A 111,130-nucleotide genomic window follows, 5' to 3' on the forward strand; every position below is an offset into this window, starting at 1 on the left:
AGGCGGCCGCCCCCGGACCGGAGGCCAGCATCGGCACCTTGTGGCGCAATCCGGGCACCGTGCCCATTATGGCCACATCGACGAAGGGAATACCCTCCGGCATCAGGGCCTCCACCGCGCGCTTGGTGTCCGGCCCGGCCGAATTGAGGTCGACATAGATCTGTCCCACCCGCAAAAGCGGTGCCACCTGCCGCGCCACCGGCACGGCGGCGCTGGCGCTGATGGAACAGATGACGATGTCGACCGCGCGGATCAACGCCTCGGCCGATGGGTGAAGCGCAACCTGCGCCTGGGCCGCCCGTTCGGCGATCATCGCCTGCGCGGGCGGGGTCTGCCATGCGGCGTCATAGGCGTGCACACCGGCAAAGCCCTCCTCCCTCAACCCGTCAGCGATGTTGAACGACGCCTCGCCAAAGCCCAGAAATCCGATGGTGGTCATGATGGGAAACCTTTCCGCGATACCCGCGTCTCATACATCCGATGGACGGCCCGTGACGGACAGCAGGCGTTCCGCCCGCGTCACGATCGGCGCGTCGATGAATTTTCCGTCCAGCGTGAAGGCCCCGCGCCCCGCCGCCGCCTGCGCTGCATTCGCCGCAACCACCCGGCGGGCCCAAGCGACCTCCTCCGGGGTGGGCGCGAACCCCTCGTTCAGAATGGGCACCACCGCCGGATGGATGCAGCTGGCCCCGTCAAAGCCGAAATCCCGCGCCTCGCGCGCGGCGTCGCGGATCGCCACGGGATCGGTGTAATCCACGGTGCTGCGGAACATGCCGAAGGACAGGACACCCGCCGCCTTGGCCGCGTAATGGATCATCAGCTTGGGCATCCGCAGCACCTCGGCGGTCGGGCGTGCGCCCATCGATGTCGCGAGATCCTCGCCGCCCGCGGACAGGCCAAGGACACGGGGGCCCTTGGCGATGCTCCGCGCCTCGAACAGGCCTTCGGCATCCTCGATCAGCGGCACGAAGGCGATGGAAGGGCGCCCGCCTTCCAGCGGGGTCAGGTGGGCGTCCAGATCGTGCAGGACGTCCACCCCGCGCACCTTGGGCAGATAGAGCGCCTCCGCCCCCGCCCGAACGGCCGCCGCCGCATCCTCGAACAGCCGCTCCGTCATGTTGACGCGCACGAAGACGCGCCCGCCGACCATCGGCACGCTGCCTGCCAGCGCCTCGCGCGCCGCCGTCTTGCCCGCCTCCGGGACGGCATCCTCAAGGTCGATGATGACGGCATCGGCGCCACGCTGCCCGGCCTTTTCCAGAAAACGCGGCGTGTTGCCCGGCACATACAGGAGCGAGCGGATCATGGGGTCATCCCCAGTTCGGCCAGGATCTGGTCGGTATGCTCTCCGATGTCCGGCGCGGGACGGCGAAATCCCCCGGCGGTGTGCGACAGGCGCGGAAAGATGTTGTGCTGCGGCAGGTGGCCGTTGTCGGCATCCTCCACATCCACAATGATTTCGCGTTCGGCGAAGTGGGGATCCTCTGCAATATCGGCAATGTCATAGACGGGGCCGACCGTGGCCCCTGCCGCGCGCATTCCGGCCAGCGCCTCGTCGCGCGGACGGGCCAGAAACCACTGCGCCACCGCCGTGTCCACGATGTCGCGATGGGCGACGCGGGCCATGTTGGTGGCGAAACGCGGATCGTCCTTCATGTCGGGGCGGCCGATGACGTCGAAGATGCGCATGGCGACGGTCTGGGTCGATCCCGAAAGCGCCGCGAACTTGCCGTCGCTGCAGCGATAGACGTTGCGGGGCGACACGGTGTTCGACGCCGAACCCGACCGTTCCTTGACCCGCCCCGTGGTCTTGTAGATCGCGGCCTCCGGGCCGAGGACGGCGAAGATCGGTTCCAGCAGCGACAGGTCGATCACCTGCCCCGACGCATCGCCACGTTCGCGGGCGAACAGGGCCATCATCGCGGCATTGGCCCCGGTGAACCCCGCGATCATGTCGGCCAGCGCCAAAGGCGGCAGAACCGGTTCCCGGTCGGGGAACCCGGTCCGCGCGGCAAACCCGCTCATCGCCTCGACCAAGGTGCCAAAGCCGGGCAGTCTCGCGTAGGGGCCGGTCTGGCCAAATCCCGAGATGCGCACCGTGATCAGCCGCGGATTGATCGTGGCCAGAATGTCGGGGCCAAGGCCCATCTCCTCCAGCGTGCCGGGGCGGAAGTTCTCGATGAAGATGTCGGCGGTTTCAAGCAGCCGGCGCAGCACCGCCATGGCCGACGCCTCGCGCAAGTTCAGCGCGATGGAGCGTTTGTTGCGGCCATAGGTCTTCCAGTGCAGCGACTGCCCGCCATCGCGCCAGTCGCGCAGCGGATCGCCCTGCGGGGGTTCGACCTTGATCACGTCGGCGCCGAAATCGGCCAGTTGCAAGGACAGCATGTTGCCCGCGACAAGGCGCGACAGGTCGATCACGCGCACCCCATGCAGGGGGCCGCGTTGCGTTTCGTCGAAACGGATCATCTCAGCTTCCCCCGAACTTCTCGGCGAACACGGTGCAATGGTCGGCGGGAATGTGGACGATGACGGTGGGGTCGTTGATTTCCCATGTGGTCTGGATGCGGAATTCCAGCGCGCCGGAGCGGACGACATATTGCCAGACCGACCCGAGATAGACCTTCTGTTCCACGCGGGCGCGCAGGCAGTTCGCGCCCATGTCCGACACGACCTCGATGCGTTCGGGGCGAATGGCGACGACAAGCGATCCGTCCTGACCCGCCCGCCCCGGCGCGGTGGTGATCTCGGTCCCGTCGGCAAGCCGAACGCGCGCGCGGTCCGCCCCCGCCTCGATCATCGTGGCATCAAGGAAGTTGGACGACCCGATGAAATCGGCCACGAAACTGTCGGCGGGCCGTTCATAGATGTCGCGGGGGGAGCCGAGCTGGCGCATACGTCCCATGCTCATCACGGCGATCCGGTCCGACACGGCCAACGCCTCGGCCTGATCGTGGGTCACATAGATGGTGGTGACGTTCAGACGTTCCTGCAATTCGCGCAGCCAGACGCGGGCGCGTTCGCGCAGTTTCGCGTCCAGGTTCGACAACGGTTCGTCCAGCAGCAAAAGCGGCGGGCGATAGACCAGCGCGCGGGCCAGCGCCACGCGCTGCTGCTGCCCGCCCGACAGTTCGAACGGGAAACGGTCGGCATAGGGCAGCATCTCTACCAGGCCCAACGCTTCCTTGATGCGCGCGTCGCGTTCGGATTTTCCCATCTTTCGAAGGATCAACGGAAAGGCGAGGTTGTCGGCCACCGACTTGTGCGGCCACAGGGCATAGCTTTGGAACACAAGACCGATGTTGCGCCGTTCGGGCGGCACCGTGTTCTTAGGATTGCCGTCGAACAGCACCTTGTCGCCCACGCGGATGGTGCCCGACGTGGCGTGGTTCAGACCGGCCACCGCGAAAAGCGAGGTGGACTTGCCGCAGCCCGAGGGGCCCAGCAGCGTCAGGAACTCGCCCGAGGCGACGTGGATGTTCAAATCTTCCACCGCCGTGACAGCGCCATACTTGATGGTCAGATTTTCAAGGACGAGATCAGCCATAGATCTTGGCTCCCAGCAGTCGGCGCGCAAGGATGACGAACAGCGCCGTGATGATGACTTGGATTGTGGCAAGGGCGGAGACGGGGCCGTTATCCCCTTGGGCCACAAGTTGCAGCATGGTGGTGCCGATAATCTCGGACCCCGGCTGATACAGGAAGGCGGCGGTCACATATTCCTTGAAGAAGTGGATGAACAGAAGCGCATAGCAGCTGAACAGAGCAGGCTTCAGGATCGGCATGATGATCCGCGTGACGGTGGTCCACCAATCCGCGCCGGAAATGCGCGCGCCGCGGTCCAGCTCCTCGCCGATCTGGGCCAGCGCCGGGGCGATGGCGCCGAACCCCACGGGAATGTAGCGCACCATGAAGGCGATGATCAGAACGACGATGGTCCCCCGGATCAGGTCCGCCCCCGGCAGCCAGATCACGGCATAGAAGAAGCCCAACCCGGCGATGATCCCGGGAAGCGAGCGCGGAAACAGCGCCACATATTCCAGCGGGCGGCGAAAGCGGAACTCGGACCGCCGGGCCACAAGGGCGATGACGCAGATGAAGAACGTGCCCAGCGCGGCGCCGATCGTGGCCACCAGAACCGAGTTTACGATCGAGCGCATATAGGTGGACGAACTGAACACCAGATCGAAGTTCGCCGTCGTCAGCACCTTCCAGAACGGGATCAACGGGGTCAGGAAGCTGACGGCAGACCGGGCGAAGATGCCCCCGAACACGGCAAGAATGGTGAAGAAGATGAAGCCGAAGACGAACAGAAAGGCCGGCCAGCGCCACACGCCCAGATCGAGGATCGACGGACGGCTTGCCTTGCCGCGCACGGTCACGAACCGCCCTGCCCCCTGCATCAGATACCCTTGTAGCCAGACGAGTGCCGCGACCAGGATCAACAGCAGGATCGCCGCCGCGCCGACGATGCCGTATTCAGGCCGCACGGCGGCGTTGATGCCCTTGTCATACAGGAATGTCGTGACGGTCTGGATGCCCGACGGCCCCCCGAACAGAAGCGGGATGGCCAGCATCTCGATCCCGACGACGAAGTTGAGCACGGCGGAATAGATGACGGCCGGACGGATCATGGGAATGGTCACCGACCACAGCGCGCGGAACGGCCCCGCGCCGGCAGAACGGGCCGCATCCTCAAGCTGCGGGTCGGCCTTGGTCACGGCGGCAAGACACATGAGATAGGTGAGCGGCGCCTGGCTCAGCCCGGCGACGACCCCCATGCCCGTCACGGTGTAAAGGTTCCAGGGCGCCCCGCCGAGATAACTTTTCGCCGCCAGCGTCACGAAGCCCGACGGGCCGTACATCGTGAACCAACCGAACGCGATCACCAGATTGGACACGAACAGCGGCCAGATGAAGATCTCGCCCATCCAGCGCCGACCGGGCAGGTTCGTGCGCCCGACCAGAACGGCCATGACGGCGCCGAACACCTGCGCCAGCACCATGGTCAGCACGCCGAAATACAGGGTGTTGAAGAACACGCGGGCCATTCCGGGTTCCGACGCAAGGCGCGCAAAGTTGCCCAGAGTGAAGTCCGATGTCGTGTCATAAAGCGGTTTGTCAAGAAACGCCTGTATCACGATCGGCAGGATGGGACCGGCGACCAGAACCGTGGTCAGGGCCGCGACCCCCCAGAAGATCAGGCGTGACCGGTCGATCGGCGCGCGGGTGGCGCCGGTGGCGGGACGTTCCGTCATCAATCAATCCTATGGACAGGACGGGTGGCGCGCGGCCACCCGCAATGCTCAGTTACCGGCCAGCGCCGCGTTCCATTTTTCGACGAAGGGGCCGGCCTCGGTGATCAGGCGTTCGTCAAAGCCCGCCACGATCAGGTTGTCTTCGCCGATCAGGTCGGCAATCCCCTGATAGGTATAGCGGACCTCATCCTCCGGCACGTCGTCGCGGTAAGGCACAAGGCCACCCTTGCCGATCAGCGTCTGCCCTTCGGTGGACAGGGCGTAATCCATGAACAGCTTGGCCGAATTCATGTTGGCCGCGCCTTTCGGGATGCCCATGCCGCGCAGCATCATGATCGTGCCGTCATCGGGGAAGGCAAAGCCCAGGATCTCGCCGCCCGGCTGCTCCAGCCGCGGGAAGATGGTGATACCGGACACGGCGATGCCCATGACGTATTCACCCGTCGCAATCTTTTCGTTCATCGGCCCGCCCGAGGTTTCGCCCCGGATCATCGGGCCGATGGCGCGCAAATTGTTCCACCCATCCTCGCCCTTGACGTCCATGTAGTTCCACCACGCCGCCAGACCGAACGAGTTGCGGGCCGCGTCATAGGTGGTGATGCGCCCGTCGAACGTGCCCTCGTCAGCCTCGGCCGCCGTCACGAGGGAGGCAAAGCCCGTGGGGCGCTGATCTTCGGACAGCAAGGCCGCGTTGTAGGTGATGACAAGCGGATCGGACGACATGACGGCCACACCGGGATAGGGCTTGGCGAAGTCGGGAAGGTGGGCGAATTCGGGGCTGTCATACGCCTCCATCAACCCGTCTTTGCCATAGCTGGCCCAACGGTCGTTGGCCCCGGAGACGAGGATGTCGGCGGTGCGGCTGCTCGATCCCTTTTCCGCCTCCCAGCGGGAATGGACGGTGCCGGAGCCGAGGTCGATCGTCTCTACATTGATCCAGGGGAACTCGGCCTTGAAGCCCTCCAGAATCGGCTGCCAGTTGTTGTCGGCCATGTTGGAATAGATGGTCAGCCCGGATTCCCCACGCGACCCCTCGACGATCGTGGAATAATCGTCGGGATAGTAATCGGGCAGGTCTTGCGCCAGAGCCGCCCCCGGCAGGATCACGGCAGCCGTGATAAGATAGCGAAGTTGCAGTTTCATGCGTTCCTCCCAGAACTCGTCTTTCCCTCAGAACCCTGCCGCGTCCACCTCCACGGACTTGGCCCGGCCATGCGACCGCGGCGTCGCCACCCGATCAAAACGCATTCATATGGCGTTCACCATATTGAATGCATTTCTTATAATGAAAGACAACGGGCCGCGGGTCAATGCCCTTTGCCCGCAATTTCAAAAAGGCCCCCGAAGCGGGGGCCTTGCACTATCGCGAAGAAACCGAAACTTAGATCGACCGTACCGCCCTTCGTCGTATCTCCGCGGTCACGGCGCGTGCCGTGGCCAGAGCCGCCGCACCGACCCTGTCTGCCGCCTCGGCCATGCGACCCTGAGGTCCGGAGATGTTGATCGCACCAATGACCCGATCCTGCGCATCGAAGATGGCGGCGGCCACCCCGGCCGCCCCCTCCACCACGCCGTGGGCATTCATGAAGAAACCGTCGCGGCGTGTCACCTCCATCGCCGCGCGAAGGTCTTTCGCCTCGGTCGCGGCGAGGCTTTTTTCAAATTCCGCGACCCTGTCTGCCGGAGAGTGCGCCAAGATCACGATGCCACTCGCCACCTTGTGGGCGGGACGGGTCATCGACATGTCGCGATCGTAACGGATCTCCCGCGCGGGCAGGATCTTGTTCAGATATCGAATGTCCCTCCCCTCAAGAACCGCCAGAAAGCCGGTCTCCCCCACATCCGCCACGGCTTGGGCGATATATGGGGCGGCCAGGGTCAGAAGTGCGCCATGCGTATCCCCGTCTGCCGAAATTTCCCCCGGCAGGCGGATCAAGGTGTAATGCCCCGTGGCGTCGCGTTCCACGTAGCCACGTTCGGCAAGCGTGCGCAGCATCTGCAAGGCGCTTGATTTCGGCATTTCCAAAGCGGTTGCCACTTGCGAAAGAGAGCTCGCGCCCGGTGTTGCGGCGAACCATTCGATCAGATTCAGGATGCGCTCGATACCTCGTCCGCTCATGTTTGCTCCATTCCATATCGTGAACATGTTTCGCATGACCCCGCAGGATTTTCCATCGTCGAAGATGATGACCTTCGTCGGCTTCTCAGATCATACGCTCCCCTTTCCGCGGCCGCTGGCAGATCCGCCTGATCCGCCTGTCGCCGGAAGAGACCGACACGGCCATCCAGAAGCGCACGGTCTGGGCCGGGCTTCAGACCCTCCGCCCGGAATATCCGCTGAACTTCCGCGAGCCGCTGGCGCTGATCGCCTTGCGCATCAAGGCGACCCACCAGATCAACGGCAGCCTCGACAACATCAACATGCTGGCCGAGCGCGTTTGCCTCGATTGGGATGCAGCGTCCCGGTCGTGGATCAAGCGCCCCACCCGCAACCCCGCCGCCCTGTTCCGCCACGTCCTGCAGAGTGCCGCCAACTGGCAACCGGTCTCCGATGCCGCCATCGATCTGGCGCTCCTGCAGGACTGGCACGACTTCTGCCGGGCCAAGGGCCTGCATTATGATCGCGAACTGTCCGAGACCGGATCCACCCTGCGCGAGGTGCTGACCGAGATCGCCGCCGCCGGACGGGCCACGCCGCGCCATGACGGCATCCGCTGGGGCGTGGTGATCGACCGGCCGCAGGATCTGATCGTCGATCATATCAGCCCCCGCAACTCCTGGGCCTTCAGCGCAAGGCGGGCCTATGTCACCCCGCCCCACGCGCTGCGCATCAAGTTCTTCGACGCCGCCAACGACTATCGCCCCGCCGAGCGGCTGGTGCGCTGGCCGGGCCACACGGGCGAGATCGTCCTGACCGAAGAGATGCCGATGCCCGGCAAGACCGACGCGACCGAGGTCTGGCGCGAGGGCTACCGGCGGGCGCTGGAGATCATCCACCGCCCCGACACCTATCAGGCGACGCAGGACGGCCCGGCGCGGGTGGCCACGCGGGGCGATCTCGTCAGCCTGTCGCAGGACGTGCTGGACGGGACGCAGGTCGCGGCGCGGGTGCGGGCGACGGAAGGCACCCTGATCGAGTTAGACGAGGAGGTGGAGATCGTCGCAGGCGAAGCTTACGGCTTGCGCTTCCGGCAGTTCGCCAACGCGACGGACGTCGTCGGCCAGTCGGTCGTTCTGCCGGTGTCGGCCCCCCCCGGCTGGACCCGAACCCTGACCGCCGATGACCCCGCCACCATGCCCGAGGCGGGCGATCTGGTCATGATCGGACGCCGCGCCAAGGAGACGTTCCAGATGCGCGTCACCGGCATCGAGGCGGCGCAGGACATGGCCAGCCTGATCCGCATGGTCGACGCCGCCCCGATCATCGACCAGCTGACCGACAGCGTGGCGATCCCGGCCTGGTCCTCCCGCGTGGGACAGGAATTGGACCTGGCCGACATTGCCCCCGCCACCCCGCGCTTTACGGGCGTTTCAACGGGCGTTGAAGGCACCGAGACGGCGGGGCTGATCGCATTCCTGATCGCCCCCGGCGCATCCCCGATCCCCATCGCCACCTACCGCATCGAGCATCGCCGCAAGGGCACCAGCGCCTGGACGGTCTTCACGATCCCCGTTGCCAATGGCGGCGGCACGATCGACGGCTACACCACGGGCGACCCGGTGGAGATGCGGGCCACGGCGCGCACCTCCTCCGGCCGGGCCAGCGCCGCCACCGCCACGCTGACCTTCGTCGTCGGCGCGAACGACGCCCCGATGCCCGAGGCGCTGGACGCCGACAGCGTCAGCCTGACCGCCCTGCCCGGCGGGGCGACGATCCGGTTCTCCACCGGCGCGGATGCCGACACGACGCAGGTGCAGATTTACCGTTCGCAGACCTCCGGCCTCGATCGCGCGCAGGACAGAGCTGGTGCGCCGATCGCCGTCACGCCGCGAAAGACCTATGCCACCACCCTCGGCGACGGCAACCGCCCCAATCTGATCCGGGGCGGCGACATGGCATCCCCCGCCGCGTGGGACATCGGCGAAGGCTGGTCCATCGCGAATGGGGTCGCCACCCATGGCGGCGACGGCACGGCGGGCACCCTGTCCCAGTCCATTGCGCCGGAGGCGGGGCGGTGGTTCCGGATCGGCCTGCAGGTGACGGTCGCGGCCGGGACGCTCACCCCCCGGCTGGAGGGCGGATCGCGCCGCCCCGGCACGACCCGAACCGCCTCGGGCCTTCATCTCGATCGCATTCAGGCCGTCAGCGGCAACGACCGCTTCGCCCTTGCCCCCTCCCCCGAGTTCGAGGGCACGGTGGACGACGTGGTCGTCTTCCGGGAAACCCCCGCCTGCCTCGATCAGGGCACCCACCACATCTGGCTCGAGCCGCAGAACGGGGACGGCGTCCCCGGCCCGGTGCTCGGCCCCTTCTCCATCACCATCATCTGAGGACCGTTCATGGCCGGACAAGACACCAGCACGCTCGACCCGGTCGCCCTGATCGACGACCTGATCGGCAATCGCGGCGGGTCGACCGCGCGCATCGCCTTCGCGCAGTTCGCCGCACAGCTTCTGGCGCAGATGGGGCCGAGCGTGGCGACACTGTCGGACCTGAACGCCATGGCGACCTGGCCGCGCGGCGCGCTTGCCTTCGTCTGGGATGACGCGACCGCCAGCCGCCGGGGCCTCTACCGCAAGGAATCCGCCTCCGGCAGCGCGACCTGGCAGCGCATCGGCGACCTGCCCACGCAGGTGATCCGGGACCGGGCGCAACACACCGGCACCCAGGACATCGCAACCATCAGCGGGCTGGAGAACCGCTTGTCCGAGGGCTTCACCTACACGCAATACACCGCCAACCCCTCGGGCCGGAACATCCCCGCCACGGCCAAGAGTGTCCTCTGCCTCCCCGGTTCGGGGGTGGTGTCGGTCTGGATCCCGACCGATCCGCCGTCCGGCGGGGCGGAGACGGCCGAGATCGTCAAGGACGCCTCGGGCCGGTGGTTGCGCTGCATCTTCAACGAAGCGGATCTGGCGGCCGAGTTCGCCCGCCTGCAGGCCGAGCAGCGGGACGGCCGCGTCTGGGGGATCTCCGGATCGGAGACGCCGTCCGGGCTGAACGTCCCGGCTTGGGCGAACCTTGTGCAGACGGTGCACAACGCGTCGGGGACATCGCGGGACTGGCGTCCGGTCGGGCCGCCGTCGAACGGTCTGGAAATGTCCGACCTGGTCAAGGATGGCAATCCCCAGCCCCGCTGGTGGGCGCGCGTGGCCGACAATGCGTACCGCGATCGCTCGACCCATACGGGGCAGCAGCCCATGGCGACGATCGAGGGGCTTGGTGCTGCCTTGACCAACGCGGAGGCGGCGCGCGTGACTGGGGACAACCAGCTTCGCGCCGTTGCTCGTGACGGCGTCACGATCCCGCTCATCAACATCGGCGGCACCCCGGACGCCATCACGGCGGACATCTGGCCGTCCTTCCTCACCGCCGGGATCACGACCATCTCCGATACCGCCGAGGTGGTGCTCAACCTGAACGCGCCGAATGCGACCACGTCGCCCACGCTCACGGTGGGCGGATCCACGTTCAACCTGCGCGATATCAACGGCAATCCGGTCGCGGTCGCTTCTCTCAAACCCGGTCGCCCACTCAAAGCGCGGCGCAGCGGGTCCACCATGCGAATTGTGCTTGGGGATGCCACGTCGTTCGAACTGGCGGCGATGCGGGCGGATCGCATCATCGGCGATGCGCAGGGTGGCACGGTCACGTTGGAATCGGTGGGGGGCACGGGGGACGCGATCACCGCCTCGCTCGCTTCCTCCTTGGTCGCGATCGGACTCAGCGCGGCCAATGTCCGCCGGGTCACCTGGACGCAACCGGCCACGAACACCGCCGAACGCCCCACCCTGAACATCGACGGCATGGGGGCGGTCCCGATCTTCAGCTCGGACAACGCGGTCCTTCCGGCGGGGGGCCTCAAGCGCCTGCGCATCTATGAGGCCGTCAAGGTGGCGGGCCGCTGGATCCTGGTGAGCGACGTGAACGCCGCGGACCTGAAGGTGGTGACGGACACCCAGACCGCTCAGGGGGCGCGCGTTGCGATGACGGAACAGCAGATCGCCGCCCTGCGCGGAACGGTTTGGCCGGGGGACGGCCTGACGCTGGTGCGGGCCACCAACGGGCCGGTGCTGATGGTCACACCCGATGGCACCACGCGCGGCCGCTTTCTGGCCGAGGACGTTGTCGGGCTGCAGGACGGGCCCGGCGGATCGGGCGGGGTCGACTTCCTGCCCACCGACACCGGCGACATTCCGATGAACGCCTTCAACATCTGGCAGAAGGCGGAGGGTGTTCTGGGGTTCCTGTCGGACGACTGGATGGGCCGCACCATCGCCTTCGAGAAGCGCGGCGACCGCATCCTCGCGGACACGCCCAGCCTCGCGATCGGCGTTCTGGCCTTCGGCGGCGGGGGTCTGGGGATCGAGCGACCTCTTGTGCAGCGCCATCGCTACCATGTGCTGTCCGAGACGGGCGGGCTCGCGCCCGCCCTGATCGCGGCGGACGCGGCGGCCGTCATGGATCTCGACCTTGCCATGGACAAGGGCCGCAAGCGCCGGACTCTGCTTGCGGCCTCGGTCCCCCAGGCCTCGATCACCGAAGCCGAAGCCCTGCCCGACGCGCCACCCCGGCAGGCGTTCACGGCCAAGCTGGCCGACCTGACGGCGACGTCCGCCGCCTTCGGCAAGACGCTCTTCGTCGATCGAATCCTGCTGTCGCTGCTGGAAGGCTCGCCGAACACGCTCGAACGGACGGCCGACGCGCATTACGCGGCGGTCGGGAACGGGCTGCGCATGGAGGTGGCCGAGGCGACCGATCAGGGGGCGCTGCCACTCCTCGTCGTCAGCCAGTCGGCGGGCACCCGCACCTCCGGGGGATCCGAGGTGATCCTGGCCGAGGCGCGGCTGGACTGGACCCACTTCGCGCTGAACTTCGTGGTCGCCACGCCGAAGTATCCCTTCGCGCTGGCCGATGGCATGCCCGCCACGCACACGACCGGCGCGCTTCGCCTGATCGGCGAGATGGAGGCGCTGGCGGTGGCCGAGATCCACGCGGGCAACAGATGGTTCTGCCCGCTTCTGGAAGAGGCGACGAAGTCGGATGCCCGCACCCTTCGGGCGCGCTTCAACGCGCTCTCGGGCCTCGTTCTGGATGCGGGCGAACACGGGTTCACGGTTCTGGTGAACGGCACCCCGGCCGCGATCACCTCGGCGGCGGTCAGTTCGGGCACCTTCGTCAACCTCACCCTGGCAACCGATCTGCCCGCCTCGGCCGAGATCGAGGTCCGTTATGCCTGGGGCGCCTCGGGGGATCGCGGCGACGGATATGCCGCCAACCGGGGCAAGCTGCGCGACGGCTGGGGACAGGTCTCGCGCTATGACCCCGCCATCACGCTGCGCCGCCACGCGCTGTCCGCGCGCGTCCGCTTCACCGCCGCATAAAGGAGACACGCATGTCCTTCCCACTTCCCTATGCCGTCCCGGCGGCGAACCTGCTGCCCGCATCCCTTGCCCCGCTGACCGACGAGTTCGGCGCGCTGCCGGTCCTGCACATGTGGACCTTGGTCCGGCGTGAGGCGCAGGTTCAGGGCGGCCTTGTGCGCATTCCGCCCCGGCTGGGATCGGTGCCTCTGGTCCAGATCGCCGGGTCGGGCGATGCCATCCTCTGGCAGGCCGAACGGCAGGGCGAGGTGCCGGTCTTCGACAATACGCAGGCGACGGCGAAGCTGTGTGCGATCATCCCCACCCCGCGCGGCGTGTGGTCCGTGCTGGAGGTGGCCCGCCAGACCGCCGCTCTGCCCTATTCCTGGGGCATGAACAGCCCGACGCCGGGGCAGCTGAACCTTCTGAGCGGCATCGTCGGGGTTGGACGGCGCAGCGTGGTCGAAGTGAACGGATCGAACAGTTCGATCACCCCTTACGCCAATACTGATGTCCTGGGCACCGTGCAGGCGAAGGCAACCGTCATCGACTATGGCCGCAAGGAAGTCAGCCAGGCGATCAACGGCGGGGCCTTCGTCACCGCCACCACCACCACCGCGCCGACGCAGATGGGCCAGCTGATCGAACCCACGGATGCGACCGTGCAGATCGATCTGGGGCGGTCCCGCGCGGGCAAGGCGTTCGGCGGCACGCTCATGGATCTGATGATCCTGCAGGGCGACGTGCGCGCGATGAACGGCCTCTGGGCCAAATGGAACAGCTACCGCAGCACATGGGTGTGACATGCCGATCATTCTGAACATCGCCACCGACGACCTCTTCGCCTGGGCCGATTACCTGACGAAGGACAAATACGGCGTGGCCCCCTTCGGGATCGAGCCGGAGCTGCGCGGCCTGAAGCGCCTGCGGGCGCGGTCAACGCATTTCCGGCGCGCCTCGGCGGTGATCGCCGTCTGCATGCCGTCCCGCGCCGCCGTCTACAGCGGCATGTCGCCCGCCGACACGGGCATCTTCAGCAACGCCCCCTCGATCGAGGAAGTCTTGCGGCCCGAACACCTTTGGACCTACGATCTGCGCCGCGCGGGCTGGACGCTCAACAGCTATGGCAAGATCCTGCACGTCGTCGGCGGGTGGGCCTACACCGCCCTGCCGTCCGAGTATTACCAGAAGCTCTACCACAACCCACCGCCCAGCTTCACTATGACCGCCCCCGGCAAGCAGCCGGTGCAGACCTATGCGGGCGTCGAAGGCGGCGGGCGCGGATGGGCGGCGGCCGACGAGCCGGGGCTCTACGACTATCAGGTCGCCCAGGCAGTGATCGACCGCATCAACGGCTATGACGGCACCGGCAACCTTTATCTGGAAGCTGGGTTCAAGGCCCCGCATGAGCCATGGGACTGGCCCCAGCGCCTTTATGACCTCGTGCCTCTGGACAGCATCATCCAGCCCGCCGACTGGCCGCTGTCGTGGGATCTGCTGCCCTTCACCACGAACGAGATGGGCACGGCCAACAGCGGCCTGCTGAACGAAGGGTTCAATGCCTGGGGGCCGAAGCCCTCGGACTGGACGGCGGCGCAGGTGACCGGCTGGAAGAACAGCGTCCGCAACTACATCGTCGGCGTCTTGTGGCTGTCCGATCAGATCGACCGCGTCCTGGACGCGTTGGAGGCCAGCCCCCACAACGCCAGCACCATGATCGTCTTCTGGGGGGATCACGGCTACCATCTGGGCGACAAGGGCCGGTTCCACAAGTTCACCCTGTGGGAGGAGGCCTGCAACGCGGCCTTCATGATCTCGCTTCCGGGGCAGACGCAGACCCAGGACTGCGACGATCCCATCTCCTTGATCGATATCGGCGCGACCATCTGCGATTACGCAGGCGTGCCGTGGCGCGAAGGGCGGCGGGGCATCTCCCTGCGCCCCTATCTCGAGCGGCGGAACGTCCCGGTCGACCGGCTGATCCCGTCCTTCTGGTATGGCTCGGTCAGCGCCTCGGTCGGCAGCAAGCGCATCTCGGCCTATCAGGACGGCAGCTACGAGTTCTTCGACGTGGCCGCGGACCCGTGGTCGGCCAACAACCTGGCCCTGCAGGGCGGTGCGGAGTTCGACGCCCTGCGCGAGAAGCTTCACGCCATGGCGATCGACTGGGGCATGCAGATCCACGAGGAAGGGGCCACGTTGCGGCCGGGGACGCCCATCGCCAGCCTTGTCGGCTATGCGCCGAAGGTGGATCGGTCGCTCACCTCCAGCTTCATCGTCCTGGGCGATCTGGATGCCCGCGCGGAAAGCCCGAACTACAAGACGATGTATGGGCTGAATCGGACGGGGGATCAGGACAAGGTCTATCACCTGCCCGAGGGCGTGGGCGCGTTCCGCAACATCAACACCATCTCCAACGTCGAGATCCACGGCAATGATGGCGACAACCTGTTCAGCATCCAGCAGGTCAGCCAAGGCGCGGAGGCGACGGTGCATACCGGCGAGGGCAACAACCGCGTCATGGGGGCCAACCGCCGCATCGTGACCCATGCCGGATCGGGCGACGATTACGTCTTCGGCCGGGGCGGCGGGTATTTTGACATGGGGGGCGGCAACGACACCCTGATCGGATCGGGCGGGGCGTGGGAGGTCCATGCCGGGGCGGGAAATGACGTGATCAGCCTGTCGGGCACCGGCAACGACGTGGTGTATCTGACCGCAGGGTCGGACCTTGTGAATGTCGGCGCGGGCAATGACACCGTGCACATCCGGGGCGGCTCGCATGTGATCGACCTCGGCGACGGCGTCGATACCGTGATCGCCGGGCGCACGGGCCTGCCCCAGATCATCAGCGGATTGCGCGGCGGCGTCCTCGATCTCTCGGACTGGTCCCCCATCGCGCCGGTGCAGCTGCAACAGGTCGGAGCGGACGTGGCGGTGACGGCCGGGACGGAACGGCTCATCTGCCGATCGCTGACCCTGGCCGAAGCGCGCGCCGCCATCGTCGGGGTTCAGGTGGCGGCGTGATAGATGAAGCAGAGGACAATATAAGGTCAGTATCAGGCGATCCGCGCCATCGCCTTGACCTTGTGATGAACCTTTGCCCAATGCTCGCTTGCTTGGGCTATGCTGACGGCCTCTCGCACAGCCTCGGCGTCATTCAGGGATGACGCCAAACGTATAACCTGGGATATGTTCGCTACAGATGGCGCAAGCCTCATGCCCATGGCGAACTGCTGCATAGCATTTTGGGCATCGCCTTTGAATTTATAGGCGTGACCCGATGCCAGATGGTGCGTTGGGGTTCCAGCTTCCCAGACGTTTTCGGTTTCAGACGGTATCGCCCCCGAAAGGAATGTTCGAACGAAATTCGAGAGAATTCCCACGCGGCCATAGTGACGAATGGTCTTATGGCCGGTGAGATATGATCTGTGCAGGATGGCGTTTGGATAGGCTTCGAGCGCCCAATCCTCTACAAACCGAAGATCAAGCTTTTCCAGAGGATCAAACACGATGAGCGGGGTATCGACACGTCTCTCGTTGATCAACTTGTGCCAAGGTTACGGAGCCTTCAACCTGAAGGCAATAAACCATCACCAAGCGCTCGCGACCATGATGTCTCAGCCAACGTCGGGGTTCAGGTGGCGGCCAGACAACGGCCGTTCAACGGGGCTTTAAGAAGGGCTGAACGCGGTCAGAACGAAAAACGCGCTGCTGCAATATTCGGTGTCATTCACTGCAGATTTGCGTGTCCCGCTACAGGTGTCATTCACTGCAGATTTGCGTGTCCCGCTACAGCTACAGTCATTCACTGCAGATTTGCGTGTCCCGCTACAACTGACAACACCTAAATTTCTGGAATTTAACAGAAAAAATGGTGCTGTGAGAGAGGATTGAACTCTCGACCTCTCCCTTACCAAGGGAGTGCTCTACCACTGAGCTACCACAGCATCGGATCGGTTGGATCGTCTTCGTGGCGGCTGATTAGACATATTCCGCCCGCCATGCAAGCCCCAACTGGACGCTTTTTTGCGCGTCGGTTACAGAGGCTATCATGACGGACGAAAACGGCCACAAACACGGCGGGCGCAAGGGCGCGGAGGGGGCCCCTTCGCAAGCCGCCGATCGGGATGCGCGGCTGAAGGCTGCGTTGAAGGCCAATATGGCGCGCCGGAAACAACAAGCCCGTGCACGGGCGGAAAAGAACGAGGACCAGGGCTGATGGATTCGATTGTTGTGCGCGGGAACGGCCCGCTGAAAGGGCAGATCCCCATCGCGGGGGCCAAGAACGCCTGCCTGACCCTCATGCCGGCGACGCTTCTTACGGATGAGCCGCTGACCCTTACCAATGCGCCGCGCCTGTCGGACATCCGCACGATGACGCAGCTCCTGGGCTCGCTCGGGGCGGAGGTGACGACCCTGCAGCAGGGGCAGGTTCTGGCGCTGTCCTCGCATGATCTGAACAATCATGTGGCCGATTACGACATCGTGCGGAAGATGCGGGCCTCGATTCTGGTGCTGGGGCCGATGCTGGCGCGGGATGGCCAGGCGGTGGTGTCGCTGCCCGGGGGCTGTGCGATCGGCGCGCGGCCGGTGGATCTGCATCTGCGGGCGCTGGAGGCGATGGGCGCCGATCTGGACCTTCGCGACGGCTATGTTCATGCGAAAGCGGTCGGGGGACTGAAGGGCGCGGTGTTCGAATTCCCCGTCGTGTCGGTGGGGGCGACGGAAAATGCGCTGATGGCGGCGACCTTGGCCAAGGGCACGACCGTCCTGAAGAACGCCGCGCGGGAGCCGGAGATCGTCGATCTGGCCCAGTGCCTGCGCCGCATGGGTGCGCAGATCGAAGGGGAAGGCACGTCCACCATCACCATTCAGGGGGTGGACCGTCTTGGCGGCGCGACCCATCCCGTGGTCGCGGACCGGATCGAACTGGGCACCTATATGCTCGCCCCCGCCATCTGTGGCGGAGAGGTGGAGTTGCTGGGGGGCCGCATCGACCTTCTGGCCGCCTTCTGCGAAAAACTGGATGAGGCCGGTGTCTCGGTCCGCGAAAGCGCGAACGGCATCACCGTCAGCCGACAGAATGGCCGGGTGCGCGCGGTGGACGTGGTGACCGAGCCCTTCCCCGGCTTTCCCACCGACCTTCAGGCCCAGATGATGGCCCTTTTGTGCACCGCCGAAGGAACCAGCGTTCTGGAGGAGCGGATTTTCGAGAATCGCTTCATGCATGCCCCCGAACTGATGCGCATGGGCGCGCGGATCGACGTGCATGGCGGCACCGCCACCGTGCACGGCGTGGACAAACTGCGCGGCGCGCCCGTCATGGCGACCGATCTGCGGGCCTCCGTGTCCATGATCCTCGCGGCCCTTGCGGCGGAGGGGGAAACGGTGGTCAGCCGCGTCTATCATCTGGATCGGGGATACGAGAAGGTGGAAGAAAAGCTTTCGGCCTGCGGCGCGCAGATCGAACGCATCCACGCCTGACGCTTGCCCCTGCGGGGGCAGCGCTTATCTGATGCGCATCGGCAACGGAGATGACAATGGCGGATGCACGGTTTGAAGACGGCGTTGAAAAGCCCCTCTATCTTGGGGCCGAAGATGCCGAGGACCTGCGCATCCTGTCATCGCTGGTGCAGGATGCGGTGCTGACCGGGGCCGACATTCGCTGGATGCCGTCCAAGCGGCAATTCGCCCTGCTGCTGAACCGCTTTCGCTGGGAGGACAGGTCTGCTGCGGAACAGTCCGGCCGCGGGGTGGAGCGGGTCCGCGCCGTCCTTGTGTTCGGTGGCGTCCTCTCGGCCCGCAGTCAGGGTGTGGACCGGGCCGAAAAGGATACGGTCCTGTCCATCCTGTCAATCGACTGGGCGGAGGGGGCCGACGCTGCGGGGGAGATGACCATCACCCTCGCCGGGGATGGGGCCATTTCCTTGCGGATGGAAGCGGTGGACGCGACCCTGCGCGACGTCACCCGCCCCTACCTCGCCCCTTCGGGCAAGGCCCCGCATCACGATCAGTGACGGCGACCGTCCACCGGACGGATCTCGACATCCCAATAACGCGGATCGCGATCGCGCATCAGTTCGCCCGCCACCTCCATCGGGCGGGTGGTGGTGATGGTCAGCGGCACGGCGCCGATGGGGCACGCGCCCGTCCCGCCACTGATCAGCATGACTTCGAAAAACGGACTGGCGGTTGCGCTGGACCCGGAACGTGCGGACCCAAGGAATGCCAAGCCGACCTGCTTCAATGTCTGGACAATCATCGGTGAACCTCCTGCTGCGACCCGTGTAACCCAAATCGGTTAACACGTTAATAACGACATATCTCGTCGTGTTTTACAACGGGAATGATTTTCCGATCATTCGCACGCGCAGGTGGTGTTTATTCTCCGGCCAGCCGGGTCGGCAGATGATCCATCACACGTTCATCGCCCCGCAGGTCGGCCAGCGTCAGTGATTCGATCAACAACAGATAGGAGTAGAACACCTGCCCGAATGTCTTGCGGATGCGGCAGGTCTCCTCATCCTCGCAATCGTCGCAGCGGTGATAGGCGGTGCGCGACAGGCACGGCAGCGGCGCGATCGGCCCATCCACCTGGCGCAGCAATTCCCCGATCGACACGTCCTTCGGGTCCTTGATCAGCATATAGCCCCCCGACCGACCCCGACGGCTGCGGATCAAGCCGGTGTTGCGCAGGTCCAGAAGGATGTGCTCCAGAAACCGCTTCGGCGTGCCGGAACGACGGGCGATCTCTTCGATCGTCAGGGCGGGCTGATCGGTCTGGGCCGCATCGGCCAATGTTACCAGTGCCTTGAAGGCATATTTTGCGCGTTGGGAGATCATGGGTCGAACCATATCGCAGCGGCATTCCCGCAGCAACATCGTCATACACGACGAACATTATAGACATTTAGTTTATTTCTGCCATCATCCGTCGAAGAAAGCGGAGGCACATATGCAATCCTTGGACCTGATCGACCGCAAAATCCTGTCGGAACTGATGCGCGATGCGACGGTGCCCATTGCCCGTCTGGCCCACCGCGTCGGCCTGTCGCAGACGCCCTGCTGGAACCGCGTGCAGAAACTTCAGGCGCAGGGCGTGATTCGCGGCCGCGTCGCACTTGTGGACGAGGCGCAGATCGGCCTTGCCCTGACCGCCTTCGTGGAAATTATCGCGGCGGCGCATACGCCCGAATGGCACGAACGCTTCCTTCAGGCGCTCACCCTGTTTCCGCAGGTGATGGAGGTGAACCGCATGGCGGGCGACCCCGACTATCTACTGCGCGTCGTCCTGCCCGACACCGCCGCCTATGACCGGTTCTATCGCGCGCTGACCGATGACATTCCGGTCCAGCGCATGACCGCCCGCTTCGTGATGGAGCGGGTGCATTCGGCGACCGTCTATCCCCTGAACGTCACCAGCCATTGAACCCACGGGGGCGGCGCGCGATAAGGCTTCATGCGCGCCCCCCTTCCCATAGACGACGCCATCCCCGATCTTCTGGATGCGATCTCCAGACGCAGCATGGCCGTGCTTCAGGCCCCGCCCGGCGCAGGCAAGACCACCCGCGTCCCGCTCGCGCTGCTGGATTCCGGGCAATCGGGGCGCATCCTGATGCTGGAACCCCGCCGCCTGGCCGCCCGCGCCGCCGCCGAACGGCTGGCGGAGGAGCTGGGCGAAAAGGTCGGCCGCACTGTCGGCTACCGCATCCGGGGCGAATCGAAGACCGGCCCCGCCACGCGGATCGACGTGGTGACCGAAGGCATCCTGACCCGCATCCTGCAGGACGATCCGTCGCTGGACGGGATCGGGGCGCTGATCTTCGACGAATTCCACGAACGCTCGCTCAATGCGGATCTTGGTTTGGCGATGGCGCTGGAATGCCGCGCCGCCCTGCGGGACGATCTGGTGCTGCTGGTGATGTCGGCCACGCTGGACGCGGCCCCCGTGGCAGCCCTGATGGGCGATGCGCCGGTGGTGACGTCCGAAGGGCGCTCCTTTCCCGTGGAAACGCGCTGGCTGCCCCGCCCGTTCGAAGGGCGGCTGGAGGAGGCGACCGCCGCCCTCATCCGCCACGCCCTGACGGACTCCGCGGGCGACCTGCTGGCCTTCCTGCCGGGTGAGGGCGAAATTCGCCGCGTGGCGGGGATGCTCGACGGCGATGTGCGTCCCCTGTTCGGCGCAATGCCGTTCGAGGCGCAACGCGCCGCCCTCGCTCCCTCCCCGCAGCGGCGGATCATCCTTGCGACCTCCATCGCCGAAACCTCGTTGACCATTCCGGGCATCCGCGTTGTGGTGGATGCGGGGCGTGCGCGTCGGGCGCGGTTCGACCCCGGCTCCGGCATGGCGCGGCTGGTGACCGAACGCGTCAGCCGGGCCGAGGCCGAGCAGCGTCGCGGACGCGCGGGGCGAACGGCACCGGGCCTGTGCTTCCGCCTGTGGACAAAGGGCGAGGACGGCGCCCTTCCCGCCTTCGCCCCGGCAGAGATCGAGGTGGCGGACCTGACGGGACTGGCCTTGGAACTGGCGGTCTGGGGCAGCGACGATCTGCCCTTCCTGACCCCACCGAACACAGCCGCCATGACCGAGGCGCGCGCACTTCTGGCCGACCTCGGCGCGCTGGACCGGGGGCGGATCACCGATCACGGGCGCAAGCTGGCGCGGATGCCGCTTCACCCGCGTCTGGGGCATATGCTGGCGCTTTCAGGCGGTCCGGCCCCCCAGCTTGCCGCCCTGCTGGCCGAACGCGATCCCCTGCGCGGCGCCCCGCCCGATCTGGCGCAACGCATGGCCGCGCTCCGCGACCCGTCCCGCTTTGCCGGGGCGCACCGCCCCACCCTCCAGCGCATACGGGATGAGGCGAAGCGGCTGTCCCGCATGGCAGGAAACGGCGACCATACGCTTGGCCAGATGGCCGCGCTCGCCTATCCCGACCGCATCGGCCTTCGGCGCAAGGGGGAGGCCCCGCGATGGGTGCTGTCCGGCGGCAAGGGCGCGGTGATGGAGGCGGGCCAGCCCCTGTCCGGCCAGCGCCTGATCGTCGCCACCGACCTGGACGGCAACCCGCGCGAGGCGAAGGTGCGTCAGGCCACCCCCATCTCGGACGCCGAACTGCGCGGGATCTTCACGCCCGTCTGGCGCGAGGTGTGCGAATGGTCCCGGCGCGAGGGCCGCGTCGTGGCCCGCCGGCAGGAGGTGCTGGGCGCGCTGGTGCTGGACGACCGCCATTGGGACGCGCCCTCCGACGCCGTGGCGCGCGCCGCGTTCGACGGATTGCGCCAGATCGGCCTGCCATGGACGGCGCCCGCCGCCCGCCTGCGTGCGCGGGTGCGCCTCTGCGCCGCCGAGGGCGCGGAGATGCCCGACGTGTCGGACGACGCACTTCTGGCCGATCCCGACTGGCTGCTGCCCTGGCTGAAGGCGCGGACCGAGGCCGACCTTCGCGCCATGGACCTGACCGAGCCGCTGCGCGCCCATCTCGGATGGGACGTAATGCAGGTATTGGACACCCGCACCCCGTCGCATTTCACCTCGCCCTTGGGCAATCGCATCCCCATCGACTATGACGGCGAAGCCCCCGCCATCGAGGTGCGGCTGCAAGAGATGTTCGGCCTGACCGCCCATCCGACAGTCGCCTCCCGCCCGTTGCGGGTCACGTTGCTGTCCCCGGCCAGGCGGCCCGTTCAGGTGACGATGGACCTGCCGGGGTTCTGGGCCAACACCTATGCCGATGTGCGCAAGGACATGCGCGGGCAATACCCGCGCCATCCGTGGCCCGAAGACCCGACCGAGGCCGCGCCGACCCTGCGGGCCAAACCGCGCGGGACTTAAACGCCCAGGCACCAGCGCATGACGGCCTTCTGCGCGTGCAGACGGTTCTCGGCCTCGTCGAAGATGACGGAAGCCGGGCCGTCCATGACGCCGCTTGTCGCCTCGTCGTTGCGGTGGGCGGGCAGGCAATGCATGAACAGCGCATCGGGATTGGCCCGCGCCATCAGCGCCTCGTTCACCTGATAGGGGCGAAGCTGGTTGTGCCGCCGCTCCTTCGCCGATTCCGGGTCGTGCATCGACACCCAGGTGTCGGTGACGATCAGGTCCGCGCCCTCCACCGCCTTGGCCGGATCGCGCTCGATAGCAAAGCCGATGCCGGATTCGCGCGCAAGCTTCTGCCACTCCGCCTCCGGATCCAGGGTCGAGGGGCCGGTGAAGGTGAAATCGAACCCGAACTGCACCGCCGCCTGGATCAGGCTGGCGCAGACGTTGTTGCCGTCGCCCGCCCAGACCACCTTCTTGCCCGCGATGGGGCCGCGATGCTCCTCATAGGTCATGACATCGGCCATGATCTGGCAGGGATGCGTGCGGTTGGTCAGGCCGTTGATCACCGGCACCGTCGCGTATTCCGCCATCTCCTGCAGCGTCGCCTCTTCGAACGTGCGGATCATGATCAGATCGACATAGCGCGACAGGACGCGGGCCGTGTCGGCAATCGTCTCACCATGGCCCAGCTGCATTTCGCGGCCCGACAGGACCATCGTCTGCCCGCCCAACTGCCGCACACCCACGTCGAACGACACACGCGTGCGGGTGGACGGTTTTTCGAAGATCAGGGCGACCATCCGGCCGGCCAGAGGCTGATCGTCGTCCGGCGTCCCGCGCGGGCGGTCCTTGCGGGCCACCTTCATCGCGATGGCGCTGTCGATCATGCCCCGCAGATCGGGGGCGGCAGTGGTGTGGATATCCAGAAAATGCCTCACGCCGCAGCCTCCAACGCCGTGGCCGCACGGTCCAGCCGCGCCAGCGCCTCGGCAATATCCTCGTCCGGAATGTTCAACGCGGGCAGAAGACGCAGCACGTTGTCCGCCGCCGCCACCGTCAGCAGATGCTGATCATAGCCTGCCTTCACGACATCCGTGTTCGGCGCACGGCATTTCAGCCCCAAAAGCAGGCCCTGCCCCCGCACCGCCTCGAACACGTCGGGATGGGAGGCGACAAGCCCCTCAAGCCCCTGACGGAACAGGGCGGCCTTGCGCGACACCTCGGCCAGAAACGCGGGTTCGGACACGATACGCATCACCGCGCCGCCCACGGCACAGCCCAGCGGGTTCCCGCCATAGGTGGAGCCGTGCGTGCCCGCCACCATCGGGGCCGCCGCCGCCTCCGTCGCCAAGACCGCGCCCAGGGGGAAGCCGCCCCCGATGCCCTTGGCCACCATCATGATGTCCGGCGTAACCCCCGACCATTCATGGGCGAACAGGCGTCCCGTCCGGCCCATGCCGCACTGCACCTCGTCAAAGATCAACAGCGCGCCGGTGGCATCGCATTTCGCGCGCAGGGCCTTCAGGAACGCGTCAGACGCCACGCGGATGCCGCCCTCGCCTTGGGCAGGCTCGATCATCACGGCGGCGGTGTCTTGGGTAATCGTGTCCAGCGCGCTCTCATCCTCGAACGGGATCTGGGTGAATCCCGGCAGAAGCGGCCCGAAGCCCTTCACCATCTTCTCTGCCCCCGAGGCCGCGATGGCCGCCGAGGACCGTCCGTGAAACGCCCCTTCGAACGCGACGATGCCGACCCGATCCGGCTGGCCTTTGTCATACCAGTAACGCCGCGCCATCTTGACGGCCAGTTCCGCCGCCTCGGTCCCCGAATTGGTGAAGAACACCGTGTCGGCAAACGTCGCCTCCACCAGCGCGTCGGCCAGCGCCTCCTGCTCGGGGATGCGATAGAGGTTGGAGACGTGCCACAGCTTGTGCGCCTGCGCGGTCAGAACCTCCACCAGTTCCGGCGCGGCGTGGCCAAGGGCGTTCACCGCGATGCCTGCGCCAAGGTCCAGATATCGCTGCCCGTCCTCCGCAATCAGCCAGCTGCCTTGGCCCGAGGCGAAGGCGATGGGGGCGCGGTTATAGGTCGGAAGGACGTGAGGGATCATCTTGATTATCCTTGGAAACGACGCGAACAGGGGTGCCAAAGGCCCGATGCCGAGTCAATACGAAGTCAGGAAATGCGGGGATGTGCGCGAAAAAACCGCCCGCGCAGGCGGGATCGGACGTCAGGTGCGACGTCGGGGGCGTGCGATATGGAAAACCCGTGCGATCATCCTGTCGGCGTAAGCGTTGCGCGGCGGTTTGACAAGACATTCCGCACGGGTGTCTTGAAAAACAGGGCGGCGGCTTGTATCTGAACGCCTCGCACGGGTATGATGGCCCTGCGCCGCCCCTTGGGGCGCAATTCACCTCAGCGGAAGACCCGAGCATGTCCTGGACCGATGAACGCGTAGAAACCCTGAAGCGGATGTGGACCGAGGGCCAGTCGGCCAGCCAGATCGCCAAGGTTCTGGGCGGCGTGACCCGCAACGCGGTGATCGGCAAGGTGCATCGCCTTGGCCTGTCGAACCGCGCGGCCGAGGATGAGGTGGCCGTGGCCCCCGAACCCGCGAAACCCGAACCCGTGGCCGAAGCCCCCGCCCCGAAAGAGCCAGAGCCCGCGCCTCGCCCCGCGGCGGCCGCGCCCTCCGCCCCCGTCCCGCTGCGCAAGCCCATCGTGCCCGCAGGCCAGCCCCTGCCCCCGCAACCCTCCGCGAACGAAATCAGCCCCGAAGCGCTGGCCTCGGTCCGGGAGGTGGAGAAGCGCGCCCGCAAGCTGACGCTGATGGATCTGACCGAGCGCACCTGCAAATGGCCGATCGGCGACCCCGCGACCGAGGAGTTCTGGTTCTGCGGCCTCCCCTCCACCGCCGGCAAACCCTATTGCGAGGCGCATGTCGGCGTGGCCTTCCAACCGATGAGCGCGCGGCGCGACCGCCGCCGCTAAGCCCCGATCAGACGGGTCAGATCCGCGAAATCGTCGAACACGAAGCGGTGGGGGAGATCCTCCGCCGCTTTTTTGCGATAGCCGCCCGTGAACAGAGCAAAGTCGATCCCCGCCGCCTCGGCCGTCTCGGCATCCACCTCGCTGTCGCCGACATAGAGCACCGGCCCCTCGCCCAACCGGCTTGCCGCCAGCCGCAGCGGTGCGGGATCGGGCTTGCGCACGCCAAGGCTGTCCCCGCCGACGATGGTTTGGAACGGGCCCAGGTTCATCGCCTCCAGCACCTCGCGCGCCAAGGCTTCGGGCTTGTTGGTGCAGACGGCCATGGCGGCCGTGGCCGACAGGTCGGCCAGCATCTGCACCACCCCGCCGAACGGCTTTGCCAGCTGCCCGTTCACCTTGGCGTAATGGGCCCCGAACCCTTCGATCCACGGTGTGCGGTCGTCCGGCCCGCCGACATGATCGGCAATCCGGTGCACCAGCGCCTCCACCCCATGCCCGATGAACCCCCGCACGATGGAGGGGGCCAGCGGCGGCAAGCCGTTGTCGCGCAGAAGCGCGCTCGCCGCGTCGTGAATTTCCGGCAAGGTGTCGATCAGTGTGCCGTCCAGATCGAAGATGATACGGCGGTAGGTCATTCGGATGCCCTTTCACGCAGGAAGGCGATCAGATCGTCGATGTCGTCGGGGTTGCGCAGGCCGGAGTTCAGCATCTTGGTGCCCGGCACCGCCTGACGCGGGGCCAGCAGGAAGTCGCGCAGCCGCTCCTCATCCCAGACCGCACCCTCGGCCCCAAGGGCGCGCATGGCGGCGGAATAGGAATAGCGCGGCTCCGACCCCACGCCTCGGCCGACAACGCCGTGCAGGCTCGGACCCGCCTTGTCCACACCCGGTTCGATCGAATGACAGGCATAACAGTTGCGGATCACGCGCGCGCCATGATCCGCGTCCCCTTCGGCCCAGGCGGGACCGGCGGCAAGCGCCAGAAGAAGCAGTCCGCGTTTCATGGTCGGACGGGTGTAATGGCATGCAGTCTCATCCGAACCTCCATTCGTGGACAATCTTCCCTATTTCGCCCGCGCCCGGCCCGGATTCAAGGCGGCCGCTTGAGTTCGCAAGGTCGCACCCCTACCCTTTCCCCAAGAACAGGAGAGTTTGCATGGACACCCGCACCGATCTTGCCGACGCCATCGGCAATACCCCCCTCATCCGCCTGCGCCGCGCGTCGGAGGAAACGGGCTGCGAGATCCTTGGCAAGTGCGAGTTCCTGAACCCCGGCCAGTCGGTCAAGGACCGCGCGGCGCTGTTCATCATTCGCGATGCGGTGGCCCGCGGCGCGTTGCGGCCCGGCGGCACCATTGTCGAGGGAACGGCGGGCAATACCGGCATCGGCCTCGCCCTGGTGGGGGCGTCGATGGGCTTTCGCACGGTGATCGTGATCCCCGAGACGCAAAGCCAAGAGAAGAAGGACATGCTGCGGCTGGCCGGCGCCGAACTGGTGCAGGTTCCCGCAGCCCCCTACAAGAACCCCAACAACTATGTCCGCTACTCCCAGCGTTTGGCGGAGCAACTGGCGAAGACCGAGCCCAACGGGGCGATCTGGGCCAACCAGTTCGACAACATCGCCAACCGTCAGGCGCATGTTGAAACGACCGGCCCGGAAATATGGAAGCAGACCGACGGCAAGGTGGACGGGTTCGTCGCCGCCGTCGGATCGGGCGGGACGTTGGCCGGCGTGGCCATGGCGCTTCAGCCCAAAGGGGTGAAGATCGCGCTGGCAGACCCCGAGGGGGCGGCGCTTCATTCCTTCTATACCACGGGCGACTTCGCCTCCCCCGGCACGTCGATCACCGAAGGGATCGGCCAAGGGCGGATCACCGCGAACCTTGAAGGATTCACCCCCGACTTCAGCTATCGCATCTCCGACGCCGAAGCGCTGCCGATCGTGTTTGACTTGCTGGAGGAGGAGGGGCTGTGCGTCGGCGGATCCTCGGGCATCAACATCGCGGGTGCGATGCGCCTGGCCCGCGATCTGGGGCCGGGCCACCGGATCGTGACGATCCTGTGCGATTACGGCAACCGATATCAATCCAAGCTGTTCAACCCCGACTTTCTGAAGGGCAAGGGCCTGCCGGTTCCCGAATGGCTGGACAAGGCCCCGCGCGCCATTCCCGAAGTCTACGAGGACTGAGGCTTGCGTCGGCCCGTCCCCTTGCCTATCTGATGGGGGACGGGTTCTGCTCTTCGCGTGCGTGGCCTTTTTCCAGTGGCCGATAAGCACTTCCGAGGGAGTTGGCTCTGCCATGATCCTGGTCATGGTATCCGGCGCCCACCTGATAATGTCAGGCTCGCGGAAATCCCAACCACCACGGCCGCTGCGGGCCCGTCACCTTTCCCACATCGCCAAATGAAAAAGGGGCGGCGCGAACGCCACCCCCCAGTCGGTCGTAACCGGGTTTTCTTAGAACCCGTAAACCAGCGACACGCCCAGCGTGTTGTCGGTACGGATCGCACGGCTCTCGTTGTAGTCCGAGAGGTAGCTGACGCGGGTCGAGAAAGCGTCCGTGATGCGGAAGTTCACGCCGAGGTCGTTGTTCACGCGCAGGGCTTCGTCGGAGTTCAGCGCATCGGTGTCCATGGTCACGAACACGTTCTCATTGATGCCCCAGTAGAAGCGCGAGGACAGGACGTAGCCGACTTCCGACTCGCTGCGGCCGTCGCCGAACTTCAGGTAGGACTGGCCGACACCGGCCTGCAAACGCCATGCCAGATCCGGCTGGTCGAAGATGCGGTAGCCCGGACCGATACCGATGAAGGCATCCTGTTCGATTTTGCGCGCGATGATCGCATCACGCTCGCCTTGGGTCAGGTCCGATTCCAGAACGCCACGCGGCAGATCTTCGTCGGTGACTTCGTCGGCCAGACCGTCGGTGATGACACGGCCCATCACGAAGCCGTAGAAGCGCGGCGTGAAGTCATAGAGGCCGTCATAGACGCCATAGACTTTTTTCACGGTCGACTCGTTGTCGTCTTCCTCGAAGCGCATCAGGAACGACAGGTTCTGCGAGAACGGACCGGCTTTGTGCGTCAGACGCGCGCCGATGTTCAGGTTCTGGCTTTCGTCGTTGCCGGTCGCGCCGGCATAGCCGAGCGAGGCGCTGCCCGACAGGCCTTCACGGTAGTTCGGCGATCCGAAACGGTAGGAGTCGTTCGCGCGGTCGAACTGCTGTTCCACGTTGAAACGCTGCTGGTCGATCTGGTCGTCGATCGCGTTCGGGTTGACGATGCTGTCCTGTGCGGATTGTGCCAAAGCCGGAGCGGCCGCGCCAAGCATAAGGGCCAACGCCGAAACGCCTGCGATTTTATAAGTCTTGCTCATTTCCTGTCCTTTCAACTGCTGACCTTGAAGGTCACGGCTGAGGCTCGTCTCTCGTGCCTGACAGAAAAGTAGCGACGCATACGGAAAGGTCGAGAACCCGATTCACGGCAAGTTTTTTTTAAGATCTGCCCGTCACCGCCCCTTGACAGTTGACACTGTCACACGATCGTCAAAATGTGTTTACTGTAAACGACTTAGGAGGAAGAATGGGGGGATAACGTTCGGGTGATCTGCCGTGACGGTCAACATTGCAGGTCAAGGTTGTCAAATTTGCCCCCATCCTCCAGCCTGACTGTTGCGCCAACGCCACAAAAAATCCCGCCGAAGCGGGATTTTTCATCAGAAACGGTCGGGAGCGATCTCTCGGGCCATGTGATCCAGCACCGCGTTGACGAACTTCGCCTCCTTTCCCTCAGGGAAAAAAGCCTTCGCCACGTCCACGAATTCGCTGATCACCACCTTCGGGGGCGTGTCGTTCTGGACAAGCTCCGATCCCGCCGCGCGGAACAGGGCGCGAAGCACCGGGTCGATCCGCGCGATCGGCCATTTTGCCACAAGGGCGCGGTCGGTCGTCTGGTCGATCCGCGCCTGCCGGTTCACCGCCTCGGACACCAGACGGCGGAAATGCTCAGGCTCGCCCTCCACCATCTCCACATCGTCGTAGACCGCGCCGAACCGGTGGGTGGTGAACTCCTTCACCACAGCCTCCACCGTCTGGCCCGCCGCTTCCATCTGATACAGCGCCTGCACCGCATAAAGACGCGATGCGGATTTCATCTGGCGCTTTTCGGCCGGAGTCATAGAAGCGTTCCTTCGCCTTTGGTCAGATGCTCGTCGGTGCGAAAGCCGATCTGCCCGCGCGGGGCTGCCAGCTTCCGGCGCAACGCGATCAGGTGCAGCGCCGCCGCCGCCGCGCCGCCGCCCTTGTTCTGCCCCTCCGGCTCGGCCCGCACCACGGCCTGGTCCCGATGTTCCACCGTCAGAATGCCGTTGCCGATGCAGGTGCCCTGAAGGCCCAGCAAGGTCAGCGCGCGACTGGAATCGTTGCAGACCGTATCATAATGCGTCGTCTCGCCCCGGATCACGCAGCCCAGCGCGACATAGCCGTCAAAGCCCTGCCCGCGTTCGCAGATCGCGATGGCGGGCGCGATTTCCAACGCGCCGGGCATCTCGATCACCTCGACCTCGGCCCCGACCTGTGCGGCCACGCCCCGCGCGCCGGCGACCAGCGCATCCGCGATGTCGCGGTAATAGGGGGACACGACGATCGCCAGCCGCACCGGCGCGTCGAAGCTGGGCAGTGCCAGGGTGTGATGCTGTTCGGAACCAGCCATGTCAGTCCTTCCTGATGGAACGCGTGCCGGTGATGGTCAGCCCATAGGCGTCCAGACCGACCACTTTCGGGGCTGCCGAGTTGGTCAGCAACGTCAAATTGTGCAAGCCCAGGGCGGCGAGGATCTGCGCCCCCACCCCATATTCGCGCAAGGTATGCGGCGCCCCGCTGCCCGAAGGCGGCACCTTGGCATCCACGTCCCGCAGCAGGACGACCACGCCGCGCCCCTCCTGCGCGATCAGGCGCATGGCCTGCGGCACCTCGTCCAACCGCTCGGGCACGGTGGCAAGAACATCCTCCAGCGGGTTCAGCACATGCATCCGCGTCAGCACCGGTTCGGGCGTCGTGATGTCGCCCTTGGTCAGCACGATATGCTCGGTCCCCGTGGGTTCGTCGGTGAACACCCGCATCAGCCAGTCGCCGCCATGAACCGACTGGATCGGCTGGACATCGCGTTCGCGCACCAGATTGTCGTGCCGACGACGATAGGCGATGAGGTCGGAGATGGTGCCGATCTTGATCCCGTGCTTCTGGCCGAAAGCGATCAGGTCGGGCAGACGGGCCATCGTCCCGTCCTCGTTCATGATCTCGCAGATCACGCCCGACGCGTTCAGCCCCGCCAGACGCGCGACATCCACCGCCGCCTCGGTATGGCCCGCGCGGACCAGAACGCCGCCGTCGCGGGCGCGCAGGGGAAAGACGTGGCCCGGCGTGCGGATGTCGGCGGCCCCGCGGGCGGGATCGGTTGCCACGGCCACCGTGCGGGCGCGGTCATGGGCGGAAATGCCGGTCGTCACGCCGTCCACCGCCTCGATCGACAAGGTGAAGGCGGTTTCGTGTCGGCTACCGTTGCGCGGCGACATCAGTTCCAGCCCCAAGGCCTCGATCCGGGCCGAGGGCAGCGCAAGGCAGATGAGCCCGCGCCCATGGGTGGCCATGAAATTGATCGCCTCGGGCGTGCACATCTGCGCGGGGATCACCAGATCGCCCTCGTTCTCGCGATCCTCGTGATCAACCAGGATGAACATCCGTCCGTTGCGGGCATCCTCGATGATCTCCGCCACCGAGGAGATCGCGTCGCTGTATTCCGTTTTGTCCGACATCACCGATCTCGACTTTCTGGGCCCCGAAATGTTGCACAGGGGCATAGCCCGCGCGCGGCCCGAAGGCCAGAGGTCATGCCCATTCCCCAAGCCGCGCGACATAGCGGGCCATCGTATCCACCTCAAGGTTCACGCGCTGCCCCTGCACGGCCCGCCCCCAGGTGGTCACCTCCTGGGTGTGGGGGATCAGGTTCACGCCGAATTCGGCCCCGTCCACCTCGTTCACGGTCAGCGAGGTGCCGTTCAGCGCGACCGACCCCTTGGGGGCCACGAACTTCGCCAGCGCGTCCGGCGCGCGGAACGTCAGGCGCAGGCTGTCGCCCTCGCGCCGCAGGGCCGTGATGGTCGCCACCCCGTCCACATGGCCGGAGACGATGTGGCCGCCCAATTCGTCCCCCACCCGCAACGCACGCTCCAGGTTGATCGGCGCCCCGACGGACCAGCCGCCCACCGTCGTCACGCCCACCGTTTCGGCCGAGATGTCCACATCGAACCAGTCGCCGCCCAGCGCCACGACCGTCAGACACACCCCGTCGCAGGCGATGGAGGCGCCAATGTCGATGCCCGCCGTGTCATAGGCGGTGCGTATGCGGGCGCGCAGATCGCCGTCCTGACGCAGGTCCGCGATGGTGCCGATGTCGGTGATGATGCCGGTGAACATGGCTGGCCTCTTGCTTTTTGTCGTGCCTACCCCTCGTATAGGGACAGGACAAGTCCCTGCGGGGAACCACAGCCCTGGAATAATCGCTTGCCGCAGACCTCGCGACATTTTCTTTTCCTGCAAGGCCCCCATGGGCCATGGTTCCGAACCCTGGGCGAAGGCGTGGCGGCGTCGGGTGCGAAGGTGGGACGCGTGGCCTTCAACGCGGGCGACGCGGCCTTCTGGCCTGCCGAGACGCTCATCCCCTTCAACGCCCCGCAGGAGGATTGGCCCGCCACGTTCCGCGCGCTGCTGTCCGAACGGGGGGTTACGGACATTGTCCTTTATGGCGACACCCGCCCCGTCCACGCCCAGGCCGTCGCCATCGCGCGTGAGGTGGGGGTGACCGTCCACGTGTTCGAGGAAGGGTATCTGCGCCCCCATTGGGTCACCTATGAACGCGGGGGATCGAACGGCCATTCCCGCCTGATGGACATGTCGATCCCGGAGATGCGCGAGGCGCTGCACGCATCGGGGATGGAAATGCCGCAGGCCCCGCCCCGCTGGGGCGACATGAAACAGCATATGTTCTGGGGCGCGGCCTATCACTGGAAGGTGTGGCGGGGGACGGGATACGACCATTTCCGCCCCCACCGCACGCTGACCGTGGCGCAGGAGTTCCGCCTTTATCTGCGCCGTCTGGCGCTGATGCCCGTCCACCACATCGAACGGCGTTTGGCCACGCGGCGGATCATGCGCGGCGGATTTCCGTTCCATCTGGTGCTGCTGCAACTGGAACATGACGCCAGTTTCCGAATGCATTCGCCCTTTTCCACCATGACCGACTTTCTTGAGGTGGTGACCGAAGGCTTTGCCACCGGCGCGCCGCGCCACCACCATCTGGTGTTCAAGGCCCATCCACTGGAGGACGGCCGCGTGCCCGTGGCCGAGGAGGTCGCGCGTCTGGCCCGGATGCACGGCATCACCGACCGCGTGCATTTCGTGCGGGGCGGCAAGCTGGCCCACCTGCTGAACGACGCCCGCAGTGCTGTCACCGTGAACTCCACCGCCGCCCAACAGGTCCTGTGGCGCGGGCTGCCGCTAGCGGCCCTTGGGCGCGCCGTCTATGACAAGCCCGACTTCGTCACGCCGCAACCCCTGGCCGACTTCTTCGCACGCCCCCAGCGGCCCGACGGTCGCGCCTATCGCGTCTATCGTCATTATCTTCTTGAAACCTCGCAGATTCCCGGCGGGTTCTATTCCCGTCGCGGACGCCACGCGTTGCTGCGGCAGGTGGTGGACATGATGCTGTCGGACTACGACCCCTATGACGCCCTGCCCGCGGGTGAGGCGGCGCCGCGACAGCCCTTGCGCAACGATTGACGAGGCCCCTCTTTTTCTGTCGCAATGACCTTCACTTTCTGTAATATCGCGGAAAAATACCCTTTGAATGGAGCGGGACGTGACGATGAAAGCCTCCAGGCTGGGCCGGACAGCCATGATTCTTATGCTCGCCTCCAGCGTGGCCGCCTGCGGATTGCCGCGCTCGGGGCCGAACATGCGCGAGATCATGGCCGGCTCGGTGGAGAATGGCGGCGACTCGTTCATCGTGACCGTAACGCCGCAGGTGAACCGCCTTGTCTCCGTTCCCGCGCGGTATGGCTTCAGCAGCGCGTTCCAGAATGCGGGCGAAGTGGGGCCGGACACCATTTCCTCGGGTGACCAACTGACGCTGACCGTGTTCGAAAACGTGCGCGACGACCCGCTTCTGGGCAACAGCGGCCAACGCGTGTCCGCCTTGAACGAAGTTCAGGTGGGCGGCGACGGGTTCATCTTCGTCCCCTATGCCGGGCGTATCCGCGCGGCGGGCCAAACGCCCGAGGCCTTGCGCCAGACGATCACGCGGTCGCTGGAAAACCAGACCCCCGATCCGCAGGTGCTGGTGCAGCGCAAGGCCGGCGACGGTGCCACCGTATCCGTCAGCGGCACGGCCGGAACGGCGGGCGTCTTTCCGCTGGGCCAGCCCTCGCGCACCTTGCTGCGCGTTTTGTCGCTGGCCGGGGGCGTCACGTCCGAACCTTCGGCCACGGTCGTGCGGGTGACGCGCGGGGGGCAGACGGGCCAGGTGTGGTTGCAGGATCTTTATGACAATCCCAACCTCGACATTGCGCTGCGCAACGGCGACGTGATCACCGTGGAACGCGACCGCCGCCGCTTCATGTCGCTGGGCGCGACGGGGCAGTCGGTGGTGCCGTTCGAACGTGCGAACATGTCCGCGCTGGAGGCGATCGCCCAGGTCGGTGGGCTTCAGACCAACCTTGCGAATCCCAGCGGCGTGTTCGTGTTCCGCGACGAACCCGCCAGCACCGTCCGCAGCCTGACGGGCCGCGCCGATGTCGCGGGGCCGCAGCGGGTCGCCTATGTCCTGAACCTGACGCAGCCCTCGGGCATGTTCGAGGCGCGGGACTTCCTGATCAAGGACGGCGATACCCTTTACGTGACCGAGGCGCCCTTCGTCCAATGGACCAAGACGATCCAGGCCATTCTGGGCACGACCAGCGCGGCCAACAACATCACCCAAGTCGGCAATTGACCGAAGGGGACGCCGGGGGCCTTCCCCGGCGCCTGTGCGTGTTCAACGGCGGGTTTCTGCAACAGGAACGGCTTCGCCGCATCCTGCGTCTTGCCGGGCACGATCTGGCCATTGGCCTGCCGGGGCCGCAGGACGGCGTTCTGGTCTGGGGCCGTTCGCCCGCCGCGCGGCGGGGCGAATGGGTGGCGGCCCGACGCGGCGTTCCAGTTCTGCGGATGGAGGATGCCTTTCTCCGCTCCGTCCATCCCGCGCGGGCACGGGGCGGGCCGCCGCTGGGGGTGTTTCTGGGCCATGGTGTCCATTTCGACAGCCACGCCCCCTCCGATCTGGAACGCCGCATCCAGACGGCCGCGTCCCCCGCCCTCTTGGCCCGGGCCGAGGATGGGATCGCCCGCCTGCGCCACCTGGACCTCAGCAAATACAACGCCTTCGATCCCGCCGCCGCCCTGCCGAAGCCGGGCTTTGTCCTTGTGATCGATCAGGTGCGGGGCGACGCCTCCATCCGGCATTCGGGCGCAAACGCCGGAACTTTCGCCACGATGCTGGCGGCGGCGCGGCGCGAAAATCCCGGCCGCCCCATCGTGATCAAAAGCCACCCGGAAACCGCGCAGGGCCAGCGCGCGGGGCATTTCACCGCCCGGGACGGCACGCTTCTGACGACCCCCGTGTCACCCTGGCGCCTGCTGGAGCGGGCGGCGCGGGTTTACACCGTCTCGTCGCAACTGGGGTTCGAGGCGATTCTGGCCGGCCACCGCCCCCGCGTGTTCGGCCTGCCCTTCTATGCCGGTTGGGGCCTGGGCGAGGATGCGATGGCCATCCCGCGGCGCACCGCACGGCCCAGCGCCGCCCGTCTGTTCGCCGCCGCGATGATCGAATGCCCGTTGTGGTTCGACCCCTGCCGGAACCGCCTGTGTTCGTTCGAAACCGCCGTGGATCAGTTGGAGGCCGAGGTGCGCGCCTTTCGCGACGACCGCCGGGGGCATGTCGCGACCGGAATGCGCGCGTGGAAACGCACACGTCTGCAGGCGGTGTTCGGGCGTGAACGCCCCCTGCGCTTCGTGGCCGATCCCGATCGGGCGGTGCAGGCCGCGCAGCGTGACGGGCGCGACGTGCTGATCTGGGGCGCGGCCCCGCTGGCGGCCCCGGTGACCGTGCGCCGGGTGGAGGACGGGTTCCTGCGGTCGCGCGGGCTTGGGGCCGATCTGGTGCCGCCGATGTCGCAGGTGGCCGACGATCTGGGCATCTATTACGACCCCACCCGGCCCAGCCGGTTGGAGCGGCTGATCCTGGACCCACCCCCGCCGGGGGCCAGGGATCGGGTGGAACGGCTGATCGAGGCGGTGATCGCCGCGGGTCTGACGAAATACAACCTGTCGGGCGCCATCCCCGATCTGCCGAAGGGTCGCCGCATCCTTGTTCCGGGGCAAGTGGAAGACGACGCCTCGCTGCGCCTTGGCGGGGGGGATATGCGCACCAATTCGGGGCTTTTGGCCGCGGCGCGGGCCGCGCATCCGGGGGCGGTCCTGATCTACAAACCCCACCCGGATGTGGAGGCGGGCCTGCGCCCCGGCGCGATCGGGGCGCAGGACGCCGACGTGGTCGCCCGCCATGCCGATCCCTTGGGCCTGATCGCTTCGGTGGACGAGGTCTGGACCATGACCTCGCTTCTGGGGTTCGAGGCGCTGTTGCGGGGGAGGCCCGTCACCTGTCTCGGCCGCCCGTTCTATGCTGGATGGGGGCTGACGACGGACCTTGTTCCGCCCCCCGCCCGCCGCGCACCCCGCCCCCTGTGGCAGGTGGCCCATGCCGCGCTGATCGCCTATCCCCGCTACTACGATCCGGTATCACGCCGCCCGTGCCCGCCCGAGGTCGTGGCCGAACGTCTCGCCTCCGGGCACATCCCCCGCCCCGGCGCCGTCAACCGGCTGCTGGCCAAGGCGCAGGGCGCGCTGGCCGGACATGCGCATCTGTGGCGTCAATAGATATAGCGGATCTGGTCGGTCCAATACCGTTCCAGATTGCGCAGCGCCGCGTTCACCCCCTCCACCCGGTCCAGCGAGAGGATGCGGCGGTCGCCCAGACCCGTGGCATGGCGGCGGAACAGGTCCGACAGGATGGCGCGCGTGGCCAGCCCCTTGTCCGTCAGCCGCACCCGAACCGAGCGGCGGTCGGTGGCCGAGCGTTCGTGGTGCATATACCCCAGATCGACCAGTTTGCGCAGGTTGTAGCTGACGTTGGAGCCCTGATAGAAGCCGCGGCTTTTGAGTTCGCCCGCCGTCACCTCCTGCGCGCCGATGTTGAACAGAAGCAGCGCCTGAACCGAGTTGATCTCAAGCACGCCCAGACGTTCGAATTCGTCCTTCACCACGTCCAGAAGCAAGCGGTGCATCCGCTCCACCAGGCTCAGCGTTTCAAGATAGCCGGACATCATCGCCGTGGTCGTCCCGTCGATGATGTCGGCCGAAATCGTGGTGTCCATATGTGCGCCCCGCAGTCCTTGATGATTCAAGCGTCGGCGCAAAAAAGAAACATATGGTAAACGGATCAGGATTTTGCGAAACGCACCCGTGCGAAGGCCGCGATCCGGGTCGCAAGGTCGTGGGTCGGTCCCTCTGGAATGGGGCGCTGGCCCAGCATCCAAGCCAGAAGCTCCTGGTCATTCTCCTCCAGCAGCAGATCATAGGCGGCCAGATCCCCCTCGCCCAAATCCGCCAGATGCGTGTCGGACCAAGGGCCCAGGATCAGGTCCATCTCCTTCATGCCGCGCCGCCAAGACCGCATCGACATGCGTTTGCGCCGATCATCCATTTACCATCACTCCCGATTTTCTGCCGGACGCGCGGCGCAGAATCGCCCGGCGGGCATCTGCGCTTGCGTGCGGGTCGCCCGCACCCTAAGACAAAGGCGCGCCAGATTCAAACGCAGGACCCGCCATGGCCTTTCTGTCCGACACCCTTTCCCGTGTGAAACCTTCGCCCACCATCGCCGTCACCAACAAGGCCCGCGAATTGCAGGCCGCCGGTCGCGATGTGATCGGCCTTGGCGCGGGAGAGCCGGATTTCGACACGCCCCAGAACATCAAGGACGCGGCCAAGCGCGCGATCGATGCGGGCAAGACGAAATACACCGCCGTGGACGGGATGCCCGAACTGAAAAAGGCCATCTGCGACAAGTTCGCGCGGGAAAACGGCCTGACCTATCAGCCCAATCAGGTGTCGGTGGGCACCGGCGGCAAGCAGATCCTTTACAACGCCTTCGTCGCCACGCTGAATCCGGGGGACGAGGTGATCATTCCCGCGCCCTATTGGGTCAGCTATCCCGACATGGTGCTGCTGGCGGGGGGCACGCCCGTTCCGGTCGTCGCGGGGATCGAGACGAACTTCAAACTCTCGGCCGCCGCGCTGGAGGCGGCGATCACGCCGAAGACCAAATGGTTCATCTTCAACTCCCCCTCCAACCCCACCGGCGCGGGTTATACCCGCGAGGAGTTGAAGGCGCTGACCGACGTCCTGATGCGCCATCCGCATGTCTGGGTGATGTCGGATGACATGTATGAACATCTTGTCTTCGACGATTTCGAATTCGTCACCCCCGCGCAGATCGAACCCGGTCTTTATGATCGCACGCTGACCTGCAACGGCGTGTCCAAGGCCTATGCCATGACCGGCTGGCGCATCGGCTATTGCGCCGGTCCGGTGGAGCTGATCAAGGCGATGGGCACGATCCAGTCGCAATCGACCTCCAACCCCTGCTCCGTCTCGCAGCACGCGGCGCTGGAGGGGCTGACCGGCCCGCAAGAGTTCCTGACCGACAACAAGGCCCTGTTCCAGCGTCGCCGCGATCTGGTCGTCGGAATGCTGAACGAGGCACAGGGCATCGTCTGCCCCACGCCCGAAGGGGCCTTCTATGTCTATCCCGACATCTCGGGCTGCATCGGCAAGACCTCGGCCAAGGGGGTGGTCATCACGGATGACGAAACCTTCGCGAACGCGCTGCTGGAAGAAGAGGGCGTGGCCGTCGTCTTCGGCGCGGCCTTCGGTCTGTCCCCGAACTTCCGTGTCAGCTATGCCACGGCGGATGAGGTGCTGAAAGAAGCCTGCACGCGCATCCAGCGGTTCTGCGCAGGGCTGACCTGACCGATGCCGGCGCGCTTGCCCTCCCTGTATTTCCGCATTCGCGACACGGGCGCGTCGGTGTTTCGTATCGATACGGAACACCGACACCAGCGGCTTGAGATGGAGCATCTGGCCAATATCAACATGGCCAAGGGCGATTACCGCACCCAAGGTGAGCGCACCGCCACGCCGGAGGAGGATGCGGCGATCCGCGACTGGATCGCCACCCGGCGCCAGACCTTGGACATGCGGGCCCGCGACGACGTCATGCGCCTGATCGACGCGCTGAACCTGACCACCCAATGGGCGCATGGACGCGCGACGGACGCGGATCTGGACCTTGTGACCGACCCACTGCTGATGGCGATGCACGATCTGCGGGCGACGCTGGTGCGCAAGATGGCCGACCGGCTGGACCCCGGCGAGGATTGAACGGTATAGTTTCCGGCAACCAACCGGGGACGCGCCGATGTTTCTTTCCGTATTCGACATGTTCAAGATCGGCATCGGCCCGTCGTCGTCCCACACGATGGGGCCGATGGTGGCGGCCGAGCGTTTTCTGGACCTGGTGCGGGGGCTGAAATTTCATCCAAAGGGTCTGAAGGCATCCCTACACGGCTCGCTCGCCTTTACCGGCGTGGGCCATGCGACCGATCGCGCGGTCATCCTGGGCCTTGCGGGATTCCGCCCCGACACGTTCGATGCCGACGCCGCCGAGAAGTGTCTGGCCCGGATCAAGACGACGGGCCGGATCACCCCGCCCGGCCTGCCCGAAATGCGGTTCGATCCGGCCCGGGATCTGACCTTCGACATGGGGCCGCCGCTGCCCGGCCACACCAACGGCCTGAACCTGAGCGCGACCGACGCGCAAGGCGACCGTCTTCTGTCCCAGACCTATTACTCCATCGGCGGTGGTTTCGTCGTCACGGCTGAGGAGATGACAGAGCCGACCGCCGCGCCCGCCGGGGCCGATGTGCCGTGGTCCTTTCATACGGCGGATGCGATGCTGGCCATGGCCCGCCGCTCTGGCCTGTCCATCGCCGCGATGAAGCGCGAGAACGAGCTGCGCCATCGCAGCGCCCCCGATCTGAAGCAGGGGCTGGCCCGGATTCATCAGGTGATGGACGACACGATCGAACGGGGGATCGCCTCGGACGGGATCCTGCCCGGCGGCCTGCGGGTGCGGCGGCGGGCCAAGGCCCTGCATGACGCCCTGATCCGGGAACGGGGGACGAATCAGGCCCCGCCCCACACGATCAACGATTGGATCGCGCTTTATGCCATGGCCGTGAATGAGGAAAACGCGGCGGGCGGGCAGGTCGTCACGGCCCCCACCAACGGCGCGGCGGGGGTGGTGCCGGCGGTCCTGCGCTACTGGTTGCGGCATGTTCCGGGCGCGCGGCCCGACCGGGTCGAGGATTTTCTTCTGACCGCCGCCGCGATCGGCGGGTTGATCAAGCACAATGCCTCGATCTCGGGCGCCGAATGCGGGTGCCAGGCGGAGGTGGGGTCGGCCAGCGCGATGGCCGCGGCGGGCCTGTGCGCGGTTCTGGGCGGCACGCCCGAGCAGGTTGAGAACGCCGCCGAAATCGCTTTGGAACACCATCTGGGCATGACCTGCGATCCGATCAAAGGGCTGGTGCAGGTGCCATGCATCGAACGCAACGGCCTGGGCGCGATCAAGGCGGTGTCGGCCGCCAGCCTTGCGCTGCGCGGCAACGGCACACATCTTGTCAGCCTGGACGCCTGCGTGGAGACCATGCGCCAGACCGGGCGGGACATGGACGCGCGTTACAAGGAAACGTCCTTGGGGGGGCTGGCGGTCAACGTGCCCAATTGCTGACCGCGCGGATCAGGGCGCCCAGACGGCGGCGCGGCACGATCAGGATCATGCCCGGCCCGTCGAAATCCAGGGTGACACGTCGATCAAGGGCGGCGTTCGACGTGCCGATCGGCCCCATGGGCTGGAAATCCAGATCGTTGATCGGCCAACGCAGGCCCATGGCGCGGCCACGGACCGGGCCCATCGGGCACAGGGACACGCGGTCGCCCACCGCCAGTTCCAACGCGATCGGGCGCGACAGGTGCAGCGCCACGTCCCGCCGCCCGATCAGCAAAAGTGCCCGCCGATCCTCGGCCAGACTGCGCAAGGCGGCGAAGGTGTGATCCACCCGCCCCCCCAGAAATCCCAGCCCAAGGATCAGCGGCGCGTCAATCGCCCGCAGCGCCTTGTCGAGGTCGGTGCTGTCCTGTTCGGCGACGGGATGCAGGCGCCCGGCCAACCGGGCCCGCGCCGCCGGCCCCAGCGAATCCAGATCGCCCACCACCGCATCCGGCATCACCCCGGCCCGCAGCGCCGCCTGCGCCCCGCCATCCGCCGCCACGACCCGATCCGACCGCGCAACGCAGGCCCGCAGATCCCGCAGGGCCACTGGCCCGCCGCCGATCAACGTGATCGCAAGGGATGATTGAACAATCGCGCCTGTCATGCGAGTGAGGGGGCCATTCGACCAGAAATACCCAATGGGAACCTTTCCACCATCCCGGCTTCAACCGCGATCTGTTTACCAAGAACCAGACCCGGATCGGGCCGGAGGGGCGGACACCGTATGAGCGGACAAAAAAAAATTCTGACCGTCTCTTACGGGACCTTCAGCTGCACCTTGGAGGGATTTGACGATCCCATCAACACGTTGCAGCAGGTGACCGCGCATTTTCAGAAGTTGACAACCGCCGATCCCGGCTTCGGGACGGGGGCCGTTCCCGCATTGTCGCCCGCCCCGCCCGAAGACGCGGCCGTGGATCGCCTGATCCGAACCTCCGATACCCATATGAGCGAACCCGAAAACAAACGCCGCCAATCGGCCATCCAGCATCTGAAAGCCGCCGTTGCGGGCCGTGTCGCCACCCGGCTGGAGGCGGCGCCCCCCGCACCGGCCCCGCCGCGCGCCGACCCCGCCCCTATCTCCACCGGGTTTGCCAGTTTCGCCGACCACCTGACGGCGGAGACGCCGCCCGAACTGATCGAGGCGGCGGCGGTCTGGACGTTCTGCGTGGAAAACCGCCCGACCTTCACCCGGCAGCAGGTGCTGCGCCACGTCGCCAGCCTTGGCAGCCTGACGCATGAGGTGATGATGCAGGCCTTCGAGACCCTGGTGCGGGAGGCGATTCTGGAAAAGCAGGAGCGCGGCCGGTTCGCCCTGACCGCGCGGTCGCTGTATCTGCGCGAAGTGCGTGGCTGATCGCTCTGCCGCGCCTTTCCCGACGTCAGTCCGCGAAGGGGTCCGTAACCAGGATCGTGTCATCCCGCTCGGGCGAGGTGGACAGCATCGCGACCGGGCACTGGATCAGCTCCTCGATCCGGCGAACGTATTTGATCGCCGCGGCGGGAAGGTCGTTCCAGGACCGCGCGCCGGCGGTCGATTCGCTCCACCCCTCCATCTCTTCATAGATGGGGGTGCAACGGGCCTGCTGGTCGGCGGCGATGGGCAGGTAATCCAGCCGTGTGCCGTCCAGATCATAGCCGACGCAGATCTTAAGCGTCTCGAACCCGTCCAGCACATCAAGCTTGGTCAGCGCGATGCCCGACACGCCGGAGGTGGCGCAGGTCTGGCGCACCAGAACCGCGTCGAACCAGCCGCAGCGGCGTTTGCGCCCGGTGACGGTGCCGAATTCGTGCCCCCGCTCGCCCAGACGCTGGCCGTCGGCATCCTGCAATTCCGCCGGGAACGGGCCTTCACCCACGCGGGTGGTATAGGCCTTGACGATGCCCAGCACGAAATCGATCGAATTGGGGCCAAGGCCGGTGCCCGTCGCCGCCTGCCCCGCGATCACGTTGGACGAGGTGACGTAGGGATAGGTGCCGAAGTCGATGTCCAGAAGCGCGCCCTGCGCCCCTTCGAACAGGATGCGCTTGCCCGCGCGGCGCGCCTCGGTCAGCACCTTCCAGACCGGGGCGGCATAGGGCAGGACCTGAACCGCGATCTCGCGCAGTTTGGCCAGAAGCGCGGTGCGGTCCACCGGCTCCATCCCGAGACCGCGGCGCAGCGCGTCGTGATGGACCAGCGCGCGGTCCACACGCAGTTCCAGCGTGGCGTCGTCGGCCAGATCGGCCACGCGGATCGCACGGCGCCCCACCTTGTCCTCATAGGCCGGTCCGATGCCGCGCCCCGTGGTGCCGATCTTGGCGACCGACGCCTGGCTTTCCCGCGCACGGTCCAGCTCGCCATGCAGCGGCAGGATCAGCGGCGCGTTTTCGGCGATCATCAGGTTGTCGGGCGAAATCTCCACGCCCTGCCCGCGCAGCTTCTCGATCTCGGACACCAGATGCCACGGGTCCAGAACCACACCGTTGCCGATGACCGAAATCTTGCCTCCACGCACGATGCCCGACGGCAGCAGCGAGAGTTTGTAGACCGCCTCGCCGATGACCAGCGTGTGGCCGGCGTTGTGGCCGCCCTGAAAGCGCGCGATGACATCGGCGCGCTCGCTCAGCCAGTCCACGATCTTGCCTTTTCCTTCGTCGCCCCACTGGGCGCCGACGACGACGACATTGGCCATATGGCGGTCCTTTCCGGTCCTTGGTCAAACCGTCTGTGCTATAGCCGCTGTGGCGCTGGGGTGAAACCTGAAAATGCCAGCGGGGTCGTGAACGGCGCGCCCTTCCCTTGGCGGGCATCCGCTTTTATGGTGGCGCGCGACAGGATTTGGAAAGGATGCGCGATGAAACGCCTGATGCTCGCCCTTCTGGTGACGGCCCTCCCCACGGCGAGCCTTGCGTTCGAGACGCGCGCCCAGGCGGCCTGGGTCTATGACGTGACCACCGGCACGGTTCTGCTGGACAAGAACGCGCAGGCCCCGCTGCCGCCGGCGTCTATGTCTAAGCTGATGACGCTGAACATGCTGTTCGAGGCGCTGCACGATGGCCGCGTGACGATGGACACCACCTTCCCCGTGTCGGAGAAGGCTTGGCGCATGGGCGGGTCGAAGATGTTCGTCGAACCCGCCGACCGCCCCTCGGTGGAGGAGTTGATCCACGGCATCATCATCAATTCCGGCAACGACGCCTGTGTCGTGGTGGCCGAAGGGCTTGGCGGCACAGAGGAGAACTTCGCCCGCATGATGAACGAACGCGCCGCCGCCCTTGGGCTGAGCGCGTCGCATTTCGCCAATGCCTCGGGCTGGCCGCATCCCGAACACCGCATGTCGATGCATGATCTGGGGGTGCTGGCCGTGCGCCTGATCACCGAATTCCCGGAACTGTATCAGAATTTCGCGTTGACGAACTTCAACTACAAGGACCGCGTGCCGTCCAACGCCAACAACCGCAACCCACTTCTGGCGCTGGAGGCGGGCGACTGGCATGCCGACGGCCTGAAGACCGGCCACACGCAAGAGGCGGGCTATGGCCTGACCGGATCGGCCGTGTCCTCAATCGACAACCGTCGCGTGGTCTTCGTCCTCAGCGGGCTGCAGAGCGAGGCGGACCGGGCGGCGGAATCCGAGGCGGTCGTGAACTATGCCTTCCGCCAGTTCACCCAGAAGAACGTGGTGCGTGCGAACCAGCGCGTGGGCACGGCCGATGTGTGGATGGGCGGGGCCGAACAGGTGGGCCTCGTGGCACCCGACGGCGTGTCGCTGCTGGTGCCCGCGCAGGCCCAGAACGACATCACCGCCGAGGTCGTCTATACCGGCCCGATCGAGGCCCCCGTCACCAAGGGGCAGGAGCTGGGCCAGCTGATCGTCCGCGTGCCGGGAATGGAGGATCACACCGTCCCGCTGGTGGCTGAAAGCGACGTGGCCCAGGGCGGGTTCGGCACACGCCTGTCCACCGCCGCCCGTGTTCTGGCGGATCGGTTCCTGGCTGCGGACCAGCCCGCCTCGTGATCGACGCGCGGCGGTTCATCAGCTTTGAAGGCATCGACGGGTCGGGCAAATCCACCCAGGCCCGCCGTCTGGCCGACGCCCTGCGCGGCACGGGGCGCGACCTTGTCCTGACCCGCGAACCCGGCGGCAGCGCGGGGGCCGAGGAGATCCGCCGTCTGGTGCTGGAGGGGGAGGCGGACCGCTGGTCGGCGGGGACGGAACTTCTGCTGTTCACCGCGGCCCGCCGCGACCATGTGGAAAAGACCATCCGCCCGGCGCTGGCGCGGGGCGCAACGGTCATCACCGACCGTTTCGCCGACAGCAGCCGCATGTATCAGGGTCTGCGCGGCGGACTGACGGCGCAGGTGGACCAATTGCACGACGCCTTCGTGGGGATCGACCCCGCACTGACCTTCCTGATCGACCTGCCGCCCGAACTGGGCCTTGCCCGCGCGCAGGCGCGCCATGGCGCGGAACAGCGGTTCGAGGATATGGGACTGGATTTGCAACGCCAGATGCGCGACGGGTTCCGGGCGCTGGCGCAGGCCCATCCGCGCATCCGCGTGATCGACGGCGCGCGCGATGCCGACATCGTGGCCGCCGACATTCTGGCCGTCGCCCGCGCGCATCTGGGGTAACGCATGGCCGAAACCGAGCTTCCCGAACCCGACCGCGTGGAGGGCGCGCCCCATCCCCGCCATACGCCCCGCCTGTTCGGGCATCAGGCAGCCGAGGCGGCGTTTCTGGACGCCGCACGCTCGGGCCGATTGCATCATGGCTGGCTGATCAGCGGCCCGCGCGGGGTGGGCAAGGCGACGTTCGCCTGGCGGATCGCACGCCATCTTCTGGCCGGAACGCCGGACATGGAGGTGCCCGCGGATCACCCCGTGGCGCGGCGCATGGCGGCCCTGTCGGAACCGCGCCTGTTCCTGCTGCGCCGCGGCGCGAATGCCACCGGCAGCGCCCTGTCCGCCGACATCCGCGTGGACGAGGTGCGCAAGCTGAAATCCTGGCTGACGATGAGCGCGGCGGATGGCGGGCACCGTGTGGCCATCATCGACACCGCCGATGACATGGCGAGCGCCAGCGCCAATGCGATTCTGAAACTACTGGAGGAACCGCCCCCCCGCGTGACGCTGCTTCTGATCAGCCACCAGCCCTCGGGGCTTCTGCCCACCATCCGGTCGCGCTGCCGAGAACTCCGCCTGCCCGCCCTGCGCGCCGAGGCGATGCGTGATGCGCTGACGCAGGCGGGCGCGGTGGTCGACGACCCGCTTTCCCTGGCCGAACTGGGCGGAGGATCGGTGGGCGAGGCGGTGCGGCTTTTGAACCTCGACGGGCTGGAGGCGTATCAGACGCTGGTCGATCTGATGGGGACCCTGCCCCGGTTGGACCGCGCACGCGCGCTTGCCTTGGCCGAATCGGCGGCAGGGCGCGGGGCGGAAGCGCGGTTCGACCTGATCGTCGGCCTGATCGACCGGTTTCTGGCCCGGCTGGCCCGCGCGGGCACCCTTGGCACCACCCCGCCCGAGGCGGCCCGGCACGAGGCGGACGTGATCGCGCGCCTTGCCCCCACCCCCCGCGCCGCGCTGAAATGGGCCGAGTTGCAGCAGACCCTGGGCGCACGGGCGCGAAAGGGACGGGCCGTGAACCTTGACCCTGCCGCGCTTCTGATGGATATGATCCTGAAGATCGACGGGATGGCGGCCGAGCTCGCCCAGAGATGAGCGATGACCGAACAGCCACATATCGTTGACAGCCACTGTCACCTCGACTTTTCCGATTTCGATGGGGAACTGCCCGATGTGATCGCCCGCGCCCGTGCGGCGGGGGTGCGCCGGATGGTGACCATCTGCACCCGCATGGATCACGAACCCCGCGTCCGCGCGATCGCCGAAGCCTATGACGGCGTGTTCTATGCCGCCGGCGTCCATCCCATGCGCGCGGGCGAGGAAACTCCGGTCACGGTGGACCAGCTTGTGGCGCTGGCCGCGCATCCCAAATTCGTGGGCATCGGCGAAACGGGGCTGGATTACCATTACAGCGTCGACAGCCTGCGCGCGCAACAGGACAGCCTGCGCGTCCACATCGCTGCGGCGCAGCACACCGGCCTGCCCCTGATCATTCACGCCCGCGCGGCGGATGACGACATGGCCCGCATCCTGACCGAAGAACATCGCGCGGGGGCGTTTTCCTGCGTGATGCACTGCTTCTCCTCCTCGCCCGAACTGGCGCGGACGGCGCTGGATCTGGGGTTCTATCTGTCGATGTCGGGGATCGCGGCCTTTCCACGGTCGTCAGACCTGCGTGACATCTTCGCGCAGGCCCCGCTGGACCGGATTCTGGTGGAGACGGACAGCCCCTATCTCGCCCCCCCGCCCCATCGCGGACGGCGAAACGAACCGGCCTTCACCGCGCTGACGGCCAAGGTCGGCGCGGAGGTGTTCGGCCTGTCCCTGCCCGAATTCGCCGCCGCCACCACGGCCAATTTCGACCGGCTGTTCACGAAAGCCGCCGCATGATGATGCGTCTGACCATCCTCGGATGCGGTTCGTCCGGGGGGGTCCCGCGTCTGGGGGGCATCTGGGGGGCGTGCGATCCGGCGAACCCGAAGAACCGCCGCCGCCGCTGCTCGCTTCTGGTGGAACGGACCGGGGCGGAGGGGACGACGCGGGTGTTGATCGACACCGCCCCCGACATGCGCGACCAGCTTCTGGACGCGGGCGTGGGCGCGCTGGATGCGGTCGTCTATACCCATCCCCATGCCGACCATGTGCACGGGTTGGACGACCTGCGGCAGATCGTGTTCAACACCGGCACCCGCCTGCCCGTCTGGGCCGACGCCGCCACGGAGGAGGCCCTGCTGGCCCGCTTCGGCTATGCCTTCACGCAACCCCCCGGATCGTCCTATCCCCCGATCTGCGCCATGAACCGCATCGACGGGCCGTTCACGGTCACCGGCGCGGGCGGTGCCATTCCGTTCCGCCCGTTCCACGCCCGCCACGGCAACATCGACGCCTTGGGCTTTCGCATCGGGCGGGCGGCCTATCTGCCCGACGCGGTGGCGTTGCCCGATGCGGCTTGGGACGAGCTGCGCGATCTGGACCTTTTCATCGTGGACGCCCTGCGCCGCGCGCCCCATCCCACCCATGCCCATCTGGCGCTCGCGCTGGACTGGATCGCCCGCGCACGGCCCCGCCGCGCCGTGCTGACCAACATGCATGTCGATCTGGATTACGCGACCCTCTCGACCGAACTTCCCCCGGGGGTCGAACCGGCCTTCGACGGCATGACATTGGACCTCCCGCATGAGCGCGCTTCTTGACATCATCCTGCCCGTCTTCCTGATCATCGGCTTCGGCTATGCGGCGCGCAAGACGAACCTGATCCTCGACTCGGGGGTGGACGGGATGATGCGATTCGCGCAGAACTTCGCCATCCCGTGCCTTCTGTTTCGCAACATGGCCACGCTGGACATCGCGGCGAACTTCGAGCCGGGGATCTTCGCCGCCTTCTATTCCGGGGCGTTCTTCTGCTTTATCGCCAGCGGCCTTCTGGCCTTTTACGCGTTCAAGCGCGCGCCCGAGGATTCGGTGGCCATCGGGTTCTGCTGCCTGTTCTCGAACTCGCTGCTTCTGGGTCTGCCGATCATGGAGCGCGCCTATGGCAGTGCGGCGCTGGCCGGGAACTTCACCATCATCGCGCTGCATTCCCCCATCCTCTATACCGCCGGCATCGCGGCGATGGAGGTGGTGCGCGCGCGTGGCACCGGCCTGTCCCCCACGGCACTGACGACCAAGATCGCCAAGCAGATTGTCCGCCAGCCGCTGGTCATCGGGATCTTGCTGGGTCTGGCATGGAACCTGTCCGGCCTGCCCCTGTTCGCCGTGGCGGACGGCGCATTGCAACTCATGGCGCGCGCGGCCCTTCCGGTGGCGTTGTTCGGGCTGGGGGGCATTTTGTGCCAATACAGGTTCGGGGGCGACATGCGGGTGATCGGCATGATCTGCGCCCTGTCGCTGATCGTGCATCCGCTGATCACCTTCACCTTGGGCAAGGCGGTCGGGCTGAACGTGGACCAGCTTCGTTCGGCCGTCGTGACGGCGTCGATGGCACCGGGGGTGAACGCCTATCTGTTCGCCAACGCCTATGGCGTCGCGAAACGGGTCAGCGCGTCGAGCGTGCTTCTGGCGACCGCGCTGTCCATCCTGTCGATCGTGGTCTGGCTGCACATCCTGCCCTAGCGGGCCAGAACGATCTCGGCCCGCAAGCCGCCCATGTCCGCGCTGCTGCCCAAACGAAGATGGCCGCCGTGGCTGCGGGCGATGTCGGCGGCGATGGACAGGCCAAGGCCCACACCGCCGCCCAGGTTGGGATCCCGCTCGGCCCCCAGCCGGGTGAAAGGGGTCATCGCCTCGTCCCGCTGTTCGGGGGGGATGCCGGGGCCGTCATCCTCGACCACGATGCGCAACGTGCGCTCGCCCCGCAGCAGGCTGACCCGCGCGGTGGTCCCGTACCGTATCGCGTTCATGACCAGGTTCTCGGTCGCGCGGCTGACGGCCTGGGGGCGCAGGGGCACCTCGGCGTCATCGGCGATGTCCCCCTCCTGAACCGATTGCCCCATGCGGCGGGCATTCGCCACGATCTGGCGCAGAAGCGTGGACAGGTCGGTGGTGACCACCTCCTCGGTCGCGTCCCCGCGGCTGAAGGCCAGAAACTCGTCCACCAGCCGTTCCATGTCCTGCACGTCGCGCAGAAGGTCGCGCACCTCGTCCTCGTCCATCATCGCCAGCTCCAGCTTCATCCGCGTCAGCGGGCTGCGCAGGTCATGGCTGATACCCGACAGCATCAGGGTGCGCTGTTCGATGAAGCGTTCGATCCGCGCCCGCATGTCGAGGAACGCGTTGCCCGCCGCCCGCACCTCCAGCGCGCCCCGCGGGCGATAGGGGATGGACCGCCCCTTGCCGAACGCCTCCGCCGCCTGGGCCAGCCGCGCAATGGGGCGCAATTGGTTCGACAGGAACAGAAAGGCGATCACGGTCATCAGGATGGAGGTCACGATCATCAGCACCAAAAGCTGGTGCGGGTTCGAGGCGGACATGCGGCGGCGGCTCACCTCCACGTTGATCGGTCCGCGATCGGTCTGCAACAGCAGAAGAACCATCGAATTGTCCCGCTGAAGGTCCACCGCCGTCACCGGCAGGCCGTCGCGCAGGGTGGCGATGATCGCCCGCCCGGACACGTCGAAGAAGTCGCGACGATCCGCGCCTCCGGTCCAGTAGGCAGGGTCGGTCACGGTGAAATGCAGCTCATCCGCCACGCGCGCGGCCAAGGCCGGGTCGGCGTTGAACGCGTCGAGGAACAGCGACAATTCCAGCTCCACCCCGCGCGACATCTGCTGGGTCACCCCCTCGTAATGGCGCTGGATGAACTGCAACGCAAAGACGAGCTGGATCGTCAGGATAGGCAGGATCAGGATCAGCGCGGCCCGACCGTAAAGGCTGCGCGGAAGGGGGATGCGAAATCTGGACATGGGCGAAGCTTACAGCCTTGGCCTGCCTGCGCAAACCGCTATCATCGCGCGAATGGACATATCCCTTCCCTATGGCCAGGTCACGTGGCCCGAGCCCGGCATCCGCTGCATCCTGGCGCCCAACCCAACCCCGATGACGGGGCGCGGCACCAACACCTATATCCTTGGCACGGGAAAGGTTGCGATTCTGGACCCCGGCCCGGACGATCCGCGCCATCTGGCCGCACTGACCGACGCGCTGCGGGACGAGGAGGTGAGCCACATCCTCCTGACCCACGATCACGCCGACCATCTGGCGTTGGCCCATCGCCTGTCGGACACCGTGCGCGCGCCGATTTGCGGCCTTCGAACCCCGCAGAGCACCTACGAGCCCGATCTTCATCTGGCCGATGGCGATATTCTTGGCGATGCGACCTGGCGCGTGCAGGCCATTCACACGCCCGGCCACACCGACGACCACCTTTGTTTCGGCATGGGCGACATCTGCCTCACGGGCGATCACGTCATGGGTTGGGCCACCAGCGCCATCATCGCCCCGCGCGGGCGGGTGGACGCCTATGTGGCCTCGCTGAAGCGGCTTGCCCTGACGCCGTGGCGGCGCTTCCTCTCGGCCCATGGCGATCCCATCAACCAACCGGCCCACCGCCTTGACGTTCTGATCCGTCACCGCCTGGCGCGCGAGCGCGCGATACTGGACGTGCTGACCACCGGCCCCAAGACGCAGGCCGACATCGTCGCCGCCCTCTACACCGGTTTGCCGGAGGGCCTGATGCGCGCCGCCACCCGCAACGTCGAAGCGCATCTTCTGGACCTTCTGCGCACCCGGAAGGCCGCGTTCGACGATACGGGCCATTACCGCACCCATGCCGAATGACGTGTCTTATCCATACCTTACCGACGCCCGGTTCTTTTTTTCGATCCAGCCGGAAAAATCGCAAAAACGCTCTGGACAGCCCCGGAGCGAGCCAGTAATACACCCCTCGTGTTCCGGCGTAGCTCAGCGGTAGAGCAGTTGACTGTTAATCAATTGGTCGTAGGTTCGATCCCTACCGCCGGAGCCAAAACTTCCGCAAGTCGTTGAAGTTGCTACGATTTTCCTGATCTCGCTTCGGCGTGTCACATTCAGGTGTCACACTGCCCTGCATGATCCGAGGGCCGCCCGCGCATCATGCGAGGATCGGCCATGGGCCATACCCTTCATCTCTTTCGGCGGGGCGACACCTATCAATGGCGCCGTCGCCTGTCGTCTCCGTCCACAGGTTCGTGGGTCCTGCAGGTGTCCTTGAGGACGACGGACCCGGCTCGGGCGCGTATACTCGCACGCAGATTGACTGCCGAGAGCGACCGCATGCTGGACCAGATCCACGACGAAATCCTGACCCCTGCCGAGGCCAGCGCCTGGCTCCGCCATGTCGTGACCGAGGAGATGGCACGCGCCCGCAAGAATCGGGACATCATCTTTGCCGACGGCGGGGCGGACGCACGTGCCGACTGGGCGATGGCGACGGCGTGGCGGATGCTGGCCCGGCGGAGCGTGAACGCCGAGTTGGAGGACGAGGACATCGAGGAACTCCAACGGCAAGGTCGCTCGGCAGCGGATGTCCACCAGCTCGACGTCACGCTCGACATGCTCGGGCAGGAAGTCCGGAGCGAGCCGCGTATCCGGAAGATGGCACGGGCATTCCGCGACCTGACAGGGCGCGGCGATGCGCACATCCCGGTCCCGATGCTCCTCCAACTCCGGAAGCTTTTCGTCGAAGGTCGGGCGGCTGCATGGGAGAAGATGCCCGAGGATCAGGGCATGAGCATCGCGTCGGAACTGGCTGCCAGCCTTGCCGAGGATATCGTCAGGAGTGAGCGGGATACTTTCTTGGATGCGGTGAAACCATGGGATGGAGTCATGCGCGCGGCGGAGCCTGTGGTGCCGGCTCCGATCGTTCCGGATGATGGCATGGAATTGGTATCCGCGCCATGTGTCACACCGGTTCCCGAAAGCGCCGCGTCTGCGACAGATCATCGTCACGCGCTTCCCCCCACTGTGCTTGACCTGTCGGAGCCCGGGTTCGACCCGGAAATCTCGAGTGTGATCGACAGGCTTGTCGCGCAGAAGGCACGTGCGAACGTTTCCTCGGTGACCTTGCAACAATACCGGACGTTCGGGGCACTGTTCATGCGGGTCACGGGAGTTGCAGATGTTCGAGGCATCCGGAAACATCACGTGGCACGGTTCCGAGACGTGCTGCAACGCATGCCGAAAAGTTGGGGTAAGAGCCCGGGCGACGCGAATGCAACAGTAGAAGACATGCTCGCCAAGGCTCGCACCCTGCCGAAGGATCGCGTTGGCCTCGCCCCTAGCACGATCAACCGCCACCTCGAAAACCTCAAGCACTTGCTCGAACATGCTTCGGATGAGGGCATCCACATCGACGAAAAAGTTAAGCCGGCCCGACTGCGGCTGGCAGAAGAAAAGCGAGAGCGGGACAAGCGGTCATCTTTCCGCCGCGCCGAACTGGAGGCACTCTTCCAGCACACAATCTGGCAAGGTTGCAAATCGCACGCTCGCCGGAATCATTTCGGGACCGAGATCATTACGGACGGCCTTTACTGGGTCCCGATCCTCGCGGCGTATACTGGCGCACGACGGGAGGAGTTGGCGGCCCTCACCGTTCGGGATGTCCAGGTCGAGGACGGCGTTCACTTCTTGAACCTCGCCGAAAACGACAACCGAGGCTTGAAAAACTTTTCTTCAGTGCGCCGTGTGCCGCTTCACGATCGGGTGCTCGCATTGGGCTTCATGGACCATGTCCAGAAGGCGCGCCGGCGGGGAAAGGACGTTTTCCCGGAACTCCGGCCCATGAAACATTCGAAGGACGATCGGTCGAAGAAGTTCGGAGACCGGATGTATTACGCGTTCGGGAAGGCGCTGGAGCATATTTTTGAGGGTAATCCCCGGAAGCTGTGCCTGCACTCCATGAGGCACTACGTCCGTGACCAGTTGGCCCTCGACACGACCATCGCCGAGAAAGTTCGCTACGACCTCATCGGCCATGAGATGTCGGATGTCGACAGCCGGACCTATGGCGAAGCCAGTCCTCTACAAGCGCTTCATCAGGCGATCAACAAGCTTCCGGTGGTGATCTGAGACCGACATCACGCGTTTTATCCTGATCGCTAAACGACACCCTGCCCTGAGATTTCGATTTTCACGATCTCGGGGCATCCTGGACATCAAGGCTCCTGCGCCCCGGGTGTATTCGTTCCGGACGAGGAGAATTCAGGATTTTATCCGATCAGGGATGCGACATGGCAAGACGGAAGGCGACAGACGAACGGCCCCGGCGGCGCGAGATCTACGCGACGGATTCCGAGTGGGGCCGGATCACGATCCTGGCGCGCGACCACGGTCTGAGCATCTCACGCTATCTGGTCGAACGCCCGGACCCCGAGGTCCTTCCTTCCATTCCCCGCACGCCTCAGCTTGCCCTGGCCGTTGCCCGCATGCATGCCGAGATCGAGGACCTGGCGGCCATGGTGAATGATCTGCCCGGGGCGTTGCGGCTGCTTCCCAGGCTTGTGGCCGTGGAGCGGGTCCTGATCTCTCTGGCCCAGGACATGTCATGATCACCACCTGGTCCCGCATCGATCCGGATGCCACGTTCAAGGGCCTGTCGAAATACTTCCCGGACGTCGCCGTTCGGAAGAGGATCGGTGCAACATACACTACGATCGTCCGGGATCCGGCCCCTGAACCGCTGGTCGGCGATGCCACCGTGGTGGCGCAGGTCGTCGACCATCTGCGACATCGCCATCGGGCCAGTGTCGCCACCCTGTCCTTCGCGTCATCGGACATCCCCGTCCCGGACTTCAACGCAGGGAGGGGGCCCTATCGCGACCGCGTGGCGCGCATCCTGACCCTCGCGCTGGAGGTGGCCTTCGCGGGCATTCCGCCGGGCCGCCGACCGCCCGTCTATGCCAACGCGCACACCCATACCGGACGCGTGGAGATCAACCTCATCCTGCCGCGCATGGTTGTGCTGCCCGGTGGGATCGTCCGGGCCCACAACCCGCATCCGCCGAACGCGGCCAGCCGTCGCCTGTGGGACGCGTTCACGGCGACCGTCAACACCAGGTTTGTCTTCCGCGACCCGCTTTGGCCTGAGAACCAACGTCTTGTCGCCTTGCCAGACCCGCACCTCAAAGACCAAGCCGAGGCGCGGAGAGCCGGGGTGGTGCCCGAACGCACGCATGTCGACCTGGTGGCCGAGTTGATCATGGACCTTCACCGGCGCGCGCCATTCGCGGATCGTGCGGGACGTCTCGCGGCGATGGCGCCGCAGCTTGACGCCTGGTCGGTTGAGATCGCATCCCGGTCGGACGACGCGGTCACGTTCCGGGCCCCCGGAACGACGTTCCGGCTCGGGGGCCTTCTCATGGCCCAGGGGCAAGGAGGTGATGCATCGACCGAGACGGCGTTGAGAACCGCTCAGCTCGATCGCGCCGCGGAGATCCTGGATGTGGAGATGCTTCATCGGGCCGCCGGGCATGCGGTCGCCTACAAAGTGGATCATGCGGTGCGCCACCCTCTGGACATCCTCGCTGACATCCCCGTGCCGATCCCACCGCAGCACCCGGGTGCGAGGCCCGGCACGACCACGATTTCCTCGCGGCTGATCGCTGTCGCGACCAAGGCAATGGCCCACCTTCGGGATCTCGTGCTGACGTCTCTCATTCGACGATCGCTTTCCGCTGTCCCTTCCCTCATCCCTATCCGCCATCGACTGGAGCGCCTGAATGCCCGATACGACCTCCCCATTGCCCGACCTGACCGAACTGCTGACCATCAACCGCACGCTCGCCCGGCTGATCGAGCCGTTGGAGACCCTGCTGGCGATGGAACGCGCCCCGGGGATCGGGCAGCGGCTCGAGGAGTTCATGTCCGAGCTCTCGGGCATCCGGGTGCAGATGGACCGCGCGGCCACCATCATGCAGACGGCTCTCGAACGGCGGGAGGCGGAGGTGGCGCGAGAGCGCCAGACAGCGTCCATGATCGCAGAGATGCGGAAGGACATTCAGGCGCTCAAGGCATGGTTTTCCGCCCCCCCATCGGAAGTCGAGGAGACATCCTGATCCGCCTCCGGAGAAGTGCCGCCGATCAGTCCCCCCCTCTGGACGTCAGACTGGCGGGGACGTCGCGCGGCTCCATCCGCATCTCGGGTCGGGGACTCCGGGCCGAGGTGGGCCGGCATGGGGCCTACGATATCCTGTGCCGGGATGACCAAGCCGCAGAGAACCTGACGACGCTTCTGTTCGGTGCCGGTATCCCGTTACCGAAAGCCGAAGACGGCCCCTCCCCGATCTAGAGATCCGTTCGACGTTCGCCTGTTGGAAGGAAGTGCTGGCGAATGGTCGGGCCGCTTCACGGGTAGTCTTTGTCCCTGAGCAGGTCGGACGCCTTCAGTCCCAGGACCTGCGCGAGGCGATCCACGACATCGATCGACGCGCTGTAGACGCGGCGCTCGAGCGCGCTGACATAGGTCCGGTCGATGTCGGCCTGGTGGGCCAGCTCTTCCTGCGACCAGCCCTTGGCGCGGCGGGCCTTTTTCAGATTTTCAGCGAATATGTCCCGGATGCTCTGCGTGTTCATCGGCCGGAACACAAAGAATTGACGCGTATATTGCCACGGAGTATACTCGACATACCGTGTCTCGCGTCCGAGAGAGCCACCTCGGGATGCGTCCCGCAGCCATCTCGCGCGGCGTCCGGCTGTTTTACCCTGACCGGAGGAAGCCCCGTGAACCTGCCCCGCTTTGCCCGCCCCACCGCCGTCCTGTTCGCGTTTCTCGTCGGCACGTCGGCCGCTCAAGCCGCATGGGACCATGCGTCTGCGCCGGGTGGTCAGTATGAGGGAACCGCTGCGGGCGATGGCCTGCGGATCGAGTATGGCTGCACCGGGTTCAGCGCCCGCCTGCGGATAGCCGTGCCGGGCGACCATGCAGGCCCCGCCCGCGTGAAGGTCGATGGGCAGGAGATCACGACAGTCGCCCTCACCCACCGCCCAACGCTCAAGGCCAGCACCATCGACCTGGACGCCGATACGCCCGCCGCGAAGGCCGCGCTGAACCGGGTGATCGACGCGCTGGCGGGGGGACGCGAGATGACCGTTGTCACCGCCGATGGTCAGGCGGGGACGCTGTCGCTCTCCGGTTCCGCCCCCATCCGCAACTGCCGCGCCCAATAATCCCCGGACGCTCTCTGAACAGGACAACCGCATGACCGACACAGCATCGCCCATTACCCTCGCCGCCGGGATCATCGTTGCCGCCCAGAACCAGACCGTCGCCGAGGTGTCCGGATCCTCGCACCAGTCCGGGGTGCTGGGCTACTCGGCCAACGGCACCGGGATGACCGTGGGCGGCGGTGGCTCCGGACACGTCACTACAAGCGTGGTCAACGTCGAGAAGGGATCGCTCGAGCGTTACGCCGACGGCTACGAGATCAGCTACGACTTGCGGATGGCACCGTTCCTGCGCCTCGGGGAGGACGCGGCGCTCATTTATGCAGGCGAACGCTGCATTGGAGCGGCAAAGCTCAGGACCGGCCAGTGGCGCACCGAGGATCTCGACTTCGGCGCTATCCAGGGCATCAAGGTCATGGATTCGACGATCCGAGTCGGAAGTTTTATCGGGCTTTTCGCCTTTCCGGCCCTGACCGGAAACTACCTGCTTTCGCTGGCCTGCATCGCTGCATTCATTGCGTCGGTCTATGTGGGTCGTGGCAAGAAGAAAGAGGCTTACGAAGCGAACCGGGCGGCGATCACCGCCGAGGTGGCGAAGGTTCGAGAGCAATGGGCGGATCGGATTGGGCAGCGGGACGTGCCGATGGGCGAGATTCGCGCTTCGGCATGACAATCAGCGGCGTGGTCCGGTAAAGTTCCGAGGCGGATTCTCCCGGCAGGGCAATCTGGATGAGGAAACGCGCGCGGGACTATGCCGGTCCCCTGCGTCGGAAAAAGAGTCGGCCTGGACGATTTGCATCGCCAGGCTGGTTCCCTAACATCCATTCCCGAGGTGTCAGAAGCGGATTTCCACCTCCGTCTTCGCCTCCGGGCACAGATACGTTCCTGCGTGAGCCGAGGCGGGCACGAAGTCCGTTGCCGGATGGTCTGCGGGGGACATGACGGTCAGTCCGAAGGTGTAGGCGTCCTCCTCGCCATACCGAACGAATTGACCGCCTTCAGGCGTATCGGTGTGGACGACAATGAATGCATTGCCGTGATACTCTTCCATCAGCGTGTGCAGCAGGGTGAATTTCGGCCCTTCGGCCATACTTCCGAGGCTGAGCCCCAGCAGCTCGTCCGGATCGAGGTCGAAGGTGTCGCGCGGATCCACATCGACATCCGCGCACATTTCCTTGCCAGCCTTGATGGCGTCCTCGAGTGCTTCGACGGCATCCCGCACTTCGGCTTCCAGGTCGGCATCGACATCCCCAGTGGCATCGAATGCGGCTTTGACCCTGTCGATTGCCTCCCGGATATCGTCGTTCGCGCTATTCAGGCTGTCGACACTCAGGTCCTGCACCGATACGAGGTCGAAATCAGTGCCAACCACTGCCATGCCGTCATCGTCCACCGCCCAGATTTCCATATCCTCGAGATGCGCAGGGATCCGATTCGACGGCAGATCCGAGAGGTCGATCACCTGCTCCAAGGTTCGCCACGAGGAGCGGCGGCAGAGGGATCCGAGATCGTTCAGCCAGCGGACCAGAGTCCTCGCATCCACCGTGTTCCACCCTGCGATGTCGTCAGCCAGCAGAGCGATCTGTTCCTCGATGTCCTCCTCCTCGCCGTCTTCGTCCCCATCGTCTTCATCTTCATCTTCGTTTTCGTCTTCGACGCTGCGCTCTTCTTCGACGTTGTCGTGCGCGGTGTCACCGACTTGCTCCACGTCGGCATCGCCTTCGTGCTCAGTATCCTGGGTTTCGCCATTCAGGCGGAGTTCGTCGTCCTGTTCGGCCATGCGGCCCTCCTCAATCGATCTTCAGTGGCGTCTTCGATGCTGCATGATAACCTCTTCAAGATAATGTTTTATAACGATATTATTTGTAGATAGAGAAATAGTTCTGTGGAAAACCACTTGACGGGAAAGTCTCTCCTGAGCGTGCGTGCCACTTACGGACAAGCGGCACGTCCCAGACGAGGAGGAGCATACCGCTCATCTTTCCACCTCCGGCACCTGCGCCAGCCACGCGTCCAGATCCGCCCCCGTCAAGCGCCGCACCTCGCACAAGGCGTCCGCCATCCGGATGAGCAGGTCCTGCTGGTCGGCGAGAATGCGTCCGGCGTGAACCTCAGCCGCCATCAGATCGCGCCGAACGCGGTCGCGGACCTCCGGATCGCGCAGGGCGGCCTGCGGCGTCTCGGACCAGAGCGGCCCCTGCCAGCCGATGCCGAGCTGAGCGTGGACTCCGGTGGCAAGAAGCGTAGCTTGCGCCAAATCGGACTCCGGACCGCCCCCGGCGCCGGCGGAGACATCACCGAGAACCAGTGCCTCGGCGGCACGGCCCGCTAGATGCACCGCCAGTTCCCCGTCGAACTCCGACCGGAGGCCAACAGCCGGATGCCGCGTTCGGGCCGCCTCACCGCCTCCGGGGCCGATCGCAAGACGGGTGATCGTGCTGCCGCCAAGGGCCGTCGCCACGATCGCGTGCCCGCATTCGTGGATCGCCACGCGGCGGTCGATCTCGGTCCTGTCGGCATGGAGATCGAGGGCGCGCACGATGTCGTCTTCCGAGATGTCGCGGCCTGCTCTCCGGACAGTCGCCAGCGCCGTCCGCACCCCGGCATCGACCGCGGCAGACGTTTGACCAACCGCCCGGCGGGCGAGGGTTCGGAGCGTCGCCTCCGGAAGCCGCCCCTCCAGATGCTGCGACAGGACGAACAGAAGCAGGTCCGGCCCCGGGAGCGGCATTTCGACCCGCAGATCGAACCGCCCCGGACGGACCAGCGCCGGATCGATCCGATCCGGAAGATTGGTCGCGCCGATCAGGAGGGTGCCCGCGCAGCGCAGCACTCCGTCGATCTCCTGCAGGAGACCGTTGATCACCTGATTGCGGTAGTTGCTGTTGTGACGTTCTTCGTCGGACCGGGACCCGACGGCGTCGAGCTCGTCGAGGAACAACACGCAAGGGGCCTTTCGACGCGCAGTCGCGAACGTCTCGCGCATCGCGCGCAACATGTCGCCCAGGTGGCCGCTGGCCTGCCACTCGGCGAGGCTGCCCTGGATCAGCGGGATCCCCGCAACCTCGGCCACCTGATGCGCGAGATACGTTTTGCCCACGCCCGGTGGGCCATACAGAAGGAGCGAACGCGGAATCTCGGACCACGCCGTCTCATCCGCCTGCCACGCCCGGAGGTCGGCCAGCAGGCCGCGCGCCGCCTCCACGGCGGGACCGCTTCCCGGAATGTCGGCGGCCCGGCTTCGGAGGGTTGCGGCCCCGATCTCCGCCAGGCGTTCGGCCACCGCCCGCGCGGTGCGCGCGCGGAAGGCCGCGTGAAGCTCCGGAGGCTCAAGCGCCCGCAGCACGCGATCCTCCGGGAGGACGGCCCGCACCGCATCCATGTCGATGCGCCCTGTGGCGGAATGCGAATGCCGCAGCGCGCAGATCAGCATGTCGGCATCCAGCGGCACCACCGGGACCGGACGGGGCAGCAGCCGGAGGAGCGCGCCGGGAAGCGGCGCCGCGCCGGGCATGAGGATCAGAAGGGTCCGGTCGACAGCCAGTGCCGCGCCGACGGCGCGGGCGAACCGAGCGGGACCATTGCGGGCCATCTCGCCGTCGGTGATCTCCGGCTGCAGCAGCATCAGTTCCGGGCCGGCGGGCGCGCGGGTGGTGAGGGTCCGGATGATCGGACGGGCCTTGTCCACGATCCCGCGCCGCAGGACGCGCCCCACGACCTCGACATCGCGAAGCTCCGGAACCGAGAGCACGGTGATCGTTCTGGGAGACAGCGCCTGCTCCAGCGCCTCCGGAGTCCGGAACGTCGCGGCCAGCCGGGCCGCCATCAGGAGATGCGTCACCGGCACCCGGACGGCGGGACGATCGCCGCCATCGGCGTTCGTCGCGACCGGATCCCCGCCCTCGGCGCGGATGTCCTCCGCCATCCCGGGAGGCAGCCGCGCGGCATCCGCATGGGCCAGGAGGCTCTCCAGCGGCGGCCGGACTGCGGGGATCGGCCAGGGTTTGTTTTCGTCACCGTCCGTGCCCTCGTCCTCCGGATCGGCGGGGCGCTGCGGATCGGTGTGATAGGCGCGAAGCTGGGCGATGATGCGCGTGGCGAGGGTGTCCCAGTCGGGACGCGGGGTGGTGGTGATCGAAGGTCTGGGCATGACGGACTCCGGACGGCGATCCCGGACGGGGCCGGGATCGGGGAACTCTGGAAGCAAGGAAGAAGAGGACGCAGACGGCGCCGGGAGGATCAGGCGGGTTTTTTCCGCGCGGCCAATGCCTCAAGGCGGCTTCGGATCTCCGGTTCGAGATGCGCCTCGTAAACCTCGGACCGGACGGTCAGCCACGGCGCGAACGTCTCCGTCGGGATCACCGTCTCCGGAAAGGCCTTCCGGAGATCGGAGTGCATCCGGGTTTCCTCGCGCACCGCATCATGTCCGGTGGGCGTCGGAACCAGGGTCACGATCTCGATCTGCACCCGCCTGTCCCGCGGCAATGCCTGAAAGATCCTGGAATCAGGATATCGCGAATAGCCCAGTTTGATCCAGCGGCGACTATCCGGGAGAGCGATCCGGATAAGATAGATCCAGCTGGGCGCAGCGCACCAGCCCGGGTTACAGGCCGCGCAGCCGACGCGCGCGTTCTCTAAGTTGATCACTGCGATCTCCTGCTCGTGGCCGCACTCGTGTCGGTAGCGCCGGTAGTTCGGGCCGCGCTCGTCTGCGGGGCCGAGAAGCGTCCATCCCCGGATGCCTGCGGTCGCGGCACGCCGGGCGGTGAGGCAGGTCGCGCAGCGCAGCCCCGTCTCGCCGCGCGCCACGCGTTCGATCAACCCGACTTGGCGCGTTGTCTCATGACCGCAGCGCAGGCGGTAGCGGGCGTAATGGCGGCGGTCCGGATCACGCCCAAGGAACGAGATGTTCGCCCGCCGGGCCGTTTCCGTCCAGGCGGCCTCCATGCAGGCCTGACATGCCGGGCGCGCCGTCATCAGCGTGTGGAGGCGGTGCACCGTCTGCCCGCCGCAGCGGTGGCAGGCGAGCGCGACATGGTAGCGGTCCCTGACGCGGGCCCGGAGGTCGAACCCCTTGCTGCGCGCCATCGCGCGCCAGTGGGAGTGGATCGGCCCCGTCCACGGGTGGGGCGGCGTGCGGGAGGCGGTGGAAGAACGGCGGGGCGAACGGAGAATGGCTTCGGGCATGTGGGGGGCTCCATACGAAAGGATACTCCGGGACCAGCCAGTCAGGCCAATCCTCGGGAAGCATCGGGTAATGGGGATCCAGATCGCAGCGCAGTCGTCATCGGTCCGCGCCATCAGGGCGCGAGGATGAAGTCCGCGGGATCAGGCGGGATCAGGAGGTGAGGATCAGGCGTGAACCAGGTCGGCCACGAGATCGTCCGGATGCGGGTCGTCGCACATCTCGGCGATCATCCGGAGCTGACTGACCTCGTCGAGGCGCCGCAGAGCCGTGTCGACCATGACGTTAACGCGACGGGCGATCGGTCCCGATCCAGATGCGCGGAACATCGGCCGGTAGCTGTCCACGAGGCCGCGCAGGCCCTCGAACTCCGCCCGGGTCTCGCTGCCGAGGGCGCGGTGCAACAGCATGGCCGTGTAGCGCAGGGGGCGGTCGGCGTGACGGGTTAGCTCAGCTTCAAAAGACTGACGGGCCAGCATCATCGTGTCCTCGAGCGCGAGCTCCGAGCGGCGCAGGGAGCCATCGAAGGCCGGGTCGGACGTCATCATGACCTCAACGTCGCGCTCTGCCTCGACGAAGGTGGCGAGGTGCGTGAGGAAGCGCGCGAACGCCCGCGTCACGTCCGTCGGCGCGAACGGCGCGTCTTCAACCGCGCCGGGGCGCGTGGTAGGGGTATCAGTAGCCACGTTGTCTCTCCACATGAGATGGCTGGTCAGAGCTGAGCTTGGGCGGCAACCCTTGCTCGGCTCGCCTAATATGACTATATGACCTCGAATAGTCAAGAACTTTGTCGAGGAGATTCGCAGTCATGGCACGCATGGGCAGACCCCCCGTCGATTCCGAAGCCGTCACCGTCCGCATGGAGCGTGAGCTTCTTCGCGCCATCGACGACTACAGGCGCCAGCAGGACGACCTGCCCTCCAGGCCGGAAGTCGTTCGCCGCGTCATGGCGGAATGGCTGGGCAAACAGAAGCATGGCTAGGTCATGTTGACAAATGGCGGATCCAGAGACGGATCGACGTGATGTCAATGAAGCCGAGGAAGCTTTCCGCCGTCTTGTCGTAGCGGGTCGCGACACGCCTGGCGTTTTTGAGCTTGTTGAAGCAGCGTTCGACCAGGTTCCTCAGGCGATACATCGAGCGATCGACACCAATCCGCTTCTTGCGGGACTTGCGCATCGGGATCACGGGCAGGACGTTGCGCGCTTCCATGCCGTCTCTGATCTTATCTGCATCGTAGCCGCGATCCGCAAGCAGCACGCTCGGGCGGGGCAGATTATCCGCCATCACCAGATCGAAGCCGAGATAATCCGACGTCTGGCCTGGCGTGATCTCTGCCCTCATGGGAAGCCCGTGTGCATTGACGAGGAGGTGGATCTTGGTCGTAAAGCCACCTCGAGAACGGCCGAAACCTTGTCGTGGAGTCCCCCTTTAGCGCCCGCTGCCTGATGGTGGGCGCGGATCACGGTGCTGTCGATCATCTGCAGGGCGCTTGGCACAGCTCCGCTCTGGTTCAGTGCCTCCATGATGTCCTCCCAGAGCCCGGTCAACGTCCAGCGCCGGAATTGCCGATAGACGCTCGACCACTTCCCGAACCCCCCGGGAAGATTACGCCATGGCGCCCCGGTTCGGGCAATCCAGAAAATCCCATCAAGAACGAGGCGGTGGTTGGTGGATTTACGCCCGTTCGGAGCGCGGACGGCGAGGATGAAACGCTCAAAGAACGCCCATTCCTCGTCCGACATAAGGTCTCGTGCCAAGCTGGTCTCCATCGCAGATGCCAGCTTGAATCATGCTCAAAGCCTGATGTGAATCTCTTTTGTCAACACGACCTAACCTTATGCATTTCGAATAAAACGGCGAGGCGCACACGGCGCTTCATGTTGATAGGGATCTTTCCGTTGGGCTATTCGGAGGAAACGACAAACGAGATGCGATGGCTTTGGCCCGACATCCGGATCAGATCATCGATCATCGGCTGCGACATGTTGCTGTCGGCCACAATGATACCTTCGCCGTCGAGCACGGCCGCGAAATGGCGCATGGCCGCGAGCTCAGAGGCATCGGTGATTTCACGGGTGTTACCGTCAATGGTGTATTTTATCCTGGTTATACTCATGCCATCCTCCTCCCCAGAGGAAATAGGACGATTCGCGCATTGTGCCACACTGGTGCAAAACTGGTATGTTGGACTTCACCTTCGGGTATCAAACCTAGACCTAGGTGGTAGCAACACAGCCGGCTCGGAAATGCTCGCTCACTGTATCAACCGGGCTAAAATCGCGCTGCTGATCGTCGAAGGCTTTGGCAGGTCAGGCCAGTTGCGATCCAAAGCTGCTTTCATCCCGAAGGCATCCGCACGACGAAGACGGGGAAGTTCGTCCCACGTCACCGGCACCGCCACAGGGGCACCGGGTCGGGCGCGCACGGAGAAAGGGGCGATTGCGGTGGCCCCTCGTTCATTGCGCAACCAGTCGATGAATATGCGGCCCCTGCGTTTGGCCTTTGACATCGTGGCGGTGAAGCGATCGGGAGCGCGGTCGGACATGAGGGTCGCGATCAGCTGCGACAGGGTTCTAACCGTGTCCCAGCCGACGGTGCGACGCAGAGGAACAATCACATGGATGCCTTTTCCGCCAGACAACATCGGCCATGACGCAAGGCCAACGCTTTCCAGAACCTCTCGCACCTCCAGAGCCCCGCGTCGGGTGGTTGCAAAGCCCAGCCCCTCGTCCGGGTCCAGATCGAAGACCATCCGTTCCGGACGGTCCAAGCGATCGGACCGCGCCCCCCATGGGTGAAACTCCACCGTGCCCATCTGCACGGCCCCCACGAGTCCGGCCGCGTCCGTGATGCGGATATACGGCTCGTTGTCGATATTGACGTGGCGCACCGATGTGGGAAATCCTTTGCCCGCATGTTTCTGAAAGAAGCGTTCGCCCTCCAGTCCCTCGGGCAGTCGCAAGAGAGAGCACGGGCGATCCGCCAATGTCGGAAGGATGCGGTCGGCCATCGCCTCATAGTATCGGGCCAGATCGAGCTTGGTCATTTTCGGTTTGAGGAACACCACGCGGTTGGCGTTGCTGATACCGATCCCTGCAATTTGGGGGCGGTCGCTTTGCTTCAGGCCCACCTCCGTGGCGGGGTCCATCGCCACCTCTTTCGGTGGCTTGTCTTCGCGCAGCCCAACGAACCGTGCATGCCGCAGAAGACCGTCGGCCGTGCGTTCGGCATAGGCGATTTCGGCTACCAGACGAGGCTCCACCCATTTCGCCGCCACCGACGTCTGCAAGGGTGGCTTGCGGCGCGGGATGAAGGCCGCGAGCATTTCATCTTGCATGGCGGCGTTGAACCCGGTTCCCACCTTGCCCCGATACCGCAGTTCGCCGGCCTCCATTGTTGCCAGCAGCAAAGACGAAAGCGCCCGACCGCGTTTTTCGGACGGCTGATACCCGACGATCACGAACTCGGCCCGATGGGTGCATTTCGTCTTTTGCCAATCTGATGATCGCCCGCCGCGATAAGGGGCGGCGCGACGTTTGGAGATGATCCCTTCACCTCCCGCCGCGCAGACCGCGTCCCGCGCGGCGTCGCCGTCGAGGTTGATCAGCGGCGACAGGCGCACAAACCCCTGCGGTGCGACATCGGCGAACAGGTTTTCCAGTGCTCGGCGACGGTCGGTCAGGGGATGGCCGGACATGTCCATTCCGTCCAACGCCAGCAGGTCGAATGCGTAGAACAGGAAAGGTCCGCCCGATTTGATGGCCGCCTGCAAGGCCGAAAACCCCTGAAGCCCCGCCCCTGCCACGATCTCGCCGTCGATCAGGGCGCTGTCGCAGGACAGCCGCGCCAAAACCGGCGCGAGCTCGGCAAACCGCTTTGTCCAGTCCTGCCCGGACCGCGTCCGGATGACGACCCCGCCTTTGCCAATCGCGATCTGCGCGCGATAGCCGTCGTGCTTGACCTCATGCCACCAGCCATCGCCCTCCGGAGGGGTGCCGACCAGCTGCGCCAGTTGCGGCGCGCGAAACTTCGGGACAGGGGCTTTGCGCGATGGCAAAGCCTGCGGCGGCGCCCCTTCGGCAATCTGCGCCACGGTGCGGTGGCTGGAGACGCTGCGGTCAAATTGCAGGTGGCGACCGGCATCGGCGTCCCGCTCCTTTATCATCAGCCAGTTTTCCCGACCGCGATCCGCAGGCTTGCCCTTCATGCGCACAAGCGACCACCCGCCCGTCGCCCTTTGCCCATGCAGCCGGAAATGCAATCGGCCTTGAGCCAAGCCCTCGGCCACATCATGCAGCGGCTGCCACCACCCCAGATCCCACAACATGACCGTGCCGGCGCCATATTGGCCCTTCGGGATCGTCCCTTCCCATGTCAGATAATCGAGGGGATGATCTTCCGTCCGAACCGCCAAACGTTTGTCGGCGGGATTTGTCGATGGCCCCCGAGTGACAGCCCAAGACAGCAGAACCCCCTCCCACTCCAGACGCAGGTCCCAGTGCAGGCGTGTGGCGTCATGCATCTGCACCGAATATCGCAAGGCCAGTCCACGTCCCGTCCCCCCTTGCGGCTCGGTCGTTCGGGCAAAATCCCGCTTGGAACGGTAGGTGCGAAGAGCGTCCATCAGGCGGATCGTTTCGCCTTGGCGGTCTTGGAAGACGGTTTGTTCCGACCGCTCCCGGTAGACCCAAGGCTCTGCTTCAGCGCTTCCATCAGATCGACCACATTGCCGCCTTTGGCCTTCGCGTCCTCATCCCCGGTCATGGCGCGTGGGGTTTTGCGGTTTTTGCGCTTGGCGGCGATCAAGGCGCGCAAGGCTTTATCATAGTGGTCTATGAAGGCCGCCGCGTCGAACGGAGCGGATTTTCGTTCGATAAGCTGTGTCGCCACGGCCAACAGTTCCTTGTCCGCAGGCCCGTCTTCGATGCCGGAAAACAGCGGATCGGCCGACCGAATTTCGTCGGCGTAATGCAATGTCTCCATCAGCAGCCCGTCGCCGCAAGGCCGGATGGAGCACAGATATTCCCGCCCGCGCATCGTCAACTGCCCCAGACCCACCTTTCCCGCCTTGCGCATGGCATCGCGCACAACGCGGTAGGCATCCTCGGCCAGATCGTCGGTCGGCACGACGTAATAGGGTTTGTCGTAATACAGCGGCGAAATCTCGGACGCGTCGACGAACTGCACGAGCTCGAACGTCTTCTTGGTTTCCAGTCGAATATCGTCGATTTCCGCCGGATCAAGCAGCAGGTATTCGTCCTTGCTTGTCTCGTAACCTTTGAGGATATCCTCGGTTTTTACCCGCCCGACACCCGCCACCGTCTTCTGATACCGGACGGGCTTTCCGGTGGGCCGGTGGATCTGCCGAAATGCGACCCGCGCCCCGGATTTCGTCGCCGGATGCACCTCTACCCCGATCGACACGAGGGAGATCCGAAGCTGACCCGTCCACACCGCACGCGATGCCATAACACTCTCCTGCCAAGACCATGGTCCCAAGCATGAATGCCGGGGGCCGGTTCCGGAAAACCTTGGGGGGGCGGGTCAAAGACCCGCCCCCCTATCCGCATCAGCGGGACTTTTTGTAGAGTTTTTCGGCAATCTCGAACATCTCCTCCGGCGCATAGTCCGGGGTGAAGGCCGAGGGTATGCCGGTCAGATCATGGATCTTCCCGCCCTCCGGTGCGCCGTCCACAACCTCCAGCCCTCCCGGGGGATCGTCGGGCAAGGCCACTTCGCCATTGCCCCAGATGCCGCGGATTTCCTGATAATCATCCGGGCTGAAGGTATAGAGCCGGCGATGCGCGCCCTCTCCCAGATATTTCTGGCATTCGGGAATGTTGCCCAAAGGAATGTTCGGCGTGGGCAGGAACTTGTCCAGATCGACGCCCGTCAGCTTTTTCAACGCCAGTGCATAGGCGTGGGCATGAACCGAGCCGCGCACCAGAAGATAACCGCAGACCTCGCGCCCCGTCGGATCTACAAGGCTTTCATAGACGCGCAGCTTGTGCAGCCGTGCGCCGCATTCCAGATGGAAGTTGTGCAGAAGATCGACGATCACGTTGCCGGTCGTGGTGACGAAATCGTTGTTCCACGACTGGCCGTTGCTGTTGACGGGCATGGCCCCGCCGCCGGCGGAATAAAACGCGCCCGCCAGCCGCGCATCCTTCATCGCGTCATATGGCGCACCGGAGATGTCACCGCCGTTGGTGCTATCATCATTGCTGCTGTCGGGGCCGTTGGCCAGCATGGCGACGCCGTTGCTGACGAGTTCCACATGGCCGATTTCCTCGGCGGTGATGGCCGCGACAAGGCTATAGAACGGCCGCAACTTGCTTTTGCTGCGGAAGTTGAAGCTCTGGAACATATAGTTCCCGAGGGTGGACATCTCGCCGTATTTTCCCCCCAGCAGTTCCTGCAGAGCGGCGGCGGCGTTGGGGTCCTGGCGCTTGGGCGGGGGCAGATCGATTTGAAGCTTGTCGACACGTAGGAACATTGGAATCTCCAAACTGTTCGGGTGTGATCGGCTGGCCCGAAGGATTTCCGGCCGCACCACAGGTAGCGCCCCCGCATCACAAACCAAACTTTGTCACACAGGAGGGCTCGCGATACCCGCAACGGTGCTTGGCAGACGTCTGCGCCATCCTAGGTTGATGGTGCGGGGAGACCATCGCCACATGTTTCATGACACCTGATATCGTCATTGCCGTTCCGATGCGGAACGAAGCGCGGTCCGTGCCGCGTCTGTTGCGCAGCCTTGGCCGCGCGGCACGGCGGGTGGAGGGACGTGTCACCGTTCTTGCCCTTGCCAACGATTGCGAGGACGGCACCGCCGACGCCCTACGCCGCGCGGCGATCCCTTTTTTGGATGTGGTTATCGAAGAACTCCGTCTGCCCCCCGACCTGAGTTCGGCGGGCTATGCCCGTCGTCTGTGTATGGACCATGCCGCCGCTCTGGCACCGGAAGGCGTGATGCTGACCACCGATGCCGATGCCGTCGTCACGCCTGGGTGGATTGCCGCCGCCCTGACCGCGTTGGACAACGGCGCCGATCTGGTCTGCGGCACGATTGCCGTTTGCCGCCACGCCATTCCCCCGTCCGTATCAAACGACCGGATCGTGCGGGCGGAGCGTGCCTATGCCGACCTGCTGCACGAAGTGCGGTATCGTCTGGACCTGCGCGCGGGACGTCAGCCCCCGACTGGACGGCCGCATTACATGGAATCAGGCGCGGCTTTGGCCTTGCGCACCCGCACCTATCACGCCTTGGGCGGTCTGCCGCATGTATCCACAAGCGAGGATCGCGCTTTGGTCCATCGCGCCGGTGAGGTCGGCCTGCGCGTCACATATTGCCCGCAAATGCGGACCTTCGTGTCGGCGCGGATGGACGGGCGGGCGGAAGACGGTATGGCCGCCTGCCTGCGCACCCGCATGACCGTGGCCGATCCACCCGCCGACCAGTCTATGCTGTCCGTCGCCACCTTGGCCGACCTGTGGGCGGCGAGCCTGTCCGACCCCACCCGCCCCTTTCCCGACCGCAGCCATCCGTTCGGGGCGCGGCTGCGTGCATCCGATCTGGAACGCATGTTGCCCGAATTGCAGCGTTTCGTGACCGAGGTTGTCCATGCCGGAATCGATCATGCCGCATAGCATCCCCGCCACAATGGCGCGTCTGACCGCCCTACCCGCCGACGGGGCCGACGGACCTTCCGGCCCGTCGCTGGTGGGCGCGTTGCGCGACGGGGGGGCCTTGGCGTGGGCGGCGGGTATGGCGCATGAACCCTCCGACCCCCTCGCCTTGGCCGAGGCGCTGGCCGCCATCGGGGCTGAAAGCCTGTCCGCTGGTCGTTTGTTTGAAGGCCATGTCAACGCGCTGAAACTGATCCGGCTGTATGGCGACGGGGCCGATCTGGACGCGGCCCGTCGCGGCGCATTGTTCGGCATCTGGGGCGCGGACGGGCCAAATCCGGTGCGGATATGTGGCGACCACCTGCACGGCACGAAATTGTTCGCCAGCGGGGCCGACATGGTGGACCGGATCATCGTCACCGCCCGAACCGAGGCTGGCCCTCAACTTTTGCTTCTTCGGCGCGAAATGCTAAGGGATCGGCTGTTCCCCGAGGAATGGCAGGTGTCGGGCATGTGCGCCACCGCCTCGGGACGCTGCGATCTGGACGGGGTTCCGCTGGATCAGGCCACCCCCCTCGGCGTCCCCGGCGATTACCTGCAAGAGCCGTATTTCCACGGTGGGGTCTGGCGTTATGCCGCCGTCCAGATGGGGGCGATGCGGCGGTTGACGCAGGCCACAATCCGGCAGCTTCGGGCGCGGGGCCAGACCGAGGCTCCGCTGCAAGCCCTTCGCCTGCGCTACATGCTGACCGCCTGCGAAACCGCCCGCCTGTGGGTTCAGCGCGCGGCCATCCGCTGCGAAGCCGCTGCGGCCATGCCGGAGGCGGCGGACGATGCGATCCTTGCGCGGCTGGTGGTCGCGGATCTGGCCGAGGAGGTGCTGCGCCACATGGACCACGCCTTAGGTGCTGCGTCGTTCCTGCGGGGGCACGAGGTGGAACGTATCCGCCGCGATCTCGGCTTCTATCTGCGGCAGGCCAATCCCGACGGGCTGTCGCAGACGGCGATCCAACGTCTGGTGTCGGACCCCGCACGGTTGGACGGGTGGCTGTCATGACCGCGACGCTGGACGATCTTCTGGCGGGCCGGACCTCCATCACCGTGATCGCGCCGCATCCCGATGACGAAACGCTGGGCTGCGGTCGGTTGCTGGCGGATGCGCGGGCCGCCGGTATTGCCTGCACCGTGGTGTGCGTGACCGACGGGGCGCGGTCGCATCCGAACTCCCGCCGCTATCCGCCCGAAAAGCTGGCGGCTCTGCGGCGGGCGGAACTGGAGATGGCGGTGCAGAAGCTCGGCTCGGGCATCGGGGTCGATCATCTCGGCTATCCCGATTGCGCGGCCCCGCAGGACGGTCCCGCCGTGGATCGCATATGCTTGCTTATGGCCCCCGCCACGCTCCTGCTGTCGCCGTGGAGGGGCGATCCGCATGTCGATCATCAAAGCTGCGCCACGCTTGCCGCCCATGTGACAAAGCGCATGGGCTGCCGCCACTTGGCCTATCCCATCTGGGGGCGGGTGCGCCCTGTGGCCTCGCCGCCGACGGACATCCTCCGCTATCACGGCAGCGCCGAAGCCGCCGCCCGCAAGCGCGACGCTTTGGCCTGCCATTGCAGCCAGATGACCGGCCTGATCGACGACGACCCCGAAGGGTTCGTCATGGATGCCGATCTGCAGGCCATGTTCCTGACCGAACCGGAGCTGTTCCATGCCCCGTGAGGATACTCTGCGCCATCTGGCAGCACTCTATGACCGCAGCGACGATCCGTGGGATCACCGCACATCCCCCACCGAGCAGGCGAAGTATGCGGCGACCCTGCAGGCCATCGGGCCGGGACCGTTCCGTCACGCGGTGGAGGTGGGGTGCGGCAACGGCACGCTTCTTGCCCGCCTTGCACCCCGCTGCCAGCGCCTGACCGGGATCGACTGCATCCCCCGCGCCGCTGACGCCGCGCGAAACGCCGTGTCGGATTTTCCACAGGTGGAGGTGATCGACGGTGCCGCCCCCAAGGCGTTGCAGGGTCTTTCGCCCGATCTTCTGGTCCTGTCCGAGGTGCTGTATTTCCTGACGCCGGAGGAGATCGGCCAACTGTCCGCATGGATCCGCCAGACCCCTGTGCGCACGGTGGCGGTCAATTGGCTTGGCCCGACGGACGAAGATTTGGACGGCACCACCGCGCTGGACTGCCTGACGCGTTGGCTGGGCGCGCCGGATACGACGCATGTGGCCGAAACCTACCGGATCGATGTGTTCGGCATCTGAAAAAGGGCGACCATGACGAGACGGTTACGGCGGCCACCCGTCCAGAATGACGTCCGTCGGCACGGCCTCCACCTAGCTCGGCAAAACAGTTGCGATAGAGGTCCATCAAAGCATCGTGGCTGCGATCGGAGGAACTGCAGGTTCCGCCGTCTTCAATACATGTGCGGGACAATCTTACAGCGGATGGAAACCTACCTCATGGGCGTTGTTCCGACTGAGCTAGCGTCGGAGACGAAGCTGTTGCTCCCGATCTTAAGGATGAGTCAGAGTTCACGTCGACCGTCCGCTTTTTGTGCGAATGGGAATTTGTGATTTCAAACGGAGGATGACAGCTCCGCGTTCAGCATTTTGGCCAGCGAGCGACGCCCGAAAAAGCCGTCGATTTGCCGGGCCTTGAATGTGGTGGGACGCAGCCGCACAATACCCCTGTTGCAGGTTTCCAAGACATAGTCCCGCTCGGCACCATACAGGGAGGCCCGACTGGCTGTTACCGTTACCACCGTCACCTTTACGCCTACAAAATCCATATGGCAGTCGAGATCCGGATTTTCTTCACACGCCCGGTCGATCAGGATGCTGAAGCGCCCGATATCCTTTTCTTCCCCGCTCACGAGCGGCCCGACGTTCGTCGCAATGCGCGCATCACCATCCTCATCATCCCGATGGCGTTCGTTGCGCTCGGGAATAATGGCGCGAAAACTTCGGCCGTCGGCAATACGGACGTCTAGGATGATGTCTAAAAGGTAGACAGGCTCAAGACCCAGATTTGTTACGAAGCAGTGAGATTTCATGCCACGGCCAGCGCCAGAGGTGATCAGAATAGATGGCTGATGCTGGCGCCGGTAACTCGACAAAAAGACGTTCAGGTAAACAATCCAGATCATGGCGGTTACCCCCGCCATGACAGCGGAAATAAGGGGGGCGTATTGGAGGAATGAGGTCACGGGGATCAATCTATCTTGGCGATCTGACACGCGGGTGGAGACGAAGGTGAACCTGAAAGACGCGCTATCTGTTCCAAAAGCCGCGCGACCCCGCCCTTTGTGCTGCCCTGTAAACTTCCCCCGCATATGGACCGCTTCTTGCTAGGTTACCTGTATCAAGGGGCTAAATGCATTCCACGCAACCTCAAATATGCATTTTACGCGGCCCATCTTCCTGTGCCTCATGCTTTGCCTTCATGCAGAAGAGCCCCTACTGAAGCCTTTGAAGGCCCTGTTTGACCTATCGGAACGGCGGGCGTGTCGGCTTATGGGGGCGGATCGCAAGATGGTCCGCTACTAGGGAAATCGTGCGCCGGACACGATGCGATTGCTGGTCACATCGTCGTCGTCGGTCTCGGCGACGCTTCAGCAGCACGAGCTTTACAGCTAACGTGCGAAGTATGACGGCAATCCTGTAGACCGCTACCAATGATGGCACAATCGTATCTTTCAGGCAGGGTCATTTGCGGCCCCGAGTGCCTCCAACCCCATAAGAAGCGCGGCTTTGATGGGAGTCGCCAGAACCTCCTCCGGCTCGCCTTCGAAGTTGAATTCGCGGGCCACAGGCGGCTCGCCCCGGAGGCAGGATGCAATGCAGACATATCCGGCCGGTTTGCCCTGATCGGATCCCGGTCCGGCAACTCCGGTGACCGCCGGAGCTAAGCCTGCCTCCGGCGCGGCTTCCAATGCACCGACGGCCATCTGCCGGGCAACCTCCGGGTCATACACTGTTCTTGCCGCAATAAGCGCCTCCGACACGCCGAGAGCGGCTGTCTTCAATGACGCGCGGTAGGTGACGAAGCTACCTTCCAAAGTATCCGAACTGTCCGGGACTGCAGCCAAACTTGACGCCAGAAGCCCGCCCGTGCATGATTCAGATGTCACGAGCCGCATGCCGCGCTTGTTCAAGCATCGGCACAGATCCGCAGCAGAGACCTCTGTGTCCGTTGGAATATCAACTTTCGCACGATCGGTTCGCAAGACCGGCGGTCGGAAAAACCGTTCATCAATCATGTCCAGAAGGGAGAACCGATCGGTTAATGGATGATCAAGACGGATGGGGTTCACCCGCTTATACCAAGTGGTCTGTAGCCGATGTAGCACTGACCCCAAGACTATCTGAGCATGCTGATCTCTTTCCATTCCGAGGATGGTAACCAGATGTTGGGTGGTCACGCGGGGATCCTTGGTCAGGACCTTGCCAAGCGAAAAGAGAACGATGTCCCATTCCAGATATGTTGCCCCGATCTGCGCCTCATCGCCCGCGCCGATGCCAAGCCCGTCGGTGGGTGCTGCCCGCCATGTTTTCTCGGGAACGCCTGCTCGACGGGCAAGCCACGGAATTTCCCAAGACTTGATCAGGCCCTGAAGCGGAGCCAAATCACCAACATCACCATGTAGCGTCCAGAAGCCGGCGCCAAGTTCGGAGAAATTGTCCGTGCTGGCTACGATACCGCCGACGCGATGCGCTTGATCGTAGAGCGCCATCATTCGCAGCCGTGCGCGCAGGTTGCCCCGGCGTGTTCGTGCTGGGCCTTCATCGGAAGACACAAGAGAATGATCCAATCCACCCAATGACGCGACCATTTCGTCAAACCGGGTGCTCAGATCAAGATGGTTATGTTCCACCCCAAGGGCCGCGCACGCCTCGATGCCCCGCTCGGTCTCTTCTACATTCTGGTAGATCGGCAAAGTGAACCCAATGACCCGCCAACCGGCCTTCTTGAACAGCGCAGCAGTCAAGGCGGAATCCACCCCGCCAGACATGCCAAGCACGGCGGTGCCAACTTCCGCCTGATCGCGGTAGTCCGATAGATCCTGACAGATTTTTTCAAGGACCGTCTCGAGATCCTCTTCGGGAAGGAACACCCCCTCCTCGATCTGCTTCTCCCGTTGCTCCTTGAACCAGAGGGTAGGCCCCTCGCCCCCCGCCTGACGCGCGAGGTTCAGAATATCCAAGTAAAGCATGACGGCCTCCATTATTTTGTCTGCAGCGCCTGAGGCATAAAAACAAGCCGCCATCGGGCCCCAAGGATCCTAGGGTCAGGACCCATTGAAGTCATCGGATTGAGCTGATTCATTTGCCTCGAAGGAGGCGACTGATGAGTGACCTTTTTCTGGCTGAGTGACGCTCAGATGGCGCGTCTGCGCCCTTACTTTCCAAAGTCTCACGGCCGTCCTCGCGTGGATGACCGGCGCGTGTTGAGCGGGATAATCTTCGTCAATCGTAACGGCTTGCGGTGGCGGGACGCCCCTCGTGAATACGGCCCGGCGAAGACACTCTACAATCGATGGAAGCGATGGGGCGACATGGGCGTCTTTTCCCGGATCATGGCGGGCCTTTCTGCCGAAGCTGCCACACCGAAGACGGTGATGATCGACGCCACCTATCTGAAAGCCCATCGCACGGCCACCAGCCTTGGGGTGAAAAAGGGGGGCGCGGGCGGCTGATCGGCCGCACGAAAGGCGGTATGAACACCAAGCTGCACGCCGTCACCGATGCCGAGGGACGACCGATCCGGCTCTTCATGACGGCGGGCCAGGTCAGCGATTATACCGGTGCGGCGGCTTTGATGGGCAGCCTGCCCGAGGCGGACTGGCTGCTGGCAGATCGCGGCTATGACGCGGACTGGTTCCGCGAGGCCCTGCAGAACAAGGGCATCGCGCCCTGCATTCCCGGCCGTAAGTCTCGCGGCAAGTCCGTCAAATATGACAAGCGAAGATACAAGCGCCGCAACCGCATCGAGATCATGTTCGGCCGGCTCAAGGACTGGAGACGTGTGGCGACCCGATACGACAGATCGCCGAAAGTCTACCTCTCCGCCGTCGCCCTTGCAGCAACCGTCATGTTCTGGCTGTGACTGAGGAACGAGTCCTGACCCTAGGCCGGACCGAGCACCGCCGTGCCGTAAAGGATGGGACAAAGCGGACTCTCGCACTGGTCGCAACCCCTTGCGTTTGAGCCCTCATCCTCGCATCATATCAACATTAGTTGAGAGGTTGATTCGATGGAAGAGGAACGCGCGCTTGCCGCTTTTGCGGCGCTGTCGCAGGAGACGCGGCTCCGCATCGTGCGGCTGCTGATACAGGCTGGACCGGACGGCATGGCGGCGGGGGCCATTGGGGAGGCCATCGGCGCGACCACCTCGCGCCTGTCCTTCCATCTGACGCATCTGGAACATGCCGGGTTGATCCGGTCGCGCCGCGATGGGCGGTTCATCATCTACGCCGCGCTCTACCCGTCCTTCTCCGCTTTGATCGAGTTCCTGATGCGCGACTGCTGTCAAGGCCATCCCGACATCTGCGCTCCCGCGATGGCCGCACTGGAATGCGATTGCGAACCTGCTGCCACCGAAAGGGCCTGACCATGGACGTCATCATCTACCATAACCCCGCCTGCGGCACGTCACGCAACACGCTGGCGATGATCCGCAACGCAGGCATCGAGCCGCATGTGGTCGAGTATCTGAAGACACCACCCTCGCGGGTGCTGCTGGTGCAGCTCATCGAACGGATGGAGATCACACCGCGCGCCCTGCTGCGGGAGAAGGTAACGCCCTATGCGGAGCTTGGTTTGGATGACCAGGCGCTGTCCGATGAGGCCCTGATCGACGCAATGATGGCGCATCCGATCCTCATCAACCGGCCCATCGTCGTCAGCCCGAAGGGCGTTCGGCTCTGCCGCCCCTCCGAGGCCGTGCTGGATCTCCTGCCGCCGCAGCAGGCCGCTTTTGCCAAGGAAGACGGCGAGCAAGTCGTGGACGAGCACAGCAACCGCACCCGTTCCGCCTGACCCGGAGAAGATCATGAGCATGTCGCAACCGACTCGTCGGCTGTCCTTCCTCGACCGTTATCTGACGCTGTGGATCTTTGCCGCCATGGCGCTCGGCATTCTGTTGGGCACGGTGTTCACCGGGCTGCCTGAGGCGTTGGGTGCCATGTCGGTCGGCTCCACCAACATTCCCATCGCCATCGGCCTGATCCTGATGATGTATCCGCCCCTGGCCAAGGTCCGCTACGAGGACCTGCCGCAGGTGTTCACCGACACGCGCGTGCTGCTGCTGTCGCTGGTGCAGAACTGGATCATCGGGCCGGTCCTGATGTTCGCCCTTGCGGTGATCTTCCTGCGCGACAGCCCCGAATACATGACCGGCCTGATCCTGATCGGTCTGGCCCGCTGCATCGCCATGGTGCTGGTCTGGAACCAGCTTGCGCGCGGGGACAGCCAGTATGTCGCGGGGCTGGTGGCCTTCAATTCTATCTTCCAGATCCTGTTCTTCTCCACCTATGCCTGGCTGTTCCTGACCGTCCTGCCGCCCCTGTTCGGGTTGGAGGGCAGCGTGATCGACGTGGGGTTCTGGACGGTGACCGAGGCGGTGCTGATCTATCTGGGCCTGCCGTTCATCGCAGGCTATCTGACGCGCCGCGTCCTGATCGCGCGGCGGGGCGAGGGGTGGTATCAGGACAGGTTCCTGCCGAAGATCGGCCCGCTGACGCTGGTGGCGCTGCTGTTCACAATCGTCGCGATGTTCAGTCTCAAGGGTGGCGATGTGCTGCGTCTGCCGCTGGATGCGTTGCGGATCGCCGTGCCGCTGGTGATCTACTTCGCCGTGCAGTTCATCGTCAGCTTCGCGATGGGCCGCTGGATCGCGAAGGACTATCCGCGCACCACCGCCATCGCCTTCACGGCGGCGGGCAACAACTTCGAGCTGGCGATTGCCGTCGCTATCGCGGCCTATGGTCTGGCCTCGCCCGTGGCTTTCGCCGCCGTTATCGGCCCGCTGGTCGAGGTGCCGGTGCTGATCCTGCTGGTGAACGTGGCCTTGCGCCTTGGCCGTCAGTGGTTTCCCCACGATGCCGCGCTGAAGGAGGGCCGCGCATGATCCCTGACCTGCCGAACCTGTCGCCCGAGGCCCTGCGCCTGCCGCAGATCGACGGCCCTCCGCCGCGCATCCTGCTGCTGTATGGCTCGCTCCGCGAACGGTCCTACAGCCGGTTCGCCACGCTGGAAGCTGAACGCCTCCTGCGCCACTTCGGCTGCGAGACGCGGGTATTTCATGCAGACGGCCTGCCGCTGCCGGACGATGCCGAGGCCGATCATCCCAAGGTGCAGGAGCTGCGCGATCTGTGCCTCTGGTCCGAGGGACAGGTCTGGACCAGCCCCGAACGACACGGCGCGATGACCGGCGTGATGAAGTCGCAGATCGACTGGATACCGCTGTCGATGGGCGCGATCCGCCCCACGCAGGGGCGGACGCTGGCCGTCATGCAGGTGTCGGGCGGATCGCAGAGCTTCAACGCGCTGAACCAGATGCGCATCCTGGGCCGCTGGATGCGGATGGTGACGATCCCGAACCAGTCCTCCGTCGCCAAGGCGTATCAGGAGTTCGAGGAGGACGGCCGCATGAAGCCGTCGCCTTACTATGACCGGATCGTGGACGTGATGGAGGAGCTGGTGCGCTTCACCCTCCTGACGCGCGACCGGTCCGACCTGATCGACCGCTACAGCGAGCGCAAGGAAGCGGCCGAGAAAGTGCAGGAGCGCCTGAATCTGAAGGACGCGACCTGATGCAGACGGCGCGGCGCTGGCCGGTCATTTGCGCCCTTGGCATCGTTCAGATATTCGCCTGGGGCAGCAGCTACTACCTGATGGCGGTGCTGGCCGCGCCCATTGTTGCCGATACTGGATGGCCGCTACCGTGGGTGGTCGGGGCTATCTCGGTGGCCTTGGCCTGCGCCGGAATGGTGTCGCCAAAGGTGGGTAACGCCATTGCTCGCTTCGGCGGACGGCCCGTGCTGGCCGTGGGCTGCATCCTTCTGGCATTGGGCCTCACCCTCGTTGCGACGGCTCTGAACCTTCCTGCCTTCTATGCTGGATGGTGCATCATGGGTCTGGGGATGGGCGCAGGGCTTTACGATCCGGCCTTTGCCACGCTTGGCCGTCTCTACAAGCAGGACGCGCGGGCGGCGATCACGGCCCTGACTCTGTGGGGCGGGTTCGCCAGCACGGTGTGCTGGCCCTTGTCCTCCTGGCTGTTGGATCAGGTCGGCTGGCGCGGAACGGCGGCGACCTATGCCGTGATCCACCTGCTGATCTGTCTGCCCCTGATCTTCGGCCTGATCCCGAAGGAGTCGGAGGTCCAGCCCGAGGCGGATCAGCGCGCGGTAGGCTCCGCGTCCTTGGTCGGCCATGAGCGCATGGCGTTCCTGATCATGGCCTCGATCCTCATCACCGCCGGGCTGGCCGTCACCCTGATCTCGGTGCATCTGCTGACGCTTCTTCAAGCGCAGGGTCTGTCTCTTTCGGAGGCCGTCGCCATCGGTGCGCTGCTGGGACCGGCGCAGGTCGCGGCGCGTGTCGTGGAAATGGCGGGGCGCGGACGACACCATCCGATCTGGACGCTGATCGTCGCAACTGGCAGTGTCGCAACCGGTCTTGTGCTTCTGGCGCTGGAAATGGACGTGCCGGGTCTGGCTGTGATCCTCTATGGCGCAGGCAATGGCATCTTCTCCATCGCACGCGGCTCGCTGCCCTTGGCGCTGTTCGGGGCTGATCGCTACCCGGTCGTGATGGGCCGTCTGGCGCGGCCCTCGCTTCTGGCGCAGGCCGCCGCCCCCATGCTGGGCGGAGCGCTGATCGCAGGCATGGGAGCGGAGGGCGCTTTGACGGTCGTTGCCTGCCTCGGGATGGCGAACCTCGTGCTGGCAATGACGATGTGGGGTATGATCCGACAGCGTGCGGAGCGGCCAACGGCTTAAGATCGGAAGAAGGCGAAGGTCCGGTTTGGGCTCTGAGCACCCTCTTCAGAGGTCCGCAAGGTCGATCAGCTCCCGCAGGACCTGATCGCACTCCTCGGCCGTCCCGACGGAAATGCGCAGCCAGTCCCGGATCCTCGGCTGCCGGAAGTGCCGCACGAGGATGCCGCGTTCCCTCAGGCCGGCAAGCAGGTCCTCCGCATCCCTCGTCGGGCGGGACATCAGCAAGAAGTTCGTCGCGGACGGCAGGACGGTGAAACCTGCGTGCCTCAACCCCTCCGCCAGCCGATCGCGATCCGCCATCACCTTCGCACGCGTGAGGTTGAACCAGTCCCGGTCCTGCCAGGCTGCCAAGGCTCCCGCCTGCGCCAGCCGGTCGAGGGGATAGGAATTGAAGCTGTCCTTGATCCGCCGCAGCGCTGCGATCAGATGCGGCTGGCCCATGGCGAAGCCCGCATGCAGGCCGGCCAGGCTGCGGGACTTCGAGAAGGTCTGTGCCACCAGAAGATTGTCGTAGCGCGGAATGAGAGAGGCTGCGCTCTCCGCACCGAAGTCCACATAGGCTTCATCCACCAGCACCACCACATCGGGATTGCGACGAAGGATGTCCTCGATGGCGGGCAGCCCAAGCGCGATACCGGTCGGCGCGTTCGGGTTGGCGAGGATGATGCCTCCGTTCGGGCCGACGTAATCCAGCGGATCGATGGTGAAGTCCGATCGCAGAAGGACCTGCCGGAACGCGATCTCGTAGAGCATGCAGTAGGTGACGTAGAAGCTGTAGGTGATGTCCGGGAAGAGGATCGCGCCCTTGCCACGGAACAGGCCGTTGACCGCATGGGCCAGCACCTCGTCGCTGCTGTTGCCTAGAAAGACATGATCGGCCGTCAGGCCGTGCGTGTCCGCGATGGCCTGCGCCAGCTCGGAAGAGGTCGGGTCGGGATAAAGACGGAGGTCGTCGTTCGTGGCCGCGCGGATGGCGTTCAGCACGCGGGGCGACGGGCCGTAGGGATTCTCGTTCGTATTCAGCTTGACGAAGCGCTGGCCCTTCGGCTGTTCACCGGGGGTATAGGGCACCAAGTCGTGGACGAGCGGGCTCCAGAGCGTGCTCATGGTCGATCTTCTTTCATCCGGCGCGGTCACGATCGGCAGGACGCTAATCCAAAATGTTCGACACCACCATCAGGCATGGCAATGAAAATCACCCGCCATCTCATTCCCAACCATGCTATCCTTTGCCTGCATCATTCCGAGAGGCGGGCGGGGGCGGTGGATCGGAAGGCACTGCCATGTCCACCGAACTTATTATCACCCCTCTGCCACGACCGCGGGTCGCTTGGAACAAAGGCCGCATCGTCGGTCAGAAACGGCCATAGCAACCGAAGCACGTCTGGTCCATCCGAATCCGGCTGGAGATGTCCGGCAATCTGCGGGATCTCGCTCTCTTCAACATGGCGATCGACAGCAAGCTGCAAGGCTGCGACCTTGTTCGCCTACAGGTGCGAGACGTGTTCGCGGCAGGACAGGTCCGAGAACGAGCTTCCGTTATCCAGCAGAAGACAGGCCGCCCTGTCAGGTTCGAGATCACGGAGACCACCCGCACCTGTCTCAAGCAATGGATCGCCACCCCTGCGATGACGGGGCGGCAGTATCTTTGGCCCAGCCGGTTCCACGACCGGCCCCACATGTCGACTCGCCAGTATGCGCGGCTTCTTCGCGAATGGGTGAGTTCGATTGGGCTGGAGGTCAGCAGCTACGGCACGCACTCCATGCGGCGGACGAAGGTCGCGCAGATTTACAAGAAGACCGGCAATCTGCGGGCCGTGCAACTGCTCCTCGGGCATACGAAGATGGACAGCACGGTTCGATACCTTGGGATCGAAGTAGACGATGCGCTCGCCATCTCGGAAGCCATAGATCTGTAAAACGTTAAGATTCACCCGAGGCACAACATACTGTTCTCGGGTGAGCCTCCGAGCGTGACCGGATGGGAAATTGCTGACATTCATCTGGCGTAGCGTGCGCCCGGATCAGCGGGTCGCCACTCCGGCCACCGCGCCGCCCAGAACGACCATCCATGGCGGTGCCCGCCACGCCGTCAGGGCAATGAATGCCATCGCCACCATCGCGAAATCCCCCCGATCGCGGATGCCGCCGACGAACAGCGGATCGTAAAGAGCGAGGCCGAGGATGCCGACCACAGCGGCGTTGGCCCCCTGCATCAGACGCAGGGTGCCTGGACGCGTCCGCAGGCCGTTCCAGAAGGGCAGCACGCCGATCAGCAGCAGAAACCCCGGCAGGAAGATCGCCAAAAGCGCGACCACTGCCGTTGTAATACCGCCCGCCCCCTCACCATCGACTGCACCGAGCCACGCCGCGAAGGTAAACAGCGGTCCTGGCACCGCCTGCGCCAGCGCGTAGCCCGCCGAGAAGTCCTGCGCCGTCACCCATCCGGTCGCCACCGTCTCTGCCTCCAGCAGAGGCAGCACGACATGACCACCGCCGAAGACAAGCGCCCCGGCGCGGAAGAAGCCGCTGGCCACGGCAAGGTCATGGCTGACCTTTGCCAGCAGCGGGAGCGCGAAGAACAGCAGCCCAAACGCAAGAAGCGCGGCCATGCCCGCACCGCGACCTAGGGGGATGGGCGGATGCGCTTCCACCACCGGCTGCGGCCCGCGCAGAAGAAGGCCCGTAACTGCGCCCGCACCAATGGCAGCCATCATTCCTCCTGTTCCCGGCCAAACCACCATGATAATCACCGCGCCTACCGCGATAGTGGCGCGCGGCGCGTCAGGGCAAAGCGCCCGCGCCATCCCCAATACCGCCTGCGCAACGATGGCCACGGCCACGATTTCCAACCCGTGTAGCAGACCTGAGGGCACCCTCCCGCCAGCCGCCAGCAGCGCCAGCGCTGTCAGCAACACCGCCGAAGGCAGCGTGAAGGCGCAGAAGGCGGCGATTGCCCCCACCCACCCCGCGCGCGTCAGGCCAAGCGCGAACCCCACCTGACTAGAGGCGGGGCCGGGAAGAAATTGGCACAGCGCGACCAGATCGGCATAGGCGGCCTCGGACAGCCAGCGCCGCCGGACCACCAGTTCGTTCCGGAAGAAGCCCAAATGCGCGATCGGCCCCCCGAACGAGGTGAGGCCGAGCTTCAGGAAAACGCGGAAGACCTCTGCGGCACTGCCGGGCACAGGCATGTCAGTCCGGCGCCTCGACGCCCAGACGGGACAGCATGGCCCTCATCTCCGCGATCTCGTGTTCCTGCGCGTTGATGATCTTGCGGGCCATCTCCTGCGTGGCAGGATCATCGCCGTGTTCCAGCTCCACCCGTGCCATGTCGATGGCGGACTGGTGGTGCGGAATCATCATCAGCAGGAAATCCGCATCAACGTCGCTCGAGGAGGCCATGCCGTCCATCGCCTCCATCATAGGCACCATAGTGGCCATGTAGGGGGCCATCGTGCCATGCCCCTCGTGATCCTGCGCGAAGGCGGGCGGTGCCAGAAGCGCCAGCGTGGCGATCAGGGCGTAGCGTGCGGGCATGGATCATCTTCCTCTTCTGATAGCAGCATGCCTCGATCATAAGCGGAACAGGTGAATGTCTGCAAAGGGCTCCCAGCGACGAAAGGCCGTGATTGTGCTATATTGGCTCGGCATCATTCCGAAAGGCGGGCTGGGGCGGCGGTCGGAAGGCACTGCCATGTCCACCGAACTCATCATTACACCTTCGCCGCCGGCGCGGATCGCCTGGAACAAAGGCCGCATCGTCGGTCAGAAGCGGCCACTGCAACCGAAGCACGTCTGGTCCATCCGAATCCGCCTGGAGATGTCGGGTGATCTGCGGGATCTCGCACTGTTCAACATGGCGATCGACAGCAAGCTGCGGGGCTGCGATCTCGTTCGTCTCCAGGTGCGTGACGTGTTCGCGGCCGGACAGGTGCGGGAACGCGCGTCCGTCATCCAGCAGAAAACAGGTCGCCCCGTCAGGTTCGAGATTACCGAGACGACGCGCACCTGTCTCAAGCAATGGATCGCCAGCCCTGCGATGACCGGGCGGCAATATCTGTGGCCGAGCCAGTTCCACGACCGGCCCCACATGTCGACGCGCCAGTATGCTCGGCTTCTTCGCGAATGGGTCAGCTCGATCGGGCTAGAGGTCAGCAGCTACGGCACGCATTCCATGCAACGGACAAAGGTCGCGCAGATTTACAAGAAGACGAGCAACCTGCGGGCCGTGCAACTGCTACTCGGTCATACGAAGATGGACGGCACGGTTCGATACCTTGGGATCGAGGTGGATGATGCGCTGACCATCTCTGAGACCATCGATTTGTAGGGAACAGTGGGCGACCCTTGGTAGAACGACTTGCTTGAGGGTCGCCATTCAGCGCGATTGTGGGACGAAGCTGACGCTCACCAGGCCTGGCGGATATCGCGCACGCTGGAAGCGGACTTCTGTGTCGAAGCGCTGAACGAAGCCATCCACCGCTTCGGCGCGCCGGGGATCATGAATACGGACCAAGGTTCACAGTTCACAATTTTCTTCTGGACCGGTCGGCTGAAGCGCATCGGCCCCCGCATCTCGATGGACGGCAAGGGGCGGTGCATCGACAAAGTCTTCATAGAGCGTCTGCGGCGATCGCTGAAGTATGAATGTGTCTATCTGCACGCTTGGGAAACAGGATCGCAGGTAAAGGCCGCCATCGGATCTTGGATCACCTTCTATAAACATCGAAGATTCCACACTGCCCATGGCGGACAGTTGCCCGCCGTGGTCTACTTCAACAGGATCGAAACCAACTAGCAAGCACAGGCAGTAGCTTAAATATCCCCGGAAAATGTCCAAGGATCGGGGAGTAGCTCATACAGCCAATCTTGATCGCTTCTCCGTTGAGCACATTCAATCCGAACTGGCGGAGAATATGCTTCGGAACGCGCATCGTCATCGCCATACCCAAAGGAGTTCTTCGACCGCCGCCATTTCAATCTGTTCGGAAAACCGTGATCGGAAAAGGAACATCAGCGCATCATGCGTGGCGTCAGCAGATCCGCAGATTGCGTCTTGGGCAAGGATGACACGGTAGCCTCTGTCGACCGCTCCAATCACCGCCCCAAGAACGCAGACGTCCGTTTCCCCGCCCGAAATGACCAACGTATCGACGCCCGTGCTGGCAAGCATTCCGTCCAGGTGTCCTTCGGTCCAGGGGGAATACACCGTTTTGTCTATAACCCGCGCCGGTGGGCTGAACCTTTCAAGCTCCGGCACAATACGCAAATATTCGGGCGCAAGGCTTTGCCGCGTCATCTCGCTCCACCGTTCGTAATACCGGCGCCAGGTGCCATGCGCATCTTCGAGACGTTTGGGAGGGATGAAACGGGTGAAGATAGTGCGGTCCGCATGATGCCGTGTCAGGGCTTCGATATTCGGCAGCACCGCGTCCATCCATGGCACGGCCCAAGGCAGGCCGGGCCCGAACATGCGTTGCATGTCGATGCACAGATGGATGCAGTTCGGCCCAAGCGGTCCATATCGAAGTCCGCTCGCCATGTCAGTCCCGGGGCTTTGATAGACGACGATGCGCCTCGGCCACCACACCTGCGGGAAGATGTTCGCCGGCGGCGGCCTGAAGCTTGTTCAGGACGCCCGGTGTCACCTGCTCACGGCCGGCCATCAGGGCCTCGTATCCGTGCCGAGCAACCCATGCGGGATCGTCCTTCTTCATGTCCCCGACGATGGTGTTATCCATTCCGGCACGACGAAAGAATTCGGTCTCCGTCGCGCCGGGCATCAGGCATGTGACGGTCACTCCGGTCCCTTTCAGCTCGTGCGCCAAGGCGCCCGCAAACGAATTTATGAACGCCTTCGTTGCATTGTAAACGGCCTGGTAGGTTCCCGGCATGAACCCGGCGATCGATCCGGTCAGGAGGATCCGTCCCTCCCCGCGCGCGACCATGGCATTCGCAAGGGGATGCACCAGGCGGAGGGGGCTCATGACGTTGGTCAGGACGGTTCGCTCGATCCCGTCCAGCGGTTGCTCCAGAAAGCCATGACCAAGTCCCGTTCCCGCATTCACAAGCAGCAGGTCGACCTCTCTCTCCGCAATGGTCGCGAGGAGAGCCTCATTACCCTCAGGCGTGGCGAGATCGGCTTCCACAGCCTCGCCGTTCAGCTCGGTCGCGACCTGATGAATGGCCGGTTCGTTTGCCAAAACGATAACGTCATGCCCCTCGGCGGCACAGACGCGCGCGAGTTCCAGGCCGATGCCGGTGGATGCGCCGGTAATGACGGCAAGGGTCATGGATTCAACACCACCTTGATACAGCCATCGGCCTTATCCCGGAATGTCTTGTAAAGCTCCGGCCCGTCTTCCAGCCGGCCTTTATGGGTGATGACGAAGGAGGGATCGATCTTCCCCTCTTCGATCAATCCCAACAGTTTGGGCAGGTAGCGCTGCACGGGCGTTTGCGCCATCCGGAAGGTGATGCCACGATTAATGGCCGAACCCATCGGCATCTTATCCAGCAGTCCCGCATAAATGCCAACAATCGATACGGTCCCGAAATTGCGACAGCACATGATCGCCTGACGCAGCACATGCGGACGATCCGTGCCCATGAACGTCGCGACCTTGATCCGGTCGATCACCGCCATGAACCCCGAGGCGGTGTCCGGCTCGGTCCCGACCGCATCGATGCACGCGTCCGCCCCGCGCCCCTCGGTGCGGCTCATGATCTCGTCATAGACATCCACATCGGCGAAATCGAGCACCTCGGCCCCTGCGGCGGCGGCAAGCGCAAGCCGCTCGGGAACCGTATCGATCGCGATCACCCGTTCCGCGCCCAGAAGAAAGGCCGACCGGATCGCCATCTGTCCCACCGGTCCGCAGCCCCAGATTGCCACCGTTTCGCCCCCCTTTAGATCGCAGAACTCGGCGGCCATGTATCCGGTTGGAAAAATGTCGGACAGAAACAGCGCCTGATCGTCGGTAAGGTTCGACGGCACCTTGATATGCCCGACATCGGCGTAAGGGACCCGAAGGTATTCGGCCTGCCCACCGGAATATCCCCCCAGAAGATGGGAATAGCCGAACAGGCCCGCCGGCGAATTGCCCCAGAGGGTCTTTGCCTTGTCGAAGTCGCGGTTCGACCGCTCGCACCCCGAGAAGAACCCGCGCTGGCAGAAGAAGCATTCGCCGCAGGCGATGGTGAAGGGGATCACGACCCGATCACCGACCTTGAGCTTGCTTGTCTCCGCACCCACCTCGACGACTTCGCCCATCGTTTCATGGCCGATGACGTCGCCATGCTCCATGCAGGCCATCACACCGTCATAGATATGCAGGTCCGATCCGCAGATCGCGCAGGACGTCACCTGAATGATCGCGTCTTTCGCATCCTCGATCTGCGGATCGGGAACTGTTTCGTAGCGCATGTCGCTTTTGCCGTGCCAGGTCAGTGCTTTCATGGCGATCTCCTCAAATGATGGGTTGTCCGCCGGTGATCGCTATCGTCGCGCCGGAGGTGTAGCTGGAGCGGGGATCGGCCAGCATCACATAGGCCGATGCGAGTTCGGCCGGCTGCCCTGCCCGCTTGAATGGGACCTGCTTGCCAAAATTCGCAACGCTGTCCGCCGGCATCGTGGACGGAATCAGCGGCGTCCAGATCGGACCCGGCGCCACGCAGTTTGCACGGATGCCTTGCTCCGCCAGTCCTTGAGCCAGTCCGGCGGTGAAATTCTGGATCGCCCCTTTGGTCGTTGCATAAGCCAACAGGCCGGGATTCGGTTTGTCAGCATTGATCGACGTCGTGTTGATGATCGACGAACCCGGTTTCATATGTGGCACGGCAGCCTTGGTTAGGTAGAACATGGCGTGGATGTTCACCGCAAACGTCAGCTCCCACTCGTGATCAGGAATATCCGTGATGCTGTCAAACGTAGCTTGATGGGCCGCGTTGTTTACGAGGATGTCGAGGCCGCCTAGCTCTGCCATTGCCGTTTCTATTATAAGGCGACAATGCGAAGGGTCCTGTATATCGCCTGCCACCAGCACCGCCTTCCGCCCTGCATCGCGCACGAGCTGCGCGGTATCTTCGGCATCGGCGTCTTCGTTCAGATACGAAATAAGGACATCCGCACCTTCACGCGCATAGGCAATGGCAACCGCGCGGCCAATGCCGCTGTCTCCGCCGGTGATAATTGCTTTCAATCCGGCAAGACGATCCGAGCCGGTGTAGCTATCCTCACCATGATCGGGGCGCGGCTCCATGGCATCGGTGACACCTGGCATGTCCTGCTGCTGCTCGGTTTGTGGGGGTTTCGGATAGTCGGTCATCGGTATCTCCGATTCTGTATTTTAAATGCTTATGCAGCCGAGAAGGGGCGTCGCCGAACCCTTATCACCATCACAGTGCGATGCTGATAACCCGGCCATCGCGCCCGGGATCAAAGGCAACCATGGTCGGGCCCAAGCTGGCGAAAGTCAGGATTCCGCAAAACTTCACCAGCCGGCCTAAATTCCACGTCAGCGCTTTCTCAGCGCCATCTTGATCCGATAGATGACGTCAGACAAACTAACGGTGATGTCGCGATCCACGGCTGTTCGTGTCACATCTGTTCGGATTGGGCACCGCTATTCGGCTTCGCCTTTCCAAGGTCAGGCACCTGCGACGAGGGCTCCAGAACACCCGTGGTGAATTGGCCCTTTCCGTCAATGGATGGGCCATCCGACCACCGTCCCGAAGCCGGCGCGCTGCCATCCGCCTGAAATCCGAGATAGGCGTAGCTGAACTTGGTGTTCTCTTCGGCCTGCGGGTGGCTGTTGGGAATGGGAAACGCGGCCGTTCCGCCCAGCTCCTCGAGCGCGGCCATCCACTGGTTCTGGTGCATGGTGTCACGCGCGATCAGATACTGAAGCATGTCCTTCATGCCCGTATCGTCGGTCATGTTGTAAAGCCTAACCGCAAGGGTGCGACCCGTGGATTCCGCGGCGATATTGGCAGTCATGTCGGCGGCGATATTCCCGCTGGCATAGATGTGGGACATGTCGAACGGCACGCCGTCACTGTCCACCGGCATGGCCGACAGCCCCGACGACAATAGGTTTTTCAGGTTCAGTCCGCCCATGACCGCGCCGACTGCTGCGTCCTTCGCCATCTGCTCCTTGAGGCTGAGGGGAGCGCCCTCAAGGTTCATGGCCACCGCCGTTGCCAGCATCTCGATATGGCCAAGCTCCTCTGCGGCGGTGTTCATGAGGAGATCGCGGAACTTCGGATTTCCCCGCGCGCCGCAGGCCTGGAAGAAATACTGCATGGCCACGCGGATTTCGCCTTCAACGCCCCCGATCGCCTGCTGCAACGCGCGAGCAAACAATGGGTTCGGCGCATCGACGCGCACAGGGTATTGCAGTTTATTGTCGGTATAGAACATAGGAATTTCCTGTCTTTGCCGTATGCAAATAGGGGCAGATCACGCCGCGTTCTGGGCCGCCGCGTTGATGACACCGTTCGCCAGATCCGAGAGCTTCTTATCCGTCGCCAACTCTTCCTGCAGAGTGGCATCCAGCAGCTTTGCAGCGTCATCCATGCCAAGCTCGACAGCCCACGCCTTCAATGATCCGTAGCGCGAGATTTCGTAATGCTCGACCGCCTGCGCGGCTGCCAGAAGGCCGGCATCATGGGCCGGGCTTCCTTTGAATTCTTCCATGATCTCCTGCGCTTCAGAGATAATCCCCTCGATCGCATCGCAGGTCTTGCCCCGGGGGCGCTTGCCGATCATGTCGAACACCTGCGTCAGACGTTCGAGCTGGGTTTGCGTTTCGTCCTCATGCGTCTCAAATGCCGCCTTAAGGTCGGACGATTGGGCCGCGCGCGCCATTTTACGCAGGTTCGTCGTCAGTTTTCGCTCAGCATAGTAGATGTCTTTCAGGGTTTCGTGGAACAGCGTGTCGAGCGTTTTGTCAGCCATTTGGGTCTCCTTCGGTATCAGATGTCGGCGCGCTGATCGCTGGCCGACAGGGCGATGTATTGACGGACCACGTCGGGCAGACTGTCCTGAATCGCGGCGGCCATCCGCCGCTCTTCGTCAAGAGTCTGCTCAAGCAGCGGGATCGCGGCGGCGGCCCCGGCTTCCTCCGCCGTAGTGATCAGGGCGGTGTATGCGGCGATCTCAAAATTCTCGAACGCGAAATTCGCCATCGAATTTTTCAAGATTTCGTCGCTGGCCATTGAATGGGTTACGGCAGCCATAGATCCGGTGAATGACAGCGACACGTCCTTCAGCGTCGATGCGCCTTCGGCGACACCGTCCAGTATCTCATCCAGCCGCGCGATCTGGCCTTCCGTTTCGCGTATATGCCTGTCGAGCATCGCCGACACGTCGGGATAATGCTCCAACCGTTTTACTTGAGGTTCCATGATGGAAAGCGCCTGCTTTTCCATTGCGTGTGCATTGCGCAGACCGTCGACAAAGATGTCGCGGGCCGAAGCTGTGCTGGTCATGATGATCTCCCCTTATGCCGAGTCAACTTAAGGTAGAGAGGAAGGTTCCTGCATTTGTGATTGAGGGCGTGAGCCGGAGGCCTGTTCAGCAAAGGTCCGCCCATCCAATATCCGGACGTCCTCATAACAGAGCCCCCGGGCATCTGACGATCCTGCCCTCCCCGTCGCGAACGTCCTTTGACAAAGCGAACCATGTCAGGGCCGTCTCATCCTTCGGCGTGACTCAGACGCAAATCGCAATAAGCGGCATGGGGTGGCTTCGCGGTGATTTCGGAACATTCGGCGGCGCGGGGGAGTCTGAGGCTTATGACCTTATGCCTCTCATCGATCCAATCCCTCGCCACCGCCATGTTGGCCAGTTACCGCACAAAAGCCACGTCAGGTATTGGACCATCAGGGTCTCTCCATGAAACCGCGCGCCTGCTTGAACATGTAAACTGGAGGGCTGGCTTCGCCTCCGCGCCGACATCCGCAGCGCATTCCGTGCCCGCCCTGCGTCACCTTCCCATAGCTTTGGCCCGGATGGGCGAAGGCGCAAGCCCGGACATGCAGGAGGCCGTGCGCGCTGTCATCGGCTATGCCCTATGGCAGACCTTTTATGCCGACAGCGACTGGACGCGTCCGTTTCTGGCGGACATCGCCTGCGCCACTCTCGTCGGTCCGGCTGGCATCGTGCGATCCGATGAAGTGGCCCTTGGCCTGTTTCTGCTCGGCCCCCATACAACCTATCATGAGCACGCGCATGGGCTGGACGAGGTCTATCACGTGGCTTCTGGGCGTGCGGAGTGGCGTTTCGATCATGAGCTTAACCGCCAAGCATTCGGACTAGGCGAGATCGTGCACACGGAGCGTGATCAGCGGCACGATATCCGCACCGGCACCGCACCCATCTTGTGCCCCTACACTTGGACGAATGATCCGGCAGCGGTAACCTATCACCGCATTGACAGACCCTGGGGCGTGGGCAAGGTGGTCGAGCCGCCGCTCGTCGGATAAGATCGATCCTACCTTGCGCGCTTTCGAGCACCTATGAAGGTCAGCTGGAGAATTCATGACATCATACGCCCCCTGCCCCACACGCAGGTCACGTTCCTTTACCGCCGGCCTGCCGCTTGGCATCGGTATGATGGCGGCCATCGACGAGATCGTGTTCCATCAGCTTCTGGCATGGCACCACTTCGTTGATCGGGGAACCTCTGCCTTTGCGCTCGTCTCGGACGGCATACTGCACGCAGGAGAGCTGATCTTCATGGTCCTCGGCTTTTTCCTGTTCGGGCGTCTGTGGCGGGACCGTGCGTTGGACAAGCGATCCGCATGGGCCGGCTTCCTTACAGGGCTGGGAGGTTTCCAACTGTTCGACGGCGTTGTGAACCACAAGCTTCTGCGCCTGCACCAGGTCCGCTACGTTGAGACCCTCTGGCTCTATGATCTCGTCTGGATCGGCACGGGGGTCACGTTGCTTATGGCTGGACTTTGTCTTGCCCGCCGATTTCCCAGCTTACGATGACCGGACACCATCATACCGTTCCGCAGGATGCGTCCGTCATGGCGATCCTTTTCATGCTTCTACCGATTCTTGTGCTGGCGGCATACGCCATCGCCGCAAAGCGCGACGGCACGTGGCCCGCCCTGCGGGGTTGGAGCTTTACCCTCGGCATCGCGATGATTGTGGCAGCCATGTCATCCCCGGTGCAGGATTGGGCCCATAGGGATCTGCGAGGTCACATGGCACAACATCTTCTGCTCGGGATGTTCGCGCCTTTGGCATTTGCACTTGGCGCGCCGGGAACATTGCTTTTGCGTCGCGTTCCGGTAGGCGTCGCGCGGATGATTGTGGCTTTTCTGGGATCCGTGCCCGTGCGGGCAATTCTGCATCCGGTCACCACAGCTGTCCTGAATGTCGGCGGCATGTATGCCCTCTACCTCACGCCTTTCTTTACGACGTCGATGTCCGATCCGGTCCTATACATCTTCATTCATGTGCATTTCGTCGTCGCGGGATACCTCTATGTCTGGTCCATAGCGGGACCGGATCCTGCACCACATCGCCCGGGCTTCGGGATACGCCTTGCCGTCCTGATCCTCGCTACCGGAGCGCACGCGACGTTGGGCAAGCTCATGTATCTTCATGCCCGACCCGCAGGAACCGGAGCTGACCTTGCCACCGTGCAGCAGGCCGCGCAGTGGATGTATTACGGCGGCGATCTCGCCGAAGGTCTTCTCGCCGCCGCATTCTTCGGCCTATGGTTCCGTCGCCAAGCCGGTTCGCGGCCGAGGGCGCTTTCGACAATGACGTGAACAGGCCCAAGACCTACATGTTTGGTAACTGCGTTACCGGATGACACATTCGTTCTTGCCATTCCGCAGTTAATAAGTGAAATCCATTCCACATCAGCGAGCACCACACATAGTGCGTAGGGTCAGGACCCATTGATTTTGAGTCTCGCGCTGGTTCAGTCGGCCTCTAAAGCCTCGGTCTTCCTCCACCATTGGTAGAAAGGCTCCCGTAGCAAGACCATCGAAAACTGAGCCTTTCCAGCCGACTTCGTTTTTTGGCGAGTAGGGCTGCCGGACGTTTCCTCGATGCGTTCTGCACAGGATCATTGCCAGTGCTACACCCTGTGCTACACTTGTCACACCAAACTGTCACATCGCGGACGAACCCGAACCTATAAATCGCAGCAAAATCAACATCTTATTGCTGAGGTCTTGCGGCATCCGGCCCCTACCGCCGGAGCCAAAATCCCACTAACGTGTTGATTTGGTCTAGACACTCCGTCCTCCGGGACAGAACTGGTGAGATTTGTGTGACACCCTGTCACTCGTGTGACAGGGATCGGCGTATCCGCCTCCAGCTCTAAAGTTGGGGTGAGATAAGAGATGTCCAAGAATTTGATCACGAGGTTCGGCTGGTATCATTACCGGCGGAGAATCCCCGCCCGTTCAGGAGGCGGTTTCCTCCAGATCCCCATGATGACCGACAAGCACGTGGAGGCTCGACGCCTGACGGCGGTTCTTTCCGTTGAGCAAGACCGGGCCTTCGGATCCGGACTGGGCCCTGCCGACGTCCGGCAGGCGCTGCATGAGATCGCCGTTCGTGAAGCTTCCCTCGCCCGCCTCGGTATCGCCTCGATCCCGGCTCACGCAGAGCCCCGTGCCCCCGCCCTACCGCCGGCGCCGCCCGGCTTTGATCCGGACATCTCCGCCGTCGTGGAGCGCCTCCTAGGGCGCAAGGCGGAAGACGGCGTAGGGGTCGCCCAAGCGACTCAGATCCGGGCTGTGGCGAAGGTGACGCCGACATCATCGCCGGCGAGAATGTCGATCACCGACCCTCATCTCGACGACGACGCCACGCCTCTCAGCCTGATCGAGGCTGACATCCGGGCATCCCGTGACATGGGAGCGATCATGATCCACGGTGGAGACGCCTTGAATAACTGGCCGGAAAACGGCCGTCTGGCAACCGCAACCCCGAGATCGTCAGACAGATACTGAGGGCACCGCGGCGGGGGGCATCACGATCATTGTTGTCGCTGGAGGGCACGCATGACGTGCCGACCATGTCTTCTCGTCGAATTGAAGATGAAGTGGGTATCGCTCATCCCCGATTGCATCAGGATGTGTCAAACCCCTCGGCACTTCAGGACAGAATCTTCGGCAAAGCAAAGTTCAATACGTTGCAGATAGAGAAGGTCGGACGTCGGTCCCATCCGCTCCGCCACAATTGCCTTACGCGTCGGCTTGTCGCCGCCCCCCGATTCATCCGTCAGCTGCAGGTTCGGACGCCACCCGTCCGCGTAATTCCCGCAACTTGGGACACACGCCAACCGGCGCGCGCCTTTTTCGTGACGACATTCGGCCAGAAGGCTCAGTGCGTCCACGGGCCCTTGCGGGTGGTGGAAAAGTTGTCGCCGTATCCGCCGGGACGGATGTTCGGCTTGCGGATCTGTTCGGGCTGCACCTCCACCTCGATGCCGTTCTCGCGGGCATAGGTCTCGGCCGCCTCGCAGGTGTCGAAGCGCAGGCGGACCTGACGCTGCGTGTCGTCCGAACTGGTCCAGCCCATCAGGGGGTCGATCTCGCGCGCGGTTTCGGGGGCGTAATCCAAAACCCACTGCTTCGTCTTGGCCTGTCCGGACTGCATGGCCGTTTTCGCTGGCTTGTAGATTCGCGCGCGCATGTCGTTCCCCTCTCGTTGCCGCCATATGTGTCCATCGGCCCCCACATGGCAAGGGTCGCATCTTGAACCGGAACAAAAAAGGGTCAAATGTCCCCTGCGACAAAGGACCGTTTCATGCCCCACAACAACACCAATCTGCCCATGCACCGTCCCGACGTGCTGACCCGTCCGAAGCTGGAAGGCGGCAAGCGGTTCGTGATGAGCACCCCGTTCGAACCGGCGGGCGATCAGCCCACGGCCATCGTCGAACTGGCTGACGGCGTGAAGCAGGGGGAGCGGGATCAGGTGCTTCTGGGGGCGACCGGCACGGGAAAGACCTTCACGATGGCCAAGATCATCGAGGAAACGCAGCGCCCCGCCATCATCCTTGCCCCGAACAAGACACTGGCGGCGCAGCTTTATGGCGAGTTCAAGGGCTTCTTTCCCGACAATGCGGTGGAATACTTCGTCAGCTACTACGACTACTACCAGCCCGAAGCCTATGTCGCGCGGTCCGACACCTATATCGAGAAGGAATCCCAGATCAACGAACAGATCGACCGGATGCGCCACTCGGCCACCCGCGCGCTTCTGGAGCGTGATGACGTGATCATCGTCGCCTCGGTGTCGTGCATCTATGGCATCGGCTCGGTCGAGACCTATTCCGCCATGACGCAGGATCTGATCGTGGGGGAGAATTACGACCAACGCGAAGTCATCGGCGAGATGGTGGCCCAGCAATACCGCCGCAACGATCAGGCCTTCACCCGCGGCAGTTTCCGCGTGCGCGGCGATGCGGTGGAACTCTGGCCTGCCCACCTGGACGATCGGGCATGGCGGTTCAGCTTTTTCGGCACCGAGCTGGAAAGCATCGTCGAATTCGACCCGCTGACCGGGGCCAAGACCGACAGTTTCAAGCAGATCCGCATCTATGCCAACAGCCACTACGTCACGCCGCGCCCGACGATGAAACAGGCGGTGGACGGCATCAAGCACGAGCTGCGGATCCGGCTGGAGCAGCTGACCTCCGAAGGCAAGCTCTTGGAGGCGCAGCGTCTGGAACAGCGCACCGCCTTCGACATCGAGATGCTGGAGGCGACGGGCGTCTGCAACGGGATCGAGAACTACTCCCGCTATCTGACAGGCCGCGCACCGGGGGAACCGCCCCCGACCCTGTTCGAATTCATCCCCGACAACGCCATCGTGTTCGCCGACGAATCCCACGTGTCGGTCCCGCAGATCGGCGGCATGTACAAGGGCGACTATCGGCGCAAGTTCACGCTGGCCGAACACGGATTCCGCCTGCCCTCCTGCATGGACAACCGCCCGCTGAAGTTCGAGGAGTGGGACGCCATGCGCCCGCAATCCATCTTCGTGTCGGCCACCCCCGCCGCGTGGGAGCTGGAGCAGGCGGGCGGCGTGTTTACCGAACAGGTCATCCGCCCCACCGGCCTTCTGGATCCCAAGGTGGAAATCCGCCCCGTGGACATGCAGGTGGACGACCTTCTGGATGAAATCCGGCGCGTGTCGGCCCAAGGGTTGCGCACGCTGGTCACCGTCCTGACCAAGCGCATGGCCGAGGATCTGACCGAATACTTCCACGAACAGGGCATCCGCATCCGCTACATGCACTCCGACATCGACACGATCGAGCGGATCGAGATCCTGCGCGACCTGCGTCTTGGCGCGTTCGACGTGCTGGTGGGCATCAACCTGCTGCGCGAAGGGTTGGACATTCCCGAATGCGGGCTGGTGGCGATCCTGGACGCCGACAAGGAAGGCTTCCTGCGGTCCGAGACGTCGTTGATCCAGACCATCGGACGGGCGGCGCGGAATGCCGACGGGCGGGTCATCATGTATGCGGACCGCATCACCGGCAGCATGGAACGCGCCATGGGCGAAACCGAACGGCGGCGCGAAAAGCAGATCGCCTATAACGAGGAACACGGCATCACGCCGCAAACCGTGCGCAAGAATGTGGAGGATGTTCTGGCGGGCTTGTGGCAGGGCGACACCGACCAAAGCCGCGTGACGGCCAAGGTGGACAAGCCGATGATCGGCTCCAACCTCGCGGCTCATCTGGACGCGATCCGCCTTCAGATGCGCAAGGCGGCGGAAAATCTGGAATTCGAGGAAGCCGCCCGACTGCGCGATGAGGTGAAGCGCCTGGAAGCGGTGGAGCTGACCGTCGCCGACGATCCCATGGCCCGCCAATCAGCGGTGGAGGAAGCCCAGGACGCAGCCCTCGCCGGGGCCGGACGCTCCACCGCCGGGCGGGCCGGACAACGCGGGGGCAACAAACGGCGAAAGCGCTGAAGCATATGTGATGGAACCTTGGCGACGCGCCCCGCGTTCGGCCACGCAACGACATACAAAGGGATGTTTCACATGCGCAAACTGACGCTTCTTCCGATCCTCGCCCTCGCCGCTCTGGCCGCATGCAACACGGTCGAAGGTGCGGGCCAGGATATCTCCACCGCCGGTTCCGCGATCAGCCAAAGCTCGCGCGAAGTGGCCGCACAGCCCTGAGCAAAAAGGCCGGTCGCAAGACCGGCCTTTTTCAAATCAATGCGCGGTCGACACGAACCGCGTGTCCAGATAGGCGGCCACCGCCTCCGACCCGCCTTCGGTGCCGTAACCGCTGTCCTTGATGCCGCCGAACGGAACCTCGGGCAAGGCCAAGCCCAGGTGGTTGATGGTCATCATCCCCGTCTCGACCTCGCGGCCGATCCGTTCCACCGTCTCATGCCCACGGGCATAGGCATAGGCCGCCAGACCGAACTCCAGCCGATTGGCCTCGGCGATCATCTCATCGAGCGAGGCCATCTTGTTGACGATGGCGACCGGGCCGAACGGTTCTTCGTTCATGATGCGCGCCGATTGCGGCACATCGGCCAGAACCGTCGGTTCGAAGAAATAGCCCTTGTTGCCGATGCGCTTGCCGCCCGTGACCAGTTTCGCGCCCTGATCGACGGCGTCGGAAATCAGTTCCTCCATCATCGGAATGCGGCGTTCATTGGCCAGCGGGCCCATCTCCACCCCGTCCTCGAACCCGTTGCCGACCTTGACCTTCTGCAGGCCCGACGAAAACGCATCAAGGAAACTATCCCCGATCTTCTGATCGACAAGAAAACGCGTGGGCGACACGCAGACCTGACCCGCGTTGCGGGTCTTGTGCACGATCATCTGCGCCGCCGCCTTTTCCCAATCGGCGTCGCCCGCGATCAGGACGGGGGCATGGCCGCCCAGCTCCATCGTCGCGCGCTTCATGTGCTGCCCGGCCATGCCCGCCAGCAGCTTGCCGACCGGCGTCGATCCCGTGAAGCTGATCTTGCGGATGACGGGATGCTTGATCAGATATTCCGAAATCTCGGCCGGGACGCCATAGACGAGGCCGATGACCCCGTTCGGCACGCCCGCATCGGCAAAGGCGCGGATCAGTTCGGCGGGGGATGCCGGCGTTTCCTCCGGGGCCTTTACGATGATCGAGCAGCCCGCGGCCAGCGCCGCCGACAGCTTGCGCACAACCTGATTGATGGGGAAGTTCCACGGCGTGAACGCGGCCACCGGCCCCACCGGATGGCGCACGGTCATCTGCTGCACCCCCGGCGCACGGGCCGGGATGATCTGACCGTATTGGCGACGCGCTTCTTCGGCGAACCAGTCGATCGTGTCGGCCGCGCCCAGCGTTTCCATCTTGGACTGCGCGACGGGCTTGCCCTGTTCGCGCGTCATCATGGCGGCGATGGTGTCGGCACGTTCGCGCAGGATTTCCGCCGCGCGGCGCATGATCTTGGACCGATCGAAGGCCGACATCGCCTTCCATGTCGCGAAGCCGCGCAGCGACGCGTCCAGCGCCGCGTCCAGATCGGCTGTGCGCGCCCAGGCGACGTGGCCGATGGTTTCCTCGGTCGCGGGGTCGACGACGGGAATGGTCTCCCCGCCACGCGCGGCGGTCCATGTGCCATCGATGAACAGCTGAGTATCGGGATACGTCATGTGACCTGCTTTCCATATGCGGCGCCGACGCCGCTCTGTTCCGGGACGGGGTGAACGTGGTCCCTGCATCCGCCCGCGTCAACCCGATTTGACGCACAGGTCGCCAAAGCTATGTGACAGGCATCCCAACGAGGTTTCCGCGTGCATCCTGTGAACGTCCTGCCCGAAGACTGGTCAACCCTTTTGGCGAACCGCGACGGGGGGGATCGAAGGGTTTCCGGGCCGACGGGGCGGATCTATGGCCCGCTGGCCGGGCGCGGCGGCGCGTTCGTTCTGGCGCAGGTCGGCCAATCGCTGGACGGGCGCGTCGCGACCGAAGGCGGGGACGCGCGCGACATCTCCGGGCCGGCGGGCCTTGCGCATCTGCACCGTCTGCGCGCCCTGTCCGATGCGGTGATCGTGGGCGCGGGCACGGTAACGGCGGACGACCCCCGCCTGTCGGTGCGGCTGGTCGATGGCCCCGATCCGGTGCGGGTGATCATCGACTGTCATGCCACGGTCCCCGATACGGCGGGGATTTTCCACGACGGCGGGGCCCCGGTGTTCATCGTCACCTGCGCCACGTCGTCCCGCACCTACCCCGCCGGGGTGACCGTGCTGCCCTTGTCGCAAGCGGAGAACGGCCTTGATCCACGCGATATCCTGGCCGCGCTGGCGGCGCATGGCCTGCACCGGATACTGGTCGAAGGGGGCGCGCGCACCATCGCGCGGTTCATGACCGCCGGATGCCTCGATCGTCTGCATGTGACCGTGGCCCCCCTGATCATCGGCGCGGGGCCCGCCGGCCTGTCGCTGCCGCCGGTGGCGTCCCTGACGGCGGCGCAGCGCCCGACGATGGAGGTTCACGATCTGGGGGGCGATATCCTGTTCGATTGCGCCCTCCGCCCCTGACGCTCAGGCCGGATGGGGAATGGCCAGAACGTCCAGATGGCCGATCAGCGCGAGGCAGGGGCCGTCCACCTGCGCAAGACGGAAATCGAGCCAGTCGGCCACGCCCTCCACCCGCCCCGTTTCGGCCACGGCATCCGCGATGCCGCGCAGCAGATCGCGCTGCAGCGCGGCCTGCCCCTCCCCCAACCGCCAGGGGCTGGGACCGGAGAGGACCTGAAACCCCATATCATCGGCCACCCGAAGCAAGGTGCCGCCCGCGCTGGCCCCCAAGGCGGGACCGAACCCCTTGTCGCCCTGCTGATGGTGGTTGAAGGCCACCGTCACCTCCGCATCCAGCGGATGCGCGACCGACCAGGTCATGGTCCCGTCGTAAGACAGCGCAGCATAGAACGCCGCCCCCTCGCGCCGCAGGCGGATCAGAAGGCGTTGCATCCAGGCATGGGAACACAGGTCGATCAGGGCCGAGGCGGTGACGAAACCGCCCGTGGGGATCGGAACCACGTCGATGCCGGTCAGATCGACCTCCATCGTGTCGATCTCGGGGTGGCGGGTGCGGGCCGCCTGCAGCAATGCGCGGTCGCGGTCGGCCACCGTCCAATGGGCCTGCAGCGGCAAATGCGGCGCGATGGTGCGTAGGCTGGATCCCGTCCCGCCCCCCAGATCCAGAATGCGCGGCGTATCGGCCTGCCCGACGGCAAGGGCAAATGCGCCCAGTATGTCGGCATTGCGGGCGACTGCGTCGGCGGGTTCGCGAAGGTCCAGCCATTGGGTGGTGAAGGTCATGAACGCTCCGTGATGAAATGGGCAATGCGGGCGGCGGTGTCAGACCAGCCCGGCAGACATGCGCCGGCAGCCGCGGATCCGGCCGCATAGGCGCGGCGGCGCGCGGAGTCGGCCAGCAGGGCGCGCAGGGCGGCGGCAAAGGCGTGCGGATCGTCCGGCGGAACCAGATGGCCTGCCGTGTCCGGCACCACGTCGGGCACCGCGCCCGCATGGCAGGCGACGATGGGAAGGCCCTGGGACATCGCCTCGGCAAAAACCATGCCATAGCCTTCGAACCGGCTGGCCAGCGCAAAGATATCGGCGGTCGCCAAGGCCGCGCGCGTGTCCTCCACCCCGCCCGCCAGATCAATGCGCGCGGCCAGCCCCGCCTGCCGGATGCGATGATGCAGATCGTCCGCCACGGCCGGATCCAGCGCGGCGCCGATGATCGTCGCCCGCCACGGCAGATCGGCCAGCTGTGCCAGCGCGTCGATCAGCACATCATGTCCCTTGCGCCGGATCAGGGTGCCGATGGACAGGATATGCGGCGGATCGCCCTGCCCCAAGGCCAAGGGCGCGGGATCGGTGCCGGGGATCGCGACCAGCGCATCCTCCACCCCGAACATCCGCGAAACGTCCCGCGCCGTGGCGGGGGAGGTGACGATCACCCCCCGCGCATGGCGCAGGGCCGCACGCTCCGACATCTCGAGCGCCGGATCGGCCCCGTCTTCCAATGCCAAGGGATGATGCACCAGCGCGAACAGGCGCAGCCGCGCCGCATCCCGCGCGGCCCAGGCATCCAGCACCCCGAAGGCCAACCCGTCGATCAGGACCGTCGTGCCGTCCGGCACGCCCGAGAGCGCCCGTTCCGCCGCAGCAAGATCGCGCGGATAGGGAAACCCCGCGCCCAAGGGCAGCAGATCGACCGTCCATCCCAGATCGCGCAGCCCCGCCACGACCCGCCGGTCATAGCCGTATCCCCCCGTCCGCAATTCCAGATCGCCGGGATAGGCGAAGACGATCCTCACACCGCCCCCTCATACCAACCGCGCGCCGCGTGGGATTCATGCAGCAGAACCCGGATGCGCCGGATGCGCGCCGCCCCCGGCCCGAACGCATCCAGCCGCGCCTTCAGTTCGGTGAAAATGTGATGACACAGGAATTCGGTCGTCGTCACCTTGCCGCGAAACGCCTCGACCTCGTCAAGGTTCTGGTAGTTCAGCGGGGCCAGCGTCTCGGACAGGATCGTCGTCGCCGCCCCGATGTCCACGGCCAACCCGTCCTCATCCAGATCTTCGGTGAAAAAGGCGGCATCGACCACGAAGGTCGCGCCGTGCATCCCCTGGGCGGGGCCGAAGACGGGGCGGGGCAGGCTGTGCGCGATCATGATGTGATCGCGGACTTCGACGGCAAACATGGCAGTCCTTTCAGGTATGAGGGGTCAGTAGCGGATGCGGTGGCACAGCGTGGCGGGATCGTCGATGACCTCGCCATAGACTTCGGCAATCTCGTCGAAGGCCGTTTCGTTGGAAATCAGGGCGTCCAGACGCGGGTCGCACAGCAGTTCCAGCGCCTTCGACATGCGGCGGCGGTGCGGCCAACGGGGGCGTTGCCACGGCGCGACCTGCCCCACCTGCGAGCTGATGATCTTCAGCCGTCGCGAATGGAAGGCCCCGCCAAGGGGAATGCTGGCGCGCCGGTCGCCATACCAGCTGGCCTCCACCACCCGCCCCTCATCGGCCATCGTCTCGATCGCCTGCGACAGGGCGGCGTCGGCGGCGGTGGCGTTGATCGCCACATCCGCGCGTTCCTGCGGCGACCCGCCGGTCAGGCCCAACGCCTCCAGAACGCGGCCACGGGTGGAATCGATCTCCACCACCCGCAGATCCACCCCCGGCACCTGCCCCACCAGATGCGCGACCAGAAGACCGACGACACCCGCGCCGAAGACATTGACCCGGTCCCCCGGCATCACGCCCGCATCCCAGACGATGTTCAGCGCGGTTTCCATATTCGCGGCCAACACCGCGCGGTCGGGCGGCAGATCGCCCGGCAGCGCGATCAGATCGGTCGAAGGGACCTGGAACACGTCCTGATGCGGATGCAGGCAGAAGACCGTCCGCCCCTCATCGGTCTGGCCAACCACGGCATAGCCGTATTTGACGGGAAACGGCAGATCGCCCCCCTGATGCGGCCCGCGCATCCGCGTGAATTCGCTTTCGGGAACACGGCCGGAAAACACCAGCGCCTCGGTCCCCCGGCTGATGCCGGAGGCCAGCGCCCGCACCCGCACCAGCCCCTCGGCCGGGGTCAGCGCCTCGGACCGGATTTCGCACCGGCGCGGGGCGGTGAACCACAAGGCGCGGGCGGGGATCGAGGCGCGGTCGTCGGGCATGGGTGTTCCTAATTCGGGTCCGTCCCTCGCAGCTAGCGCGCGACGCGACCTTCGCAAGATCGCGTGGGCGCGTCGATTTCAGGGGAACCCAATCCCGCCTTCGCGCGTAGTGTCAGAAGGCCATTTCGGAGGAAAATGCCATGACCGTCCACGACCGTCAGACCCGAGTATCCCACGCGGTCAATCATGGCCTGTTTTCCGGCCCGGCCATCCATTTCGAACGCGCGGTGTCCGAACTGCGTTATGGCCGTCCGGTGCTTTTGCGCGACGGCGCGACCGCCACGGCGATCATGGCGCTGGACGCCGCATCGCCGGATCAGTTCAACCGGATGGCGGACGCGGCGGAGGGGCGACACGACCTTTTCCTGAGCGGGCAACGCGCGGTGCGCATGGATGTCGCCTCCTCCTCCGGCATCCTTCTGCCGCTTTCGGGCGTCGGGCATGACGCGGCGGTGCGTCTGGCCTATCGCCGGGGGGCGACCTTGCCGGGCACATGGCGTCCGGCCCCCGCCTTGATGCGCGCCGCGTCGGACCTGACGGACAGCGCGCTTCTCCTGCCCGCCCTCGTTTGCGCCGCGCCGACGGCCGCCTTTGCCGGTTGCGCCGAAATCTCGGTCGAGGATCTGCGCCGCACCGCGTCCGCCCGCACCCAGTTCGAGATCGTCGCCCGCACCCCCGTGCCCCTGCGCGATCTGGGCATGTGCGATTTCGTTGTGTTCCGCGGCGGTCTGGCCCAGCGCGATCAGGTGGCCATCGTCGTCGGCACCCCCGACCTGTCCAAACCGGTTCCGGTGCGGATCCATTCTTCCTGCATCACGGGCGATCTGGCGGGATCGTTGAAATGCGATTGCGGCGATCAGCTGCAAGGCGGTCTCGCCGCGCTGAAAGAGGCGGGGGGCGGTGTCCTCATCTATCTGGATCAGGAAGGACGTGGCACCGGGCTGCGGGCAAAGATGCGCGCCTATGCCCTGCAGCATGATGGTCTGGACACATTGGACGCGGATGCCGAGTTGGGCTTTCACGACGATCACCGCCGGTATGAGGCCGCATCGGCCATGCTGCGGGCGATGGGCATCGCCTCCGTCGATCTGCATACCAACAACCCCACCAAGGTCGCGGCCCTGCAGAAGGACGGGATCGACGTGGCCAGCCGCAAGGGCGTTCCCGCCCGCATCACGTCCGAAAACCTGAACTATCTGCGGACCAAGAGCCTTCGGGCCGGTCACATCATCGATTATCTTCCGGTCGGGGGCTGAGCCATGGCCGACGTGACCCTTGGTCCACCGGATCGGGTTACCCCCCTGCCCGGCGCACTGCTGACCTTTGGTGTGGCCGGGATCGGGCTGATCACCGCCGTTCTGACGGCGCTGAACTGGGAGGGCGGCGCCCTGGCATTGGTCATGGCGCTTTATGCGGCGGCATCGATGCTGACCGTCCAAGCGCTGGCGGGGCATGGACCACGGCCCTTCGGATGGGCGAATGTGGTGACGACCTTCCGGCTGGCCGCCACCTGCTTCGTGGCGGCCGCCCTGATCACCGCTGCCCGGGATCTGGATACGGGACCGGTGTGGATCGCCATCGGCGTCACCCTTGTCGCTCTGGCCCTGGACGGAATCGACGGATTTCTCGCCCGCCGCAGCGGCCTCTGCTCCCCCTTTGGGGCCCGTTTCGACATGGAGGTGGATGCGGCGCTCATCCTGCTTCTTTCGGTCGCGGCGTGGGAATTGGGCAAGGCGGGCGGTTGGATTGTCGCGATCGGCGCGATGCGCTATGTCTTCGTTGCGGCGCAGGCCGTCATCCCCAAACTGCGCGCGCCCCTGCCCCCGTCCTTCCTGCGCAAGGCGGTGTGCGTGGTGCAGGTCTCGGCCCTGTGCATCGCGGTGACCCCGGTCGTCCCGCCCGCGATTTCCGCCCCGTTGGCCGGAATCGCGCTTGTCGCCCTCAGCTGGTCGTTTCTGCGCGACACCGTTTATCTGCTGCGCGGCGGGGATCAGGCGTTCTGATCCAACGCCTTCGCGATATCCGACAGCGCGCCGCGCAGCCCTTCTTCCAGTGTGGGATGATAAAGCGGGTGATCCAGCAGATCCCGCGCCGTCATCTTCGCCGCAATCGCCAGTGACAGAAATTGCGCGATATGTTCCCCATCGGACATGCACAAGGTCGCGGCGCACAACCGTCCCTGCGTATCCGCGACGATGCGGGCGAAACCATAGGCCTCCCCCTCGATCTTCGCCCGCCCCTGATCGCCATAGTCGGCCAGGCCGACCAGCGCCCGCCCCTCCGGGGCTGTCCCGACCTGCGCGACATTCGGCTGGGTGAAGGTGACGGCCAGCGACACGGGGCGCGGTTCGGATTTCACATCGGGATAGCGGGCGGCGTTGCGGCCGGCCAACTCGCCTTCGCGCGTGGCTTCATGCAGAATGGGGCGGTCGTGATTGGCGTCGCCCGCGACGAACACGGGCGCAGTGCCACATTGCATCGTTTCGGCGTCGAACACCGGCACCCCATGATCGTCCAACTCCAGTCCCGCCGCCTCAAGGTCCAACCCCTCCAACGCGGGCGGGCGACCGGCGGCCATGAGAATCTTGTCGAACGTCTGTTCCCGCCCATCCCATTTCAGAACCGCAGCGCCGTCCTGCCTCCGGGCCGACAGATCGACCTTCCGGTGAATGGCCATCTCGCTGTCCAGAATGTCGGCAAGGCGATCGCTGTCCTCCTCGTCCAAACCGGCCAGCGACCCGCTGCTGTCGAACAGCGCGACATTGACCCCCAGCCGGGCAAAGGCCTGCGCAAGTTCGATCCCCACGGGGCCCGCGCCCACCACCGCCAGCGATGCGGGCAGGTCGTCAATCTCGAACACCGTCTCATTGGTCAGGATATGGTCCTTCACCGCCGCAAAGGCCTTGGGCGTGGCCGAGACGGCGCCCGTCGCGATGATGACGCTGCGGGCCTGGATCTCCGCCCCCGTGTCGGTGATCAGGCGCGTGGGGCCGGTGAACCGTGCCGTCGCGCGCAGAAGGCGTTCGGGCGGAATGTCCTCCATCCCCTTCAGGGTGGCCGCGACGAAATCGTCCCGCATCCGCCGCACCCGCGCAAGAACGGCCGGGCCGTCGATGGCGGGGGTGGCGTGGACCCCGAACGTCGCCGCGTCGCGCACCGCCTGCGCGGCATCCGCCGCCGCGATCAACAGTTTGGACGGCATGCAGCCCACGGCGGCACATGTCGTGCCCCGAAACTGCGGGTCGATCAGCAGCGTCGTGGCCCCCGCCTCACGCGCGGATCGTTCGGCGGCAAGACCTGCGGTTCCGGCACCGATGATGGCGACATCGCATTGAATGGGGGGCATTGGGATCTCCTTTCCCGAACAACCCCGCCGGATGCAGGTCAGTTCCCGTGGGAACCATCCCCCGCCGGGCCGGGTTTTCCCGCGAAAGGAGGCCCCCATGCCCGACGATCCCCACCAACGCGCCCAAGAAATTCAGGACGAGCGTGCAAAAGCCGCAAAATCCGAAGACGAACGCCGCAAGATCAAGGAACAGCCCGTGGAGCCGTTGCTGGACGAACCCGGGAAAAAGACCCGCGAATGGGACTGACTTGCGAAAGCGTGATCGCCCGCCCCTCGCAATTCCGGCGCGCGTCCCTTTAATCTTGGACCTCATCCGCATCGCGAAAGGACCCTGATGGGCGACACGCATCTGTTGGCCGGGGACCGCTATGCGCGCGAACTGGAACGCCACCTGACCTGGCTGGACACGTTCACACCCACGGCCTTGGGTGTGTTGTCCACCGCATCGGGGATCTACACCTATCTTGGTGTGCGGTCGCTTCTGGATGATCCGGGGGCGCTGACGACGATGGCGGCACTGGCCTATTCCATCGCCGTGTCGGTCGCGATCTTCGTCTTCTGGTCCTATGTCATCCGGCTTCTGCCGGCCTTGCGCAGTGCGGCGTCGCGCGTGGGCCTCTTTCTCAGCATGGCGTTGGGCTGCGTGGCGATCATCGCGATGTCGTCCTGGCTGAACGCGGCGGCGCTGGCCGGATCGGCGGCGGTCGAACAGCATATGGCCCAGACGACCCAACGCTATCAGGCGGCTTTGGAGCGGGTTCATGCCAATGCCGTGGCGGGCCAGTCGCTGGCGCGCGATGTCGCCCGGGTGCGCCAGTCCTTCGACGACCTGTCGGAACAGGAGGCGGGCGGCACCCTGTCAGGCTTTGCGGGCCGGGGGGCCGTGTTCCGCGTGCTCACCCAGAAAGGGGCGGAGCTGGAGGCGCTGGAAACGCAGATCCTTGGCGCCGAGGAGCCCATCGCCGTGGCCTTTGCCCAAGGCAACGCGATCCTGTCGCGGATGCGGGGCTTGGGGGTTGAACCGGGTGGGATCGAGAACCGGACCGTCCGCTTTTCCGAAGAGGCAGTCAACCTGGCCGGTCTGATCGCCCAGTTGCGCCAGTTGAACCCGGCCCCGCTGGTCGCCCGGGCGGCGCAGGATCTGTCCGAAGCGGCGATCCTGCCGGAACTGGACGGCTCCACCGCCGAGACGCGCGCGGGCCAGTCCAGCACGATCACCTCCGTCCTGTCTCTGGTGGATCAGCGCGCCTCCACCCTGCTTGGCGCCGCGAACGAGGTCATCTCGGCCCCCGGCCCCGAGGAGGTCGCCTATACCCCCATCTCCACCGCCGACGCGGTGATCCTCTATGCCGGAAACTTCGTGCCCGCCTGGGCCGGGGCCATCGCCATCGACCTTCTGCCCGCCGTTCTGGTGTTCATCCTGATGGTGACCCAAGCCGCGATCCGCAGCGGCCGGGGGGAAACCGTCACCGACGATTCCATGACGGTGGGCGAATTGCGCGCGGCGCTGGCGGCGGCGGATGCGCTGCAGGGGCCGGCATCCACCCCGCGCCCCGCGCTGATCCGCCCCGCCCCTCCCCCCCCGGAGGTGGAGCCGTAGTATGGCGGGACTTGCGACCCCGCGGGGGGCGATCCGGGCCATCCTGATCGGGCAGATCGTGCTTGGTGGCGCGCTGGTGGCGCTTGATCTGTGGAACGCGGCACCCCCCGCCACGCCGGGCATGTTCGCGCCCCCGTCCACCGGGCCCAGCGTGCGCCCCTATCGCCCTGATCTGCGACCGGCCTCTCCGGGCAGTCCGGCGATGAACCCGATGCCCGACCGGCTGGAGTTCACGGCGGCGGGCGACCGGATCACGATCACCGGCCAGATCGCCCCCGGCGATGCCGACCGGTTTACCGCCTGGCTGGACGACACCCGCCCCGACGCGGCAGGCGTCGATCTGGACAGTTCCGGCGGATCGGTCACGGACGCGCTGGCCATCGGCCGGACGATCCGCGCACGATCCTTTGACACGCAGGTCGCGGATGGCGCGGTGTGCATGTCCGCCTGCCCCTACATGCTGGCGGGCGGCACGGCGCGCGGCGTGGCGGAGGGCGGCCTTGTGGGTGTGCACCAGCACTATTTCGGCGAAAACTCGATCCTACCCGCCTTCATGGCCGTGCAGGACGTGCAGCGCGGGCAGGCGGCTGTCATGGATTACCTGACAGAGATGGGGGTGGACCTGCGCTTGATGAGCCATGCGCTGAAAACCCCGCCGAAAGAGATCAACATCCTCGATCCCGATCTCATGGCCGAGCTGAACCTGACGACATCCGCCGATAACGGATGACCCGCGCGCGAGAGAGGGAGAGTTCGACCTCCCCCTCCGCGATGCGGCGCAGGCAGATGCGCCGCCCCATCGCGCGGAACAGCCACCGGCCATTCCCCAGTGACGTCAGATCGGATGTTTCGCGTGTCGGGCCACGGCCCCAGATCACCGTCTCCCCTTGCACGGCAAAGGTCGCGCCGTCGCAGATCCACAGCCCATCCAGCCGCCCCGCCGCCGGATCGGCCCGCGCCGGGATCAGGCGGACGGGCACGTGGCCGACCTCGCCCACCAAGGCATCCCCTTCGGCCCGCAGTTCGATACGGGCCTGCGCGGCGGGGGCGACGATGCCGGTCTGGGTCGCAAAGATCGCCTCGTCGGCATCGCGGACGGTCAGGGGGCCGGTCGCCCGCACCTCCACCCACAGATTTCCGGTCTCGGCCACATAGAGGCCGGGGGTGGCCCAATCGCGGGCCGGAAACGGCGCTGCAGGGGCGTCCCCCAGCAGCGCCGCCATGACCGCCTGCGCGATATCGCCCGCCGCCGCGTCGTCGCGGTTGCAGACCACGGCCACCCCCGCGCCCGTCTCCATATCCACCAGGAACGCGGACTTGTATCCCGCCTGCGATCCGCCATGCCCCGGAACCCGACGGCCCCCGATCCATGTGTCGCGCAGGCCCAGACCATAGCCCGTCGCCCGCCCATCCGCCAAAGGCACCGGCGCGGCCAGATCCGCAAACACCGCCGACGCGGACAGATCGCGCACCCACAAGGCCAGATCGCGTGCCGATCCCGACAGCGACCCCGCCGCCGACAGGTGCATCCCCTGCCCCCCTTCGGCCCATCCCCCGGGCACGGGCACATGGCCGGGAACCAGACCTTCCACCGGATCGGTCCAATACTCCGACGCCCGCATCGTCAGGCCCAGCCGCATTGCCTGAGCCGCAACCCAATCGGCAAAGCGATGCCCGCGCGCGGCCAGCGCCGCCTCCACCAGACGATAGCCCGCGTTGGAATAGGCGACCTCCGTCCCCGGGGCGGCGTTCAGGTGCGGGATCGCCGCACTCCACTCCAGAAGGTCATTTGCGCGAGTGATGTCACCGGGGCCGAACCCCATCAGCGTCAACGCCTCACGCGTGTCGGGCAAGCCCCCCTGCATCGCCAGCGCCTGACGGAGCGTCACCGCCCCCGGAACGGGATGCATCTGCGGCAAAAAGGACACCAGCGGCGCGTCCAGATCCACCCCCGTCTGCATCACGAAGGCCGCGAAGACGTGCTTGGTCACCGAGGCCCAGCGAACCACCGTATCAGCGGTGAACGCCGCCCCGCCCGGATGCGCCGCCCCCGAGGTTGCGACACATCGGATGCCCAACCGATCGAACCCGACCACGGCACCGCCGGGATCGCCCTCGGGCCAGCCCATCATCTTGTGCGCGCGGCCCTCGGCGGCCATCCAATCCATTGCCATCACATCCCCCATCTTTCGGTTCTGATACCGCGTGGGGAAGGGGGTGCAACGAAAAACGCCCCCGCATCAAGGCGGGGGCGTGAGGATCCTAGTAATTCGCCGGCGGATCGCTTGCGGGGAAGGATTCGTCGGATTCCTCATCCTCCTTTTCCCATTCCTTCGGCGGGTTCTCCATTTCCTTGGGTCCGGCGGGGCGCACGTCGTCGCCCGGCTTTGCGCCCGGCACGTTTTCCTTGTCGTTGGTCATGACAATCTCCTCTCTCGGGGTGCCGGGATCAACGTGCGGTGCGGCGCGCGGTTCCCTTATCGTCGGCGCGTGCCGCCGGGGATGCGCGACAGGAATCCGGGCGGACGGCGGCGCACCCACGCCACGAAGGCCGCGATCCTGGGATGGGTCAGCAGCGCGTCGATCGTGGCGAAATTGCGCGCCAGGTCCGCCTCGGACAAGGCCGCATGGATTTCCTTGTGGCAGATGTGATGCAGCAGCACCGTCGGCCCCTTGGCCCCGCCTTTCAGCTTGGGCGTCAGGTGGTGCAGGCTTTGCGGCACGTCCGACGGGATCGGGCGGCCGCAGAGGGGGCAGATCGGATCGCTCATCCCCCCAATATGGGGTGCCTTGGGGGTCAGACCAACGGCGCGGGCCGCGCGATACCCGTCTTGTCGGACACCCGCCCCAATTTCGCCCAAAGATCATCCGACAGGGCCACACCCCTGTCCAGCGCCGCCCGGCGTTTGCGCGCGGCGGAATCGCCGGGAACGCGAACCGGGCCGTCATTGCCCTTGGCCGGCGGATTGGTGCGGCAGGCGTTCGCGGTGAATTCGGACTGTTCGGCAAAAGCCTCCAGCCCCATGAAGGCGTTCGGGTCGATCACCTGCAAAAAGGCGTTCTGCGTCAACCCGCCCGGCGGCGTATCGGCCCGCCCCTTGCCCGACAGCCCCTGCCCCAGAAGATCGACCATCAGCGCCAGACCGAACCCCTTGTGCCCTTTCAGCGCACCGCCCAGGGACATCAGCGTTCCGCCGTGATCGGTGACCTGTGCCGGATCATCCGTCGGCTCCCCCTCCGCCGTCAGCGCCCACGGCTCGGGGAACCTCTCGCCCTTTTTTGCCAGGGTCTGCGTCATGGTCGTGGTGGTGATGGAGCTGGAGACATCGACCAGAACCGGGTCGGATTTCGTGGGAAAGCCCATGGCGATGGGGTTCGGCGTCAGAAGCGGCACCCGCCCGCCATAAGGCGCCACCCGCGCCGCCGCGGGATTGGAGCAGGAAATCTGCGCGATATACCCCCGCTCGGTCACGCGCCGAAGATAGGCCGACAGCGCGCAGGTGTGATGGCAGTTGCGCAACGCGACGGAGACGACGCCGTGATCGGCCACCCGATCCATCGCCTGATCAAGGGCCTTCAGAAACAGCCACGCGCCGGGCAGAAGATTGCCGTCCCAGACGAAGGTCGACCCCTTGTCGACCAGCACGTCGTAGCTGCCCTTGCCGTTCAGCGTTCCGTCGGCCAACGCATCGACATACCACGAGATCAGGCTGACCCCATGCGTGTCATGGCCGATCATGTCACCCTCCACCAGAATTTCGGCGGTGGCGGCGGCTTTGTCTTCTTCCATCCCGGAACGGACAAGGATCGTATGGGCATAATCGGTCAGGGCGGTGGCGTCGATGAAGGGCATGGGAACCTCGCGGGAAGGACTTCGCGCCCGGACAGGCCGGGCGCGACGATGTCAGCGGAACTTGATCTGGGCCAGTTGCAGTTCCGAATTGGCTGCGATGGTCGGCGTGAAGTCCAGGCGCGGCGACACGCGGGTGAAGCCCACCATGTGGAACATCGGCACATTGGCGATGATCTCATGTTCGGCCTTCCAGAACACGTCGGCCCACATCTTCGCACGCTCCTCCCCCGCGGCCACGGTGGCTTCGGCGATCATGCGATCCAGATCGGCATCCTCCACCATCGACTGGATGCCGTTCGATGCGTATTTGCCATAGGCCGTGAAGACCGGGTCGCCGGTGGCGTTGTCGTGCATCGCCTCGACCAGCGTGGGAACGCCGTCCTGGTTGAAGGGCCGCACGAAATAGGTGTTGTGCACCGAGACGT

114 protein-coding genes, 2 tRNA genes and 1 pseudogene (2 of these 117 only partly in view) are annotated in these 111,130 nt (G+C 65.0%); 57 read left to right on the plus strand and 60 right to left on the minus strand.

All coding sequences use genetic code 11. From position 1 onward, the window contains the following. The 7 genes from MU449_RS08535 to MU449_RS08565 all read right to left on the minus strand — a co-directional run. A protein-coding gene (locus MU449_RS08535; protein ID WP_244737596.1) for an NAD(P)-dependent oxidoreductase crosses the window boundary here: on the minus strand, positions 1-439 show its 5' portion. 434 nt of this gene lie to the left of the window's left edge; the window shows 439 of its 873 coding nt (coding positions 1-439); it begins with the start codon at positions 437-439; its stop codon lies off the left edge, out of view. 30 nt (positions 440-469) lie between these two features. Continuing rightward, a complete protein-coding gene (locus MU449_RS08540) occupies positions 470-1,306 on the minus strand; it encodes an HpcH/HpaI aldolase/citrate lyase family protein (RefSeq protein ID WP_244737597.1) in 837 nt (278 codons plus the stop codon). Next, entirely contained in the window at positions 1,303-2,469 is a 1,167-nt protein-coding gene (locus MU449_RS08545) for a CaiB/BaiF CoA transferase family protein (RefSeq protein WP_244737598.1), read from the minus strand. The genes MU449_RS08540 and MU449_RS08545 overlap by 4 nt, the downstream gene beginning before the upstream one ends. Position 2,470: 1 nt before the next feature. Beyond that, positions 2,471-3,547 (minus strand): ABC transporter ATP-binding protein, encoded by a 1,077-nt coding sequence (locus MU449_RS08550; protein ID WP_244737599.1) that lies wholly within the window; start codon positions 3,545-3,547, stop codon positions 2,471-2,473. Beyond that, entirely contained in the window at positions 3,540-5,258 is a 1,719-nt protein-coding gene (locus MU449_RS08555; protein WP_244737600.1) for an ABC transporter permease, read from the minus strand. The genes MU449_RS08550 and MU449_RS08555 overlap by 8 nt, the downstream gene beginning before the upstream one ends. Positions 5,259-5,306: 48 nt before the next feature. Further along, positions 5,307-6,401, minus strand: a complete 1,095-nt coding sequence (locus MU449_RS08560; protein ID WP_244737601.1) for an ABC transporter substrate-binding protein — start codon at positions 6,399-6,401, stop codon at positions 5,307-5,309. A gap of 238 nt (positions 6,402-6,639) precedes the next feature. Further along, positions 6,640-7,377: an IclR family transcriptional regulator gene (locus MU449_RS08565; protein WP_244737602.1), complete on the minus strand. Its 738-nt coding sequence runs from the start codon at positions 7,375-7,377 to the stop codon at positions 6,640-6,642. A gap of 251 nt (positions 7,378-7,628) precedes the next feature. Here MU449_RS08565 and MU449_RS08570 point away from each other — a divergent pair, with 251 nt between their 5' ends. The 4 genes from MU449_RS08570 to MU449_RS08585 are packed head-to-tail and all read left to right on the plus strand — an operon-like array spanning position 7,629 to position 15,809. Next, positions 7,629-9,749 (plus strand): phage tail protein, encoded by a 2,121-nt coding sequence (locus MU449_RS08570; protein WP_244737603.1) that lies wholly within the window; start codon positions 7,629-7,631, stop codon positions 9,747-9,749. A 9-nt stretch (positions 9,750-9,758) separates the two neighbouring features. Further along, complete coding sequence (locus MU449_RS08575; RefSeq protein ID WP_244737604.1) at positions 9,759-12,803, plus strand: SwmB domain-containing protein; 3,045 nt, start codon at positions 9,759-9,761, stop codon at positions 12,801-12,803. Positions 12,804-12,814: 11 nt separating this feature from the next. Beyond that, complete coding sequence (locus MU449_RS08580) at positions 12,815-13,585, plus strand: hypothetical protein (protein WP_244737605.1); 771 nt, start codon at positions 12,815-12,817, stop codon at positions 13,583-13,585. Position 13,586: 1 nt separating this feature from the next. Then, positions 13,587-15,809 (plus strand): sulfatase-like hydrolase/transferase, encoded by a 2,223-nt coding sequence (locus MU449_RS08585; protein WP_244737606.1) that lies wholly within the window; start codon positions 13,587-13,589, stop codon positions 15,807-15,809. 32 nt (positions 15,810-15,841) lie between these two features. Here MU449_RS08585 and MU449_RS08590 read toward each other — a convergent pair whose 3' ends face one another. Together MU449_RS08590 and MU449_RS08595 are read right to left on the minus strand one after the other, a co-directional pair. Then, positions 15,842-16,330 carry a hypothetical protein gene (locus MU449_RS08590; RefSeq protein WP_244737607.1) on the minus strand — a complete coding sequence of 163 codons (489 nt, stop codon included), beginning with the start codon at positions 16,328-16,330 and terminating at the stop codon, positions 15,842-15,844. Positions 16,331-16,657: 327 nt separating this feature from the next. Then, positions 16,658-16,732 (minus strand) — tRNA-Thr (locus MU449_RS08595). Positions 16,733-16,836: 104 nt separating this feature from the next. On the opposite strand from MU449_RS08595, the gene MU449_RS08600 reads away from it, so the two are divergent. The 3 genes from MU449_RS08600 to MU449_RS08610 are packed head-to-tail and all read left to right on the plus strand — an operon-like array spanning position 16,837 to position 18,802. Then, complete coding sequence (locus MU449_RS08600) at positions 16,837-17,004, plus strand: hypothetical protein (RefSeq protein ID WP_244737608.1); 168 nt, start codon at positions 16,837-16,839, stop codon at positions 17,002-17,004. Then, on the plus strand, positions 17,004-18,269 hold the full coding sequence (gene murA / locus MU449_RS08605; RefSeq protein ID WP_244737609.1) for a UDP-N-acetylglucosamine 1-carboxyvinyltransferase: 1,266 nt from the start codon (positions 17,004-17,006) through the stop codon (positions 18,267-18,269). The genes MU449_RS08600 and murA overlap by 1 nt, the downstream gene beginning before the upstream one ends. 56 nt (positions 18,270-18,325) lie before the next feature. Beyond that, positions 18,326-18,802, plus strand: a complete 477-nt coding sequence (locus MU449_RS08610; protein ID WP_244737610.1) for a DUF2948 family protein — start codon at positions 18,326-18,328, stop codon at positions 18,800-18,802. Here the strand turns inward: MU449_RS08610 and MU449_RS08615 are convergent. Both MU449_RS08615 and MU449_RS08620 read right to left on the minus strand, forming a co-directional pair. Further along, complete coding sequence (locus MU449_RS08615) at positions 18,796-19,047, minus strand: hypothetical protein (protein ID WP_244737611.1); 252 nt, start codon at positions 19,045-19,047, stop codon at positions 18,796-18,798. The genes MU449_RS08610 and MU449_RS08615 overlap by 7 nt on opposite strands. Positions 19,048-19,166: 119 nt before the next feature. After that, a complete protein-coding gene (locus MU449_RS08620) occupies positions 19,167-19,628 on the minus strand; it encodes an RrF2 family transcriptional regulator (RefSeq protein WP_244737612.1) in 462 nt (153 codons plus the stop codon). A gap of 112 nt (positions 19,629-19,740) precedes the next feature. Between MU449_RS08620 and MU449_RS08625 the strand changes: the two genes are divergently transcribed. Both MU449_RS08625 and hrpB read left to right on the plus strand, forming a co-directional pair. Next, complete coding sequence (locus tag MU449_RS08625; RefSeq protein ID WP_244737613.1) at positions 19,741-20,214, plus strand: Lrp/AsnC family transcriptional regulator; 474 nt, start codon at positions 19,741-19,743, stop codon at positions 20,212-20,214. Positions 20,215-20,244: 30 nt separating this feature from the next. Further along, a complete protein-coding gene (gene hrpB / locus MU449_RS08630) occupies positions 20,245-22,617 on the plus strand; it encodes an ATP-dependent helicase HrpB (RefSeq protein ID WP_244737614.1) in 2,373 nt (790 codons plus the stop codon). Here the strand turns inward: hrpB and argF are convergent. After that, positions 22,614-23,540 (minus strand): ornithine carbamoyltransferase, encoded by a 927-nt coding sequence (argF, locus tag MU449_RS08635; protein ID WP_244737615.1) that lies wholly within the window; start codon positions 23,538-23,540, stop codon positions 22,614-22,616. The two genes, hrpB and argF, sit on opposite strands and share 4 nt — an antisense overlap. Then, positions 23,537-24,712, minus strand: a complete 1,176-nt coding sequence (locus MU449_RS08640; RefSeq protein WP_244737616.1) for an aspartate aminotransferase family protein — start codon at positions 24,710-24,712, stop codon at positions 23,537-23,539. The genes argF and MU449_RS08640 overlap by 4 nt, the downstream gene beginning before the upstream one ends. 323 nt (positions 24,713-25,035) lie before the next feature. Here MU449_RS08640 and MU449_RS08645 point away from each other — a divergent pair, with 323 nt between their 5' ends. Then, positions 25,036-25,593 carry a GcrA family cell cycle regulator gene (locus tag MU449_RS08645; RefSeq protein WP_244737617.1) on the plus strand — a complete coding sequence of 186 codons (558 nt, stop codon included), beginning with the start codon at positions 25,036-25,038 and terminating at the stop codon, positions 25,591-25,593. Here MU449_RS08645 and gph read toward each other — a convergent pair. Together gph and MU449_RS08655 are read right to left on the minus strand one after the other, a co-directional pair. Further along, entirely contained in the window at positions 25,590-26,228 is a 639-nt protein-coding gene (gene gph / locus MU449_RS08650) for a phosphoglycolate phosphatase (protein ID WP_244737618.1), read from the minus strand. The genes MU449_RS08645 and gph overlap by 4 nt on opposite strands. Continuing rightward, positions 26,225-26,596: a c-type cytochrome gene (locus tag MU449_RS08655; RefSeq protein ID WP_244737619.1), complete on the minus strand. Its 372-nt coding sequence runs from the start codon at positions 26,594-26,596 to the stop codon at positions 26,225-26,227. Before MU449_RS08655 ends, gph begins: the two co-directional genes overlap by 4 nt. 152 nt (positions 26,597-26,748) lie before the next feature. Here MU449_RS08655 and MU449_RS08660 point away from each other — a divergent pair, with 152 nt between their 5' ends. Then, the gene (locus tag MU449_RS08660; protein WP_244737620.1) at positions 26,749-27,780 is read left to right on the plus strand and encodes a cysteine synthase A; all 1,032 of its coding nucleotides are present in this window, start codon (positions 26,749-26,751) and stop codon (positions 27,778-27,780) included. A 270-nt stretch (positions 27,781-28,050) separates the two neighbouring features. On the opposite strand, the gene MU449_RS08665 is transcribed toward MU449_RS08660, so the two are convergent. From MU449_RS08665 to MU449_RS08685, 5 genes are all read right to left on the minus strand, one after another. Next, positions 28,051-28,968, minus strand: a complete 918-nt coding sequence (locus MU449_RS08665) for a DUF481 domain-containing protein (RefSeq protein ID WP_244737621.1) — start codon at positions 28,966-28,968, stop codon at positions 28,051-28,053. Positions 28,969-29,307: 339 nt separating this feature from the next. Then, on the minus strand, positions 29,308-29,769 hold the full coding sequence (gene nusB / locus MU449_RS08670; RefSeq protein WP_244737622.1) for a transcription antitermination factor NusB: 462 nt from the start codon (positions 29,767-29,769) through the stop codon (positions 29,308-29,310). Next, complete coding sequence (locus MU449_RS08675; RefSeq protein WP_244737623.1) at positions 29,766-30,302, minus strand: 6,7-dimethyl-8-ribityllumazine synthase; 537 nt, start codon at positions 30,300-30,302, stop codon at positions 29,766-29,768. Before MU449_RS08675 ends, nusB begins: the two co-directional genes overlap by 4 nt. 1 nt (position 30,303) lies before the next feature. Continuing rightward, positions 30,304-31,404, minus strand: coding sequence for a 3,4-dihydroxy-2-butanone-4-phosphate synthase (ribB, locus tag MU449_RS08680; protein ID WP_280517647.1), 1,101 nt, complete (start codon positions 31,402-31,404; stop codon positions 30,304-30,306). 73 nt (positions 31,405-31,477) lie between these two features. Next, the gene (locus MU449_RS08685) at positions 31,478-32,065 is read right to left on the minus strand and encodes a riboflavin synthase (RefSeq protein ID WP_244737625.1); all 588 of its coding nucleotides are present in this window, start codon (positions 32,063-32,065) and stop codon (positions 31,478-31,480) included. Positions 32,066-32,152: 87 nt separating this feature from the next. Between MU449_RS08685 and MU449_RS08690 the strand changes: the two genes are divergently transcribed. The 3 genes from MU449_RS08690 to MU449_RS08700 all read left to right on the plus strand — a co-directional run bounded on the left by MU449_RS08690 (position 32,153) and on the right by MU449_RS08700 (position 36,619). Next, the gene (locus tag MU449_RS08690) at positions 32,153-33,427 is read left to right on the plus strand and encodes a capsule biosynthesis protein (RefSeq protein WP_244737626.1); all 1,275 of its coding nucleotides are present in this window, start codon (positions 32,153-32,155) and stop codon (positions 33,425-33,427) included. A 79-nt stretch (positions 33,428-33,506) separates the two neighbouring features. Further along, positions 33,507-34,637 carry a polysaccharide biosynthesis/export family protein gene (locus tag MU449_RS08695; protein WP_483299407.1) on the plus strand — a complete coding sequence of 377 codons (1,131 nt, stop codon included), beginning with the start codon at positions 33,507-33,509 and terminating at the stop codon, positions 34,635-34,637. Beyond that, positions 34,565-36,619: a capsular polysaccharide biosynthesis protein gene (locus MU449_RS08700; protein ID WP_425310254.1), complete on the plus strand. Its 2,055-nt coding sequence runs from the start codon at positions 34,565-34,567 to the stop codon at positions 36,617-36,619. Before MU449_RS08695 ends, MU449_RS08700 begins: the two co-directional genes overlap by 73 nt. Here the strand turns inward: MU449_RS08700 and MU449_RS08705 are convergent. After that, positions 36,613-37,116, minus strand: a complete 504-nt coding sequence (locus tag MU449_RS08705) for a MarR family winged helix-turn-helix transcriptional regulator (protein WP_244737629.1) — start codon at positions 37,114-37,116, stop codon at positions 36,613-36,615. The genes MU449_RS08700 and MU449_RS08705 overlap by 7 nt on opposite strands. A gap of 65 nt (positions 37,117-37,181) precedes the next feature. After that, positions 37,182-37,445: an FAD assembly factor SdhE gene (locus tag MU449_RS08710; RefSeq protein WP_244737630.1), complete on the minus strand. Its 264-nt coding sequence runs from the start codon at positions 37,443-37,445 to the stop codon at positions 37,182-37,184. A 125-nt stretch (positions 37,446-37,570) separates the two neighbouring features. Between MU449_RS08710 and MU449_RS08715 the strand changes: the two genes are divergently transcribed. From MU449_RS08715 to MU449_RS08725, 3 genes are read left to right on the plus strand one after another with little or no spacing between them, the layout of a single operon-like run. Next, entirely contained in the window at positions 37,571-38,773 is a 1,203-nt protein-coding gene (locus tag MU449_RS08715; protein ID WP_244737631.1) for a pyridoxal phosphate-dependent aminotransferase, read from the plus strand. 3 nt (positions 38,774-38,776) lie between these two features. Next, positions 38,777-39,184: a hypothetical protein gene (locus MU449_RS08720; RefSeq protein WP_244737632.1), complete on the plus strand. Its 408-nt coding sequence runs from the start codon at positions 38,777-38,779 to the stop codon at positions 39,182-39,184. A 37-nt stretch (positions 39,185-39,221) separates the two neighbouring features. Beyond that, complete coding sequence (locus tag MU449_RS08725; protein ID WP_244737633.1) at positions 39,222-40,595, plus strand: L-serine ammonia-lyase; 1,374 nt, start codon at positions 39,222-39,224, stop codon at positions 40,593-40,595. Here the strand turns inward: MU449_RS08725 and MU449_RS08730 are convergent. Beyond that, entirely contained in the window at positions 40,576-41,241 is a 666-nt protein-coding gene (locus MU449_RS08730; protein WP_244737634.1) for a thiamine diphosphokinase, read from the minus strand. The genes MU449_RS08725 and MU449_RS08730 overlap by 20 nt on opposite strands. Before the next feature lie 120 nt (positions 41,242-41,361). Here MU449_RS08730 and MU449_RS08735 point away from each other — a divergent pair, with 120 nt between their 5' ends. Next, on the plus strand, positions 41,362-41,994 hold the full coding sequence (locus MU449_RS08735; RefSeq protein ID WP_244737635.1) for a hypothetical protein: 633 nt from the start codon (positions 41,362-41,364) through the stop codon (positions 41,992-41,994). Positions 41,995-42,019: 25 nt separating this feature from the next. Here MU449_RS08735 and MU449_RS08740 read toward each other — a convergent pair whose 3' ends face one another. After that, complete coding sequence (locus MU449_RS08740; RefSeq protein WP_244737636.1) at positions 42,020-43,312, minus strand: adenylosuccinate synthase; 1,293 nt, start codon at positions 43,310-43,312, stop codon at positions 42,020-42,022. A 162-nt stretch (positions 43,313-43,474) separates the two neighbouring features. Here MU449_RS08740 and MU449_RS08745 point away from each other — a divergent pair, with 162 nt between their 5' ends. Genes MU449_RS08745 through MU449_RS08770 form a run of 6 tightly spaced genes read left to right on the plus strand, consistent with a single transcriptional unit; the run spans position 43,475 to position 48,861 of the window. Then, entirely contained in the window at positions 43,475-44,638 is a 1,164-nt protein-coding gene (locus MU449_RS08745) for a D-alanyl-D-alanine carboxypeptidase family protein (RefSeq protein WP_244737637.1), read from the plus strand. Next, on the plus strand, positions 44,635-45,255 hold the full coding sequence (gene tmk / locus MU449_RS08750) for a dTMP kinase (RefSeq protein ID WP_425310259.1): 621 nt from the start codon (positions 44,635-44,637) through the stop codon (positions 45,253-45,255). Before MU449_RS08745 ends, tmk begins: the two co-directional genes overlap by 4 nt. 3 nt (positions 45,256-45,258) lie before the next feature. Next, complete coding sequence (locus MU449_RS08755) at positions 45,259-46,344, plus strand: DNA polymerase III subunit delta' (protein WP_244737638.1); 1,086 nt, start codon at positions 45,259-45,261, stop codon at positions 46,342-46,344. A gap of 3 nt (positions 46,345-46,347) precedes the next feature. After that, positions 46,348-47,139, plus strand: coding sequence for a TatD family hydrolase (locus MU449_RS08760; protein WP_244737639.1), 792 nt, complete (start codon positions 46,348-46,350; stop codon positions 47,137-47,139). Next, entirely contained in the window at positions 47,136-47,942 is an 807-nt protein-coding gene (locus tag MU449_RS08765) for an MBL fold metallo-hydrolase (RefSeq protein ID WP_244737640.1), read from the plus strand. The genes MU449_RS08760 and MU449_RS08765 overlap by 4 nt, the downstream gene beginning before the upstream one ends. Further along, positions 47,926-48,861 (plus strand): AEC family transporter, encoded by a 936-nt coding sequence (locus MU449_RS08770; RefSeq protein WP_244737641.1) that lies wholly within the window; start codon positions 47,926-47,928, stop codon positions 48,859-48,861. Before MU449_RS08765 ends, MU449_RS08770 begins: the two co-directional genes overlap by 17 nt. On the opposite strand, the gene MU449_RS08775 is transcribed toward MU449_RS08770, so the two are convergent. Then, positions 48,858-50,150: an ATP-binding protein gene (locus tag MU449_RS08775; RefSeq protein WP_244737642.1), complete on the minus strand. Its 1,293-nt coding sequence runs from the start codon at positions 50,148-50,150 to the stop codon at positions 48,858-48,860. The genes MU449_RS08770 and MU449_RS08775 overlap by 4 nt on opposite strands. Positions 50,151-50,202: 52 nt before the next feature. Here MU449_RS08775 and MU449_RS08780 point away from each other — a divergent pair, with 52 nt between their 5' ends. From MU449_RS08780 to MU449_RS08795, 4 genes are all read left to right on the plus strand, one after another. After that, positions 50,203-51,024 (plus strand): MBL fold metallo-hydrolase, encoded by an 822-nt coding sequence (locus tag MU449_RS08780; RefSeq protein WP_244737643.1) that lies wholly within the window; start codon positions 50,203-50,205, stop codon positions 51,022-51,024. 112 nt (positions 51,025-51,136) lie between these two features. Then, positions 51,137-51,211: transfer RNA gene (locus MU449_RS08785), tRNA-Asn, on the plus strand. Positions 51,212-51,333: 122 nt separating this feature from the next. Continuing rightward, positions 51,334-53,292 carry a DUF6538 domain-containing protein gene (locus tag MU449_RS08790; protein ID WP_342345651.1) on the plus strand — a complete coding sequence of 653 codons (1,959 nt, stop codon included), beginning with the start codon at positions 51,334-51,336 and terminating at the stop codon, positions 53,290-53,292. 161 nt (positions 53,293-53,453) lie between these two features. Next, positions 53,454-53,771 (plus strand): hypothetical protein, encoded by a 318-nt coding sequence (locus MU449_RS08795; RefSeq protein ID WP_244737645.1) that lies wholly within the window; start codon positions 53,454-53,456, stop codon positions 53,769-53,771. Between the two features lie 218 nt (positions 53,772-53,989). Here MU449_RS08795 and MU449_RS08800 read toward each other — a convergent pair whose 3' ends face one another. Then, positions 53,990-54,718 (minus strand): hypothetical protein, encoded by a 729-nt coding sequence (locus tag MU449_RS08800; protein ID WP_244737646.1) that lies wholly within the window; start codon positions 54,716-54,718, stop codon positions 53,990-53,992. 223 nt (positions 54,719-54,941) lie between these two features. On the opposite strand from MU449_RS08800, the gene MU449_RS08805 reads away from it, so the two are divergent. Continuing rightward, positions 54,942-55,277 (plus strand): hypothetical protein, encoded by a 336-nt coding sequence (locus MU449_RS08805; protein ID WP_244737647.1) that lies wholly within the window; start codon positions 54,942-54,944, stop codon positions 55,275-55,277. 289 nt (positions 55,278-55,566) lie between these two features. Here MU449_RS08805 and MU449_RS08810 read toward each other — a convergent pair whose 3' ends face one another. Beyond that, a complete protein-coding gene (locus MU449_RS08810; RefSeq protein ID WP_244737648.1) occupies positions 55,567-55,794 on the minus strand; it encodes a helix-turn-helix domain-containing protein in 228 nt (75 codons plus the stop codon). A 147-nt stretch (positions 55,795-55,941) separates the two neighbouring features. On the opposite strand from MU449_RS08810, the gene MU449_RS08815 reads away from it, so the two are divergent. Together MU449_RS08815 and MU449_RS08820 are read left to right on the plus strand one after the other, a co-directional pair. Beyond that, a complete protein-coding gene (locus MU449_RS08815) occupies positions 55,942-56,388 on the plus strand; it encodes a hypothetical protein (protein ID WP_244737649.1) in 447 nt (148 codons plus the stop codon). 31 nt (positions 56,389-56,419) lie between these two features. Further along, a complete protein-coding gene (locus tag MU449_RS08820) occupies positions 56,420-57,055 on the plus strand; it encodes a hypothetical protein (RefSeq protein ID WP_244737650.1) in 636 nt (211 codons plus the stop codon). A gap of 165 nt (positions 57,056-57,220) precedes the next feature. Here MU449_RS08820 and MU449_RS08825 read toward each other — a convergent pair whose 3' ends face one another. From MU449_RS08825 to MU449_RS08840, 4 genes are all read right to left on the minus strand, one after another. After that, positions 57,221-58,165 carry a hypothetical protein gene (locus MU449_RS08825; RefSeq protein ID WP_244737651.1) on the minus strand — a complete coding sequence of 315 codons (945 nt, stop codon included), beginning with the start codon at positions 58,163-58,165 and terminating at the stop codon, positions 57,221-57,223. A gap of 195 nt (positions 58,166-58,360) precedes the next feature. Further along, complete coding sequence (locus tag MU449_RS08830; protein WP_244737652.1) at positions 58,361-60,535, minus strand: AAA family ATPase; 2,175 nt, start codon at positions 60,533-60,535, stop codon at positions 58,361-58,363. 89 nt (positions 60,536-60,624) lie between these two features. Then, the gene (locus MU449_RS08835; protein WP_244737654.1) at positions 60,625-61,473 is read right to left on the minus strand and encodes a GIY-YIG nuclease family protein; all 849 of its coding nucleotides are present in this window, start codon (positions 61,471-61,473) and stop codon (positions 60,625-60,627) included. Between the two features lie 264 nt (positions 61,474-61,737). After that, a complete protein-coding gene (locus tag MU449_RS08840; protein WP_244737655.1) occupies positions 61,738-62,256 on the minus strand; it encodes a hypothetical protein in 519 nt (172 codons plus the stop codon). 131 nt (positions 62,257-62,387) lie between these two features. On the opposite strand from MU449_RS08840, the gene MU449_RS08845 reads away from it, so the two are divergent. Continuing rightward, positions 62,388-62,552 carry a hypothetical protein gene (locus MU449_RS08845; protein WP_244737656.1) on the plus strand — a complete coding sequence of 55 codons (165 nt, stop codon included), beginning with the start codon at positions 62,388-62,390 and terminating at the stop codon, positions 62,550-62,552. Between the two features lies 1 nt (position 62,553). Here MU449_RS08845 and MU449_RS08850 read toward each other — a convergent pair. From MU449_RS08850 to MU449_RS08870, 5 genes are all read right to left on the minus strand, one after another. After that, positions 62,554-63,341, minus strand: a protein-coding gene (locus MU449_RS08850; protein WP_244737657.1) for an IS5 family transposase whose coding sequence is annotated in 2 segments (ribosomal slippage) — positions 62,554-63,002 and positions 63,002-63,341 — 789 coding nt in all. Because the reading frame shifts where the segments join, the coding sequence is not laid out codon by codon here. 134 nt (positions 63,342-63,475) lie between these two features. Further along, positions 63,476-63,688 (minus strand): hypothetical protein, encoded by a 213-nt coding sequence (locus MU449_RS08855; RefSeq protein WP_244737658.1) that lies wholly within the window; start codon positions 63,686-63,688, stop codon positions 63,476-63,478. A gap of 138 nt (positions 63,689-63,826) precedes the next feature. Then, positions 63,827-66,196: a DNA ligase D gene (gene ligD / locus MU449_RS08860; RefSeq protein WP_244737661.1), complete on the minus strand. Its 2,370-nt coding sequence runs from the start codon at positions 66,194-66,196 to the stop codon at positions 63,827-63,829. Then, positions 66,196-67,041 carry a non-homologous end joining protein Ku gene (gene ku, locus MU449_RS08865; protein ID WP_244737662.1) on the minus strand — a complete coding sequence of 282 codons (846 nt, stop codon included), beginning with the start codon at positions 67,039-67,041 and terminating at the stop codon, positions 66,196-66,198. Before ku ends, ligD begins: the two co-directional genes overlap by 1 nt. Positions 67,042-67,141: 100 nt before the next feature. Continuing rightward, positions 67,142-68,068: a manganese catalase family protein gene (locus MU449_RS08870; protein WP_244737664.1), complete on the minus strand. Its 927-nt coding sequence runs from the start codon at positions 68,066-68,068 to the stop codon at positions 67,142-67,144. Between the two features lie 188 nt (positions 68,069-68,256). On the opposite strand from MU449_RS08870, the gene MU449_RS08875 reads away from it, so the two are divergent. From MU449_RS08875 to MU449_RS08890, 4 genes are read left to right on the plus strand one after another with little or no spacing between them, the layout of a single operon-like run. Continuing rightward, on the plus strand, positions 68,257-69,222 hold the full coding sequence (locus tag MU449_RS08875) for a glycosyltransferase family 2 protein (RefSeq protein WP_244737665.1): 966 nt from the start codon (positions 68,257-68,259) through the stop codon (positions 69,220-69,222). After that, positions 69,212-70,258, plus strand: coding sequence for an acyl-CoA dehydrogenase family protein (locus MU449_RS08880; RefSeq protein WP_244737666.1), 1,047 nt, complete (start codon positions 69,212-69,214; stop codon positions 70,256-70,258). The genes MU449_RS08875 and MU449_RS08880 overlap by 11 nt, the downstream gene beginning before the upstream one ends. Continuing rightward, on the plus strand, positions 70,255-70,920 hold the full coding sequence (locus MU449_RS08885; RefSeq protein WP_244737668.1) for a PIG-L deacetylase family protein: 666 nt from the start codon (positions 70,255-70,257) through the stop codon (positions 70,918-70,920). Before MU449_RS08880 ends, MU449_RS08885 begins: the two co-directional genes overlap by 4 nt. Continuing rightward, the gene (locus MU449_RS08890; RefSeq protein ID WP_244737669.1) at positions 70,910-71,464 is read left to right on the plus strand and encodes a class I SAM-dependent DNA methyltransferase; all 555 of its coding nucleotides are present in this window, start codon (positions 70,910-70,912) and stop codon (positions 71,462-71,464) included. Before MU449_RS08885 ends, MU449_RS08890 begins: the two co-directional genes overlap by 11 nt. 314 nt (positions 71,465-71,778) lie before the next feature. On the opposite strand, the gene MU449_RS08895 is transcribed toward MU449_RS08890, so the two are convergent. Together MU449_RS08895 and nadE are read right to left on the minus strand one after the other, a co-directional pair. Further along, complete coding sequence (locus MU449_RS08895) at positions 71,779-72,348, minus strand: hypothetical protein (protein ID WP_244737671.1); 570 nt, start codon at positions 72,346-72,348, stop codon at positions 71,779-71,781. Between the two features lie 549 nt (positions 72,349-72,897). Beyond that, positions 72,898-74,427 (minus strand): NAD(+) synthase, encoded by a 1,530-nt coding sequence (nadE, locus tag MU449_RS08900; RefSeq protein ID WP_244737672.1) that lies wholly within the window; start codon positions 74,425-74,427, stop codon positions 72,898-72,900. Between the two features lie 122 nt (positions 74,428-74,549). Here nadE and MU449_RS08905 point away from each other — a divergent pair. From MU449_RS08905 to MU449_RS08930, 6 genes and pseudogenes are all read left to right on the plus strand, one after another. After that, positions 74,550-75,308, plus strand: a pseudogene (locus tag MU449_RS08905) (IS5 family transposase). Between the two features lie 147 nt (positions 75,309-75,455). Beyond that, entirely contained in the window at positions 75,456-75,812 is a 357-nt protein-coding gene (locus MU449_RS08910; RefSeq protein ID WP_244737674.1) for an ArsR/SmtB family transcription factor, read from the plus strand. A gap of 2 nt (positions 75,813-75,814) precedes the next feature. Next, on the plus strand, positions 75,815-76,240 hold the full coding sequence (gene arsC, locus MU449_RS08915; protein WP_244737675.1) for an arsenate reductase (glutaredoxin): 426 nt from the start codon (positions 75,815-75,817) through the stop codon (positions 76,238-76,240). A gap of 19 nt (positions 76,241-76,259) precedes the next feature. Further along, positions 76,260-77,330: an ACR3 family arsenite efflux transporter gene (gene arsB / locus MU449_RS08920; RefSeq protein ID WP_425310271.1), complete on the plus strand. Its 1,071-nt coding sequence runs from the start codon at positions 76,260-76,262 to the stop codon at positions 77,328-77,330. Continuing rightward, on the plus strand, positions 77,327-78,016 hold the full coding sequence (gene arsH, locus MU449_RS08925; protein ID WP_244737677.1) for an arsenical resistance protein ArsH: 690 nt from the start codon (positions 77,327-77,329) through the stop codon (positions 78,014-78,016). Before arsB ends, arsH begins: the two co-directional genes overlap by 4 nt. Then, complete coding sequence (locus tag MU449_RS08930) at positions 78,016-79,206, plus strand: MFS transporter (protein WP_244737678.1); 1,191 nt, start codon at positions 78,016-78,018, stop codon at positions 79,204-79,206. Before arsH ends, MU449_RS08930 begins: the two co-directional genes overlap by 1 nt. A gap of 45 nt (positions 79,207-79,251) precedes the next feature. On the opposite strand, the gene MU449_RS08935 is transcribed toward MU449_RS08930, so the two are convergent. Then, entirely contained in the window at positions 79,252-80,313 is a 1,062-nt protein-coding gene (locus tag MU449_RS08935) for a pyridoxal phosphate-dependent aminotransferase (RefSeq protein WP_244737679.1), read from the minus strand. 302 nt (positions 80,314-80,615) lie between these two features. Here MU449_RS08935 and MU449_RS08940 point away from each other — a divergent pair, with 302 nt between their 5' ends. Beyond that, positions 80,616-81,125: a tyrosine-type recombinase/integrase gene (locus MU449_RS08940; protein ID WP_244737680.1), complete on the plus strand. Its 510-nt coding sequence runs from the start codon at positions 80,616-80,618 to the stop codon at positions 81,123-81,125. A gap of 105 nt (positions 81,126-81,230) precedes the next feature. Here MU449_RS08940 and chrA read toward each other — a convergent pair whose 3' ends face one another. Further along, positions 81,231-82,400 carry a chromate efflux transporter gene (gene chrA / locus MU449_RS08945; RefSeq protein WP_244737681.1) on the minus strand — a complete coding sequence of 390 codons (1,170 nt, stop codon included), beginning with the start codon at positions 82,398-82,400 and terminating at the stop codon, positions 81,231-81,233. Between the two features lies 1 nt (position 82,401). Beyond that, positions 82,402-82,746, minus strand: coding sequence for a DUF305 domain-containing protein (locus tag MU449_RS08950; protein WP_244737682.1), 345 nt, complete (start codon positions 82,744-82,746; stop codon positions 82,402-82,404). A 157-nt stretch (positions 82,747-82,903) separates the two neighbouring features. Between MU449_RS08950 and MU449_RS08955 the strand changes: the two genes are divergently transcribed. Then, complete coding sequence (locus MU449_RS08955) at positions 82,904-83,539, plus strand: tyrosine-type recombinase/integrase (RefSeq protein ID WP_244737683.1); 636 nt, start codon at positions 82,904-82,906, stop codon at positions 83,537-83,539. A gap of 30 nt (positions 83,540-83,569) precedes the next feature. Next, positions 83,570-84,007 (plus strand): integrase core domain-containing protein, encoded by a 438-nt coding sequence (locus MU449_RS08960; protein ID WP_244737684.1) that lies wholly within the window; start codon positions 83,570-83,572, stop codon positions 84,005-84,007. Positions 84,008-84,145: 138 nt separating this feature from the next. Here MU449_RS08960 and MU449_RS08965 read toward each other — a convergent pair whose 3' ends face one another. The 7 genes from MU449_RS08965 to MU449_RS08995 all read right to left on the minus strand — a co-directional run bounded on the left by MU449_RS08965 (position 84,146) and on the right by MU449_RS08995 (position 89,700). After that, positions 84,146-84,751, minus strand: a complete 606-nt coding sequence (locus tag MU449_RS08965) for a cysteine hydrolase family protein (RefSeq protein ID WP_244737685.1) — start codon at positions 84,749-84,751, stop codon at positions 84,146-84,148. 1 nt (position 84,752) lies between these two features. Continuing rightward, on the minus strand, positions 84,753-85,502 hold the full coding sequence (locus MU449_RS08970) for an SDR family NAD(P)-dependent oxidoreductase (protein WP_244737686.1): 750 nt from the start codon (positions 85,500-85,502) through the stop codon (positions 84,753-84,755). Beyond that, positions 85,499-86,668 carry a zinc-dependent alcohol dehydrogenase gene (locus MU449_RS08975; protein ID WP_244737687.1) on the minus strand — a complete coding sequence of 390 codons (1,170 nt, stop codon included), beginning with the start codon at positions 86,666-86,668 and terminating at the stop codon, positions 85,499-85,501. Before MU449_RS08975 ends, MU449_RS08970 begins: the two co-directional genes overlap by 4 nt. A gap of 10 nt (positions 86,669-86,678) precedes the next feature. Next, a complete protein-coding gene (locus MU449_RS08980) occupies positions 86,679-87,536 on the minus strand; it encodes an SDR family oxidoreductase (RefSeq protein ID WP_244737688.1) in 858 nt (285 codons plus the stop codon). Positions 87,537-87,808: 272 nt separating this feature from the next. Then, positions 87,809-88,630: a manganese catalase family protein gene (locus tag MU449_RS08985; protein ID WP_244737689.1), complete on the minus strand. Its 822-nt coding sequence runs from the start codon at positions 88,628-88,630 to the stop codon at positions 87,809-87,811. A 39-nt stretch (positions 88,631-88,669) separates the two neighbouring features. Further along, a complete protein-coding gene (locus tag MU449_RS08990; RefSeq protein ID WP_244737690.1) occupies positions 88,670-89,167 on the minus strand; it encodes a YciE/YciF ferroxidase family protein in 498 nt (165 codons plus the stop codon). A 17-nt stretch (positions 89,168-89,184) separates the two neighbouring features. Next, entirely contained in the window at positions 89,185-89,700 is a 516-nt protein-coding gene (locus tag MU449_RS08995; RefSeq protein ID WP_244737691.1) for a ferritin-like domain-containing protein, read from the minus strand. A gap of 348 nt (positions 89,701-90,048) precedes the next feature. Here MU449_RS08995 and MU449_RS09000 point away from each other — a divergent pair, with 348 nt between their 5' ends. The 4 genes from MU449_RS09000 to MU449_RS09015 all read left to right on the plus strand — a co-directional run bounded on the left by MU449_RS09000 (position 90,049) and on the right by MU449_RS09015 (position 93,195). After that, positions 90,049-90,696, plus strand: a complete 648-nt coding sequence (locus MU449_RS09000; RefSeq protein WP_280517736.1) for a dimethylsulfonioproprionate lyase family protein — start codon at positions 90,049-90,051, stop codon at positions 90,694-90,696. A 55-nt stretch (positions 90,697-90,751) separates the two neighbouring features. Further along, positions 90,752-91,207, plus strand: coding sequence for a DUF2243 domain-containing protein (locus tag MU449_RS09005; RefSeq protein WP_244737693.1), 456 nt, complete (start codon positions 90,752-90,754; stop codon positions 91,205-91,207). A 38-nt stretch (positions 91,208-91,245) separates the two neighbouring features. Further along, the gene (locus MU449_RS09010; RefSeq protein ID WP_244737694.1) at positions 91,246-91,998 is read left to right on the plus strand and encodes a cytochrome c oxidase assembly protein; all 753 of its coding nucleotides are present in this window, start codon (positions 91,246-91,248) and stop codon (positions 91,996-91,998) included. 672 nt (positions 91,999-92,670) lie between these two features. Then, positions 92,671-93,195 carry a hypothetical protein gene (locus tag MU449_RS09015; protein ID WP_244737695.1) on the plus strand — a complete coding sequence of 175 codons (525 nt, stop codon included), beginning with the start codon at positions 92,671-92,673 and terminating at the stop codon, positions 93,193-93,195. A gap of 373 nt (positions 93,196-93,568) precedes the next feature. On the opposite strand, the gene MU449_RS09020 is transcribed toward MU449_RS09015, so the two are convergent. Next, the gene (locus tag MU449_RS09020; protein WP_244737696.1) at positions 93,569-93,880 is read right to left on the minus strand and encodes an ETC complex I subunit; all 312 of its coding nucleotides are present in this window, start codon (positions 93,878-93,880) and stop codon (positions 93,569-93,571) included. A 114-nt stretch (positions 93,881-93,994) separates the two neighbouring features. On the opposite strand from MU449_RS09020, the gene uvrB reads away from it, so the two are divergent. Together uvrB and MU449_RS09030 are read left to right on the plus strand one after the other, a co-directional pair. Further along, complete coding sequence (gene uvrB / locus MU449_RS09025; RefSeq protein WP_244737697.1) at positions 93,995-96,175, plus strand: excinuclease ABC subunit UvrB; 2,181 nt, start codon at positions 93,995-93,997, stop codon at positions 96,173-96,175. A 72-nt stretch (positions 96,176-96,247) separates the two neighbouring features. Beyond that, entirely contained in the window at positions 96,248-96,388 is a 141-nt protein-coding gene (locus tag MU449_RS09030) for an entericidin A/B family lipoprotein (protein WP_244737698.1), read from the plus strand. A gap of 36 nt (positions 96,389-96,424) precedes the next feature. Here MU449_RS09030 and MU449_RS09035 read toward each other — a convergent pair whose 3' ends face one another. Continuing rightward, on the minus strand, positions 96,425-97,858 hold the full coding sequence (locus tag MU449_RS09035; protein WP_244737699.1) for an NAD-dependent succinate-semialdehyde dehydrogenase: 1,434 nt from the start codon (positions 97,856-97,858) through the stop codon (positions 96,425-96,427). A gap of 141 nt (positions 97,859-97,999) precedes the next feature. Between MU449_RS09035 and MU449_RS09040 the strand changes: the two genes are divergently transcribed. Next, positions 98,000-98,749 (plus strand): RibD family protein, encoded by a 750-nt coding sequence (locus tag MU449_RS09040; RefSeq protein WP_244737700.1) that lies wholly within the window; start codon positions 98,000-98,002, stop codon positions 98,747-98,749. 3 nt (positions 98,750-98,752) lie between these two features. Here the strand turns inward: MU449_RS09040 and MU449_RS09045 are convergent, their stop codons facing one another. From MU449_RS09045 to MU449_RS09060, 4 genes are read right to left on the minus strand one after another with little or no spacing between them, the layout of a single operon-like run. Next, positions 98,753-99,532, minus strand: coding sequence for a class I SAM-dependent methyltransferase (locus MU449_RS09045; RefSeq protein WP_244737701.1), 780 nt, complete (start codon positions 99,530-99,532; stop codon positions 98,753-98,755). Continuing rightward, positions 99,529-100,539: a glycosyltransferase family 4 protein gene (locus MU449_RS09050; RefSeq protein WP_244737702.1), complete on the minus strand. Its 1,011-nt coding sequence runs from the start codon at positions 100,537-100,539 to the stop codon at positions 99,529-99,531. The genes MU449_RS09045 and MU449_RS09050 overlap by 4 nt, the downstream gene beginning before the upstream one ends. Beyond that, positions 100,536-100,928 carry a 6-pyruvoyl trahydropterin synthase family protein gene (locus MU449_RS09055; protein WP_244737703.1) on the minus strand — a complete coding sequence of 131 codons (393 nt, stop codon included), beginning with the start codon at positions 100,926-100,928 and terminating at the stop codon, positions 100,536-100,538. Before MU449_RS09055 ends, MU449_RS09050 begins: the two co-directional genes overlap by 4 nt. Positions 100,929-100,952: 24 nt before the next feature. Continuing rightward, the gene (locus MU449_RS09060; protein WP_244737704.1) at positions 100,953-101,906 is read right to left on the minus strand and encodes a zinc-dependent alcohol dehydrogenase; all 954 of its coding nucleotides are present in this window, start codon (positions 101,904-101,906) and stop codon (positions 100,953-100,955) included. Positions 101,907-102,046: 140 nt separating this feature from the next. On the opposite strand from MU449_RS09060, the gene ribA reads away from it, so the two are divergent. Both ribA and MU449_RS09070 read left to right on the plus strand, forming a co-directional pair. Next, positions 102,047-103,162: a GTP cyclohydrolase II RibA gene (ribA, locus tag MU449_RS09065; RefSeq protein WP_244737705.1), complete on the plus strand. Its 1,116-nt coding sequence runs from the start codon at positions 102,047-102,049 to the stop codon at positions 103,160-103,162. Between the two features lie 3 nt (positions 103,163-103,165). Next, a complete protein-coding gene (locus MU449_RS09070) occupies positions 103,166-103,909 on the plus strand; it encodes a CDP-alcohol phosphatidyltransferase family protein (protein WP_244737706.1) in 744 nt (247 codons plus the stop codon). On the opposite strand, the gene MU449_RS09075 is transcribed toward MU449_RS09070, so the two are convergent. After that, the gene (locus MU449_RS09075; protein ID WP_244737707.1) at positions 103,897-105,252 is read right to left on the minus strand and encodes a dihydrolipoyl dehydrogenase; all 1,356 of its coding nucleotides are present in this window, start codon (positions 105,250-105,252) and stop codon (positions 103,897-103,899) included. The genes MU449_RS09070 and MU449_RS09075 overlap by 13 nt on opposite strands. 97 nt (positions 105,253-105,349) lie before the next feature. Here MU449_RS09075 and MU449_RS09080 point away from each other — a divergent pair, with 97 nt between their 5' ends. The 3 genes from MU449_RS09080 (at position 105,350) to MU449_RS09090 (ending at position 107,582) form a co-directional block, all read left to right on the plus strand. Continuing rightward, positions 105,350-105,499, plus strand: a complete 150-nt coding sequence (locus MU449_RS09080; protein WP_244737708.1) for a hypothetical protein — start codon at positions 105,350-105,352, stop codon at positions 105,497-105,499. An 87-nt stretch (positions 105,500-105,586) separates the two neighbouring features. Further along, positions 105,587-106,852 carry a hypothetical protein gene (locus MU449_RS09085; RefSeq protein ID WP_244737709.1) on the plus strand — a complete coding sequence of 422 codons (1,266 nt, stop codon included), beginning with the start codon at positions 105,587-105,589 and terminating at the stop codon, positions 106,850-106,852. Between the two features lies 1 nt (position 106,853). Then, on the plus strand, positions 106,854-107,582 hold the full coding sequence (locus MU449_RS09090) for a COG3904 family protein (protein WP_244737710.1): 729 nt from the start codon (positions 106,854-106,856) through the stop codon (positions 107,580-107,582). On the opposite strand, the gene MU449_RS09095 is transcribed toward MU449_RS09090, so the two are convergent. The 5 genes from MU449_RS09095 to MU449_RS09115 all read right to left on the minus strand — a co-directional run. Then, the gene (locus MU449_RS09095) at positions 107,539-109,026 is read right to left on the minus strand and encodes a serine hydrolase domain-containing protein (protein ID WP_244737711.1); all 1,488 of its coding nucleotides are present in this window, start codon (positions 109,024-109,026) and stop codon (positions 107,539-107,541) included. The two genes, MU449_RS09090 and MU449_RS09095, sit on opposite strands and share 44 nt — an antisense overlap. 88 nt (positions 109,027-109,114) lie before the next feature. Further along, a complete protein-coding gene (locus MU449_RS09100; protein WP_244737712.1) occupies positions 109,115-109,273 on the minus strand; it encodes a hypothetical protein in 159 nt (52 codons plus the stop codon). Between the two features lie 56 nt (positions 109,274-109,329). Then, positions 109,330-109,623, minus strand: coding sequence for an HNH endonuclease (locus MU449_RS09105; RefSeq protein ID WP_244737713.1), 294 nt, complete (start codon positions 109,621-109,623; stop codon positions 109,330-109,332). A gap of 26 nt (positions 109,624-109,649) precedes the next feature. Continuing rightward, complete coding sequence (locus MU449_RS09110) at positions 109,650-110,705, minus strand: Ldh family oxidoreductase (RefSeq protein WP_244737714.1); 1,056 nt, start codon at positions 110,703-110,705, stop codon at positions 109,650-109,652. A 51-nt stretch (positions 110,706-110,756) separates the two neighbouring features. Then, positions 110,757-111,130: the end of an ABC transporter substrate-binding protein gene (locus MU449_RS09115; protein ID WP_244737715.1), read on the minus strand. It continues 1,132 nt past the right edge of the window; 374 of the gene's 1,506 nt are visible here — the last part of the coding sequence; its start codon lies off the right edge, out of view — the gene reads right to left on this strand; it ends in the stop codon at positions 110,757-110,759.

It is taken from the genome of Falsirhodobacter halotolerans (genome assembly GCF_022899245.1).
Lineage (GTDB): Bacteria > Pseudomonadota > Alphaproteobacteria > Rhodobacterales > Rhodobacteraceae > Falsirhodobacter > Falsirhodobacter halotolerans.

Excerpts from the sequence above, each read along its gene's own strand:
- MU449_RS08540 (WP_244737597.1), bottom strand. The coding sequence starts at position 1,306 with ATGATCCGCTCGCTCCTGTATGTGCCGGGCAACACGCCGCGTTTTCTG.
- MU449_RS08545 (WP_244737598.1), bottom strand. The coding sequence starts at position 2,469 with ATGATCCGTTTCGACGAAACGCAACGCGGCCCCCTGCATGGGGTGCGC.
- MU449_RS08550 (WP_244737599.1), bottom strand. The coding sequence starts at position 3,547 with ATGGCTGATCTCGTCCTTGAAAATCTGACCATCAAGTATGGCGCTGTC.
- MU449_RS08555 (WP_244737600.1), bottom strand. The coding sequence starts at position 5,258 with ATGACGGAACGTCCCGCCACCGGCGCCACCCGCGCGCCGATCGACCGG.
- MU449_RS08560 (WP_244737601.1), bottom strand. The coding sequence starts at position 6,401 with ATGAAACTGCAACTTCGCTATCTTATCACGGCTGCCGTGATCCTGCCG.
- MU449_RS08565 (WP_244737602.1), bottom strand. The coding sequence starts at position 7,377 with ATGAGCGGACGAGGTATCGAGCGCATCCTGAATCTGATCGAATGGTTC.
- MU449_RS08575 (WP_244737604.1), top strand. The coding sequence starts at position 9,759 with ATGGCCGGACAAGACACCAGCACGCTCGACCCGGTCGCCCTGATCGAC.
- MU449_RS08580 (WP_244737605.1), top strand. The coding sequence starts at position 12,815 with ATGTCCTTCCCACTTCCCTATGCCGTCCCGGCGGCGAACCTGCTGCCC.
- MU449_RS08585 (WP_244737606.1), top strand. The coding sequence starts at position 13,587 with ATGCCGATCATTCTGAACATCGCCACCGACGACCTCTTCGCCTGGGCC.
- MU449_RS08600 (WP_244737608.1), top strand. The coding sequence starts at position 16,837 with ATGACGGACGAAAACGGCCACAAACACGGCGGGCGCAAGGGCGCGGAG.
- murA (WP_244737609.1), top strand. The coding sequence starts at position 17,004 with ATGGATTCGATTGTTGTGCGCGGGAACGGCCCGCTGAAAGGGCAGATC.
- MU449_RS08610 (WP_244737610.1), top strand. The coding sequence starts at position 18,326 with ATGGCGGATGCACGGTTTGAAGACGGCGTTGAAAAGCCCCTCTATCTT.
- MU449_RS08615 (WP_244737611.1), bottom strand. The coding sequence starts at position 19,047 with ATGATTGTCCAGACATTGAAGCAGGTCGGCTTGGCATTCCTTGGGTCC.
- MU449_RS08620 (WP_244737612.1), bottom strand. The coding sequence starts at position 19,628 with ATGATCTCCCAACGCGCAAAATATGCCTTCAAGGCACTGGTAACATTG.
- MU449_RS08625 (WP_244737613.1), top strand. The coding sequence starts at position 19,741 with ATGCAATCCTTGGACCTGATCGACCGCAAAATCCTGTCGGAACTGATG.
- hrpB (WP_244737614.1), top strand. The coding sequence starts at position 20,245 with ATGCGCGCCCCCCTTCCCATAGACGACGCCATCCCCGATCTTCTGGAT.
- MU449_RS08640 (WP_244737616.1), bottom strand. The coding sequence starts at position 24,712 with ATGATCCCTCACGTCCTTCCGACCTATAACCGCGCCCCCATCGCCTTC.
- MU449_RS08645 (WP_244737617.1), top strand. The coding sequence starts at position 25,036 with ATGTCCTGGACCGATGAACGCGTAGAAACCCTGAAGCGGATGTGGACC.
- gph (WP_244737618.1), bottom strand. The coding sequence starts at position 26,228 with ATGACCTACCGCCGTATCATCTTCGATCTGGACGGCACACTGATCGAC.
- MU449_RS08655 (WP_244737619.1), bottom strand. The coding sequence starts at position 26,596 with ATGAAACGCGGACTGCTTCTTCTGGCGCTTGCCGCCGGTCCCGCCTGG.
- MU449_RS08660 (WP_244737620.1), top strand. The coding sequence starts at position 26,749 with ATGGACACCCGCACCGATCTTGCCGACGCCATCGGCAATACCCCCCTC.
- MU449_RS08665 (WP_244737621.1), bottom strand. The coding sequence starts at position 28,968 with ATGAGCAAGACTTATAAAATCGCAGGCGTTTCGGCGTTGGCCCTTATG.
- nusB (WP_244737622.1), bottom strand. The coding sequence starts at position 29,769 with ATGACTCCGGCCGAAAAGCGCCAGATGAAATCCGCATCGCGTCTTTAT.
- MU449_RS08675 (WP_244737623.1), bottom strand. The coding sequence starts at position 30,302 with ATGGCTGGTTCCGAACAGCATCACACCCTGGCACTGCCCAGCTTCGAC.
- ribB (WP_280517647.1), bottom strand. The coding sequence starts at position 31,404 with ATGTCGGACAAAACGGAATACAGCGACGCGATCTCCTCGGTGGCGGAG.
- MU449_RS08685 (WP_244737625.1), bottom strand. The coding sequence starts at position 32,065 with ATGTTCACCGGCATCATCACCGACATCGGCACCATCGCGGACCTGCGT.
- MU449_RS08700 (WP_425310254.1), top strand. The coding sequence starts at position 34,565 with ATGGACCAAGACGATCCAGGCCATTCTGGGCACGACCAGCGCGGCCAA.
- MU449_RS08705 (WP_244737629.1), bottom strand. The coding sequence starts at position 37,116 with ATGGACACCACGATTTCGGCCGACATCATCGACGGGACGACCACGGCG.
- MU449_RS08710 (WP_244737630.1), bottom strand. The coding sequence starts at position 37,445 with ATGGATGATCGGCGCAAACGCATGTCGATGCGGTCTTGGCGGCGCGGC.
- MU449_RS08715 (WP_244737631.1), top strand. The coding sequence starts at position 37,571 with ATGGCCTTTCTGTCCGACACCCTTTCCCGTGTGAAACCTTCGCCCACC.
- MU449_RS08720 (WP_244737632.1), top strand. The coding sequence starts at position 38,777 with ATGCCGGCGCGCTTGCCCTCCCTGTATTTCCGCATTCGCGACACGGGC.
- MU449_RS08725 (WP_244737633.1), top strand. The coding sequence starts at position 39,222 with ATGTTTCTTTCCGTATTCGACATGTTCAAGATCGGCATCGGCCCGTCG.
- MU449_RS08730 (WP_244737634.1), bottom strand. The coding sequence starts at position 41,241 with ATGACAGGCGCGATTGTTCAATCATCCCTTGCGATCACGTTGATCGGC.
- MU449_RS08735 (WP_244737635.1), top strand. The coding sequence starts at position 41,362 with ATGAGCGGACAAAAAAAAATTCTGACCGTCTCTTACGGGACCTTCAGC.
- MU449_RS08740 (WP_244737636.1), bottom strand. The coding sequence starts at position 43,312 with ATGGCCAATGTCGTCGTCGTCGGCGCCCAGTGGGGCGACGAAGGAAAA.
- MU449_RS08745 (WP_244737637.1), top strand. The coding sequence starts at position 43,475 with ATGAAACGCCTGATGCTCGCCCTTCTGGTGACGGCCCTCCCCACGGCG.
- MU449_RS08755 (WP_244737638.1), top strand. The coding sequence starts at position 45,259 with ATGGCCGAAACCGAGCTTCCCGAACCCGACCGCGTGGAGGGCGCGCCC.
- MU449_RS08760 (WP_244737639.1), top strand. The coding sequence starts at position 46,348 with ATGACCGAACAGCCACATATCGTTGACAGCCACTGTCACCTCGACTTT.
- MU449_RS08765 (WP_244737640.1), top strand. The coding sequence starts at position 47,136 with ATGATGATGCGTCTGACCATCCTCGGATGCGGTTCGTCCGGGGGGGTC.
- MU449_RS08770 (WP_244737641.1), top strand. The coding sequence starts at position 47,926 with ATGAGCGCGCTTCTTGACATCATCCTGCCCGTCTTCCTGATCATCGGC.
- MU449_RS08775 (WP_244737642.1), bottom strand. The coding sequence starts at position 50,150 with ATGTCCAGATTTCGCATCCCCCTTCCGCGCAGCCTTTACGGTCGGGCC.
- MU449_RS08780 (WP_244737643.1), top strand. The coding sequence starts at position 50,203 with ATGGACATATCCCTTCCCTATGGCCAGGTCACGTGGCCCGAGCCCGGC.
- MU449_RS08790 (WP_342345651.1), top strand. The coding sequence starts at position 51,334 with ATGGGCCATACCCTTCATCTCTTTCGGCGGGGCGACACCTATCAATGG.
- MU449_RS08795 (WP_244737645.1), top strand. The coding sequence starts at position 53,454 with ATGGCAAGACGGAAGGCGACAGACGAACGGCCCCGGCGGCGCGAGATC.
- MU449_RS08800 (WP_244737646.1), bottom strand. The coding sequence starts at position 54,718 with ATGATCCACTTTGTAGGCGACCGCATGCCCGGCGGCCCGATGAAGCAT.
- MU449_RS08805 (WP_244737647.1), top strand. The coding sequence starts at position 54,942 with ATGCCCGATACGACCTCCCCATTGCCCGACCTGACCGAACTGCTGACC.
- MU449_RS08810 (WP_244737648.1), bottom strand. The coding sequence starts at position 55,794 with ATGAACACGCAGAGCATCCGGGACATATTCGCTGAAAATCTGAAAAAG.
- MU449_RS08820 (WP_244737650.1), top strand. The coding sequence starts at position 56,420 with ATGACCGACACAGCATCGCCCATTACCCTCGCCGCCGGGATCATCGTT.
- MU449_RS08825 (WP_244737651.1), bottom strand. The coding sequence starts at position 58,165 with ATGGCCGAACAGGACGACGAACTCCGCCTGAATGGCGAAACCCAGGAT.
- MU449_RS08830 (WP_244737652.1), bottom strand. The coding sequence starts at position 60,535 with ATGCCCAGACCTTCGATCACCACCACCCCGCGTCCCGACTGGGACACC.
- MU449_RS08835 (WP_244737654.1), bottom strand. The coding sequence starts at position 61,473 with ATGGCGCGCAGCAAGGGGTTCGACCTCCGGGCCCGCGTCAGGGACCGC.
- MU449_RS08845 (WP_244737656.1), top strand. The coding sequence starts at position 62,388 with ATGGGCAGACCCCCCGTCGATTCCGAAGCCGTCACCGTCCGCATGGAG.
- MU449_RS08855 (WP_244737658.1), bottom strand. The coding sequence starts at position 63,688 with ATGAGTATAACCAGGATAAAATACACCATTGACGGTAACACCCGTGAA.
- ligD (WP_244737661.1), bottom strand. The coding sequence starts at position 66,196 with ATGGACGCTCTTCGCACCTACCGTTCCAAGCGGGATTTTGCCCGAACG.
- ku (WP_244737662.1), bottom strand. The coding sequence starts at position 67,041 with ATGGCATCGCGTGCGGTGTGGACGGGTCAGCTTCGGATCTCCCTCGTG.
- MU449_RS08870 (WP_244737664.1), bottom strand. The coding sequence starts at position 68,068 with ATGTTCCTACGTGTCGACAAGCTTCAAATCGATCTGCCCCCGCCCAAG.
- MU449_RS08875 (WP_244737665.1), top strand. The coding sequence starts at position 68,257 with ATGACACCTGATATCGTCATTGCCGTTCCGATGCGGAACGAAGCGCGG.
- MU449_RS08880 (WP_244737666.1), top strand. The coding sequence starts at position 69,212 with ATGCCGCATAGCATCCCCGCCACAATGGCGCGTCTGACCGCCCTACCC.
- MU449_RS08885 (WP_244737668.1), top strand. The coding sequence starts at position 70,255 with ATGACCGCGACGCTGGACGATCTTCTGGCGGGCCGGACCTCCATCACC.
- MU449_RS08890 (WP_244737669.1), top strand. The coding sequence starts at position 70,910 with ATGCCCCGTGAGGATACTCTGCGCCATCTGGCAGCACTCTATGACCGC.
- MU449_RS08895 (WP_244737671.1), bottom strand. The coding sequence starts at position 72,348 with ATGATCTGGATTGTTTACCTGAACGTCTTTTTGTCGAGTTACCGGCGC.
- nadE (WP_244737672.1), bottom strand. The coding sequence starts at position 74,427 with ATGGAGGCCGTCATGCTTTACTTGGATATTCTGAACCTCGCGCGTCAG.
- MU449_RS08910 (WP_244737674.1), top strand. The coding sequence starts at position 75,456 with ATGGAAGAGGAACGCGCGCTTGCCGCTTTTGCGGCGCTGTCGCAGGAG.
- arsC (WP_244737675.1), top strand. The coding sequence starts at position 75,815 with ATGGACGTCATCATCTACCATAACCCCGCCTGCGGCACGTCACGCAAC.
- arsB (WP_425310271.1), top strand. The coding sequence starts at position 76,260 with ATGTCGCAACCGACTCGTCGGCTGTCCTTCCTCGACCGTTATCTGACG.
- arsH (WP_244737677.1), top strand. The coding sequence starts at position 77,327 with ATGATCCCTGACCTGCCGAACCTGTCGCCCGAGGCCCTGCGCCTGCCG.
- MU449_RS08930 (WP_244737678.1), top strand. The coding sequence starts at position 78,016 with ATGCAGACGGCGCGGCGCTGGCCGGTCATTTGCGCCCTTGGCATCGTT.
- MU449_RS08935 (WP_244737679.1), bottom strand. The coding sequence starts at position 80,313 with ATGAGCACGCTCTGGAGCCCGCTCGTCCACGACTTGGTGCCCTATACC.
- MU449_RS08940 (WP_244737680.1), top strand. The coding sequence starts at position 80,616 with ATGTCCGGCAATCTGCGGGATCTCGCTCTCTTCAACATGGCGATCGAC.
- chrA (WP_244737681.1), bottom strand. The coding sequence starts at position 82,400 with ATGCCTGTGCCCGGCAGTGCCGCAGAGGTCTTCCGCGTTTTCCTGAAG.
- MU449_RS08950 (WP_244737682.1), bottom strand. The coding sequence starts at position 82,746 with ATGCCCGCACGCTACGCCCTGATCGCCACGCTGGCGCTTCTGGCACCG.
- MU449_RS08955 (WP_244737683.1), top strand. The coding sequence starts at position 82,904 with ATGTCCACCGAACTCATCATTACACCTTCGCCGCCGGCGCGGATCGCC.
- MU449_RS08965 (WP_244737685.1), bottom strand. The coding sequence starts at position 84,751 with ATGGCGAGCGGACTTCGATATGGACCGCTTGGGCCGAACTGCATCCAT.
- MU449_RS08970 (WP_244737686.1), bottom strand. The coding sequence starts at position 85,502 with ATGACCCTTGCCGTCATTACCGGCGCATCCACCGGCATCGGCCTGGAA.
- MU449_RS08975 (WP_244737687.1), bottom strand. The coding sequence starts at position 86,668 with ATGAAAGCACTGACCTGGCACGGCAAAAGCGACATGCGCTACGAAACA.
- MU449_RS08980 (WP_244737688.1), bottom strand. The coding sequence starts at position 87,536 with ATGACCGACTATCCGAAACCCCCACAAACCGAGCAGCAGCAGGACATG.
- MU449_RS08985 (WP_244737689.1), bottom strand. The coding sequence starts at position 88,630 with ATGTTCTATACCGACAATAAACTGCAATACCCTGTGCGCGTCGATGCG.
- MU449_RS08990 (WP_244737690.1), bottom strand. The coding sequence starts at position 89,167 with ATGGCTGACAAAACGCTCGACACGCTGTTCCACGAAACCCTGAAAGAC.
- MU449_RS08995 (WP_244737691.1), bottom strand. The coding sequence starts at position 89,700 with ATGACCAGCACAGCTTCGGCCCGCGACATCTTTGTCGACGGTCTGCGC.
- MU449_RS09000 (WP_280517736.1), top strand. The coding sequence starts at position 90,049 with ATGTTGGCCAGTTACCGCACAAAAGCCACGTCAGGTATTGGACCATCA.
- MU449_RS09005 (WP_244737693.1), top strand. The coding sequence starts at position 90,752 with ATGACATCATACGCCCCCTGCCCCACACGCAGGTCACGTTCCTTTACC.
- MU449_RS09010 (WP_244737694.1), top strand. The coding sequence starts at position 91,246 with ATGGCGATCCTTTTCATGCTTCTACCGATTCTTGTGCTGGCGGCATAC.
- MU449_RS09015 (WP_244737695.1), top strand. The coding sequence starts at position 92,671 with ATGATGACCGACAAGCACGTGGAGGCTCGACGCCTGACGGCGGTTCTT.
- MU449_RS09020 (WP_244737696.1), bottom strand. The coding sequence starts at position 93,880 with ATGCGCGCGCGAATCTACAAGCCAGCGAAAACGGCCATGCAGTCCGGA.
- uvrB (WP_244737697.1), top strand. The coding sequence starts at position 93,995 with ATGCCCCACAACAACACCAATCTGCCCATGCACCGTCCCGACGTGCTG.
- MU449_RS09030 (WP_244737698.1), top strand. The coding sequence starts at position 96,248 with ATGCGCAAACTGACGCTTCTTCCGATCCTCGCCCTCGCCGCTCTGGCC.
- MU449_RS09035 (WP_244737699.1), bottom strand. The coding sequence starts at position 97,858 with ATGACGTATCCCGATACTCAGCTGTTCATCGATGGCACATGGACCGCC.
- MU449_RS09045 (WP_244737701.1), bottom strand. The coding sequence starts at position 99,532 with ATGACCTTCACCACCCAATGGCTGGACCTTCGCGAACCCGCCGACGCA.
- MU449_RS09055 (WP_244737703.1), bottom strand. The coding sequence starts at position 100,928 with ATGTTTGCCGTCGAAGTCCGCGATCACATCATGATCGCGCACAGCCTG.
- MU449_RS09060 (WP_244737704.1), bottom strand. The coding sequence starts at position 101,906 with ATGCCCGACGACCGCGCCTCGATCCCCGCCCGCGCCTTGTGGTTCACC.
- ribA (WP_244737705.1), top strand. The coding sequence starts at position 102,047 with ATGACCGTCCACGACCGTCAGACCCGAGTATCCCACGCGGTCAATCAT.
- MU449_RS09070 (WP_244737706.1), top strand. The coding sequence starts at position 103,166 with ATGGCCGACGTGACCCTTGGTCCACCGGATCGGGTTACCCCCCTGCCC.
- MU449_RS09075 (WP_244737707.1), bottom strand. The coding sequence starts at position 105,252 with ATGCCCCCCATTCAATGCGATGTCGCCATCATCGGTGCCGGAACCGCA.
- MU449_RS09080 (WP_244737708.1), top strand. The coding sequence starts at position 105,350 with ATGCCCGACGATCCCCACCAACGCGCCCAAGAAATTCAGGACGAGCGT.
- MU449_RS09085 (WP_244737709.1), top strand. The coding sequence starts at position 105,587 with ATGGGCGACACGCATCTGTTGGCCGGGGACCGCTATGCGCGCGAACTG.
- MU449_RS09090 (WP_244737710.1), top strand. The coding sequence starts at position 106,854 with ATGGCGGGACTTGCGACCCCGCGGGGGGCGATCCGGGCCATCCTGATC.
- MU449_RS09095 (WP_244737711.1), bottom strand. The coding sequence starts at position 109,026 with ATGGCAATGGATTGGATGGCCGCCGAGGGCCGCGCGCACAAGATGATG.
- MU449_RS09100 (WP_244737712.1), bottom strand. The coding sequence starts at position 109,273 with ATGACCAACGACAAGGAAAACGTGCCGGGCGCAAAGCCGGGCGACGAC.
- MU449_RS09105 (WP_244737713.1), bottom strand. The coding sequence starts at position 109,623 with ATGAGCGATCCGATCTGCCCCCTCTGCGGCCGCCCGATCCCGTCGGAC.
- MU449_RS09110 (WP_244737714.1), bottom strand. The coding sequence starts at position 110,705 with ATGCCCTTCATCGACGCCACCGCCCTGACCGATTATGCCCATACGATC.